General features: G+C 40.9%; 108 protein-coding genes and 1 tRNA gene (1 of these 109 only partly in view). 53 read left to right on the forward strand and 56 right to left on the reverse strand.

The features are described from left to right. The 4 genes from BGP15_RS06180 to BGP15_RS06195 all read left to right on the forward strand — a co-directional run. Positions 1 to 651 carry the final stretch of a DUF4876 domain-containing protein gene (locus BGP15_RS06180; RefSeq protein WP_286768980.1) on the forward strand. The gene continues 666 nt to the left of window position 1, outside the view, so the window shows 651 of its 1,317 coding nt (coding positions 667-1,317); its start codon lies off the left edge, out of view; the stop codon is at positions 649 to 651. A gap of 67 nt (positions 652 to 718) precedes the next feature. Then, positions 719 to 2,272, forward strand: coding sequence for a DUF6850 family outer membrane beta-barrel protein (locus BGP15_RS06185; protein ID WP_286768981.1), 1,554 nt, complete (start codon positions 719 to 721; stop codon positions 2,270 to 2,272). Positions 2,273 to 2,312: 40 nt separating this feature from the next. Then, the gene (locus BGP15_RS06190; protein WP_286768982.1) at positions 2,313 to 3,443 is read left to right on the forward strand and encodes a cytochrome-c peroxidase; all 1,131 of its coding nucleotides are present in this window, start codon (positions 2,313 to 2,315) and stop codon (positions 3,441 to 3,443) included. 452 nt (positions 3,444 to 3,895) lie between these two features. Continuing rightward, on the forward strand, positions 3,896 to 4,369 hold the full coding sequence (locus BGP15_RS06195; protein WP_286768983.1) for a hypothetical protein: 474 nt from the start codon (positions 3,896 to 3,898) through the stop codon (positions 4,367 to 4,369). A gap of 39 nt (positions 4,370 to 4,408) precedes the next feature. Here the strand turns inward: BGP15_RS06195 and BGP15_RS06200 are convergent, their stop codons facing one another. After that, the gene (locus tag BGP15_RS06200) at positions 4,409 to 4,687 is read right to left on the reverse strand and encodes a macro domain-containing protein (RefSeq protein ID WP_353681979.1); all 279 of its coding nucleotides are present in this window, start codon (positions 4,685 to 4,687) and stop codon (positions 4,409 to 4,411) included. Positions 4,688 to 4,961: 274 nt separating this feature from the next. Here BGP15_RS06200 and BGP15_RS06205 point away from each other — a divergent pair, with 274 nt between their 5' ends. Continuing rightward, on the forward strand, positions 4,962 to 5,342 hold the full coding sequence (locus tag BGP15_RS06205; RefSeq protein WP_286768984.1) for a DoxX family protein: 381 nt from the start codon (positions 4,962 to 4,964) through the stop codon (positions 5,340 to 5,342). Between the two features lie 90 nt (positions 5,343 to 5,432). Here the strand turns inward: BGP15_RS06205 and BGP15_RS06210 are convergent, their stop codons facing one another. Then, positions 5,433 to 6,701, reverse strand: a complete 1,269-nt coding sequence (locus BGP15_RS06210; RefSeq protein ID WP_502688433.1) for a metallophosphoesterase — start codon at positions 6,699 to 6,701, stop codon at positions 5,433 to 5,435. A 257-nt stretch (positions 6,702 to 6,958) separates the two neighbouring features. Between BGP15_RS06210 and BGP15_RS06215 the strand changes: the two genes are divergently transcribed. Beyond that, positions 6,959 to 7,312: a winged helix-turn-helix transcriptional regulator gene (locus tag BGP15_RS06215; protein WP_046676278.1), complete on the forward strand. Its 354-nt coding sequence runs from the start codon at positions 6,959 to 6,961 to the stop codon at positions 7,310 to 7,312. A gap of 80 nt (positions 7,313 to 7,392) precedes the next feature. Here the strand turns inward: BGP15_RS06215 and BGP15_RS06220 are convergent, their stop codons facing one another. Further along, positions 7,393 to 8,583, reverse strand: a complete 1,191-nt coding sequence (locus BGP15_RS06220) for a hypothetical protein (protein WP_286768986.1) — start codon at positions 8,581 to 8,583, stop codon at positions 7,393 to 7,395. Between the two features lie 216 nt (positions 8,584 to 8,799). On the opposite strand from BGP15_RS06220, the gene BGP15_RS06225 reads away from it, so the two are divergent. After that, on the forward strand, positions 8,800 to 9,111 hold the full coding sequence (locus BGP15_RS06225; RefSeq protein WP_053003998.1) for a hypothetical protein: 312 nt from the start codon (positions 8,800 to 8,802) through the stop codon (positions 9,109 to 9,111). A 51-nt stretch (positions 9,112 to 9,162) separates the two neighbouring features. Further along, on the forward strand, positions 9,163 to 9,687 hold the full coding sequence (locus tag BGP15_RS06230) for a CinA family protein (protein ID WP_286768987.1): 525 nt from the start codon (positions 9,163 to 9,165) through the stop codon (positions 9,685 to 9,687). A gap of 121 nt (positions 9,688 to 9,808) precedes the next feature. Here BGP15_RS06230 and BGP15_RS06235 read toward each other — a convergent pair whose 3' ends face one another. Continuing rightward, on the reverse strand, positions 9,809 to 10,990 hold the full coding sequence (locus tag BGP15_RS06235; RefSeq protein ID WP_286768988.1) for a glycosyltransferase: 1,182 nt from the start codon (positions 10,988 to 10,990) through the stop codon (positions 9,809 to 9,811). A gap of 460 nt (positions 10,991 to 11,450) precedes the next feature. Here BGP15_RS06235 and xth point away from each other — a divergent pair, with 460 nt between their 5' ends. Beyond that, positions 11,451 to 12,236, forward strand: coding sequence for an exodeoxyribonuclease III (gene xth, locus BGP15_RS06240; protein WP_286768989.1), 786 nt, complete (start codon positions 11,451 to 11,453; stop codon positions 12,234 to 12,236). Beyond that, positions 12,229 to 12,699, forward strand: a complete 471-nt coding sequence (locus BGP15_RS06245) for an NUDIX hydrolase (protein WP_112374725.1) — start codon at positions 12,229 to 12,231, stop codon at positions 12,697 to 12,699. The genes xth and BGP15_RS06245 overlap by 8 nt, the downstream gene beginning before the upstream one ends. Positions 12,700 to 12,729: 30 nt before the next feature. Here BGP15_RS06245 and BGP15_RS06250 read toward each other — a convergent pair whose 3' ends face one another. From BGP15_RS06250 to BGP15_RS06275, 6 genes are all read right to left on the reverse strand, one after another. Further along, complete coding sequence (locus BGP15_RS06250) at positions 12,730 to 13,149, reverse strand: DUF6157 family protein (RefSeq protein ID WP_286768990.1); 420 nt, start codon at positions 13,147 to 13,149, stop codon at positions 12,730 to 12,732. A gap of 114 nt (positions 13,150 to 13,263) precedes the next feature. Next, positions 13,264 to 13,734, reverse strand: coding sequence for a hypothetical protein (locus BGP15_RS06255; RefSeq protein WP_046676283.1), 471 nt, complete (start codon positions 13,732 to 13,734; stop codon positions 13,264 to 13,266). A 95-nt stretch (positions 13,735 to 13,829) separates the two neighbouring features. After that, entirely contained in the window at positions 13,830 to 14,324 is a 495-nt protein-coding gene (locus tag BGP15_RS06260; RefSeq protein WP_046676284.1) for an RNA polymerase sigma factor, read from the reverse strand. Between the two features lie 318 nt (positions 14,325 to 14,642). Continuing rightward, positions 14,643 to 15,041: a hypothetical protein gene (locus tag BGP15_RS06265; protein ID WP_286768991.1), complete on the reverse strand. Its 399-nt coding sequence runs from the start codon at positions 15,039 to 15,041 to the stop codon at positions 14,643 to 14,645. 56 nt (positions 15,042 to 15,097) lie between these two features. Further along, positions 15,098 to 15,583, reverse strand: coding sequence for an adenylyltransferase/cytidyltransferase family protein (locus BGP15_RS06270; RefSeq protein WP_070560786.1), 486 nt, complete (start codon positions 15,581 to 15,583; stop codon positions 15,098 to 15,100). Positions 15,584 to 15,598: 15 nt separating this feature from the next. Then, the gene (locus tag BGP15_RS06275) at positions 15,599 to 16,081 is read right to left on the reverse strand and encodes an adenylyltransferase/cytidyltransferase family protein (protein WP_046676287.1); all 483 of its coding nucleotides are present in this window, start codon (positions 16,079 to 16,081) and stop codon (positions 15,599 to 15,601) included. A gap of 196 nt (positions 16,082 to 16,277) precedes the next feature. Between BGP15_RS06275 and treY the strand changes: the two genes are divergently transcribed. The 5 genes from treY to BGP15_RS06300 all read left to right on the forward strand — a co-directional run bounded on the left by treY (position 16,278) and on the right by BGP15_RS06300 (position 29,547). Then, a complete protein-coding gene (gene treY / locus BGP15_RS06280; RefSeq protein WP_286768992.1) occupies positions 16,278 to 20,483 on the forward strand; it encodes a malto-oligosyltrehalose synthase in 4,206 nt (1,401 codons plus the stop codon). An 8-nt stretch (positions 20,484 to 20,491) separates the two neighbouring features. Continuing rightward, the gene (glgX, locus tag BGP15_RS06285; RefSeq protein WP_286768993.1) at positions 20,492 to 22,600 is read left to right on the forward strand and encodes a glycogen debranching protein GlgX; all 2,109 of its coding nucleotides are present in this window, start codon (positions 20,492 to 20,494) and stop codon (positions 22,598 to 22,600) included. A gap of 15 nt (positions 22,601 to 22,615) precedes the next feature. Next, complete coding sequence (treZ, locus tag BGP15_RS06290) at positions 22,616 to 24,433, forward strand: malto-oligosyltrehalose trehalohydrolase (protein WP_286768994.1); 1,818 nt, start codon at positions 22,616 to 22,618, stop codon at positions 24,431 to 24,433. Positions 24,434 to 24,837: 404 nt separating this feature from the next. After that, complete coding sequence (locus BGP15_RS06295; protein ID WP_286768995.1) at positions 24,838 to 27,012, forward strand: ATP-binding protein; 2,175 nt, start codon at positions 24,838 to 24,840, stop codon at positions 27,010 to 27,012. 345 nt (positions 27,013 to 27,357) lie between these two features. Then, positions 27,358 to 29,547 (forward strand): catalase, encoded by a 2,190-nt coding sequence (locus BGP15_RS06300; protein WP_286768996.1) that lies wholly within the window; start codon positions 27,358 to 27,360, stop codon positions 29,545 to 29,547. Between the two features lie 89 nt (positions 29,548 to 29,636). Here the strand turns inward: BGP15_RS06300 and BGP15_RS06305 are convergent, their stop codons facing one another. After that, on the reverse strand, positions 29,637 to 30,110 hold the full coding sequence (locus BGP15_RS06305) for an ankyrin repeat domain-containing protein (protein ID WP_286768997.1): 474 nt from the start codon (positions 30,108 to 30,110) through the stop codon (positions 29,637 to 29,639). A gap of 301 nt (positions 30,111 to 30,411) precedes the next feature. Continuing rightward, a complete protein-coding gene (locus BGP15_RS06310) occupies positions 30,412 to 30,564 on the reverse strand; it encodes a lmo0937 family membrane protein (RefSeq protein WP_115048587.1) in 153 nt (50 codons plus the stop codon). A gap of 409 nt (positions 30,565 to 30,973) precedes the next feature. Between BGP15_RS06310 and BGP15_RS06315 the strand changes: the two genes are divergently transcribed. Together BGP15_RS06315 and BGP15_RS06320 are read left to right on the forward strand one after the other, a co-directional pair. After that, positions 30,974 to 31,474, forward strand: a complete 501-nt coding sequence (locus BGP15_RS06315; protein ID WP_046676293.1) for an RNA polymerase sigma factor — start codon at positions 30,974 to 30,976, stop codon at positions 31,472 to 31,474. A gap of 357 nt (positions 31,475 to 31,831) precedes the next feature. Next, the gene (locus BGP15_RS06320; protein WP_286768998.1) at positions 31,832 to 32,917 is read left to right on the forward strand and encodes a baeRF3 domain-containing protein; all 1,086 of its coding nucleotides are present in this window, start codon (positions 31,832 to 31,834) and stop codon (positions 32,915 to 32,917) included. Between the two features lie 168 nt (positions 32,918 to 33,085). Here the strand turns inward: BGP15_RS06320 and BGP15_RS27060 are convergent, their stop codons facing one another. Then, positions 33,086 to 33,772 (reverse strand): carboxylesterase family protein, encoded by a 687-nt coding sequence (locus BGP15_RS27060; protein WP_502688434.1) that lies wholly within the window; start codon positions 33,770 to 33,772, stop codon positions 33,086 to 33,088. Between the two features lie 671 nt (positions 33,773 to 34,443). After that, entirely contained in the window at positions 34,444 to 34,680 is a 237-nt protein-coding gene (locus BGP15_RS06330) for a hypothetical protein (RefSeq protein ID WP_070564469.1), read from the reverse strand. 210 nt (positions 34,681 to 34,890) lie between these two features. Between BGP15_RS06330 and BGP15_RS06335 the strand changes: the two genes are divergently transcribed. Then, on the forward strand, positions 34,891 to 35,088 hold the full coding sequence (locus BGP15_RS06335) for a hypothetical protein (protein ID WP_286769000.1): 198 nt from the start codon (positions 34,891 to 34,893) through the stop codon (positions 35,086 to 35,088). Between the two features lie 145 nt (positions 35,089 to 35,233). Here BGP15_RS06335 and BGP15_RS06340 read toward each other — a convergent pair whose 3' ends face one another. The 12 genes from BGP15_RS06340 to BGP15_RS06395 form a co-directional block, all read right to left on the reverse strand. Further along, a complete protein-coding gene (locus tag BGP15_RS06340; protein WP_286769001.1) occupies positions 35,234 to 35,953 on the reverse strand; it encodes a DUF3575 domain-containing protein in 720 nt (239 codons plus the stop codon). 334 nt (positions 35,954 to 36,287) lie between these two features. Further along, positions 36,288 to 37,808, reverse strand: a complete 1,521-nt coding sequence (locus BGP15_RS06345; protein ID WP_286769002.1) for a glycoside hydrolase — start codon at positions 37,806 to 37,808, stop codon at positions 36,288 to 36,290. A 250-nt stretch (positions 37,809 to 38,058) separates the two neighbouring features. After that, entirely contained in the window at positions 38,059 to 39,246 is a 1,188-nt protein-coding gene (locus BGP15_RS06350) for a serine hydrolase domain-containing protein (protein ID WP_286769003.1), read from the reverse strand. A 235-nt stretch (positions 39,247 to 39,481) separates the two neighbouring features. Beyond that, positions 39,482 to 40,834, reverse strand: a complete 1,353-nt coding sequence (locus tag BGP15_RS06355; protein ID WP_286769004.1) for a DUF3472 domain-containing protein — start codon at positions 40,832 to 40,834, stop codon at positions 39,482 to 39,484. Between the two features lie 237 nt (positions 40,835 to 41,071). Then, on the reverse strand, positions 41,072 to 41,488 hold the full coding sequence (locus BGP15_RS06360; protein WP_286769005.1) for a nuclear transport factor 2 family protein: 417 nt from the start codon (positions 41,486 to 41,488) through the stop codon (positions 41,072 to 41,074). Positions 41,489 to 41,554: 66 nt separating this feature from the next. Then, positions 41,555 to 43,096: a M20/M25/M40 family metallo-hydrolase gene (locus tag BGP15_RS06365; RefSeq protein ID WP_286769006.1), complete on the reverse strand. Its 1,542-nt coding sequence runs from the start codon at positions 43,094 to 43,096 to the stop codon at positions 41,555 to 41,557. A 118-nt stretch (positions 43,097 to 43,214) separates the two neighbouring features. Next, positions 43,215 to 44,315 carry a DNA alkylation repair protein gene (locus tag BGP15_RS06370; RefSeq protein ID WP_286769007.1) on the reverse strand — a complete coding sequence of 367 codons (1,101 nt, stop codon included), beginning with the start codon at positions 44,313 to 44,315 and terminating at the stop codon, positions 43,215 to 43,217. Positions 44,316 to 44,393: 78 nt separating this feature from the next. Continuing rightward, complete coding sequence (locus BGP15_RS06375; RefSeq protein WP_286769008.1) at positions 44,394 to 44,804, reverse strand: VOC family protein; 411 nt, start codon at positions 44,802 to 44,804, stop codon at positions 44,394 to 44,396. Between the two features lie 96 nt (positions 44,805 to 44,900). Further along, on the reverse strand, positions 44,901 to 45,584 hold the full coding sequence (locus BGP15_RS06380; protein ID WP_201639237.1) for an ATP-dependent Clp protease proteolytic subunit: 684 nt from the start codon (positions 45,582 to 45,584) through the stop codon (positions 44,901 to 44,903). 12 nt (positions 45,585 to 45,596) lie between these two features. Further along, positions 45,597 to 45,869: a hypothetical protein gene (locus tag BGP15_RS06385; protein ID WP_286769009.1), complete on the reverse strand. Its 273-nt coding sequence runs from the start codon at positions 45,867 to 45,869 to the stop codon at positions 45,597 to 45,599. Further along, a complete protein-coding gene (locus BGP15_RS06390; RefSeq protein WP_286769010.1) occupies positions 45,850 to 46,383 on the reverse strand; it encodes an RNA polymerase sigma factor in 534 nt (177 codons plus the stop codon). Before BGP15_RS06390 ends, BGP15_RS06385 begins: the two co-directional genes overlap by 20 nt. A 151-nt stretch (positions 46,384 to 46,534) precedes the next feature. Beyond that, positions 46,535 to 47,491 carry a bifunctional helix-turn-helix transcriptional regulator/GNAT family N-acetyltransferase gene (locus tag BGP15_RS06395; protein WP_070564440.1) on the reverse strand — a complete coding sequence of 319 codons (957 nt, stop codon included), beginning with the start codon at positions 47,489 to 47,491 and terminating at the stop codon, positions 46,535 to 46,537. 172 nt (positions 47,492 to 47,663) lie between these two features. Here BGP15_RS06395 and BGP15_RS06400 point away from each other — a divergent pair, with 172 nt between their 5' ends. Further along, positions 47,664 to 48,443: a class I SAM-dependent methyltransferase gene (locus BGP15_RS06400; RefSeq protein WP_083295870.1), complete on the forward strand. Its 780-nt coding sequence runs from the start codon at positions 47,664 to 47,666 to the stop codon at positions 48,441 to 48,443. 62 nt (positions 48,444 to 48,505) lie between these two features. Here the strand turns inward: BGP15_RS06400 and BGP15_RS06405 are convergent. Beyond that, positions 48,506 to 48,579: transfer RNA gene (locus tag BGP15_RS06405), tRNA-His, on the reverse strand. A gap of 202 nt (positions 48,580 to 48,781) precedes the next feature. Here BGP15_RS06405 and BGP15_RS06410 point away from each other — a divergent pair. Further along, positions 48,782 to 49,342 carry a DUF4230 domain-containing protein gene (locus BGP15_RS06410; protein ID WP_046676305.1) on the forward strand — a complete coding sequence of 187 codons (561 nt, stop codon included), beginning with the start codon at positions 48,782 to 48,784 and terminating at the stop codon, positions 49,340 to 49,342. 138 nt (positions 49,343 to 49,480) lie between these two features. Here the strand turns inward: BGP15_RS06410 and BGP15_RS06415 are convergent, their stop codons facing one another. After that, positions 49,481 to 49,696, reverse strand: coding sequence for a hypothetical protein (locus BGP15_RS06415; protein ID WP_046676306.1), 216 nt, complete (start codon positions 49,694 to 49,696; stop codon positions 49,481 to 49,483). 214 nt (positions 49,697 to 49,910) lie between these two features. Here BGP15_RS06415 and BGP15_RS06420 point away from each other — a divergent pair, with 214 nt between their 5' ends. Further along, positions 49,911 to 50,567 carry a response regulator transcription factor gene (locus tag BGP15_RS06420; protein WP_070564434.1) on the forward strand — a complete coding sequence of 219 codons (657 nt, stop codon included), beginning with the start codon at positions 49,911 to 49,913 and terminating at the stop codon, positions 50,565 to 50,567. Between the two features lie 30 nt (positions 50,568 to 50,597). After that, positions 50,598 to 50,801 carry a hypothetical protein gene (locus tag BGP15_RS06425; RefSeq protein ID WP_070564431.1) on the forward strand — a complete coding sequence of 68 codons (204 nt, stop codon included), beginning with the start codon at positions 50,598 to 50,600 and terminating at the stop codon, positions 50,799 to 50,801. 106 nt (positions 50,802 to 50,907) lie between these two features. Here BGP15_RS06425 and BGP15_RS06430 read toward each other — a convergent pair whose 3' ends face one another. Both BGP15_RS06430 and BGP15_RS06435 read right to left on the reverse strand, forming a co-directional pair. Further along, the gene (locus BGP15_RS06430) at positions 50,908 to 51,159 is read right to left on the reverse strand and encodes a Rho termination factor N-terminal domain-containing protein (protein WP_070564428.1); all 252 of its coding nucleotides are present in this window, start codon (positions 51,157 to 51,159) and stop codon (positions 50,908 to 50,910) included. Positions 51,160 to 51,247: 88 nt separating this feature from the next. Beyond that, positions 51,248 to 51,802: a type 1 glutamine amidotransferase domain-containing protein gene (locus BGP15_RS06435; protein ID WP_204991153.1), complete on the reverse strand. Its 555-nt coding sequence runs from the start codon at positions 51,800 to 51,802 to the stop codon at positions 51,248 to 51,250. A 164-nt stretch (positions 51,803 to 51,966) separates the two neighbouring features. Between BGP15_RS06435 and BGP15_RS06440 the strand changes: the two genes are divergently transcribed. Further along, entirely contained in the window at positions 51,967 to 52,944 is a 978-nt protein-coding gene (locus tag BGP15_RS06440; protein WP_286769011.1) for a glycosyltransferase family 9 protein, read from the forward strand. Here the strand turns inward: BGP15_RS06440 and BGP15_RS06445 are convergent. From BGP15_RS06445 to BGP15_RS06465, 5 genes are read right to left on the reverse strand one after another with little or no spacing between them, the layout of a single operon-like run. Further along, complete coding sequence (locus tag BGP15_RS06445; protein ID WP_286769012.1) at positions 52,898 to 53,962, reverse strand: glycosyltransferase family 9 protein; 1,065 nt, start codon at positions 53,960 to 53,962, stop codon at positions 52,898 to 52,900. The two genes, BGP15_RS06440 and BGP15_RS06445, sit on opposite strands and share 47 nt — an antisense overlap. Positions 53,963 to 53,990: 28 nt before the next feature. Continuing rightward, positions 53,991 to 55,484: a PfkB family carbohydrate kinase gene (locus BGP15_RS06450; protein ID WP_286769013.1), complete on the reverse strand. Its 1,494-nt coding sequence runs from the start codon at positions 55,482 to 55,484 to the stop codon at positions 53,991 to 53,993. Next, positions 55,462 to 56,046: a D-glycero-alpha-D-manno-heptose-1,7-bisphosphate 7-phosphatase gene (locus BGP15_RS06455; RefSeq protein ID WP_286769014.1), complete on the reverse strand. Its 585-nt coding sequence runs from the start codon at positions 56,044 to 56,046 to the stop codon at positions 55,462 to 55,464. The genes BGP15_RS06450 and BGP15_RS06455 overlap by 23 nt, the downstream gene beginning before the upstream one ends. Then, the gene (locus tag BGP15_RS06460; RefSeq protein WP_286769015.1) at positions 56,043 to 57,902 is read right to left on the reverse strand and encodes a glycosyltransferase; all 1,860 of its coding nucleotides are present in this window, start codon (positions 57,900 to 57,902) and stop codon (positions 56,043 to 56,045) included. Before BGP15_RS06460 ends, BGP15_RS06455 begins: the two co-directional genes overlap by 4 nt. Further along, positions 57,899 to 58,855 (reverse strand): glycosyltransferase, encoded by a 957-nt coding sequence (locus tag BGP15_RS06465; RefSeq protein ID WP_286769016.1) that lies wholly within the window; start codon positions 58,853 to 58,855, stop codon positions 57,899 to 57,901. The genes BGP15_RS06460 and BGP15_RS06465 overlap by 4 nt, the downstream gene beginning before the upstream one ends. A 226-nt stretch (positions 58,856 to 59,081) precedes the next feature. Between BGP15_RS06465 and BGP15_RS06470 the strand changes: the two genes are divergently transcribed. Then, a complete protein-coding gene (locus BGP15_RS06470; protein WP_286769017.1) occupies positions 59,082 to 60,569 on the forward strand; it encodes an MFS transporter in 1,488 nt (495 codons plus the stop codon). Between the two features lie 9 nt (positions 60,570 to 60,578). Here BGP15_RS06470 and BGP15_RS06475 read toward each other — a convergent pair whose 3' ends face one another. Together BGP15_RS06475 and BGP15_RS06480 are read right to left on the reverse strand one after the other, a co-directional pair. Then, on the reverse strand, positions 60,579 to 61,313 hold the full coding sequence (locus BGP15_RS06475; protein WP_070564402.1) for a metallophosphoesterase family protein: 735 nt from the start codon (positions 61,311 to 61,313) through the stop codon (positions 60,579 to 60,581). A 1-nt stretch (position 61,314) separates the two neighbouring features. Further along, on the reverse strand, positions 61,315 to 62,058 hold the full coding sequence (locus BGP15_RS06480) for a nucleotidyltransferase domain-containing protein (protein WP_112374748.1): 744 nt from the start codon (positions 62,056 to 62,058) through the stop codon (positions 61,315 to 61,317). 232 nt (positions 62,059 to 62,290) lie between these two features. Here BGP15_RS06480 and BGP15_RS06485 point away from each other — a divergent pair, with 232 nt between their 5' ends. The 5 genes from BGP15_RS06485 to BGP15_RS06505 all read left to right on the forward strand — a co-directional run bounded on the left by BGP15_RS06485 (position 62,291) and on the right by BGP15_RS06505 (position 66,312). Continuing rightward, positions 62,291 to 62,776 (forward strand): DUF421 domain-containing protein, encoded by a 486-nt coding sequence (locus BGP15_RS06485; RefSeq protein WP_112374749.1) that lies wholly within the window; start codon positions 62,291 to 62,293, stop codon positions 62,774 to 62,776. A 61-nt stretch (positions 62,777 to 62,837) separates the two neighbouring features. Then, a complete protein-coding gene (locus BGP15_RS06490; RefSeq protein WP_286769018.1) occupies positions 62,838 to 63,509 on the forward strand; it encodes a DUF6766 family protein in 672 nt (223 codons plus the stop codon). A 25-nt stretch (positions 63,510 to 63,534) separates the two neighbouring features. Then, a complete protein-coding gene (locus BGP15_RS06495; RefSeq protein ID WP_286769019.1) occupies positions 63,535 to 63,771 on the forward strand; it encodes a hypothetical protein in 237 nt (78 codons plus the stop codon). A gap of 162 nt (positions 63,772 to 63,933) precedes the next feature. Further along, positions 63,934 to 64,140, forward strand: a complete 207-nt coding sequence (locus BGP15_RS06500) for a hypothetical protein (RefSeq protein WP_046676320.1) — start codon at positions 63,934 to 63,936, stop codon at positions 64,138 to 64,140. A gap of 30 nt (positions 64,141 to 64,170) precedes the next feature. Then, positions 64,171 to 66,312 (forward strand): mechanosensitive ion channel family protein, encoded by a 2,142-nt coding sequence (locus tag BGP15_RS06505; protein WP_286769020.1) that lies wholly within the window; start codon positions 64,171 to 64,173, stop codon positions 66,310 to 66,312. 6 nt (positions 66,313 to 66,318) lie between these two features. Here BGP15_RS06505 and BGP15_RS06510 read toward each other — a convergent pair whose 3' ends face one another. Together BGP15_RS06510 and BGP15_RS06515 are read right to left on the reverse strand one after the other, a co-directional pair. Further along, on the reverse strand, positions 66,319 to 66,819 hold the full coding sequence (locus tag BGP15_RS06510; protein WP_286769021.1) for a hypothetical protein: 501 nt from the start codon (positions 66,817 to 66,819) through the stop codon (positions 66,319 to 66,321). Between the two features lie 76 nt (positions 66,820 to 66,895). Continuing rightward, positions 66,896 to 67,504, reverse strand: a complete 609-nt coding sequence (locus BGP15_RS06515; protein ID WP_286769022.1) for a DUF4142 domain-containing protein — start codon at positions 67,502 to 67,504, stop codon at positions 66,896 to 66,898. 465 nt (positions 67,505 to 67,969) lie between these two features. On the opposite strand from BGP15_RS06515, the gene BGP15_RS06520 reads away from it, so the two are divergent. Then, positions 67,970 to 68,623 (forward strand): response regulator transcription factor, encoded by a 654-nt coding sequence (locus BGP15_RS06520; RefSeq protein WP_046676323.1) that lies wholly within the window; start codon positions 67,970 to 67,972, stop codon positions 68,621 to 68,623. 63 nt (positions 68,624 to 68,686) lie between these two features. Here BGP15_RS06520 and BGP15_RS06525 read toward each other — a convergent pair whose 3' ends face one another. Continuing rightward, complete coding sequence (locus BGP15_RS06525) at positions 68,687 to 69,076, reverse strand: hypothetical protein (protein ID WP_112374752.1); 390 nt, start codon at positions 69,074 to 69,076, stop codon at positions 68,687 to 68,689. Positions 69,077 to 69,338: 262 nt separating this feature from the next. Between BGP15_RS06525 and BGP15_RS06530 the strand changes: the two genes are divergently transcribed. The 3 genes from BGP15_RS06530 to BGP15_RS06540 all read left to right on the forward strand — a co-directional run bounded on the left by BGP15_RS06530 (position 69,339) and on the right by BGP15_RS06540 (position 71,288). Beyond that, a complete protein-coding gene (locus BGP15_RS06530; RefSeq protein WP_286769023.1) occupies positions 69,339 to 69,929 on the forward strand; it encodes a YciE/YciF ferroxidase family protein in 591 nt (196 codons plus the stop codon). 51 nt (positions 69,930 to 69,980) lie between these two features. Further along, complete coding sequence (locus tag BGP15_RS06535; protein WP_046676326.1) at positions 69,981 to 70,211, forward strand: hypothetical protein; 231 nt, start codon at positions 69,981 to 69,983, stop codon at positions 70,209 to 70,211. 84 nt (positions 70,212 to 70,295) lie between these two features. Further along, positions 70,296 to 71,288, forward strand: coding sequence for an SDR family oxidoreductase (locus BGP15_RS06540; RefSeq protein WP_115048624.1), 993 nt, complete (start codon positions 70,296 to 70,298; stop codon positions 71,286 to 71,288). A gap of 71 nt (positions 71,289 to 71,359) precedes the next feature. On the opposite strand, the gene BGP15_RS06545 is transcribed toward BGP15_RS06540, so the two are convergent. Together BGP15_RS06545 and BGP15_RS06550 are read right to left on the reverse strand one after the other, a co-directional pair. Further along, complete coding sequence (locus BGP15_RS06545; RefSeq protein WP_286751829.1) at positions 71,360 to 71,851, reverse strand: low affinity iron permease family protein; 492 nt, start codon at positions 71,849 to 71,851, stop codon at positions 71,360 to 71,362. A 68-nt stretch (positions 71,852 to 71,919) separates the two neighbouring features. After that, positions 71,920 to 72,693 (reverse strand): SDR family oxidoreductase, encoded by a 774-nt coding sequence (locus BGP15_RS06550; protein WP_286769024.1) that lies wholly within the window; start codon positions 72,691 to 72,693, stop codon positions 71,920 to 71,922. 212 nt (positions 72,694 to 72,905) lie between these two features. Here BGP15_RS06550 and BGP15_RS06555 point away from each other — a divergent pair, with 212 nt between their 5' ends. Continuing rightward, positions 72,906 to 74,426 carry an FAD-dependent oxidoreductase gene (locus BGP15_RS06555; RefSeq protein WP_286769025.1) on the forward strand — a complete coding sequence of 507 codons (1,521 nt, stop codon included), beginning with the start codon at positions 72,906 to 72,908 and terminating at the stop codon, positions 74,424 to 74,426. A 23-nt stretch (positions 74,427 to 74,449) separates the two neighbouring features. Here BGP15_RS06555 and BGP15_RS06560 read toward each other — a convergent pair whose 3' ends face one another. Next, positions 74,450 to 75,328 carry an AraC family transcriptional regulator gene (locus tag BGP15_RS06560; protein WP_286751832.1) on the reverse strand — a complete coding sequence of 293 codons (879 nt, stop codon included), beginning with the start codon at positions 75,326 to 75,328 and terminating at the stop codon, positions 74,450 to 74,452. A gap of 186 nt (positions 75,329 to 75,514) precedes the next feature. Here BGP15_RS06560 and BGP15_RS06565 point away from each other — a divergent pair, with 186 nt between their 5' ends. The 6 genes from BGP15_RS06565 (at position 75,515) to BGP15_RS06590 (ending at position 82,051) form a co-directional block, all read left to right on the forward strand. Next, on the forward strand, positions 75,515 to 75,943 hold the full coding sequence (locus BGP15_RS06565; protein ID WP_286751833.1) for an L-rhamnose mutarotase: 429 nt from the start codon (positions 75,515 to 75,517) through the stop codon (positions 75,941 to 75,943). 45 nt (positions 75,944 to 75,988) lie between these two features. Next, positions 75,989 to 77,035, forward strand: a complete 1,047-nt coding sequence (locus BGP15_RS06570) for an alpha-L-fucosidase (protein WP_286769026.1) — start codon at positions 75,989 to 75,991, stop codon at positions 77,033 to 77,035. A 48-nt stretch (positions 77,036 to 77,083) separates the two neighbouring features. Further along, positions 77,084 to 78,304 (forward strand): enolase C-terminal domain-like protein, encoded by a 1,221-nt coding sequence (locus BGP15_RS06575; RefSeq protein ID WP_286769027.1) that lies wholly within the window; start codon positions 77,084 to 77,086, stop codon positions 78,302 to 78,304. A gap of 9 nt (positions 78,305 to 78,313) precedes the next feature. After that, positions 78,314 to 79,957 carry a sodium:solute symporter gene (locus BGP15_RS06580; RefSeq protein WP_286769028.1) on the forward strand — a complete coding sequence of 548 codons (1,644 nt, stop codon included), beginning with the start codon at positions 78,314 to 78,316 and terminating at the stop codon, positions 79,955 to 79,957. A gap of 57 nt (positions 79,958 to 80,014) precedes the next feature. After that, complete coding sequence (locus BGP15_RS06585; protein WP_286769029.1) at positions 80,015 to 80,785, forward strand: SDR family NAD(P)-dependent oxidoreductase; 771 nt, start codon at positions 80,015 to 80,017, stop codon at positions 80,783 to 80,785. 99 nt (positions 80,786 to 80,884) lie between these two features. Beyond that, complete coding sequence (locus tag BGP15_RS06590) at positions 80,885 to 82,051, forward strand: alpha-hydroxy acid oxidase (RefSeq protein WP_286769030.1); 1,167 nt, start codon at positions 80,885 to 80,887, stop codon at positions 82,049 to 82,051. Between the two features lie 110 nt (positions 82,052 to 82,161). On the opposite strand, the gene BGP15_RS06595 is transcribed toward BGP15_RS06590, so the two are convergent. Both BGP15_RS06595 and BGP15_RS06600 read right to left on the reverse strand, forming a co-directional pair. Then, entirely contained in the window at positions 82,162 to 82,293 is a 132-nt protein-coding gene (locus BGP15_RS06595; protein ID WP_256603458.1) for a hypothetical protein, read from the reverse strand. Positions 82,294 to 82,425: 132 nt separating this feature from the next. Further along, positions 82,426 to 84,030 (reverse strand): hypothetical protein, encoded by a 1,605-nt coding sequence (locus BGP15_RS06600; protein ID WP_286769031.1) that lies wholly within the window; start codon positions 84,028 to 84,030, stop codon positions 82,426 to 82,428. Positions 84,031 to 84,532: 502 nt separating this feature from the next. Between BGP15_RS06600 and BGP15_RS26925 the strand changes: the two genes are divergently transcribed. From BGP15_RS26925 to BGP15_RS06620, 5 genes are all read left to right on the forward strand, one after another. Continuing rightward, a complete protein-coding gene (locus BGP15_RS26925) occupies positions 84,533 to 84,862 on the forward strand; it encodes a DUF6660 family protein (protein ID WP_313240106.1) in 330 nt (109 codons plus the stop codon). 152 nt (positions 84,863 to 85,014) lie between these two features. Then, complete coding sequence (locus tag BGP15_RS06605; protein ID WP_286769032.1) at positions 85,015 to 89,337, forward strand: CusA/CzcA family heavy metal efflux RND transporter; 4,323 nt, start codon at positions 85,015 to 85,017, stop codon at positions 89,335 to 89,337. Between the two features lie 7 nt (positions 89,338 to 89,344). Further along, the gene (locus tag BGP15_RS06610; protein WP_286751841.1) at positions 89,345 to 90,655 is read left to right on the forward strand and encodes an efflux RND transporter periplasmic adaptor subunit; all 1,311 of its coding nucleotides are present in this window, start codon (positions 89,345 to 89,347) and stop codon (positions 90,653 to 90,655) included. Between the two features lie 34 nt (positions 90,656 to 90,689). Beyond that, on the forward strand, positions 90,690 to 92,723 hold the full coding sequence (locus tag BGP15_RS06615; RefSeq protein WP_286769033.1) for a heavy metal translocating P-type ATPase: 2,034 nt from the start codon (positions 90,690 to 90,692) through the stop codon (positions 92,721 to 92,723). A gap of 126 nt (positions 92,724 to 92,849) precedes the next feature. Next, positions 92,850 to 93,647 (forward strand): GIY-YIG nuclease family protein, encoded by a 798-nt coding sequence (locus tag BGP15_RS06620; protein WP_286769034.1) that lies wholly within the window; start codon positions 92,850 to 92,852, stop codon positions 93,645 to 93,647. A 42-nt stretch (positions 93,648 to 93,689) separates the two neighbouring features. On the opposite strand, the gene BGP15_RS06625 is transcribed toward BGP15_RS06620, so the two are convergent. Continuing rightward, positions 93,690 to 95,288, reverse strand: coding sequence for a sulfatase family protein (locus tag BGP15_RS06625; protein WP_286769035.1), 1,599 nt, complete (start codon positions 95,286 to 95,288; stop codon positions 93,690 to 93,692). Positions 95,289 to 95,458: 170 nt separating this feature from the next. Here BGP15_RS06625 and BGP15_RS06630 point away from each other — a divergent pair, with 170 nt between their 5' ends. After that, positions 95,459 to 96,661 (forward strand): MFS transporter, encoded by a 1,203-nt coding sequence (locus BGP15_RS06630; protein WP_286769036.1) that lies wholly within the window; start codon positions 95,459 to 95,461, stop codon positions 96,659 to 96,661. Between the two features lie 60 nt (positions 96,662 to 96,721). On the opposite strand, the gene BGP15_RS06635 is transcribed toward BGP15_RS06630, so the two are convergent. Both BGP15_RS06635 and BGP15_RS06640 read right to left on the reverse strand, forming a co-directional pair. Beyond that, positions 96,722 to 97,522, reverse strand: coding sequence for a GNAT family N-acetyltransferase (locus tag BGP15_RS06635; RefSeq protein ID WP_286769037.1), 801 nt, complete (start codon positions 97,520 to 97,522; stop codon positions 96,722 to 96,724). Positions 97,523 to 97,529: 7 nt separating this feature from the next. Continuing rightward, the gene (locus tag BGP15_RS06640) at positions 97,530 to 98,519 is read right to left on the reverse strand and encodes a GlxA family transcriptional regulator (protein ID WP_286769038.1); all 990 of its coding nucleotides are present in this window, start codon (positions 98,517 to 98,519) and stop codon (positions 97,530 to 97,532) included. A gap of 305 nt (positions 98,520 to 98,824) precedes the next feature. On the opposite strand from BGP15_RS06640, the gene BGP15_RS06645 reads away from it, so the two are divergent. Beyond that, entirely contained in the window at positions 98,825 to 99,751 is a 927-nt protein-coding gene (locus BGP15_RS06645; protein ID WP_286769039.1) for an SRPBCC family protein, read from the forward strand. A gap of 42 nt (positions 99,752 to 99,793) precedes the next feature. Here BGP15_RS06645 and BGP15_RS06650 read toward each other — a convergent pair whose 3' ends face one another. Continuing rightward, on the reverse strand, positions 99,794 to 100,663 hold the full coding sequence (locus BGP15_RS06650; protein ID WP_286769040.1) for an alpha/beta hydrolase: 870 nt from the start codon (positions 100,661 to 100,663) through the stop codon (positions 99,794 to 99,796). A 244-nt stretch (positions 100,664 to 100,907) separates the two neighbouring features. Here BGP15_RS06650 and BGP15_RS06655 point away from each other — a divergent pair, with 244 nt between their 5' ends. Beyond that, a complete protein-coding gene (locus BGP15_RS06655) occupies positions 100,908 to 101,777 on the forward strand; it encodes a pirin family protein (protein ID WP_070564311.1) in 870 nt (289 codons plus the stop codon). Between the two features lie 115 nt (positions 101,778 to 101,892). Here BGP15_RS06655 and BGP15_RS06660 read toward each other — a convergent pair whose 3' ends face one another. The 4 genes from BGP15_RS06660 to BGP15_RS06675 all read right to left on the reverse strand — a co-directional run bounded on the left by BGP15_RS06660 (position 101,893) and on the right by BGP15_RS06675 (position 105,730). Continuing rightward, positions 101,893 to 103,128: an MFS transporter gene (locus tag BGP15_RS06660; protein ID WP_286769041.1), complete on the reverse strand. Its 1,236-nt coding sequence runs from the start codon at positions 103,126 to 103,128 to the stop codon at positions 101,893 to 101,895. A gap of 201 nt (positions 103,129 to 103,329) precedes the next feature. After that, the gene (locus BGP15_RS06665; protein WP_336828676.1) at positions 103,330 to 104,565 is read right to left on the reverse strand and encodes a TCR/Tet family MFS transporter; all 1,236 of its coding nucleotides are present in this window, start codon (positions 104,563 to 104,565) and stop codon (positions 103,330 to 103,332) included. A gap of 135 nt (positions 104,566 to 104,700) precedes the next feature. Next, entirely contained in the window at positions 104,701 to 105,171 is a 471-nt protein-coding gene (locus BGP15_RS06670) for an OsmC family protein (protein ID WP_070564298.1), read from the reverse strand. Positions 105,172 to 105,277: 106 nt separating this feature from the next. Then, positions 105,278 to 105,730, reverse strand: a complete 453-nt coding sequence (locus BGP15_RS06675) for a DinB family protein (RefSeq protein ID WP_112374770.1) — start codon at positions 105,728 to 105,730, stop codon at positions 105,278 to 105,280. Positions 105,731 to 106,058: 328 nt separating this feature from the next. On the opposite strand from BGP15_RS06675, the gene BGP15_RS06680 reads away from it, so the two are divergent. Then, positions 106,059 to 107,168, forward strand: a complete 1,110-nt coding sequence (locus tag BGP15_RS06680) for a sensor histidine kinase (protein ID WP_286769042.1) — start codon at positions 106,059 to 106,061, stop codon at positions 107,166 to 107,168. A gap of 28 nt (positions 107,169 to 107,196) precedes the next feature. Next, the gene (locus BGP15_RS06685) at positions 107,197 to 107,901 is read left to right on the forward strand and encodes a LytR/AlgR family response regulator transcription factor (RefSeq protein ID WP_115048652.1); all 705 of its coding nucleotides are present in this window, start codon (positions 107,197 to 107,199) and stop codon (positions 107,899 to 107,901) included. Here the strand turns inward: BGP15_RS06685 and BGP15_RS06690 are convergent. From BGP15_RS06690 to BGP15_RS06700, 3 genes are all read right to left on the reverse strand, one after another. Continuing rightward, on the reverse strand, positions 107,857 to 110,988 hold the full coding sequence (locus BGP15_RS06690) for a lantibiotic dehydratase (protein ID WP_286769043.1): 3,132 nt from the start codon (positions 110,986 to 110,988) through the stop codon (positions 107,857 to 107,859). The genes BGP15_RS06685 and BGP15_RS06690 overlap by 45 nt on opposite strands. A gap of 12 nt (positions 110,989 to 111,000) precedes the next feature. Beyond that, positions 111,001 to 111,369, reverse strand: coding sequence for a response regulator (locus BGP15_RS06695; RefSeq protein WP_070564280.1), 369 nt, complete (start codon positions 111,367 to 111,369; stop codon positions 111,001 to 111,003). A gap of 87 nt (positions 111,370 to 111,456) precedes the next feature. Further along, on the reverse strand, positions 111,457 to 111,600 hold the full coding sequence (locus BGP15_RS06700) for a hypothetical protein (protein ID WP_159332940.1): 144 nt from the start codon (positions 111,598 to 111,600) through the stop codon (positions 111,457 to 111,459). A 455-nt stretch (positions 111,601 to 112,055) separates the two neighbouring features. Here BGP15_RS06700 and BGP15_RS06705 point away from each other — a divergent pair, with 455 nt between their 5' ends. From BGP15_RS06705 to BGP15_RS06715, 3 genes are all read left to right on the forward strand, one after another. Next, a complete protein-coding gene (locus tag BGP15_RS06705) occupies positions 112,056 to 112,316 on the forward strand; it encodes a hypothetical protein (RefSeq protein ID WP_139144941.1) in 261 nt (86 codons plus the stop codon). Positions 112,317 to 112,462: 146 nt separating this feature from the next. Then, positions 112,463 to 114,880: a heavy metal translocating P-type ATPase gene (locus BGP15_RS06710; protein WP_286769044.1), complete on the forward strand. Its 2,418-nt coding sequence runs from the start codon at positions 112,463 to 112,465 to the stop codon at positions 114,878 to 114,880. A gap of 142 nt (positions 114,881 to 115,022) precedes the next feature. Then, positions 115,023 to 115,244 (forward strand): cation transporter, encoded by a 222-nt coding sequence (locus BGP15_RS06715; RefSeq protein WP_286769045.1) that lies wholly within the window; start codon positions 115,023 to 115,025, stop codon positions 115,242 to 115,244. The last annotated feature ends 99 nt before the right edge of the window (positions 115,245 to 115,343 follow it).

Below are 115,343 nucleotides of genomic sequence, written 5' to 3' on the forward strand. Positions count from 1 at the left end.
TTTATGATTCCTGGCAATGGAAAGACCTATCCAGTGGAACCTGGTAAAAGCATTGTAATTGCGCAAAATGCGCTAAACCATAAAGCACCGTTTGTTGGTAATAATGGAAAAGAAGTAGCCATCAAGAATCCGGATCTTACAGTAGATCTGAGTAAAGCTAATTTTGAGGTTTATTTTGGAGATATCCCTGGCAAAACTCCTTTTGCAACAGATATTGACAATCCGGCTGTTCCCAATGTGGAGATATTGGATTATACGGGGAATGACTGGATATTGGATAATTTAGGACGGGATGCTTATGTTATTTTTAAGCACGCGAATCGTTCAGATGTGGAGAATTTGAAGAGCTATGCGGAACCGTCCATCAGTGTTCCGACTTCCACCGCAAAAAAATACAGACAGTTACCTGTCGGTTGGATTATGGATGCCGTAGAAGTACAGCCAAACACCAAGGACGCGAGAATTCCTAAAAAATTGACGGCGTCACAGGATGCAGGTTTTACTTTCGCACCATTAGGTGGCTATTCATCGCAATCTGTAATTCGCAAAACCGAAAAAACGAACAATGGAGTTCGTAAATTAAAAGATACAAATAATTCCACAGAAGATTTTATCGCGATAAAAGCAAATCCATTTGGATTTGGTGATTAATGAAAAACGGTTATTCCCAATACCAGCTTTTTCGTTGGAAAGCTGGTATTTTATAAAAAATACCTGAATGAAAAGTGTGAGATACATCATGTTATTTTTGGGGGCTTTCTTAGCCCACCACGCTGTCTTCGGGCAGAGTACGTCTAATTCTTTAGATTCAACAGCAGCTTTGACCTATTGGTATCAGCCATCATTTGTAATAATGCATGATATGGCCATACGAAATAGGGTATGGATTCCTGAGGAAATCAAAAATAGATCTTCTCTATTTGGTATTCGGCACAGCAGGGGGCAAGGGGACTTTAAGGCGGCGCAAGGAACTGATGGGCTCATTCAATCCCAATTGTATACGGAAGGGAAGACCGATTGGCGCAAAACTAGCTTTTGGGGAAGATTTTCATATGACCGCTCCGCAGAAGACAGTACTGCTTTGCGCCATCAGTCACGATGGAATGTCGATGCGCCATTGTATTTTGGTTCGTTGCGAAAAAATAAATACAGTCGAGAGACCTATAAGCTCAATGCGGGAATCCAAAGAGCATTCTTCGATGCTAAGCTCCCGATTTCCCTGGGCATCGATTATCGATTAGGCTCTCACTACTCCAATAATGATCCCAGAGGCGATATCAAAGATATGAACCTGCAGTTTGAATTGAGTGTTGGTCACAATCTGCCAACACTTTCTTATCATATTGCTGGTATTTGGGGATATGGTTCTGAACGGGTCAACGTGGGCTATAAAAATGACAAGTATACAACCAATACAGAAGACCCATTGTATGTCAATTGGATGATGAACGGTTTTGGAAGTGCGAGTGAGCGACTAAAAGAGATCAATTACAACGATATTATTCACCGTAAAGGCGTCGGCGCGCATATCTTGCTGAAACCCAATGATAGGAATAAGATCTATTTTAATAGTCGCTATCTAAATGAAGAACAATCATTCAGACGAAATGATAACTCAAAACAGACCTATTTGTCCTTAAATGATTATAAAAAAGATATCGGATCAATCGATTTTTTATGGAGCCGGCAGATGCATCGTAAGCGATTGCTAAGAGTAGCGCTGCAGGGACAAATTGAAAATGGACAGGATTTTAATTATAGTTATCTAGCAAATAACTACACCTATCGTCGGCATGAAATTTCGTTTAAAACTCAATTAGCCGTACATCAGTATTTGTTTGAAGGCCATGCTGGTATGTATAAGACCGAGAAAAAAGATGGTGTTAGTGGTAACCAAATGGAATTTGATCAAGTTAAACTGGGACTGGGACTGAATCGAACATTCCGGCTCGGCCAGTCGGCCGACATAATAGGAACAATCGGCTATACTAAACAATGGTCACCAAGCCATAATCTCTACGTATCTGAGTTGAATACAGGGGATTTTGGAAAGCAGATACTGTATCAAGATTATCTTTACGACACCGCTCCACGTAATAGCTGGAATATGTCCTGGGTATGGGGCACGCATCATGCAAAGAACAATTGGAGCATACAGCTCCAGATGGATTATCAGTGTAGGGGTAATTTGGTACCGATAGACTATACGTTGTCAAGTGTACCGGGTAAAAATTGGTTTCTGGGTAAATTGGGGGTTTCTTATATATTTTAAAATAGTTATCGTACTTGTTTATAAGCATAATTAAGAGAGAATGAAAAAGCAGTTTTGTGTATTGGCCACTATTGTTTGTTTTGTGGGTTTGCTTTCTATGAAAGATCAACAGCAAACCTTTGATGATGAGATACAGCTTTATTATCGACGGCCGGTGAGCGAATGGCCAAAACCAACAATTGATGTAGGGGCTCATTGGAATGAATTTAAGTCCCTACCCAAGATCGATACCGGCTATTTTTCTTTAATGGAAAAGCCTGATGTGAAGTTGGGGAAATATCTTTTTTTTGACCCCATTCTATCGGGAAGCAATCAAATATCCTGTAGTAGCTGCCACAACCCCCAGACTTCCTGGGCTGACAAGCTTACCGTACCAGTTGGTAATGATCATCTTGAAGGCACGCGTAATACGCCATCTTTGCTCAATGTGTATGCACGCAAGGAATTGTTTTGGGACGGTCGTGCTGGTTCATTGGAGGAACAAGCCTTGGGGCCTATTGAGGCTCATCATGAAATGGATATGGAATTGACAAAACTGATTCCCAAGCTAAAGGCCATTTCCGCATACAACAAATTGTTTGTGGATGCTTTCGGGGAAGCCGATTATTCGATGCCAGAGGTGCTGAAAGCCTTGAGTGCTTTTCAACGGACATTAACAAGTAGGCGAAGTCGTTTTGATGAGTTTTTAGATGGCAATTATAAAGTGTTGTCAGATCAGGAAGTTCGCGGTCTTCATTTATTTCGCACCAAAGCGCGCTGTATGAATTGTCATAATGGTCAATTTTTTACCGATGATCTGTACCACAATATTGGTCTCACCTATTACAAACGGAAATATCAGGACCTGGGACGATACGAGATTACAAAGGATCCTGCTGATGTAGGACGTTTTCGTACACCATCCCTACGTGACGTGATGAATACCGATCCGTGGATGCACAACGGATTGTTTTGGAATATGACCGGTCTGTTGAATATGTACAATAGTGGTATGCAGATGAATTCCGCTACTGCTGAGCAGAAAGCAAAAGATCCACTTTATCCTGTAACTGATCCATTGATGCAACCCCTAAATCTGACAAAAGATGAAATAAAAGATATTGAGGCCTTTTTGCACGCCATCACAGGGACTTCTTATCGTATGCGCCGTCCCGAAAGTTTACCGAGATAGATGACAGCCGAACAATCGTGAAGCTGTGTTTACATACTGTTAGACATGCTATATTGAGAGTGGGGCAACTTCAGGATAGCTTCTTACAAAAAAAGGTTATCCAGCTATTGGATAACCAATGTTTTAAACAGATACTGGTAGGGTGTTTATTTTTCCAAATATCGTGAATTCTAGTGACTTATAAAGAATTTTAAAAAGATGGACGTTTCTCTTTCTTTTAAATACGGCCAAGAGGTTGATATATGGTTACACTTTTCTTACTTCTCCTGTAAAAAAATAACCTGTATAGCCCATTTTATTCCGACTAATTTGTATCTTAATAAGCTGTATAGCCATCCGCAATTTCTTGTTTTAAGGCCTTAAATTGGGTTGTTAACTTGTTGGTCGTATTGGCTTAGAATCGCTATCAAAGGAATATTGCGACAGTTTTAAAAATAAGGAGAAAATACGAAATGAAAAAAATTATCGTCATTGCTATGTACTGTGTTGTGTTGTTTATGTCGTGTAACAATGGCGGTGGAGATAGGGAAAATGATGAGGTTGCTGAGGTTGCTCATAGCGGAATAGCCTCGGTCGTAAAATCATACTTTCTCTACCATGAAATAAAAAATGTAGACTATGCTATCTATATCAATGATGTATTGGCAGGACAATCTCACGAAAATACTGGTGTTCCGGGGCCCTATAAGCTAAACCCGTATATAACTTCATCGGGCAAGCAATTTGTAAAAATGATCATATCTGCCAACAGTCGAGAAAAAGAGATTACCCCAGAAATATTAAGAGAAATAGGTAAGAACGCAGGTATATATTTACTTCTAAATAAAGATTTTGAACATATTAGGGAACTCAAAAAACTGCAATTTCCACACATTGATAAGCCTGTTCCTTCCTATGAATATAGATGGGAATTTGAAGCGGAGTAGTCTTAGTTTTATGCTAGGTTTATATTACTATTTGATTGATCAGTAGAAAGGTATCATCGTCAAACATACTATTTTGATCTGCTTAAGTGTTGTATCGGCCATCAGAAACGGTGTAATGACACCATTCCACACTGGTCCAACTGTATGAATTACATATTTAGCGGCTAGCTTGCCTGCAGTTGTGATGACGGCTTCACCTACCTTGCAGACTCCTTGTTTAGCCACAATGTTACGGCATCCTTCCAGAATTTCCGGCCCACCGCAGCGATGAATAGTAACTACGGTTATTTTGTTGTTACTATGTGACGTCGGATTGATCTTAACTCAAATAAATGAAAAAATAATTAGCAGGTTTAATTGGGGTATCGCAGGATAGCCGTTGTATTCAATGCCTCGCTTTAAAAAAGTGAAAATAATATTGCGTAGTTACATAACTACACTTATATTTGTAGTCAAATAGCTACATAATAAAGAACGGTTAGTAAAAGAGCTGCTTTATTTTGGGTGGCAAGGATAATACCGGGTGTTGAAGATAGGAGAGGTGGCTAGGAATGTAAAGTAATTAACAGGATAATAAATAAATCAACGCATTATGAAAAGAAATCGGATAATTTATTGGATAGCAACCATATGGTTGGCTGTAGGGTTATTGTCAACTGCTATCATACAGATTTTTAAAATTCAAACAGAAGGAGCAGGTGGGATACAAAATATAGACCATTTGGGATATCCGAGTTATATACTTCCTTTACTAGGAATCTGGAAACTATTAGCCGTGGTTGCCTTGCTTTGGCCCAAAAGACCACTTTGGAAAGAATGGGCATATGCGGGTATTTTCTTTACGGCTACCGGTGCCTTGTATTCGCATATTGCATCGGGAGATTGTTTCGCTTTAATGGCTCCGGCACTATTATACATTATTCTAATTGCTACTTCTTGGTATTTCAGACCAGCCGATAGGAAATTCGATTAGAAATTGTGTTGAAATCTGTGATGAATTTAATGAGTTACCCGAAAATATGTACTGGGTGAAAAATCCATCAGGGATAGTATTTAATTTGCTTTAACCTTTACTCTTCAGGTGAAATATAGTGATCTCCGGTAGTATCCCAACTCGGCTTGGATAATCTAGATAACCGAAGCCAACATTTACGTACAGTGCCTGATGCTTTTCACGGTACAGGCCTGCCCATTCGCGGTAAGCATATTTGACCGGACTCCACTGATAATTCGGGTTGTTATAGCCGAATTGTCCCCCATGCGTATGCCCGCTGAAAGTCACGTCGATTGTGGGATATTTGGGTAGGATCTCTGCGCGCCAATGGGAGGGATCGTGTGAAAGCATCAAATTGATAGGCGAGGATTTATCTACTTTAGACATAGCCAGATCGATATTCCCATAATTTTGTGGATTATTTGCGCCCCAATTTTCGACGCCTATAATCGTAATCTTTTCGTTATTCAGTACGAGTTCTTTCGATTCATTGAGAAGTAGTTGCCAACCCAGTTGTTGATGAATGGATTTGAGATTTGAAAGGTTTTGTTGTTTGGTCAAATGCTTGTGATCAAAGAAATGATGTCTGTTAAAATGATAATCTCCATAATCATGGTTCCCGAGGATAGAGAACGTACCTAATGGAGCCTTCACTTTATCAAATATGGATAAATAATCTTCCATTTCAGCAGCAAAATCATTGATTAGGTCCCCGGTAAAAAAGATTATGTCAGGGTTCTGTGCTAACAAAAGGTCAATCCCTCTTTTTACAGCAGTTGAATTAAATAGACTACCTGCATGTATATCGGAAATTTGGGCTATAGTAATTCCTTCAAATGATTTCGGTAAATTAGGTAAAATTAAATCGAGGTGGTTGACCTGGTACTTATACAAATTGAAGGCAAATCCACGTGTAAGTGCAACGATGGGGACACTGGCTAACAGGAGACCACTTTTGACTATAAAATCTGATCTTTTTATGGAGGGTAGATTTCCAATTTGTTTCGGCAAAGATTTAGTTTCTTTTAATCGTTTGTTTATTACGTTGAAAATATGCACAACCGCATCAATACCAATAAAAAAAAGACAGATTATCTTACCCAATAGCAACGAAACTGGAAAAAATACCAAACAGGCAGATTCAAAACTAGTCCATCTAAAAAATAAATTAAGAAATATGGATAGGTAGGAAAGTATACTGATAGACCACCAGACTATGTTCAGTAGCTTTCGATTGGATTTCCAAGTTGATAATGACCGTATTCTTAGAAATATTAGAAGATCTAAAAAAATGAATAGCATTAAAATTTTTAGATAGGCATAGAATTGTTGGATCATATTCGAAGTCTAAAATTGAATCTGGCATATTTGGAATGAATAATTGGATTACCAAATCTAAAATAGCTGTTTTTCTCCATAATCATAATTTCAGTTTTAAATTATTTTCAAAGCTGATGACTATTAGCTTTGGAGCTATAACCTCCTTTCGCTTTGTGTCATATTATTGACGAATGTGGTGCCACAGATGTAGGGTAGAAGTCTTAAATTTGTCCCTATTTGCAGTGGATTGTATGCTATTAAAGAGATTTTAAATTATGGGAAAACGAAAAGAAAATTCAACCAATAGGATTAATGAACAGTATATTATTGAATGTGATTTAGCGTATGCTGTATGTAAGATCGGTGGCCGATGGAAGCTGTTGATACTTGCTAAATTACAGCATGGCAAGCTGCGGTTTGGTGAGATTAAACAATTGATTACAGGGATTACAGATCGCATGCTCACTTTGCAGCTCAAAGAGCTGGAAAAGCAAGGACTGGTTAAAAGGATTGCTTACGCGGAAGTGCCCCCTCGAGTGGAGTATCAATTGACTGAAATTGCGGCAGAACTTATCCCTATTTGGTGTCAGTTGGAAAAATGGGGCGCCAAGCACAAAATGATAACATAAAGACGGCTTTGTTTTCAGCACTGATTTTTTATCGATACCTAATTCAAAAAAGTTTAGTATAGCCACAATGGAAATTTACACTAGGATGGTCTCTGAAAGATTTTTATTTCAGAGAACCGGCCTTGCTTTAGGTCCCACTTATATTCGAATGCAATGGAATAACCTAAAGATCTAATTTTCCACACCTGGTCTTTTTCATGTCCAACGATATAGTGTAAAAACCCTGACATCGCATTTTTTCCAATTTCTTCAACATCTTGATTAAAGGGGATAATGCCGTTTGAAAATGAAAATAGCTGCTGTGCAACTTCATCGGGTTGCAAAATATGGTTTTTTAAGGTTTTTGTCAATTGTATATTTTCATCGGAAGATAAGTGCAATTCTTGCCAGTTCGTATCCAAATTGCTTGCTTTTTCCAGATCCTTGAGTATTTCATTTTGAACTTTTATGAAGTGGGGCTGATTTTTTAGGTAAAATGTACCTAATCGCTTATCAATAGTATCTTGCCATTCTTGAGGGCTGAGTTGTTGTATCCAAGTTGATGAATAGCTGTTCCAGCGTATTTCATCCATTTCCTGGTAGAGTTTCTCTAATTCATTGGCTGGTTTCTGGGGCACGAACGGAATCCCAAGTCGTAAATATTCCACTTTATTGGGTAGCGTATATTCCGAATTTTGGATAACCATCGTTTGTAGATTAAGGTTGAACTTAAGCATATAAAGCTTATTTACTAGCCAAATTTGCCAAACCTCCTCCTTTAATTGTTTAGCGAAGACTTGATTTCCAAAGGCATAAGCTATTGTAGATTCGTTTGTTCCTATGTTCGATTGTTGGTAAATCATAGGTTGTATAATTCCGCTGATAAGTCGCGCTATTTCGATAGGTCGATAACACTGTAGCAAGGTTACTGTCGTGAATTGTGGGGTTTCCAACATTTTTGACAGTTCCTCAGGAGGCTTGCTATCAAAAATAAATGCATTAAGTGCTGTTGGTGGAGCCTGTATTTTTTCAAAGTATTTTTTGCGCAATCGTGTTAAGCCAGTATGTTCTTTATGAGCATACGCAACGATCGGGTTAAATAATGCATTTTGCTGTTCGGTCGTTAAGGTCGAATCCGTTATTTTACTTCCTATTTCAGTAATAAACTTCAAAAATTCCTTTTGCGTCTTTTCCTTTTGATTCCTCAGTTGGCGATCAAAACTCTGGCCTGTACAAGTGAGTGCCATTAATACGAAAAGTACAGTTGACAGCGCTATTTTTGAATATATCATGTGCTGATAGATTTTATCTCAATGTTAGTATGCAAAGATCGTCCTTTTACTTAACATGCATATCATCTAAAATGTTTATGCTAAAGTTAGCTTAGATAACGAAGGAATATTAATTTATTACAAACGATCTTTGGTTAGAAGCTGTTTGGTTTTTAGAGACATTTGGATTGGGCAATTCCAATCCATTCGTACCGGGTCAGGGAAATTTAAACCATTATGGACAATAAAAATAAGGAACAAATGACGACAGCATATTTGCAAATTGTGTTAAAAATGAATTCTTCCAATAGGGGGGAATTGACAAGTACATATAATAAGTTCAAAGATTTATTTCGAGAACAAATAAAAGGAGCGAAAACACAAGAGTTACTCTTCAGCGATGAGGATATACAGCTCTTATATGGCTTTGATACTTATGAAGATGCTGAGGCCTTTTTGTCAACAGAATTATACAATAATATCATCCTCGTTGCACTAAAGCCACTAATAAGCAATAATCCTGAGATTAAAATATACCATGTGGCATAAAGATAGCGTAGGCAATGCCTTCATATGTAGATGACCTTATATTAATATATAATGAAAATAGAGTTTCCAGAATTGTTACTGCGCGAAGTCGCTCAAAATCTCAAAGATGCTAAAGATCGTATTGCCGTTGCTGAAAGTGTGACAGCGGGATTGTTGCAGTTAGCCTGTTCACAGATGGAGGGAGCAATGGAAGTTTTCGCTGGGGGAGTGACCACCTATACGATTAATGCTAAGATAAAAATCCTAAAGGTGGATGCAAAGGAAGCCGAAAGATGCGACTGCGTATCTCCGAAAATTACCGAAGAAATGGCACTTGCAGTAAGCAACCTGTTTGGTACAACATGGGCTATTGCCACAACGGGATATGCAACAGCGGTGCCCGAATCAGCTGGTAAATTGTTCGCCTATATTTCAATTGCTGAAAAGGACAAGATTATATCTACCGAAAAAATCGAACTTCAATCGAGTGCCAAAATGGAAGAAGCGCAGGCCATTTATACCATAAAGGCATTCGAAACTTTAAATAGGCTATTACGACTAAATAGGGTAAGTAAAAAGTCAAGCCAATCCGTTTGAGAATTGATTACCCGAAAGGCTGTTGAATTGGATGGGGATGTACATAAAATAGCAAAAAGGAAGGGCTGTCCACGTTAATCACTGCCCTGAAAAGTTAGACTCCTCGGACAGCCCTTTAACTTTATGCTTCTCTTTTCAAATCAAAAGAGAGGTATTTTTCATAATCAATTAAAGATCTCACCGGTGTTGTTACTCCATTTAGAAGTTCGATATACATTTTTGCTACGTTTTTCCATACAGTTTGTTCTCCGTAGCTGCGTGCTTTGAAACGATGCCAAGCGAGTAGTCGATGGGAGGTATACAATAATTTGATGTTGCCACGCATGGATTCTATGTCGTTAAATGGGGTAAGAATGCCACGATCATCTTTCAATAAATCTTTGGCATGCCAGTAAGGAGTGGAGATAACTGCAGCTCCCGCGCCTACTGCAAAAGATAAGGTTCCACTGCTTATTTGTTGTTCGTGAGGGTATGGGGATAAGTATATATCGCATGCTGTCAGATACTCTTTAAGTTCTTCATCCGTTAAGAATTTATCAATAAAAACAACTTTATCCTGTAAACCTAGTTGATCAACTAAATTTTGAAGTTCGAATCGGTAAGATTCACCTTCATGGGCAAGCACATTGGGGTGTGTTTTTCCAACAATCAAGTATTTGAATCCAGGAAGATCGATACCCGACAGGGATTTTATGGCATATTCAAGCCCTTTACTTCTTCCGATTAAACCAAAAGTCATCATCACAAAGTTTTGCTGTAAATTCAACCTGTACTTGGCTAACCCCTGATTATAGTCAAACTGCGGCACGCCATGCGGTATAACTTTAATTTTATCCGTAAGAGCCGAATCAAATTGCTCCCTTAACAATTCTACTCCTTTTGGCGATAGGCTGACAACCACTTGAGATTTTTCCAGAAGTAATTCCATAATTTCTTTCTGCTGCAATGAAGGGGTTTGCAGAATAGTATGAAATACGGTTAATAATGGTATAGTAAGATTGTTGGCGATTTGTGTGATGAAAATACCGTCGGCACCACCAAATATTCCAAATTCATGTTGCACAATACAATAATCATATTCCTCATTGATGATACGAGCTGCTTGATGATAACTATCAAGTCGATCCCGAAAGATGACAAAGCGTACAGATTCATTAAAATTCTCTAATCCATGTTTAGATAAAGCGATGATGTCAATTTGTACAGTAGGATCGAATTCCATACCTTGTTTAAGGTCTTTCGTAAAAGTTGCTAACCCACATTCTTGAGGCGGACAAGTACTGATGATTGCTATTTTTTTCATATGATTTAACCCTCCTTTACTGTATTTTGTACTTCTTCAACTGGAAGATCCAAAATGGCCATTAGCAATAAATAGTAGCCTTTTTCCAAACCTATTTTTTTTGCTTTCTTTTCAATATTTTCCATATCCGTACGCTATTTGAGTGTAAATTCTTTTGATGTAATTGAAACAAAATTTATACCTAAAGGATGTTTATGAAGCTTTAACCGTAGTTTTTGAATAGAAATAGCGTAGGGTAGCTAAGGAACTTCCGAAAAATACAGGTTAAATACGTATTTATAGCATTGGAGAAATGAATTTATCGTCGTATCACTTAAATAGTCATTTAATCCCATACGAATTTCATAAATAAGTGCTGTTTTGCTAAAGGTGTTCAATTTTCCTCGCTTAAATTTTTCTTAGCAGTTTCAAACAATAAAGAGGTTCCTTTGGTTGTTTATTTAAGTTAAAAAATGAGTTCATGAAAATAGCCACCTATAATATTAATGGTATCAATGCGCGTCTACCGGTCTTGCTTCGCTGGTTGGCCGAAGAATCGCCTGATGTTATATGCCTCCAGGAGTTGAAATCTCCGCAGGAACGTTTTCCACTGAAAGAAATTAATGCCATCGGATATCATGCCGTTTGGCACGGTCAAAAAAGCTGGAATGGGGTTGCGGTTCTTTCCAAATATGAGATCGAAGAAATCTCTAGAGCGCTTCCAGGTGATGCCGAAGATGTTCAAAGCCGTTATTTGGAGGTTATGATCCAGCAAGTCGCGATTTGCTGTCTTTATCTTCCCAATGGGAACCCATTTCCCGGGCCCAAATTTGAGTATAAATTGACGTGGATTGAGCGCTTAGCTAAGCGGGCCAAAACGTTGCTTAGTATGGATATTCCAGCGATACTCATCGGCGATTTTAACATTATTCCAACCGAAATGGATACCTATAAACCTGAAAAATATGTCAACGATGCATTGTTCAGAAAGGAGGTTAAAGAGGCTTTCAGTCAACTTCTTGAAGCGGGCTGGCAGGATGCGATTCGTCAGCTTTTTCCGGATCAGCAGGTGTATACGTTCTGGGATTACTTTCGTCAGGCTTATAGTCGAAATGCCGGTTTGCGTATAGATCATATCCTATTAAGCCCTTCAATTCAGGATCGTCTAATTGAAGGCGGTATTGATCGCCATGTTCGCGGCTGGGAAAAGAGCAGCGATCATGCCCCTACATGGATTCGGTTACGGAATAGCAGCAACAATGGCTAAAAAGATAAATACCAGTGCTGGATTGTTATTGTATAAATTTGAGGCGCTAGAAATTTATTTTTTCTTAGTACATCCTGGTGGTCCCTATTTTACGAAAAAAGATGAAGGCTCTTGGACAATCCCTAAGGGAGAAATCGATTTGTATGAAGATGAACTTGAAGCAGCCAAAAGGGAATTTATTGAAGAGACAGGCTATCTTCCCAGCGGAAATTTTATTGCGCTACAAGCTATTCAACAGAAAGGAGGAAAAATAGTTAAGTGCTGGGCAATTGAAGGAGATATAGATCCTGCTGATCTGGTAAGCAATACCTTTGAAATGGAATGGCCGCCGAAATCCGGAAAAATGCAAACTTATCCAGAAGTAGATCGCGGAGGTTGGTTTACATTTGCGGAAGCTAGGAAGAAAATAAACGAACGGCAGATTTCTTTTTTGGAGCAAGTGATTGCTCATGAGAAATGTTAATTTTTTCAACACCATTTTATTTTGCAAGTGCTACCTAATAGACCTCATTGCTTTAACTTTCGCTGTATTATCATCCGCTACAAACTTCTGATAAATTGCTGTTTCCATTCCATATAGAGCGATCTTGCCTTCACTATTACTATGAATCCCATACCCATAGGTTTTTGTAAGCGGGGAAGCTCGCAGGCAAGCTTGTCCTCTTGAGAAAAAAACTGCTCTTGCTTCAGGATACTCATCTGGCGTTAGATCCCTTCTTTCCGCATAGACTTGGAAAATAATATCGTCAGATGTATACTGATAAGGTGCAGAGGCGATTAATTCATATTGTCGTTCAGCAACGGTTTTATTGCTTTTTGATGGTGGAATAGTGCCCTTAACTACTTTGGTATCTGCAGCAGCTTCAATCAATGTGTTAAAATAATTGGTCGAATGGATTTTCATAATTTTCATCTTTCTTTAATCAATGGAGCCGTAAGGATAACAACAAAAATAATAGGATATCTTACGATTTGAAAGTGAATCGCAAAATATCCTATGATTTATTGATTATTATGCTCGTATGTTCTAGAGCGCAGCTTTAATAGCGGCTAAACAATCCGATTGGTATTTCATGATGTTATCTTTATCCGAAGCAGATATTTTTCCGTCAGCAAGACTTTTTTCGATCTCGTTTTTAATATCCAACAGTGATTTCTCTTTATCCAACGCTTGATCTGCAGACTCTGCATTGATGCGATCCACCCAAGTTTTACCTAATTTTGTATAAAGCTCCTTGGCTTTATCATTGGAAAGGACAGGGGCTGTCACTGAAGCAATGGCTGCATTAGCCGCCGCTTTATCGGAATAAACAACGGCTTCTGCATCTTTCGTCGCAGCATCTTCGGAAGTTTTCATTGCCTCTTCATTGGCGTCGGCTGCTTTTTCCTCCGCATGCTCCATCTTCTCAGCCGCCTTTTCCTGCGGTGTTTGATTATTACACGAAACTAAAATCGCTGCGGTAGCTAGTGAAGCAAGTAATGTTTTGTTTGAAATCATAATATTTATTTATTTAGTGATAATGTTTAAATAACAAGATTTATTTGTAAATAGTTTTAATTTTTATTTTTTTATAGTTTAATATATCCCCTATATTAATGATATATTGCTAACTGCTTTTGCATGGTCTTTCGAATAAAATGAATGCGTGTTTTAATAGTACCTTCAGGCATCTGCATATATTCAGCGATTTCATGATATTTATAACCTTCTAGAAACATGTTGAAAATTTCATAATTATCTTCGGAAAGCTGACGCAATGCTTTTTGGATATCATCCTGGATAAATTTGCTGCTGCTTAAATTTGTTGAAACAGAATCCGCACTGGCTAAAGCTGCATACTCATGGTGATAGTTCTCAGTACGTTTTGTTTTTCTGTAATGGTTAATATAAATGTTGCGCATAATCACATACAACCATGAGCCCACCTTAGGATTATGGATAAGCTTTTCGATGGATTTTAATGCATTAACCATGGTGTCCTGTATAAGATCATTTTTAATCTCCGGATCTGAAGTAAATTGCGAAGCGAAATTTTTGAGTAGGCTTCTTTTTTCTTTAAAAAATGAGTTTATCTCGATGTGCTGCATGTTGTTATTTTCTAAATGTTACGGCAATTATAGAACAACAACAGTGCAGATTTTAGTCAAAATGCTGCGTGTTGGAACGCTGAGACGATCTTTAGGTAAATATTACGGAAGATGTAATTTATACTTAATATTGGTTATGACTGCTCATTATCAGTATGTTATATTCACTGTGTGAGTCGCGCCAACATAATCAGCTAAGGATTTAAAACCGTATTAAATTTTTGCGATTGGAATTTTCTCGGTAATGCCCCAAAGTACACGTTATTTATACGCTTATCTCAGGTATTTCATTAAAAAACGAAGCCATCACTTGTTACACTAATGTGCGTTCATGAAGGGAGCGCGTACTGTTAGATTCCTAATCTGTGTAAAAAGCTGGAGAATCTCTATGTTTGGGGCTACATAGGCATCAACAAACCGTTGACATCGCTTCGCTTCTTTTAGCTGAGTTTGATCCACAAGAACAATAACGATCAGGTTTGGATAGCGATTATTTAGAAGCGAAAAGAAAAGGGCGGTATCTTTAAATACCAAACGATAATCGAGCAGCAGCAATTCAGGCTTTTCATTAATGAGAGAATTGCTGCTAATAGATTCAAGAGATGCTGCTTCCAGGACAACCCTTGCGGGACTTTGTACATGTTCAGAAAAAAGGATGCGATAGGCAAACAACTGCTTTCTTAAACTCGTAATAATACCGATATTGATTTTTTCCATAACTAACGATATTGTTGTTGTTTACAAGCCTGCAGTATCTATATTTCATTGCTCCTTTATTGGGGTGTAGTTGAAATAATATTTGCGGAATGGCATTTTAAACTTGCGCCAAAACTCCTTTCCGCCTTCTCAATTTCTTTTTCACTCACAATTTTTCGAAGCGACTGACTTGAAAATCGGTTTTTGTTCTTGGTATAACAAATTTCAATTCCCTCTGAAATACAATAATCTCTGCCTGAAAAATCAACCATCTTATAGTCTTCCCCTATAAAGAATTTGTGGACAGGTAGTGACTGAAGCATATCTGTAATGTCGTGATCCGATTCAAAAGGGATGATTTCATCAACAAACTGACAGCCTTCCAATTTGATGAATCTTTCGACCATGGTCTGAGCCGTGTCATGGCCATCAGCTTCCTGTACATTTGAATCAGTTTTAAGTCCCACAATGAGATAATCACACTGACTCTTCGCTTCCTGTAGCGCAACGATATGGCCTACATGCAACATGTCAAATACGCCGAAAATAATACCTATAATCATATTTTTACTATTAGTTTATGCATTTATGCGCTTTAACGCGTAATTAGCCCCATCGTTTATACTGACTACGGCGCCCTTACTAGTGTTTTCCTTCGATGCAATTATTCTTCGCAAAGACGAACTCGAGAACCTGTTTTCCCGTCTATTGAAATAAAGTCGTATCCCTTTTTCTTCGCAATACTGTCTGCCTGTAAATGCCTTATCCATATATTCATCACCCAAAATGCGAACATGTATTTTGTATGAACGTAAAACATCTTCTAGGTCCTGCTCAGTAGCGTAAGGGATAATCATATCCACATGTTTACATGCCTTTAATTGCATATAGCGTTCAAATACCGATTGTGTCGGCTTGTTTTTTTCTGGACGATCCAGCGTTGGATCTGTCTGCAGACCGCAAATCAGAAAGTCGCACTGTTCTTTGGCATCTTCGAGCATCTTAATGTGACCTGCATGAAGCAGATCAAAAGCGGAAAACGTAATTCCTATTTTTTTCATATTATAATAATTTAAACTGCAATTATTGAAGAAGTACAGGTAGAACGCAGCTCAGAAAGATTCGTTTTAATTTTAAATTATTTTTTTGCCTTATTATTTTCAACACCCTTCCATCTCATTTCAACTTCCCTTTTTTGAAAAACGATTGAACTAAAATGGCTGGCTGGCGTTCTGAACTAAAATGAAATCCAGCACTATGCAGACGAATAGAAATGTATCCATTAATAAGCCAAATACAACCTACAGAATTCAATTTCATAAAGCGTTTAACTTTGCTGATTTTAAAGCCATAATTCCTTACCTGCTTAATCTTGGTATAGATACGATTTATGCTGCACCTATTTTACAATCAACGCCGGGGAGTGTCCATGGCTATGACGGTGTTAATATGCATCAGATAAATCCAGAATTAGGTACACTCGACGAGCTCAGGGCTATTAAGAAACAATTAAGAGAATCCAATATCAAATGGATTCAGGATATCGTTCCAAATCACATGGCATTTCATCCAGCGAACGAATGGCTCATGGATTTGCTGGAATTTGGACAGTCATCAACATTTAGCCGTTTTTTTGATACCTGCTATAGTTCTAATTTATTTGAGCAAGGAAAATTAATGGTACCTATATTAGCAAAGACTTTGGATGAAGCAATATCAGACAATGAAATTACAGTCGTTTCTTCCGATGATAGTCTTCGACTTTCTTATCAAGGAAATGTTTATCCAATTTCACCAGAATCTTATGGCTTTATATTGGGCGATTATTTACGGGACACACAAGCCGATTTTAGCGGCCTTTTGGTTCAGATAAATACCGCTCAAGCCAATGGAGATAACGAAGAGTGGAAGCAGTTGCGAATACACATCTTTAAAGGTCTCTCAGGCGAGATACTTACGTCTACGCTGCAACGCTTTAATGCGGATCCCGATCGTATTCTTGAATTGGTAACTAGTCAGAATTATGAGCTTTGTCCTTGGTGGCATACACATCAACGAATAAATTATAGACGTTTTTTTACGGTCAACGAACTAATTTGTTTAAATGTGCAGGACGAAGAAGTATTCAAGCAGTCTCATGAGCTAATCAAAACACTCGTTGACGAGGGGCTGATTGATGGACTCCGCATTGATCATATCGATGGACTTTATAATCCCACAGCCTACCTCTACAATTTGAGAAAATATATCGGTCCGAAAACGTATATCGTCGCTGAAAAGATACTGGAGAAAGGAGAGAAGCTCCCGATCGACTGGCCTATACAGGGAACAACGGGCTATGATTTTTTATCAGTTTGTAATAATGTATGTTCCTGCCAGTCGGGAAAGAAAATATTGAATAACTATTATCGCAAAGTTACTGGCGAAAACTTATCAATTAAAAAAGATCAATATGCAAAAAAATGTAAGATTCTTACAGATCAGATGCAGGGAGAGGTCGACAATCTTGCCAAATCGTTAGCATCGCTTCTAGGTGTTGCTGACCAAGAGAAGCGGGATGCGCTAAAGGATATTTTAAAGTCCTTTATTGCACTTTTTCCGGTCTATCGGCTTTATGATGATTGCTTTCCATTGTCAATAACGAACTTCGAACTTGTATCTTCACTTTTTGAAAAGTTGATGAAGAACCCCGAGCTCGACCAAGAGCTGGTCGAGCAATTCCGAAATCTGTTTCAGCAAGCGCAGGTAGCTTATCAATCGCCGAACCAAACTGCTTTGGCCGATTTCTTTCTTCGCTGCATGCAATTGACTGGGCCAGTAATGGCAAAAGGGGTGGAAGATACATTGATGTACACCTACAACCGGTTTATTGGACATAATGAAGTGGGTGACCATCCGCAGAATTTAGGGCTTAGTATCAAGCAATTTCACCGATTTATGCAGGATAGGCAAAAAGATTGGCCGCTGTCAATCAACGCCAGTTCAACACACGACACCAAGCGGGGGGAGGATTCACGGAGCCGTCTTTTGGTCCTGACTGCTATGGCGCAAAAGTGGGTAAAACAACTGCGCATTTGGCAGGATGTGGTCTGGAATGAATATCGAAAGGACATTCCGCACCCAAATGATGAATATTTCATCTACCAGTCTTTGGTCTCCTCTTATCCAATGGAGAAACAGGATGCGAAGGCAAATACAGCATCATTTGAAGAACGTTTTTTGGACTACTTGGTTAAATACCTTCGCGAAGGTAAAGAACGCTCAAGCTGGGAGAATCCAAATTTAGTTTATGAAGCTTCAGTTCGGGACTTCGCTTCTTTTTTGCTGGACAAAGACCGTCCTTTTTTTACGAGCTTTTATCAATTTATTGAGGCAGTCGCTGATTATGGGATATTGAATTCACTTATTCAGCAAATTTTAAAGTTTACTTGTCCTGGTATACCCGATATCTATCAGGGATCAGAACTTTGGAACTATAGCTTTGTTGATCCCGACAACCGACGACCTATAGCTTATGAATTAAATAAAGGTCTCCTCGACACTATCGAAGAGACAGCCAAAGAAGAGCGAATTCCATTTTTATGGCGAAATAGACACGATGGAAGAATAAAACTTTGGTTGGTAAAGGAATTGGTGAAACTGAGAAAGGACGATCATACACTTGCACCGAATAGCAGCTATATTTCACTGAAGGTGACTGGTCGATATCGGAAACATATATTGGCCTTCGCACGTAGGTCAGGGGATGAGTGGTTAGTGGTGATTTTACCGCTACATCTTGCCGCTATTGGTAAAATCTCAAAATTTGTGCCCTGTTCATTTGATTGGTCCGATACAAAAGTTCAGCTCTTAACTCATCGTTCAGTGACTTGGCAGCATGTTTTGATGGATAGCAGTGGCGAAGGCACAGAAATTCCTATCAATGCTATTTTTAAGGATCTTCCCATGGCGATCTTAAAATATAAAGATTCCACTCAGAAAAGGAGTTCCGGTGTATTGTTGCATATAAGCTCATTACCGTCATCTTATGGGATCGGAGATCTCGGGAATGAAGCTCGCCGTTTTGTTAAACAGCTCCAACGTGGTGGCCAAAGCTGGTGGCAGATCCTTCCATTGGGGCCTACAGACTTAGCACAATGTTATTCGCCTTATAGCACGCTAAGTAGCAGGGCTGGAAATCCCTTACTCATCGATTTAAAGGAATTATTAAAATTTGGCTTGCTGAATAAGGATGAATTAAAGACCTTGAAAAAGAAGGGCTTGCAAACAATAGATTTCGCGGAAATAAACAGCTCAAAATATCGGCTCCTTGAAAAGGCATTCCATCGTCTTCCAGCGCAGCCTACGCAAGAATTTTCCGAGTTTGTAGACCGCGAATCTTCCTGGCTTGATGATTATGCACTCTTCAAAGTTTTGAAAAATAGACATGACGATCGTCCATGGTATCAATGGCCAGCGCTTTATAAGCTTCGCGATAGCGCAGCGCTGGAAGATTTCGCCACTCGATTTGCAGATGAATTGCAACAGGAAAAATGGTTTCAGTTCCTGTTTTTTAGGCAATGGAGTGCGTTAAGAAACTTTGCGCGTGATTATGGGATTAGGTTTATAGGCGATATCCCATTTTATGTTGCCTATGATTCTGCCGATGTATGGGTCAATCCGCAGTACTTTTCTTTAAAAGCAGACGGTACTATAAATCATGTTGCGGGGGTACCACCCGATTACTTCAACGCCGACGGCCAATTATGGGGGATGCCAACCTATAATTGGAGCTCACTTCAAAAAGATGGTTATCAATGGTGGGTGGAACGTTTGTCACATAACTGTACGCTGTTCGATACATTACGGCTTGACCATTTCCGAGCATTTTCTTCCTATTGGGAAGTGCCCCACGAAGAAACTTCCGCAAAAAATGGAAGCTGGGTTGTAGGGCCAGGGTCGGATTTTTTTGATCATGTGAAAACTACGTTGGATCATATGCCTTTTATCGCCGAAGATCTTGGTGACATAGACGCTAAGGTATATCAGCTACGTAATGAATATAATTTTCCGGGAATGGCCGTATTACAATTTGCTTTTGGCAACGATATGCCCCATTCACCTCATATCCCGCATCAATATAACCGCAATACTGTCGCCTATACGGGCACCCACGACAATAATACTTCGCTGTCTTGGTTTAATCAAGATCTCGATGGAGCGGGCAAAGAAAGGATCAATAATTATTATGGGCAAATCGTTGAAAATACAAATCTAAATGATGTCCTCATACGTTCACTCTACGCATCCGTTGCAGACAGCGTCATTATCGCGATGCAAGATATCCTGAATCTTGATGGATCTTGCCGCATGAACCGTCCCGCCAGCACAGCCGGCAATTGGTTATGGCGTATGCAAAAAGGGGCATTTGCAGCAAACCACCAGGAGAAATTAGCTTACTACACGAAATTATACAACCGTTAAACATACAGATGGAAACAAAAATTTTTACCGGAAGCCCTTATCCATTAGGAGCTACTTACGATGGGGAAGGGGTTAACTTTGCCCTTTTCTCCGAACATGCTGAAGCTGTTGAACTTTGCCTCTATACTAGTTCCGATGAGGAGGAAGTCACAAAATTTAAAATAACCGAGAAGACGCACCAAGTGTGGCATATCTATCTCTCGGGAATTAAGCCAGGACAACGCTACGGCTATCGGGTATATGGTCCGCACGATCCATCGCAAGGACACCGTTTTAACCCCCATAAATTGTTGATTGATCCGTATGCAAAAGCAATATCAGGTACTGTACAATGGGATGATGCGCTATTTGCATACACTATTGGAGACGATGATATAAGTTTAGATATAACAGACAGCGCTCCTTTTGTCCCCAAAGCTGTTGTTATTGATAACAAATTTGATTGGGGGAACGACAGTCCGCCGCGGGTACCGATGCATCAGAGTGTGATTTACGAAACCCACGTAAAAGGTTTTACAGCGACACATCCTGACATTCCCGAAGAAATAAGAGGAACCTATGCTGCTTTGGCACATCCTGTTGCTATAAATTACCTGAAAGAACTGGGTATTACTGCCGTCGAATTGTTGCCGATCCATCATTTTTTGACTGACCGTCATTTAAAGGACAAAGGACTCACTAACTACTGGGGATACAATAGCATCGGTTTTTTTGCTCCCGATGTGCGCTATTCCGCTTCAGGTACACATGGCGAGCAGGTTATGGAATTTAAAAAAATGGTCAAGGCCTTACATGATGCCGGTATCGAAGTGATCCTCGATGTTGTCTACAACCATACCGGCGAAGGTAACGAAATGGGGCCAACACTGTCTTTTAGAGGAATTGATAACGCTTCTTATTATCGCTTGGCGGAAGACCAAAGGTATTATATGGATTTTACCGGAACTGGCAATACCTTAAATACACGTCAACCCAATGTATTACGTCTGATTATGGACAGTCTGCGCTATTGGGTTGAAGAAATGCATGTTGACGGGTTCCGCTTTGATTTGGCATCAGCTTTGGCACGGGAGTTACACGAGGTCGATAAATTAAGTTCATTCTTTGACGTTATTCATCAAGATCCCGTGATTTCACAGGTTAAACTCATTGCAGAGCCTTGGGATATCGGAGAAGGTGGATACCAGGTTGGCGAATTTCCTGCTGGCTGGGCCGAATGGAATGGAAAATACCGTGATTGCATCCGCGATTATTGGATCGGGGCAGACAGCATGATTGCTGAATTTGCCAATCGCCTTACAGGATCCTCCGATTTGTATAGGGGGGATAATCGAACACCTTCGGCCAGCGTTAATTTTATTACGGCCCACGATGGATTTACACTTCATGACCTCGTATCGTATAACGATAAGCACAACGAAGCCAATGGCGAGGATAATCAAGATGGTGAAAGTCACAATCGCTCCTGGAACTGCGGGGTCGAAGGACCGACAGATGATGCTACAGTTAATAGCCTAAGACAAAAACAAAAACGAAATATGCTGGTGACCTTGTTCCTGTCGCAAGGTGTGCCTATGCTCGTTGCTGGCGATGAACTGGGCAGAACACAGCAAGGCAACAATAATGCGTATTGCCAGGACAATGAGATCTCTTGGCTGGACTGGACCAGCGTGGATGGAACTTTATTGGATTTTACTAAAAAATTAATTCATTTTCGCCGTGAACACCCTGTATTCTGCCGCCGCAAATGGTTTCAAGGTATACCTATTCGTGGTACGGGTGTCGAGGATATCGTATGGTTTCTCCCAGATGCATCTGAGATGGACGATCATCATTGGCAGGAGGATTATGCCCGTTCCCTTGCTGTATTTCTCAATGGTCAGGGAATTCGATCGGTAGACATCGCTGGTAATAAAATAGTGGATGCCAATTTTTACCTCTTATTTAATGCTCATTGGGAAGATGTCGCCTATAAACTCCCTAGTGAAATCTATGGGGCTTCCTGGAATAAGATCATAGATACGAATAGCGATAGGATAGGTGATTTTGGGGAGTTTCCAGCTGGGGATACGGTTTTAGTTCCCTCGCGCTCGATTCTTTTATTTCAATCACAATAGAGCGACCACTGGATTATGAGCAAAACAGGAATTAGACAATTAGGAGTTCAATACAATGGTGCGCTATGGGAGATTCGCGTATGGGCGCCAAATGCAAAGAATGTCTATTGCATGCTTTATAATATGGGTGTCGAAATACCGCTAGAGCAGCAAGCCTACGGTTATTGGTATGCCGAAAGTGATTTAATCCGTGCGGGCGATTTGTATGAAATACGGGTAGACGACAACGAATACCCTGATCCGCTTTCTCGTTCACAACCGGAAGGTGTTCATGGACCGTCTCAAGCTGTAGACCTCACTTTTTCATGGACCGATCAAGACTATCAGCCGCCGCAACAATCAGATTTTATCATCTATGAGCTTCATGTAGGTACATTTTCGTCGTCCCATGACTTTGATGGAGTTATCAAAAAGATTCCTTATCTGAAAAATTTGGGAATAACTGCTATAGAAATCATGCCGGTCGCTCAATTTCCCGGAGAGAGAAATTGGGGTTATGATGGCGTATTTCCATTCGCGGTACAGCATTCTTATGGTGGCGCTTCCGAATTGCAACGGCTAGTTAATGCCTGTCATGAGGCTGGTATAGCTGTAATTCTCGATGTGGTCTATAATCATGTAGGCCCCGAAGGAAATTATTTTGCGCAGTATGGTCCCTATTTCACTGAGAAATATCGAACGCCCTGGGGCGATGCGCTCAATTATGACGACCGTTTCTGTCACGGACAGCGGGATTTGGTAATCAACAATGTACGGATGTGGTTTGAAGACTTTCACATTGATGCGCTGCGCATGGATGCAGTACATGCGATCAAGGATTTTAGTCCAATTCACATCCTTCAGGAAATCCGTGCGGAAACGGATAATGTGATCGCTAAAACAGGGAAAAATCGATATCTCTTTGTTGAGTGCGATCTTAACGACAGAAGATTTTTAGACCCCTTGGCAAAAAATGGCTTTGCGATGGATGCGCAGTGGCTAGATGAGTTTCACCATGCCTTACGCGTAGCCGTAGGTGAGCCGAAGAAAGGTTATTATCGGGAGTTTAATGGCGTGGAAGATCTCGCAAAAGCCTACGAGAAGGCCTATGTTTTTGATGGGAACTATTCTTTTCATCGCGAGAAATTTTTTGGAACAGATACGGCGGGTATTCCAGGCGATCGCTTCATTGTTTTCAGTCAGAATCATGATCAGGTCGGCAATAGGATGCTGGGTGATCGTGCTGCCTCGCTTTACGCCAGGGAAATAACATGTCTTATGACTTTTGCTGTATTCATGTCACCCTATCTTCCGCTACTATTTATGGGCGAAGAATGGGGGACAGCGCGACCTTTTCCGTATTTTATCAGTCACAGTGATCCAGAGCTGGTAGAGCTGGTGCGGCAGGGCCGCAAGCGGGAGTTTGAAGATTTTCTCACAGATCACGAGGTTCCCGATCCACAGGATGAAACAATATTTAGGCAAGCTGTGTTGGATTGGGACGAATTGAACAGGCAACCATATCAGCAACAGTTGTCCTATTATAAATCGTTGATCGCATTTCGGAAAAGCAATCCGTTGTTAAAAAATATGCAACGAAGTGAGATAAGGACTGAATGCCTCTGTGATAAGAAGGTACTTAGTATCTGTGTGGAACAAAAGGAGAAGAAAACGATTATCCTAATGAACTTTTCAGCTCATTTACAACATGTCAATCTACCAGCAGCTGTGCAATGGACCTTGTCATTTGATACCAATGTACCGGACGCCGACCTTTTGGCAGAGACTGACGCTGTTGCAGTGCAGGACTGTTCCTTATTACCATGGTCAGGGTATGCTTACACTTCGAAATAGATCGTTTTGGAAAGATTTAAGTGAGTTGATCTTCAGGAATGAAAGCTATTAAAAGATAAAAACAAATTATTCAAACAACTTCGCTAAAAGTATTGTTCCTTATATAAATACGGCTTGTCCAGTCGTGAAGAAAGTTTTAAAAGCTAGGTCCTTTCCAACCTAGCTTTTTTATTTTTAAAAGGAACAATTGCTTATGATTTTGAATATCAGTGGTTTGAACGATAAGCTATTCAGAATAAATTTTAAACAAACGTTTGATCTGTTATTCGTCGCAATTTTTTTTTTATCTTAGCCTAAGATATGACATGTTTGAAGAGGGGTGCTAGATTTATGATGTATGGCAAATTATCTCTTTCGAGAATTTCCTATTATTAGCGAATTAAATGATTAAAAACTAGCAAACTATGCGTCAACTGGAGTGTCACGAAGAGAAAATCCACCTATGCGGTAAGATCCAGTCTTTCGGTTTCCTTTGTATTTTTGATGAGAGCGGATGTATTGCCGCAAGTGAAAACTTAACTATCGTCCTTGATATTCCCATGAAGGAAATCCTCGGACGCTCTATTGCTCGGCTATTACCATTGCTATCGTCCGAAAAGGAGTTGAATCTTAAAGAGATTGAAACGCAAATTAGAGGAGAGATCTTTACACGTTTTGTGGAGCGTATCCGCATTAAAAATGTAGACTATTACCTGAGTATTTACCAGTACGACGAGCGGACATACCTTGAAATAGAAATCTGTAATGAAAATCATTTAAAAGCGACGCGATTATTTTATTATGCGAAGTACCTTGAAGAACGTCATGGCAATGCTTGGCAATCATTGACTATACTGATCCGTCAGATCATTGGTTTTGACCGAGTTATGGTATACCGTTTCGAGGAGGACAATAGCGGACAGGTCATTGCAGAGTCCATCGCAGATGGAATGACCCCATTGATGGGCTACCGGTATCCGGAATTTGATATTCCGGCACAAGCACGCGAACTCTATGTGAAGTTTCTTGCGCGCCACGTAGCTGATGTTGATGGTCCGACTATTGGTATACAGGGTTTGGAGGCTGCTGAGGTAGACTTGACACGCTGTAGCCTCAGAGCATTATCTCCAGTACATTTACAATATCTTAAAAACGCAGGAGCACGGGCCAGTGCCAGTTTTTCTATCGTTATCGAAGGAAAACTTTGGGGCTTGGTGGCGTGCCAGAATAGCGAGCCTTTGAATGTTGATCTCGCCCAACGTCATTTATGCGCTTTTTTAACGCAATACGCTATAAACTACTATCTTTCAGAACATCAAAAAGAAAACTTGGTAGCGCAAACCATTATGGGTGTTATGGAACGTGATCTGAAGTCTGAGTTATTGGTTAATAGTGATATTGGAGTTGTGCTTGAACGCTTTGCACCACAAATTATAGAAATTGTGGGCGCAGATGGACTAATGATCAAGCACGACCGGGGTTCTAAAAGTTGGGGCGATGTACCCACTCAATTGCAGTTGCGTGATATCGATCGCTTTATAGAAGAGGAGGGTCAAGATGACTTGTTTTTCACATCAAACTTTGTCTATGGCGACAGTGAACCCCCGCAAGCGGTTATATTGCCTGGCATTTTGCGGATAAATATCCTTCCCAGCAATAAATGGCACATCTATTTATTCCGCAGAGAACATGTTTACGAAGATGTATGGGCTGGAAAACCCGAAAAAATATATCATTACGATCCTGAAAAGAAAGTTGAATTTCCATCTCCACGGACATCTTTTGAAGCTTGGCGTGAAAAGATGAAAGGCAAGTCTATCCAGTGGAAAAGTGCCGAGCTTTCTTTTATGGAGAAAGTCGCACAAATAACCCAACAAGCTATTGCCCAGCGCGGCGGAGAGATTGCTCAGCTCAATAAAGAACTTGTCAGATCCAACAATGCCTTGGATACATTTGGCTATACATTAACCCATGATCTTAAAAATCCACTTTCATCGATAAAGCTTGCTGCCCAGATGATGTTGATGAAAGATGATCTTCCGAAGGATATGTTACGCAAAATGGCACTAAATATTATGGATGCTACTGCGCTGATCACTGAAATGATGGACAAGGTGTATCAGCTCACGCAATCGAATTATGTAGCCTTCAAAACGGAACTGATCGATCCACGGAATAAAATTCTTAACATTCTCGAAAGCTGTAAGCAGCAGTTTGAAAGCGCCCATCTTGAATTTGTTTTGGGAGAAACTTTGCCGATTTTAGGGGAAAGAACACTGTTATACCAGTTGTTCTTAAATCTGATCAGCAATGCCATAAAATATAGCAGTAAAAAAGATCGCCCGAGAGTCGAGGTATATAGTGAAAAGCAGGGACAATTCGTTCACTACTACATTAAAGACAATGGTATCGGAATGGATATTAAGGATGATAGTAATATATTTGATATTTTTAAACGCTTGCCTAACTCGCAGGGATTCGAAGGGTCGGGAATTGGGCTTTCTATAGTAAAACGCATCGTAGATCGTCTCGAGGCAAAAGTCACCGTCGATAGTGAGCTAAATATAGGTACAACTTTTTGTATAACATTTAAAGCCTAATGGACGAAGAAAAAAATCAATAAACCAAAAAAGGAGCCCGAAAGCTCCTTTTTTTTGTTTGAACGTAGCAGCAACCTTTAACAGCGGTAGAGTTACTATCTGCCCAACCTACTCTTATCAAAGTTTCATCCAATCTATACTTTGCCTTATTGACAGGCCATCCGATCTTCTGGGATACGAAAATTTAAGAACACTTTTAGAATTAAAACAAACGATTAGTCGATTGGAAAAGTTCCTATATGAAATGGTGAATATTGCCCGTCCAGATGGATATGCAAAAGTTACAGCTGAATTTTCTCCAAAGTTTATACAACAAACGATGTTTAAACCCAAAAATCGATTATAATGAAAAAAAAAGAATTGAAGACTGAACAAGTTGATCCAGTGGAAAATAAAAAGGTCAACGCCCTAAGACCACATACGGCGGACGCCACAGGACAGCAAATGACCACTGATCAGGGAGTCAAGATCAATGATGACCAAAACTCACTGCGTGCTGGAAATCGGGGCGCTACGCTTTTGGAAGATTTTATTCTTCGAGAGAAGATCACACATTTTGACCACGAGCGCATTCCCGAACGTGTTGTACACGCAAGAGGTTCGGGCGCGCATGGCGTATTTAAACTATACAAGCCTTTAGCTGAATGGACAAAAGCGGGTTTTCTTAATGATATCGAAACTGAAACCCCAGTGTTTGTGCGTTTCTCTACAGTTGCTGGTTCGAGGGGGTCGACGGATCTTGCCCGCGACGTTCGTGGTTTTGCCGTCAAATTTTATACACAAGAAGGTAATTTCGATCTGGTGGGTAATAATATGCCTGTATTCTTTATTCAGGATGCAATGAAGTTCCCCGATCTTGTTCACGCTGTCAAGCCTGAACCCGACAATGAAATTCCACAAGCGGCTTCTGCCCATGATACATTTTGGGACTTCATTTCTTTAATGCCCGAGTCGACGCACATGATTATGTGGCTGATGAGTGATCGAGCAATACCGCGTAGTTACCGCATGATGGAGGGGTTTGGTGTTCATACTTTTCGGTTGATCAATGCCAATGGTGAATCGCACTTTGTTAAGTTTCATTGGAAACCACTGCTTGGTGTCCATTCAGTCGCATGGGATGAAGCTCAAAATATATCCGGTAAAGACCCTGATTTTCATCGAAGGGATCTCTGGGACGCCATTGAAAACGGTGCATTTCCAGAATGGGAACTCGGCATACAGGTCATTCCCGAATCTGACGAATTTAAGTATGACTTCGACCTGCTAGATTCAACGAAGATTGTTCCTGAGGAGTTGGTGCCTGTTCAGCCTATTGGAAAAATGACTTTAAATCGAAATCCCGATAATTTCTTTGCCGAAACGGAGCAGGTTGCCTTTCATATTGGCAATATTGTGCCAGGAATTGATTTTACAAATGATCCGTTGTTGCAAGGGCGATTGTTCTCTTACACAGATACCCAACTTATTCGTTTAGGTGGACCTAATTTTCATGAAATTCCGATTAATAGGCCCATCTGTCCTTCGCACAACAATCAGCGTGATGGATTTATGCGGCAAAGGATTGATCGAGGTAAGACGAGCTATGGACCAAATTCATTGGGGAATAATGATCCTGCGCAGGTAGGCGAGGCAGATGGTGGTTTTAAAAGCTATCAAGAGCGTATTGATGCCAGAAAAGTGCGGGCTAGGAGCGATAGTTTCCGCGACCATTTTAGTCAAGCAAGGCTGTTTTATAATAGTCAGTCTGAGCCGGAAAAAAATCATCTTGTAGATGCGTTCAGTTTTGAGCTGGGTAAAGTGAAGGCCGTTTCGGTAAGGCAACGCATGATAGGTATACTGTCGCTGGTCGATCAGGGGCTGGCAGCTGAAGTTGCGTTTGCCTTGGGATTACAGGTGCAAAAAGAAGTTGAAAAGCCGATTAATAAGAGCCTCCCGGCGGATGCTGATCCTTCCGATTATGAACCTATTCAAGTCAAGGAGAAATTAAAAAAGTCGGCGGCTTTAAGTATGCAAAATACGATAAAAGATACGATAAAGAGTCGAAAGATTGCGGTGCTTGCAGCTGATGGAATAGATACGAAGTCATTTCAGGCCGTGGCAGATGCGATCCGGGCTGAAGGTGGAATTGTCCATGTTATTGCACCTAAGCTTGGGGAGGTTACGGGCACGGACAAAAAGAAGATCCCTGTTGAAGAAAGCTTTTTAACGGGAGCATCGGTGCTGTATGACGCCATATATATACCCGGAGGAAAGGATAGCGTAGCTACACTGCAGTCCAATGCCGATGCTGTCCATTTTCTAAATGAAGCATTTAAACACTGTAAAGCAATTGCAGCAGATGTCGAGGCAAGTCCAGTTTTGGAAGCGACCTATTTTTTTAGCAAGGTATACCAAGAGTTTTCAGCGGAGACTGTACTTGATGATGGAATTATAGTTGATCAGGATCCAAAGTCCTTAGTGGATAAATTCATTAAAGCAATTGCCCAACACCGGTTTTGGGAGCGGGAAAAATCGCGCAAAGTGCCCGCGTAGTATCTAAACAATATCCAATGTAGAAATATGCCCCAAAAAGTTTTATACTATTTGGGGCATATTTATGGACCATCCTATTTAAATAAATACTAATGCTGTAGCAGTTTGAGGGCGGTATCATTCCCCTGCTGCGCTGCAAGATCTAACACCGACAAGCCACGTGTATCGAGTAGCCTGGTATTTGCACCATTGTCAAGTAGAAGCTTAAGTACTTCATTTCTGCCAAACATGGCTGCAAACATCAGCGCGGTGCCACCGTTCCCATGTTGCAGGTTTAAATTTGCGCCATAACCGATTAATAATTTGGCAATATCATGATAACCTTTAAAAGCAACACCCATCAGGGCTGTGTTTCCACCGTTATCCTGTGCATTTACATCGGCACCAGCTTCCAATAGTAATTGGGCTGCAGCCAGCTTATTGTTATAACAAGCAATGATCAATGGGGTATAGCCTTTGCCATCCCGTGTATTTACATCGGTATTCTGATTGATCAATTCACGTAAGACTTCGAGATTGCCCAGTCGGGCGGCATGAATCATGATTTCTGAGTTTTGTGTCATAGTGGTTCAGTTTATATCGTAAAAAGCGTTAAATGGGATCGGCAAAAATGCTTCCTGGCGTTCCTTTTTAATTTGAACAAAACTGGGAACCGAAACGTTTGCGCTCATTCGATGTTTTGAAAAGCTTAATTAAAATGTCAAGGTATTATTCTTACCTCAGCTACAAATGAAGGACATAAACTTAGCGACAATATCACACTATTCTTTTTGCTATGGATTGAATAGCGAGTCTGTAAATCTTTAAAACAAACAAAGCCGAACGTAGTTTACGTTCGGCTTTGTTTCATCTTTTGAGTTCAGTTTAAGCAGCACCACGAATGACACGTAATAAAACGACAATAATGGCAATGACCAATAACACGTGGATGATATTTCCCGTAGCGTAACCTCCAAAAAAACTTATCGCCCAAATGATGACCAATATAACGGCGATGATGTACAATAGATTTCCCATAATTTGATTTTTTTATTTAGAACAGCTTTCGAATAGTGATAGTTTGCTTTGATATCGTATTTCGATCAATTGCGTGTTCAGTTTTCTCAACAAGTGTATACAATGTTCATCTGAATATAAAATGCTAAAACGCAGAATAAACGTATTTCTAACATTTCAGCAGTAAATAAATACCTTATTATCTTTTTTTATTAGTTGCTTATTTTTTGATCATTATTTAAAATAAATGTCAAAAAGCTATTAAACTTTGCTTAATTAGCTTTATAAAATAGGAAAACGTATTTCTACCCTCAACGCTGCTATTTATTTTTTGGCGCAAATGGAGCTTCAAATCTAGCATCCTTCTTGTTACCTCTGTTCATGTAAAACCATTTTAAACAATCAGTTGAAAAAAGAAAGAGGATAAGTTATGAACAACTACAATTTAAATGTACTCATCAACGAAAAAAGAAGTTTGCTTAATCATTTTGCTGCTAAATTTACAGCTGATCCGGATGAAAAGGAAGATTTGATCCAAGAAACCTGGATAAGGGCATTGAAGTCCATAGACAACTTTGTGCAGCACCCGAAGTTAATGAGCTGGCTATATGTGATTATGAAGCATACGTATATTAATAAGTATAGAAAAGCCAAGCGGGTGACGGAAATTCAGGATAATTATATTGCCTTAGAAAGTACCAATACGTCTGAACTTAACAAAGGGATCAATAAATTTATGGCCGAAGACATCGAAAAAGCGATGACCAGTCTTACGCCCGAAAATTATGAAATTTTCCGTTTATTTTTAGATGGTTATAAATACCATGAAATCGCTTCCTATTTTAATATGCCAGAAGGCACTATAAAGACCAGAATTCACATGGTACGTAAAAAGCTGCAAAAACAGCTCAAAGTTTACCGCTTAAATTAACTGTTTCGACAACTATAAATAAAAGCTAGGCTTCAATTGTCTAGCTTTTATTCCTCGAAAGAGAACATTTTCCTTTGCGATAAACGCTGTGGTAAAGTCAATCAGAATATCAAAATCAACATCCTCAATGGCTTTTTATCGTATCTACAGGAGTGTTGGAGATCGACACAACCTGTCACTCCGCGATAAAAATATTTTTCATGTAGATGCTTTTTTACCTAGCATAACTGTCAAGGGGATTTATTGTTTTTTGAAGATAAGTTCTCGGAAACTGTTTCACTTCAATTTTATCCAAACAAGAAGCTTCCTGCAATTGTTGTTACATATAACTGTATTTATTTCTTAACGTATTTCTTTATGGTAATGTTCGAAAAACAACTTCTGCAAACGCTTATTCGGGTTCAGGATGAATTATGTGTAACCATTTCTGTCAATACCCATCGCACACATCCTGATAATCTCAGTGACCGCATAAAAATCAAAAATTTTAAAAGAGAAGCGATTGATAGGTTGTTGGATAAACATGATCAGAAAGATGTTGTTGGTCTGATTGAAAAATTGGAAAAAATAGAGCAGGAGCTCGATATCAATTATAATCTTGAAAGTCTACATATTTTCGTTTCTGATACCATCAGTGAAGTTTTCAAGTCCTCTTGGGAGACAAACCAAGAAGGAGTCCATATCAGCAATACATTTGCAGTACGCCCGTTGGTGAAGGAGATTGGCCGTCAAACCAGTTATCTTGTGATGCTCCTTTCGCAAAGCGGTGTCCACCTTTTTCGAGCCATCAACGGTCGCATTGTTGAGGATATCAGTAGCGAAGAGTTCCCGATTCCCGAAAATCAATTCCATAATACATTTCCGGATAAGAGCAGTGATGCCAAACATCTTGATGATCTTCTCAGGGAATATCTTAATCGGGTTGATAAAGCCCTTTTACGATTTATTGGTGAAGAGAGGATTGTCACGCTCGTTTTCTGTACAGAAGATAACTATAGCAAGCTCTTACAGGTTGCAGATCGCCCCTCGGTCTATTACGGATACCTGCCTATTGATTATAACAACATTGAAACACATCAGTTGGAGAGCCGTGCTTGGAATTTTATGAAACAGGAGCTTGTACGAAAAAATGAGGACTACTTTAAAGAATTGGAAGCAGCTGTGGGCAAGGGCTTAGTGATCACTGATCTTCAAGAAATCTATCGCGCCTGCCAGGATGGCCGCGGGGATATCTTAGTGGTTCAAGAAAGCTTCCATCAGGCCGTAAAGATTCTTTCGGATCGGGATATAGCTATAGTAGACAGCCCTATAGGATTGGACACGATCGACGACATCAGTAGTTTATTGGCCTTGTTGATCGACGAAAGGGGAGGACAGACCGTATATGTTCCTCAGATACCGAATGAGGAATTACAACCTATTGCCCTGAAGACTCGGTACTAGTCCAATTAAGTTAATTATGCTTAGTGAATAACCATTTTTGGAGCTCGTCCGTTAGTAGAAACGGAATGACAATATTATTATGCTGTAAATTTTTAAAAGTTGTGAAATTGAGTTTACGATTTCCGTGCAGCTTTTTGTACAAAACTTCGCTTCCAATATAAGGGTTCTCTATATCTTTTTCACCATGATAAGCCAAATGTTTTTATGGACAAGTGCGTTGATATTAGATAGATCTGGTACAGCGGCGATAGAAATCATTGCTGCGAATTTTTCTGGGGCCAGGCTCATGAGGTTTTGTGCTGTTGACGCTCCCATAGAATAACCGACGAGATAAATTCGATTTTTATCGATATTTTTAAACTCGTCTTCAATATTTTCTATCAATTCTAAAATTTGCCGTGCATCTCTTGAAGGTCTTGCCTCAAGTATACCATTCTTATTCAATTCGTAGATTGATGAACGCTTTTCAAACTGTGGGGCAACAACGAAACAGTTGAACCTTGTATAAATATCTTCTCTAATCCAGGTTCTTGCCAAATGCTCTAATTGGTTTTCATTGTCACTACCCATTCTAGATGAATTATGAAATGTAATGACAACAGGATATTTTCTTTTTGAATTGAAATTTTTTGGTAAGAGAAGCCGGTAAGGTATTGTAACGAACTCATTGGTGAATATCCTTTTCTCATATTGATCCGTGCTTAACTGGCTTAATATTGTTCTAGTTTCAACAAATGTTGCACTATCTATTCGTCTATTATCGTATTTGTGTTTTTGTGCAAAACAAAAATTACATGTAATTAAATTTAATAGGATACCAAATTGTAGAAAAAAACTTGATCGTTTTTGTAGCATAAGACCTTATTGGCTAGTGATTCGTGTATACTTATATATTAATTCCAATATAATTTAGATTGCGTAATCCAATGGTATTGATTACGGCATTAATACCGTGTTCTGTGCGTTGCAGCTTTTTGTCCACAATAGCCGCAAAAATTGGTTTCTATCGCACAATTGCAATTAAGACATTTATTATTCATTGCTAGGTTAATTGTTTTTTTGCAAATATAATTTTATTATCGAGATATATCGCCTTACTTCGCTCTTTAATTTCATCGTACTGAATCGCTATTTCGACGAAAATTAGACACAAGCAATTATCTCCGCTCGGACGCTATTAAACTAGTTTTTTATATTTGAAGCGTAAATCAGTAATGACACTTACACTAAATGGTAGCGACGACGGGTTGAATCGCTCAAAAAGAATGTGAATTTAGAATAGCTTTTATGGAAAATGAATTTTAGATGCATCATTTAGATAAGTTATTGAATGTACATTCTTTATGCTGAAAAAAAATATACCTATTTTATAAAGTAATCGATCCATTTGATTATGTTGAAGCCTCTTGATTTACCAAAAATCAGAGGCTTTGTTTTTCGCCTCGCGTCAAAAACAATCTTGAAAATAACAAGGCCATTTCTGTAGAACTGGCCTTGTTATTTATATTGTTCAATCTAAATGGGTTTTAATCATTTCCATGATCCTCTGACGCATAGGAAAATTTAACTGATTTTTGCGGATAAGCTTCCATACTCTTGCGGCTTGTATTTTTGATAATGGTTTTGATACTAACGCGATCGCCCAATTTATAGTAAGTTTCTACGGTCTGATAATCCAGTAGGTAGGGACCACAAAAGTAATTCCCGTTGTCATCTTTTTCGATGATTCCCTGATAAAGCCCTGTTCTTGTCTCTTTTGGCATGTTAATTTAATTTGAAGAACAAAGGTAGCAAGAGTATTTGGAGAAAATGATATTAAAGATAAAATTAGGGACATTTTATTAAAATTCTGGAAACACCTCCCAAGGGCCATTCTAAATAGCGGATAGAAGACTAAGTGGATTTGATTGTTGAAACTACCAGAATCCGGGATCGAATAATTGCATAAAATCCAGCACCATTTAAAGAAAACAATGGAGCAAGAAGAGGTCAATAGCTCAGGTCTTGCTCCATTGCTTTTTTATTGGATAATAAACGGTCTTTTATTTGCTTTTTACACCTTTTTGAGCCCACACAGAGTTGTTGCACATCGCAGGAAGATGATGGCAAAAGCAGAATGTCAAACCATAGGACAAATGCTTAAGTATGCCCGTGAGCATAATCTAATTTGATAAACTAGCGATAGGGATGTTGATCTATTTCTTCCCGAAACTGGAATGAAAACTGCACAAAGGATCCTTAGCGATTGCTATGGATAAAAGCGCACCATTGTGCGCTTATTGGAAAAGATGATACGAGGAACGTAGGATCTTGTAATTAAAACCGGTAGCCTATGGATAATGCGGTGCGAATACCGGCAAACGGTCCGCTAGTGCTTAGTGTTACGCCATCGGCATTTACTTCTTTTTTGATTTTCATGAGTTTACTATCAAATTCATCAAGTTGTCTCCTTACTTCGCGTTGTTCGTCTGCATTTAATGGAGTTTTCCCTTCGAACTTTCCATTGTTGAAGCCATAACCGGGACCGACAATGCGCCAGTCTAAATAGATGTTTTGTCCAAGTTTCCATTGGTTACCGACAGCTACCCCACCGGTAAAAGCATCTAAGCTGCCCGATAGAGGTACTTCACGGTGATAATTTGATTCATCGACGGTAATCTTTGTGTGTACACTATAATTGGCGTATTTGACAAAGGGCGCGATATAGAATCCTTTTGACACTTCTTTATTCCCGAGGTAGAAACGTACTTCGGGGGTAATGGAAAAAGCGCCTAATTTAGCTTCGCCCAAAATATTATTATCATCATCAAAAACAGATTCCCATAGGGATTTAAAGGGTAAGTTGGTTTTTGGACGATAACTTATCGTTCCATTGATCGATAGGTGCTCATTGAGCGATCTTTCATACTCCAATGCAATATTCCCGACAGATAGGGGCCAAAGATTTAGTTTGATAAGATTTGATTTTTCTTGTGCTTTTAATCCAGAGATAGTACACATCCCAAGAGTAAGCATCGTAAGGTAGCGCAATTTCATAGTAGTTTTTCCAAAATATAGGTAGCAAAGATATTGGAATATATTTTAGTTCGGAAAGAACAGGTCGTTCTTCAACTTGTTTTTTAAGCATTATATCTCCTAATGATTTAGAATTGATTTTTTAAAGAACGAAAGCCAGCTGGATTTTGTTCTTTAAATTCTTATTTTTAGAAGTCGTTCAAATTTTTATGCTTTCGAAGCATATCTTCAGATGCTATGGAAAGTTAAGTTTTCAAGATAAAGGGAAACAGGCAATGGCACAAAATTTAGAACTAGGATATGTGTTTTGAACAATACACTGAGGGAGGACAGCTCCCTCAGTATGATGAACAAATTAAAGTTTGTTGCCTTCTAAAGTGCTTATACTTTTAGCAGGTATTGTTAAGGAATAGACACCTGAGCTGTTTGGTGTTACAGCTCCGACGTTACCCCAATGGCCAGAACTGCTTGCCGTGGTTTGGTAATTGTTCAGCGCACCGCTTGCAAAACCTGTGAGGTTGATATCCAATGGAACAGCTGCGGTACCCGTGTTGGTGACAACTAAGGCAAACTTACCTGATTGAGGATCTTTGTAAGCCGAAATCAATAAGCCATTTCCATTTTGAACCGCTACATTGATACGCATATAACCTGCTTTGATAAACCTGGAATAATGTCCCATCACATCATACGTTTTTGGAAACTCCAAAGAACCATCACTCTTTGTGCAAATAAGCGCCTCATTATTTTGAAATGCCAGCATCCCTAGCCAAAATACATAGGCATTGGCATTACAATCCGCCAGTAGTTTGTGCATATTAACGGCCAGTTTCAAGCCGCCTTCAATGCCACTGTCATAATTGCCGCCATCATCGGACGCTTCTGTTACCCACATTGGTTTACCACCAATACTAAAATTCCACATGGACGGACTCTGGTTAAACCCACGTTGACCAGTGATGATGCCACTTATTTCAACGTAGCCGTGCCCCGCAAGGATGTCGACATTGCTTCTGTCCATGCCTGAGAGGAAATTATCGGCAGTTCCCCAGGCCGCATTTTCGGAAGATATAATCTTGGTGGATTGTAGACCAGCGCTGTTTAATTCTGGACGGAGATTGTTGGTAATAAATTGTCCCAAATGCGAAGCGTCCCAATAAGAAGCATCCCAGTCTGAAAAGACATTTTCAGGCTCATTTGAAGGAGAGATGGCATTGATTGTAATTCCTTCATTTTGAAATGATTTTACAAATCCAGTCAGGTAGCGCGCGAAAGCTGTTGAAGAAGTATTAAAATTAAGTCCATTAAACCATTTCGCGGAAATACTGCTCGTATTGGTCTTCATGTATAAGGGCGGAGTCCAGGTACTTGTTATAACGAAGGGAACTTGGAACCGTTCTTTTGCTTTCTTGATGATCCAGACCTGTCCAAGCTGTTCTTTTTCATCTGCTGTCAAATTCTGATAAGTCGCACTATTGGGGTCTACGTCAATCGAAACTCCTGCCGGTTTAATGGTAACGACCTTGGTCTGTTGATTAAAAGGATAGGTATGAAGTACTTTTCCACGAAGGATATTCAGTTTCAATCCACTGCCTCCCCATAAATAATCCAGAATACTATCTCTTTTTGCGGATTCAAAGAATGGAACAATCCGGCCTCCGAATGCACCAAATCCATCAATCTTTTGATAGGTTTGATCCCAATTTAATGTTGCAATTGTCGCTCCTGCCTGTGCGGATACAGCAGCTTTTTTGTTCAGTTGTGCTTCTGGACTCTCAGGAGTTAATGAAGTTTTTTGGCAACTAAAAATAGAAAATGTGGAAACTACGGCCAAAACAGTATAAAGTCTGTTCCGGCGACTGGTTAATTTTAACATAACTTAGTTTTTAAGATTTGTGAATGAATCATTAATTTAATTGTGCTTGGTTTTTCAAGCGGTTCTCATTGTCGTTGTTTTGTTTGCCTCCTTTCTTTAGTTAAAAAAATAAACATTCACCGATTTCCACATTGGTTAGTTTCCGAAAATTAATAATATTTTGGGAGAATTTATTATTACTTCTCTTATTTTAATTTTATTTTTTATTGAATTAAAAATAAAAACATATTTTTTTAATGATAACTTAATTTTAATCCTTCTTTTCTGCTGAAGATGAAGGCTGAACCTGTCGTCGATTATACAGTAATAACTGATGTCTAATGTCATTTTCAAGTTCACTGACCTTGCGTTGATCAATGGTGTCGTTGACCATAATAACGATACCATAATCATCTGTGGGATACAGCACACATAAGGTATTGTAGCCTATTTTAGTATTTCCATCGTGATAGAAATAGCGAACCCCACGTTCATCACGATTGATCATCCAACCGAGCCCCATACCAAATCCATCGTCTTTTCCATAGGTCAGTTGATGTGTTAGACCAAGGGCTCTATCGTTTAGTTTGAGGTTGGCTTCGATGTAGATCAACATATCATTGATCGTTGAATTCATTGTGGGGCCAAAGTAAAACCCGCTCAGATTCGCAAATGGAACAGGCTGACCTTTATTATCGTGGCCCTGTACAACGTCGTTTATTTGTGACTCATCTAAATAGGGCGTTGTATAATGCATACCGAGGTGTCCCTTCAGATATGCGCTGATAAGATTTTCATAGGAATCTTTATAGCTACTTTCCAATAGCGCAATAAGTACCATCACAGCCGTGCTATTGTAACTGAACTTTGTACCTGGGACGGTGTCGGGCTTGACTTTCCTCAGATCATCCAATAGGTTGTCACGACTGTACTTTCCAAGATAGTCTACCTGTTCCGGAATAGTGAGCCCCCTTAAACTATCGACAACTTTGGTAGGAAGCGATCTGAAAGTCTTTGGAAGGGCAGAAGTATGATTTGCTAGATGCTTAACGCGGATTCCATGGCCGCGGTATTGTAAATTGGAATAACCTCCTGGCAAGTATTTACGGATATCATCATCGAGGTTGATTTTCTTATCAAGGACCGCTTGCGCAAGTAGAGCGCCGACAAAGGTTTTCGCCACCGATCCAATGTTGTAATAGTTATCGGCGTTTGGTAACTTTTCTCTACTGTAGGTGTAGGTTGTTTTGTGCCCTTTAATATAAATCCCAATAGACACACTAAATGTATTGTTGTTGGAAAGATAATCAACAACGGAACAGTTTACAATTGTATCGAGTTGGTTTTTAAGTTTATGGTCAGTATTGATGGGTGAAAGATACTGTCCGTTTGATGAAAGGCTATTAATTAGCAACAGGGTGCTCAATAGGATAAATAAGGGTTTGGATAGTATATTCATAAACAAGTTTATTGTTCTTGATGCTGGAATCTATCGTCGGTATTCGGAAAAGCCATTGGGTTTACAACCTGCCCAAGGCGGGGGATTAGCTAATTTTATTAAAGTGTTAGTGAAAGGTACGAATTGTTATGTAAATATCACAAGGTTAAGTTTTTAAAAGGGCAATACTTCATTTGAACGTATTGCCCCTTTACATGGAATATAAACTACTAATAATTTGCTGTAAACATGCGTATTACGGCAGTGTTGTTAGATTTATTGAAGGTGCTGTGCCAGTACCTGCTTGTGTAAATTTCGTTCCGGGATTTACGACAGTATTGAAAAAACCGCCATTTTTCAGGAAGAAGCTATTCCCGGTTATTCCGCCAATGGCGTCTATCCGCTGGTTATTGGAATAGGTTGCATCAACCGTAAAGGTACTTTCCACGACTTTCAGCCAAGTTCCAGCAGATGTTCGAACCCATTGATTACTATATTCTGCCGAACGTCCCAGAAAGCCGTTGTCGGCGTTGAAATTTTCGAGGAAGCTATGAAATCCTGTTAAATAAGTATTTGTTTTGGGACGTTTCCAACTTGCAATGAGTATCCAAGTATTGGTCGAAGGATCATTAAACCATGCTGTAAAATCAGTACTTCCATTATTATCAGGTTCTCCCTTTAATAAAAATTTATAGGTAGTAGCGGCAGTCCAATTAAACTTGAGGTAGCTTTGTCCGCCAGAACCTTCGCCACCGAACTCTCCTGTCGTGGTATTTGCACCTTTTCTATTTAATGTAATGCGGTCCTCTGCAGGTATTTGTGATGGGTTATCGGTGCTATATGGACTCCAAACAGAAAATAATATTCTGCGCTCTGTCGCTGAATTGACCTGCATTCCGAAATATCCTTGGCCGAAGCCATTTGCCATAAAGTAAGATCCTATTTTATCTTCTCCAGCGGGGACTTTCACCTCGCTATAATAATAGGAAACTTGCTGATTTGTTGGAATGGTATAACTCAAATGGCAGGATGGACCCCGTCGCGACCAATAGTAGGTATTATCTACATTATTGTCACTATAAATTACTGTGCCATTCGTTGCCGAACTATCTAAAATCAAGTGGGATACATCGGCAAAGTAACCACCTGACTTGGATACACCTTGAAGATCCATTTTTATATAACCCGCCGCATTTAGCGAATAGGTACCAACAGTGTAATCCTTAAGGGTTCCACCCTTAAGTTTGATTTGTTTACTTACACCGTTGATCGTTAACTTCACCGTACTGCTATCGCCGGACGGTAATACTTTAGCCCTTATTTTAACACGTAAAGCGCCTGCTTGGGGGACCTTGGCGTAGGTACTAATCACGCTATTGGCATTGGTCCAGTTTGCCAAGCCATTGCTATTGATGACTTCAACTGCACCGGAAGGTGCTGAAGTAACAAAGGCATTACCACCTAAGGGAACTTCGTATCCGCTTGCTCCAGGGGATGCAGCACGGAGCGATAATTTCTCTTCTGAATTGGTTTGCACCTCGCTTTTTTTGCAAGACAGAAAGCTTGCCAATACTGCACAAAGCAGTAGTGTAAATTTGGGATATCTCATAAGTTAAATTTAATTGTTGACTCTAATTTTATAAATACAATTAAATTAAACGAAAATTATTCAATGCAATCGTTTGTGTGAATTGCTTTTGTAACAAAATGGATACGTTAGATAGTCGCCATTGTTTATTTAATGAACTATCATTAGGTAAATGCTGCAATGCGCAATAGCTTAAATAGTCTCCAGTGGTTTGCTGCACACGGCCGTTTTATCTGACGATTTGCTAAGCCATCTCGATTATTCGGCCAGTTTATCGGCATGTCGATGCATAAGCTTCCAATTGCCTTGCTCTTTTCTGAAGATTTCGGTGATTCTGAGATTGAAAATCACTGCTGTATCTCGCCCTTTTACGTTGACTGTCGAACGTTGTATACCCGTCCAGTAAGCTAGCGAATCACATGCATCTTGATGGATCACTTCAAATTTGTTTTCTGCACCCGGAAGGAAATTGGAAGCTCCTTTTTGATTAAAATCATTGACCTCGGATACCCCAGAGATGTATATTCCATTGGGCGGAAAAATTGTTGCCGGCTCATTCGAGACAGAAATGTCTTTAAGAGAGTGAAAATGGCCCTCCACAAAATCTGTTGAGGATTTCAATCGGATAGCCATAAATTTTTCGAATTCCAAGAGTGCGTTATTGTCTGTTTTCATATTTCTTATCTGTGTTTGTTAAAAAATCAACCAGTGTGTGAATGTAATTGCGAAGATTGTCCATGGTTAAATCGTTTCATCGTCGTAGTGACGCATCATGTAATAAAAATAGTCTATCATCTTCAGGTAGTTTTCAATGCTGATGTATTCATTGGTACTATGCATACTCTGCTGTTCGGCGTGATTAATTTTAATGGGCATAAATCGATAGATATGATCACTGAGATGCTGATATTTGATCGCGTCGGTTCCGCCCACCGTCAGGTAGGGCGTAATAATAAGATCGGGGTATAGTCTGCGGATAGCAATTTCCATCATTTTGTAGGCTTTAGCGTCTGTTGGTGAGACTTTGGATGCTTCTCGTGCATTGTCGACCTGTTCGATCTCAACATCAAACCCGCTTGTAGCCTGCTCGACATGATCCCGAACTTCCTGTAGGGTGTTTTCGGGTAGCAGTCTAAAATTGACAACAAATTCAACTTCAGGTGAAAGGACATTGGGGGCATCGCTGCCTTTCATCATTGTCAGTGCCGTAGTTGTTCGCACGAGAGCATTAGTCGAATGGTTTTTCGTTAGTTGAGCCAGAAGTAAAGGTTCAAGAAGCCAGCGGTTAGCGATCGCAAAGCGGGAGGCAAAAGGCATGCTGCCACCAACCTGTTGAAAGAAGTTTTGGATAATGGGGTTGATCTGTGCTTTCATCTGGTGATTTTCTAAGCGCTGCATGATGACTGCCGCTTGACCAATTGCACTCGTTGTTGGGGGCATCGAAGAGTGCCCCCCAAGACCTTTAACCTTTATTTTCAGGGATAAAAATCCCTTCTCCGCGCAACCGATCAATGCTACATCCGAGCTGATCCCCTCGACCGAGCCCTTTTCCAGAATGAGTCCACCCTCGTCATAAACGGCTTCGAATTTAAGGCCCTTTTCTTTGAAGTAGTCTGCTATTTTGGCTGCGCCACGTACGCCCCCAACTTCTTCATCAAAACCAAAAGCGAGGTAGATATCCCGCTTGGGCTGTACCTGTTCTCGAACCAGCTGTTCTGTCGCTTCAAGTAAGGAGAAAAGCATGCCTTTCATGTCTAAGCTTCCACGTCCATAAATGCGGCCGTTGGCTACTGCCCCCGAAAAAGGTGCATAGTCCCACTCTTCGGCGATTTCGCTTACAGGTGGTATCGCCTGGTCGCTAGGCCGAAATAGTGATGAACCGTTGTTTTTTATAGCAGCTGAACCAGGAGGGACAACATCCATATGGGAAAGAAAGAGTAGCGGAAGCAAGCTCTTGTCGCTTCCCTTGAGTCGAAAGACCAGCGCATGACCATTGATTGTATAGGTTTCCAGCGAGCGATAGATCAGTGGAAAGTTGTACCTGATGTAATTATTAAGTTCTTCAAAAGGAGCATGATTAAATAATGTCGAGTCGCCGATAGAGATGGCGGCTATTTTGATACCGCCAGCAATTCGGGCAACAATACTGTCATTGACCGCTGGCGGCATTGGCGCCACTTCCGATTTTTTGACTCGCGTAAACGGATAAGTCAGCGTTCTAATGAAAAGCCCAATGAGAAATAGAATAAGTGAGACAAAAAAGATTAAGAGAATTTTCTTCATAACAGACTTCATATTAATATAAACCACCTACCACATATACCTTGGAAAAAGTCATCCAGCGCATATTCTATTGTTTCTAGTAGAACACGAAAGCCCTTCGTTTGTTTCTTATGTCCAATTAAATGTGCAATAGCTCAAATTCCTGTTGGACCATTTCTCGCCCATTGACAATAATGGAGATTTTATGCTTCCCCGCATAGAATTTCCGGGTGGTAATCAATTTAAAAGATTGCTTTCGCTCGATACGGTTTATCTCAGCTCCCTGATAAATTCGTTCACTAATTTTAAAAACCTTTCGAGATAGCTGGCCATTTGATTTTTGATAATATAACCCATACTCCAGACGTAGTGATTTAGCGGTGCTGCTTCCATTCTCAATTTCAAAGGAAAAAATAAGATGTTCACCTATTTTAACAGCCGGTGTATGAATACTGAGATTGGTAACATCGAAATCGTTACTATCCAGTCCATAAAAGCTTAGAATTGCTGGATGCCCTTGTTTGAGTAAGGTACGGCAGCCATGTTTGATGATAGCATCTGTATTTTTACTGATACCTTTCCATTGCTGGGCAATACGCAAGACAAGATGGGGATGATCCTTAGCGATATCGTTGAGATTGTTGGCTACACTTCTTCTGACGCTCTCGGATGAATCATTATGGAGGTTTTGTAGGATGGACAGGATAGGAGTAGGATCATTTTTCAACGATGGAATTGCCATCGCCCAAGGGAGTCGGGGTCGAGATCCTTCGCTTGCAAGGCGTCGTACCTGAGCATGTGGACTTTTGGACCATCTTTCCATTTCCGCGATCATTCGAGATCCATAGTTGATAATAAATGGACGAACGGCAAATTCGCAGCTGATAAATCTCGTGACGATTTCAAATGACTGTACAGCTGTTTCAAAATCTTCGATACCGTAAGTTTCAATATAGTCTGGAAAAATAACATATTCAAGTCCTCCCGGATGCTTCGTTTTTAGGAGATGTTCCACAACTTGTCTTAGTAAGGCCGCTGCTTCAGGAAAGGAGTTCGGCATAAATTCGTGTAAGACCGCTGTGCTATGTTTTGTGCGCTGTTTCCATTCCATTTCATGAAAACTGCCTGCAAAAACACGTTTGATAAACTGTTCTCTGTTAAAATTGTTATCAACGCGGTGGAACTGATCGGCAATAAACTGATAGAATTCCCGTGTATATATATCTTTAATGAGGGCCATGAGCTGAATAGCTGTTAAATGTCAATTAATGAAGACAAGATACTATATTCGATGTTAGTATCTTGTGCGATGAGCAGACTAGTTAGTGGCGTCTAAACCAAATTTCTTGATGGCCTCAGGGCTCCGTGGCGTGAAAAAGTTAAGTAGGTTACCATCGGGATCACAAAAAAGCAATGAGCGATTGCCCCAAGGCATTGTTGTCGGCTCCTGAATGATTTTTGAATCACTATTTTTGATCCGAATATATTCATGATCTACATTTTCCACTAAAAATTCGATAATAATAGGGGCCGTGTTGCCAAAGATAGTGGGGCTGTCGCTAAACATTTGCATCGTACGCGTACTTCCAATAGCGATGGTAATGGAACTGGTGGAAAGTTCAGCGAAATCTGGTGTAAACCATTGCGCGGTGAGGCCCAGGATTTCTTCATAGAATGTGACGGATTGCTGGATGTCATTTGCAATCAGTCGAATGGATGTTAATTTCATGATGATCTAAATTTATTGATAACAAAATTAAACGGACTATTGACAATAGTCTGTCAATAGTCCGTTTGAAATTGTTCATAAATTTAATGATCATCGCTAGGTCAGTACGTCGTCAATAATTCCAAATTCTTTTGCTTCTGCAGCAACCATCCAGTGATCCCGGTCGCTAACATCATGTACACGTTGATAGCTTTGTCCACTATGTTTGGCAATAATATCGTACAGCTCCTTCTTTATTTTCAACACTTGATTGGCTGTAATTTCAATGTCAGATGCCTGCCCTTGAACACCGCCCAGCGGTTGATGCAACATCACCCGTGCGTGCTGCAGGGCGCTACGCTTGCCGGCGGCGCCGCCACAGAGTAATATCGCGCCAAAAGAGAGTGCCATACCGGTGCAGATTGTTGCAACATCAGGACTGATCAATTGCATCGTATCATAAATACCTAATCCAGCATAAACTTCGCCGCCAGGAGAGTTGATATACAGTTGTATATCTTTTTTGGGATCAACAGATTGAAGAAATAGCAGCTGGGCTTGTACGATATTGGCGATGTTGGATTCTACGGCAGCACCCATAAAGATAATACGGTCAATCATCAATCTGGAAAATACGTCCATTTGTGATACGCGCAATTCGCGTTCTTCGGTGATATATGGAGTCATGGCCAGCGGCATGCGGGATTGCTCGATACCGGAAATGTAATGATCCACCAGATCTTTTTGGACATAGCAGTGCCCTACCGCAAATTTGCGGAACTCATTTTTGTCAATCGTCATGATGTTAAGAATTTAGGATTTGCGAAATAACTTTAGTATTTTTTTTCTGAAAGAGACATGTTCAGGATATGTAAATAATGCTTGCGTTATGGCTTCAATTTCAGTTTTTAATTGTTTGCGCCCAAATTGCTGAATAGCTTCATAAGCTTTTTGTTGCGCAATAACCTTGTCTGCCAATTCTTCGTCCAATACCAATTGCGCTTCAAAAAGCAATGCATCTTCTGGTTCAGCCATTCCAAAGATATATGCTTCTATCTGCTGGGTTTCATTCCATGAAGTCATCATAAACCAGGGATTTTTCTTTAACGGATTCTCTAACTTTCTCCAGGCATTTGAATTTCTGTACAGTGGCGCTCCTTACGCCCGAATAGCCATATTCATCTGCAATTTCTTGCAGGGACATTTGATCATAATAGAAGCTTTTCAAAAGTTCTAAACATTTGCGCCCGGCAATCTCCAAAAAGCGAAACAGCCTTGCGCTAGAAGGAGACTCTTCGGTTGTCAAAGCAATATCCACTTGATCTAGGGGGAGGTTTGGGCTGGATTGACCATACCGTTTAAGCCATAGATTTTTGGCTGTTCCGACCAGATAACCAATAGCGTTGTTTGGTGGTGTTTCTGTTAAATGTATCTTTTCATAATACACTAGTAAAGCGTCCTGAAATACATCTTTGGCTTCATCTAAATTACCGCCCATGCGACTGATGTACTTAGCCACGATAGGAAATGTACTTTTATACAAGTTCATAAAGAGCACCTGCCGGTCTATTGTTCGATTTGAATTGATCAATTGTTGCATAGCAATATCATTTATAGACATGTAACAATTTAGCGAAAAGTATCACCTTTTATTTGAAAATTAATTAAACAAAAATGCTTCCCTAAAAAAGGAAGCATTCATTCGTTTATCTGAGTTGACTCATTCCAGTGTATGTTTCTGCTTCTCAGGGCTATTTTTTTAAATCCAGTTCCATCTGGATATTACAGCGTTGATAAGTACTTGGAAAGCCATTGATTTTTTGAAAACCTAACTTGTGATAGAGATTGATCGCAGGTTTTAAAATGGTGTTGCTCTCGAGAAACAGTTTTGAAGCCCCTAGAGTCTTTGCTTCTTCAATAATTGCTTTTCCCAAAAGATAGCCTATATTTTTGCCCTGCACTGTTGGGGAAACCACCATTTTTGCCAATTCATAGTCAAAATCGGGATGATTCATTTTGATAAGTGAACATACACCTACGGGCTTGTCATTATAAAGCGCAACCATAATTTTGCCGCCTTTTGCCAAAATATACTCCTCAGGGTTGTCAAGTGCTTTATGGTCCGCCTCTTCCAATTCAAAATAGGTGGAAATCCATTCCTCATTCAAGGACTTAAATGCTAAGCGGTAGGCTGGATTGTACGGTACAATGTTGATATCCTTACTTTCACGCATTTTCTTTTGCTCTTGCACCCGTTTCAATAAGGATTTTTGTTCAAGGAGAAATTCCCATTCCGCTAAAGCTTCCCATAGATTGTGCGTAGCTTCCTGGATAATCCCATCAATGGCACGATCGATATCGATACATTGAATTTTCATTCTTTCCCATAGCATTTTTCCTTTATTACTCAATCCAACCATATTTCTCCGTTTATCCATAGAGCGAAGGTTATCTTCAAGTAGGCCCGCTTCTATCATTTCTTTAACGATTTTAGTGACCGATGGCTGGGAGTGGCCAATCTCTGTTGCTATATCAGTAATTGTCTTGGAATCACCTTCAGATAAAATAAAGAATACGGGAAACCATTTGGGTGCAAATTCAATCTGATAAAGCTCGTGTATCCGGGCGGCTTCTTCTGTGATGTTGGAAGCCATGTAGCGCAATCTGCTACCTAAGGCTATTTTTCCTGTTTTTTCAAATAATTCCATCGTATTATAAGTAATTATATAACTAGTTATGTAAATGTAGGAAAATAATTTGAATGTTTTAAAATTGAAGTTTAAAATTAGACTGGAGAAAAATATATCGTTGCTTTTTTCGTTATATTTCAATAAATTCAACACATAAAAAACCAGAACCCCTTAAAATAGACCGAAGGACATGAACGAGTTAGAAACTTATTTCCGAAATAATAATGCGAAGCTAATCAATAAATGGATGCATTATTTCGATATATACGACAGACATTTTAGTCGTTTCAAAGGCAAAGAGATCGTGGTGTTGGAAGTTGGGGTTTTTCAGGGTGGAAGTCTGCAGATGTGGAAGAACTATTTTGGCGATCGTGCTAAAATATATGGTATTGACATCAATCCACACTGTAAGGAACTCGAAGAAGAAAATGTCGAGATCTTTATTGGTTCGCAGTCCGACCGGAAGTTTCTGCGTCAGGTAAAGGAATCTATTCCGCCGATCGATATATTGATTGATGATGGGGGCCATACGATGAAACAACAGATTGTGACATTTGAGGAGCTTTTTGATCATGTGAAAGACAATGGCGTATACCTTTGTGAAGATTTACATACATCTTATCAGGTATTTTATGGTGGTGGCCATAAAAGGAACGGTACTTTTATAGAGTATAGTAAAAATTTTATTGATTACATCAATGCTTACCATTCCGAGCAACGCGGATTGAAGGTCAACGGATTTACGCGTTCGGTAGGGTCTCTACACTACTATGATAGCATCCTGGTGGTGGAGAAACTTCGAAGGGATGAAGCGCCGATCCATATGAAAACAGGGGCGGCGACAGTGAAAGATTTCAACGCGGCTCCCACAGGATTCGATGGATTAAAATGGAAGATTAAAAAACCTGCTTTAACCGTGATCAACAAGTTGCTCCGCTTTTTCCGTATTGGCGGGTTTATGTGGCGCTAACAGACGGGAGCAAACAGACGGGACTAGAAACAAAAAAGGCAGATCATTTGATCTGCCTTTTGGGTAAGTAATCGGGCTCGAACCGACGACCCCTAGAACCACAATCTAGTGCTCTAACCAACTGAGCTATACCTACCGTGATTTTGATGTCACAAAAGTAGTATTATAGCTCATATGTTCCAAATGTTTTTTAAACTTTTTAACTAAACAATTGTCTATCAAAAGGTATAATTTTCAAGTATGCCCATTTAGTGGCCCTGAAGAATAATATTGAGGTAATATTTTCAGGTTAAATGTCTAAAAAAGCAGCTTGGTCTTTAATTTGTATAGTATAGTTTATGGGAAAATTTTTAAAATTTTTAATTATCGTAGCCATTTTGGCAGTTGGCGCCTGGTTTGTGTATCATAAATATAACAGCGGACCGACAGTGGAAAGTAAACATCAGCTGTTGGTGGACCGTATTGAAGCCATGGGAAAACTGGAATTGGTCAAATACCGTTACAGTGATGTTGTAGAGCACAAAAACGTGAATACTTTTTTACCGGATGCAAGTGTATTACTCATCGTGAAAGCAGATGCTGTAGGCTGTGTGAATCTGACGAAACTTAGTCCGGAAGATATCACGGTTTTGGGGGATTCGGTCTCCATCAAATTGCCGGCTCCAGAAATTTGTTACATCAAGATCGACCACGAGGCGTCCAAAGTCTATGATACGAAAATGGCTTTCTTGCGCGAAGCAGAGCTCGTGGATGAAGCTTATAAAGCTGCGGAAAAAGCTGTTGCTGATGATGTAAAGAAATCGGATATCCTGCAGCAGACCAAGGCCAATGCAACCACCGTTTTTAAACCGCTCTTACAGGGATTGGGATTTTCGAAAATCAATCTGACCTTCGAATAGTGCCCAAATAAAAAAGCTAGACAATGTTTACATTGTCTAGCTCTCTACAATAAATCTAATCTCCAGCCATCTCACGACGGGAGGACGTCATAATTATGCTATTATCAAGCCAATAACAATAGCCAAGTCACATTCGTTTTATTTTTTTGTCGTTGTATCCGGCTGTGGTGTCGGCGGGATTTCTCCACGGGATTCGGCAGATGTGGTGTCGCGATATTGTATCGTCGTGGTATCGTTGGGAACGGAATCACGCATCAGTTCCTGTGATTTTTGATCATCAGTTTTAGCGCCGTTACATCCATAGGCTGCTAAGCATAATAGACTGACGGCAATTAATTTTGTTGAGTTTTTCATATTATCTATCGTTTAATCATGGCATGCCACCTGCATGCACTTAGTAGGAGAACAAAGCTCAGGTCAAAAGCGTTTCGGTTTATATATTTGCTATTATGATAGAAAAAGAAAATCAATCTTATATTCTTTATTTTTTAGATAAATTCAATTGTAAAAAACTTTTTACAATTGGGTGCTGTTCCTAGAAGTAAATAAGTTCATTAAACAGATAGCTATGATTCAGATAGTGCTTGTTGACGACCATCATTTGGTAAGAAGTGGTTTTCGGCTGATTTTAGAAACGCAAGATGACATTACTGTTTTGGCTGATGTTGAAAGTGCTGAAGCAGCTTTGGATGTGTTGAATGTCGATCAGCGACCAGATATGATCCTTACGGATATTAATATGGGTGAAATGGGCGGGATAGCCCTCATTGATTTCGTTAAACAGAAATACCCCGATATAAAAATCCTTGCCTTGACGATGGAAAATGACAAACACATTGCCGCAGATGTATTGCGTGCTGGAGCAGATGGCTATTTAGTGAAAGATAGTAGTTGTGATGAGGTACTTTTTGGTATACGGCAGGTTGCCAAAGGAGAAAAATATATCAGTGGTTCCTTAAGTGTTTCCTGCCTTAACGATTATAAAAACTTTGCGGACAGGGCTCCAGACCTAAATCGTGTTTTGTTAAAATATGATATTTCAGAGCGCGAATTGCATGTCTTGGAACTTATCGCACAGGGATACACCAACGGCGAAATTGCAGAGCGTATTTTTTTGAGCAAACGTACAGTGGAAGGGCACCGACAGAAACTGATCGAGAAAACGAATACAAAAAATACAGCTGGTCTTGTCAGCTTCGGTTTTCATCACATGCTCTTACATTGATTAAACAATAAAAACAAAAAATAGAGGAATATGGCAACAAAAAATGAAAACCGCGTCGTCGGAACCGAAATGGAAAAAAAGAAAAAGGTCAAGTTAGGTGTAAATGGAGAGACACTGCGAGATGTAGGCGATAAGGATCAGGGCGATGCCGAGGCCGGAGTAGACCCGCAGGTGGATCAGTTGAACGAGATGCCCAATGATCCTACAGATAGGCCAAAAGAAAGGAAGAAATAAGAAAGACCCGCATTTAAAATTGCGGGTCTTTCTGTTAAGCTTAGTTTCTAGCTGAAAATCTGTATCTATTTTCAGGACTAATCAGCACTTGTCCGTGAATGACATTCTATTTTTTGCCCTGCTTCTCAATGGCTTTAGCAAGTTCATCTTTCGTCATATCGTGACGCCCGGTGATCTCCATTTTCTTTGCCATTTCCAAGAGTTCAGCTTTGGTTTTATCAGAACTTCCGTTTTGCGATCCTTTAGACGCTGAAGCACTTTTTCCTGTTGTTGTTGCTGATTTTTTTTCTTTGTTAGCGTTGCTGCTTTGCGATTGCCCTTTGGCAGTCGTATGGCTTGAACTTTTTGTCGTATTCATAATATACTGTTTTATGTGTTATTTATATGCTGAACATGTTACAAGATCTAAAGGTTGGCCGATTTTATACGTTATTGAAACTGTACTACTACGCTTTGTTCTTTTTTTCTGTCGCAAAAGCTTTAATGATGGCTTTATTAAAAGCGGGCAGATCGTCGGGCGTACGACTTGTAATAAGTTTGTCGTCAATCACCACTTCACTGTCTTCCCATAATGCGCCTGCATTAATCAGGTCCATTTGAATGGCTTCAACGGACGTTATTTTTTTATCACGCACCAGATCCGCGTTAATCAGTAATTGCGGTCCATGGCAAATGGCTGCGATCGGTTTATCCCGTTCCCAGAAAGCATTGATCAATGCAATAGCCGTTTTATTCGTCCTCAATTTATCAGGATTGATGACCCCGCCTGGTAGCAGCAATCCGTCATATCGATTCTCTTCTGCCTCCTGCAGAGCAACATCGACAGGATAGTCATTTGACCATTCATCTCCATTTTTTGCCCGCACTGTTCCTTCAGCCGGTGATATAATGTCTGTTTTGGCGCCTGCATTTTCCAAGGCTTCCTTTGGGCTAGTCAGTTCAATTTCTTCAAATCCATCCGCGACCAATATCGCTATCCGCTTATTCTTTAAATTCTCCATATCACTAATTTTATTTACGTTCTTTCTATACTTCAAGAGAACGGATGTAAATCTGCGAAGGTTTGAAATAATATGATTTAGCGTAGGAAAAGCGTTTTGATTGATAAAAAGGAATAAATCAAACCGTATTTCTTTGGGGGTTGTCTATCCTTAAAATCGATGGTATGTTTAAGATAGCTATTTTTCGGGCCCTTCAGCTGGGCGATCTCCTGTGTTCCATTCCCGCCGTCAGGGCATTGAAGTCGCATTATCCCAATGCCAAGCTCTACTTTATCGGCTTGCCCCATATGCGTACATTGATGGAACGCTTTGATTGCATCGATGAATATGTGGATTTTTCCGGGCATCCGCAGCTTCCCGAAATTGCATATAATCCCGACAATCTTGAACGATTCGTCAAGCAGATGCAAGCGGAAAAATTTGACCTTCTGATTCAGATGCAGGGAGATGGAACTGTGGTGAATGATTTTTTACAGAGTTTTGGGGCAAAGCGACTGGTAGGATTTCAACCAACAGCTTCAATTGACGACCCCGACTGGATGACTTATCCAGGAAAGCTTCACGAGGTGAACAGGCACCTAGCTCTTATGGAATTTCTAGGTTTAAAAATTCCAAATCGTACAATGTATTTCCCCTTATTTCCCGAGGATTGGGAGGCCTATAGGAAAATAAAAGCTGAAATAAACTATCCTTTCGTTATTATCCATGTGGGCAGTCGGGACGCCAAACGACGCTGGCCTATTGAAAACTTCGGATTTCTTGGGACCTTAATGCAGCAAATGGGATATCAGATTATCCTGACTGGGGTAAGTGCTGAAGAATCTTTGGTCAATGAACTGCAGCGCTTACTTGAACGACCTGTGCTTAACCTCTGTTCCAGACTTGATTTGGGTACGCTTGGCTGTCTTTTGAAGGAATCGACTTTACTTGTATGCAACTGCACAGGAATATCCCATATTGCCGCTGCCTTAAAAGCAAAAAGTGTGGTCATAAGTCTAGATGGTGAGCCCGAGCGTTGGGGGCCACTCAACACAGCACTGCATACCACTTTTGATCTGACCAAACCTATCGCCATGGAGCGTATTGTACGCGAGATCAGACGGGTCCTTCCGGCGCTGTCTGTTTTTGGGAGTAATGCTTAAGTAATGAATTCAATTTATCCATGATATTTTCAACACTTAACGGTGTCATTCTAGATGATCCATTCTGCTTATCGACAAAGCTGTTAATCGTATTTTTGGAGCGCAGAGCAGGGTCGACGGGGTAAAGGATAAAGTCAGTATCCTGCGACCATGGGATATGCTGCGGGTTTGTCTGAGCGTAAAGGACCAACGTTGGTTTTTGTAGCGCGCAGGCAATATGAGCAACGCCCGTGTTGACCGTGAGCACAGCATCTGCATGTGCTACGAGGAGTAGGAGATCATCAATTGTCGTCTTTCCAATAAGGTTAATCAGATTTTCCCTTACGAGTTCTGAAAAACATGATCTCAGGTAATCGTTGTATTCCTTGCCAACAAGTATGACCTGAAATGCTGAATCAAGTAGCTGCCGCGTCAATTGTTGTGCGACAGCACGGGGAATTCGTCTTTTTTGCTCCGAAACATCACAATTGACAATAATCTGTTTCCCTCCACGAAAAGGAATTAAATTCGATAATTGACCTCGGGGTACAATTAGGCTGGGTAATCGATTGATCGACCGGCTGATGCCAAGCAGTCTGACCAGTTCGAGATCACGTGCTATTTGGTGCTGTACCTCAAACAGGGGTTCTTTGTCTGGTATCCAATGGGTAAGCAACGTATAGGGATTCTCGCGCATATAAGCCGCTCGCAGGGGGATTTCCGCTAGATATGCCAACATGATCGAAGCCATTGGATTTTGGCTGTATACGTTGAAGATAATACAACTATCAAATTGCCGCTTTTTAATGGTTTTAATCAATGCTTCAGTCGAAGCAACCGTGTCATGCGCGCTCAATTTCATCCAAGGGGCATCGTATTGTATATAGTCATCGACAGTGCCTAGGTAGGGGATAATGGGAACAGCCATTTCTGACGCAAGTAATGTGATTTTACAATTTCCATTCGCTGATTTAATTTCCTGAAGCGCTGCATTACTCATGATCAGATCGCCCATATTGTCTAAGCGAATGATCAACATGTTTTTACAATCTTTCCAAGTCCCCATTTTAGCTGATTTTCTTTAACAGTTGATTGTCCTTTTCCTGCACCCGCTGAATGATTTTAGTAGTCGACTGCTGATGGACATGCGGAATAAACACGAGTTGTGTCCCTAGTATTTGCAGTAGCCCTTGTTCGGCCAGTTCTTTATTTTGGTATGCTTCACCTTTTACAAAGATATGCGGTTTAACCTTCTCGATGATCGGGATAGGGTTGTCCGATAATTCATCACCAAACGGTACAATATAATCTACAGCTCCAAGCGCCCGCAATACTTCAATTCGATCGTCAAGCGAATTGACAGGTCTTGTTGCTCCTTTTAAACGTCTGATGCTCTCGTCTGTATTGATGCCGACAATCAAAATATCACCCTGTGCCTTAGCTGCACCGAGGTAATGGGCATGGCCGGCATGGAAAATATCGAAACAACCGTTGGTGAATACGAGTTTATTTTCTTTCCGAAGTCCATCGCATAGTGCTTCAAGATGATTCAGGTCGGTAATTAATTTATCATCTTTGTTCGTAAGGCGCTGGGCTAATTCCGTGCAGCTACAATGTGCTGTACCATTTTTTTGTATACCGATCTGTGCTGCCTTTATACTCAGTGCTATCGCAATATCCGCATCAAGTTTATTATAGTAAGCCAAGCAAAGCACGGTCAGAAAGGTGTCGCCAGCGCCGGAGAAATTACCTTCTTTTAAAGCAGGAACCCGGTAGTGCTTTGCTGAACCACCTTTTTTAGACAGGATGACACCATCCTTATCGAGGGTAAGTGCCACCCAGTTCGCCTGCGACAAGGCAGCTAGGCTTTCTGGCCATTTCAATGCTTGTGTTAGGCGGTCATCCTCTTCTTCCTGGCTCAGGATTTTTCTTGCTTCGTCATAATTGGGCTTAATTAAGTCGGGATTTAGGCATGCATACTTGTCGTAATCTTTGCTGTCTATGGCAATAATTTTGGGCTCAACCTGCTGTTCTTCGGCGAGCAGCACAATGAGCTCATCCGTGATGTTACCTTTTCCATAATCTGCAATAAAAACAATGTCGGCATGTTGAAGGGCTTTTTTTACCGCTGTCAGATATTGGTTGGCCAGCGCTGCACTAAAATGATACTTCTGACCAATATCATAACGAAGCAGACAGTGTCCATCTCTACGTAATCGTGTTTTTGTTAGTGTCTGACAATTTTTATTATAGAGCAGGCCACCCGTGTCAATTCCCTGTCGCTGCACACTGCGTGCTATTGTCTGTCCACTGCTATCGTCGCCCAACAGACTAACGACCGACACGACGGCCCCCATATTGCTGAGGTTCGTGATCACATTCCCGGCTCCGCCAAGGCAATGTTCTACGGATTGGACATCGAGCACGGGTACGGCGACATCGGGAGCAAGCCGCTTGCATTCCCCATCTAGATAAATATCCAGCATACAGTCTCCCAAAACAAGGACCCTTGGATTGTCAAAACCATTTTCGACAAGTTTATTTAATGCTATATCTTTCATAATCTAATTTTTCTGAGTTGATAAGTTGCGCCAATCCGTAAAAATCATCTACGATGAAATCTGGTGTATATTTAGGATCAGAAATTCGCTCCTGTTTCCTTTCTTCCTGGCTTCGGTCTACCAATATGGTCCTGCAGCCTGCCGCACGGCCGGCGCCGACATCACTTAAAATATCGCCGATCATCCAAGATTTTTTTAAATCTATGTGCAGCTCTTTGGCTGCCCGGTAGAGCATGCCGGGTAAAGGCTTACGGCAGGAGCATTGCGGTTCGTCCATGACATCGCCGTGTGGACAATAATAGATACCGTCTAATTGGATGTGCTCATAGCGGAGTAGTTCGTGCAATGCTGAAAAAGCGACATCCAAATCTTCAGCTGTAAAATAACGTCGGGCTATACCCGACTGATTGCTGATAACAATGAGCTTATAGCCCCTTTTTTGTAACCCTCTTAAAGGCTCAAAAATGTCGGAATAACAAACGATGCGTGCGGGATCAACGTTGTAGGGAACATCCTTAATCAGCGTTCCATCCTTATCCAGAAATACAGCGCTCTCCATCATGATGCGATCAATTTATTATGTATAACGAAGTGTTCATTTTTCCTGCTCAGATTTGCCATCCGCTGTTCCACCAGTGCGCAGAGCTGGTGAATAATATGTAGCTGTACTTCCTGAATACGGGCCGTGTGATCGGAAGGAACTATGAGATTATGATCTCCGAATTGCGTGGCCTCGCCACCATCTTTTCCCAACAAATTTGCACAAATGACCCCAGCTTTACTGGCTTCTTTCAATGCGTTTAGGATATTGGGCGAGTTGCCACTTGTACTTAAACAGATCAGCATATCTCCTGGTTGCCCAAGTGCCTGTACCTGTCTTGCAAATACGCTTTCGTAGCCAAAGTCGTTTGCCCATGCGGTGAGAACCGCCACATCAGCGTTAAGCGAGATCACCGGATAGCCGGGACGCTGTGGTATTTCAAATCGACCCACGAGCTCGGCAGCGAAATGCTGGCTCTCCGCGGCACTACCACCATTGCCGCAGATCATGATTTTTTTACCTTCACGCAAGACGGAAACCATTTTAGATGACAGTCTGGCTATGCCAAGCGCCAAAGATTCTGCCGCTTTTTCGAAAGTCTTTGAGGAACCCAAAAAGCTCTGCCTGATCTGCGTAATTGTTTCTTTTTCGGCATCCTGAGGCAAACATTGTGCATAAAGCTGCGCAATACTTTCGCTGACCACTTTCCACGTAAAGGATTTAACATGGCGTAGAGAATTAACAGAAAATTTCAATCGTTTACGGTCGTTATTTATCAGGTCAACAATCGCAGCAGACAATTGTTGTGGCTGTTGTGGCGCTACCAAAAGGCCGGTTTCTTCATGCCTTACCGTAAACGATATACCGCCCACATCGGCACCAATTACGGGCGTACCACAGGCCATGGATTCCAACGGAGTAATCCCGAATGGTTCGTACCACGGCGTGGTGATAAAAAGCTCACTTGCAGCATAATAGTACCTAAGCAGATCACGGCTCTGTTGTCCCGTGAAAATGACCCTATCTTCCACTTTTAACTCGATACACAGATGATGCAGACGATCAAATTCTGCGCGGTCTTCCGCTGTCGTCAGATTTCCACCAACGACCAATAGCCGCAATTCGGGCAGCGCATGGTGCGCATGGGAAAAGGCTTCGATCACATTGTCTATTCCCTTTCGTTTCACCATGCGACCAAGTTGCAAAATGTAGGTGTACGCGGAATCAAGTCCAAGCTTTTCCTTTGCTTCGGTGCGATCTGTTGGATGAAAATCAGCCGGATTAAAACCACAGGGAATAATTTCTATTTTATCCTGTGGCGCCTGATAATGTTGAATCAAGTCCTTCAGATCGTTTGGGCATTCGGCAATGACGCGTTCGGCTGCCCAAATGATATCTTTCTCAATTTTTTCACGAATTTTCGGAAATTTGTCTGAGCCCCCCTGGTGTAAGCGGCGCACCGCACCTAGGGCATGAAAAGTAATAACAAAGGGGATATGCAGTTGTTTCTTGATTTCCATGGCCACCATACCTGACAGCCAAAAATGCGCATGTACCAACTGGTAGCTCAGCTGGTTAGCGGTCATAAATTCGATTGTATGGGCGGTAAATTCATCGATATGTCCATAAAGCTCTTCCTTTGGGAGTATATCTTTGGGGCCTGCGACAATATGAATGACCCTTATATTTGGTTTCCAGAGGACGACCCCTTCTCGGCTTGGATGCTCACATCGCGTATAGATGTCTATTTGATTGCCCATCAAAGCGAGCTGCATGGCAACCTCGGCAACATAAACGTTTTGGCCGCCGCTGTCTTTACCTCCGAGGGTCGCTAAGGGTGAGGCATGATCACTAATAAAAGCTATTCTTTTTTTCATGATAGTATATATTGATGAATTTTTTCATTAATTAAATTCTCCCATTGTTGTCCAAATCGAACTATGTCGAAAAGCTCTTTTGCTTTCTGCTGTGCGTTTACACTGAGCTGCTGTGCATGTTGGGGATTATTCAGCAGCATTTTCATTTTAGCGATGAGCTCTTCGATCTCTAAGCCGATATAGCCTGTTTTTTCATTTTCAATAATGGTAGAAAGCTCTGTGGTAGCCAATCCAACGATGGGAAGACCCACCATCATAGCTTCGCAGATTGCTAAGCCCAAACTTGTGTACCGTATTGGATTGAAAAAGAAACGATAGTCTTTAATAAATTCGGGTAGGCGCGGATGGAGCACTTCACGAAGCCCATAGGGTTCGTTACCCATTCCGATGAGATCTAATGGTACATGCTTTTGTACATACTTGAAAATATCGCTACCTAGCATGCGTCCACGGGAGGGAAGGTTGTTGATAACGACAATCCCTTTTTCCAATCGACCATTGTAAGCGACATCGTGTGTATCTACACCATGTGTGATGACACGTACATCCGGAATATTTGCCTTCCACATTAACTGGTTGAAGTGTGTCACATGCACCAGTGTAACGGCTGGATTGGTGACTGGATGAACTTCATCACAGGGATGCTGCCATGGCGGGTCGTGTTCAATATAGATACGAGGTAACTGTTGCTGCACTTCAGACAGGATCAGATATTGATCTTCCAAGTAATTTTCATCGCATTGAAAAAGGATAAGATCTAGGTCGAGATTACGCACTTCGCCGGCAGGAACTTCAATCACATTGTCGCCAAAAGGGAAGGTTGTTCCCCGTCCGCCATAGCGAGGTCCTCTTTCGGGCGTATATGGAATATATAAGATATAGTCACCTTGGGATAAATAATACAAGTACGATCCATGGATATGCCATGTTAATACGCGTGGTTTGTGTGTCATAAACAATTTTTAATTTCAACAATGGAAAAACGCCGTTTTTAGCGATTCAATTTCGCAGAAGGAAACGCGTTTTTAACCTTTGCTTAATGAACGGCTGTGGTAACGACTTGGTTGGATGGACTAATACCCAATTGTATGTTGGAAGTACTTCGCCGAACGTATTAAGCTCATTAATTCATTTTAAGGGAACTAACATCCTGGAGCAGCTGTTACATGAGAAAAGGCTATGGATCTCAGACCGGTACATCATCTCGAAACACAAGATATTGACAAAAGCCTCCGAATGGTCATCATAGACGGTGTATGTTCAGAGGTTGTTGTCTGTTTGAGCAGCGGTGTTATTTTGGTCGGAGCAGGTTTGTTGATGGGAGCAAGTAACTTTCAGCTGGGACTGTTGGCGGCCTTTCCAACCTTATGTAATCTTGCCCAGCTGTTGACCATTCTCGTCATGCAGATTTACCCGAATCGGAAAGTAATAACCGTATTCGCTGTATTTCTTGCAAAAATGCCTTTGGTCCTGGTTGGGCTTTTAATGTGGCGGGAAGTCGATTTCTCTTTTACGACCTTGCTCAGTTTTATGTTCATCCATTACCTTCTCAGCGCGATAGGTGGCGCAGGCTGGAATTCCTGGATTAAAGACCTCGTTCCTGAGGAACGTTTGGGTACTTATTTTTCCAAGCGCACGGGCATCATGCAATTGACGAATATTACAGTTAGCATCATTGTCGCAGCGTTAGTTGACTATTATACCAATCATGCCGTTATGCAACTACCAAAGCTCTACGGCATATACTTTTTAATCGCAGGGGCTATAGGAGCAGTTGGTGCCTTTTTTTTGGTACAGGCCAAAGAGCCCAAACAACAGATGTCTGGGGGACATTTGGGAAGTTTGTTGCTACAGCCGCTTAAAAATAAAAATTTTAAAAATTTATTGATCTTCAATGCGGCTTGGTTGTTGGCGATTAATTTAGCGATACCCTTTTTTACGGTCTTTATGTTAAAAACACTGGGGCTTTCGATGAAAATAGTCATCCTGCTCACTGTTGTCAGTCAGATAGCCAGTGTCCTGGGCCTACGCTTATGGGGAAACCTTTCGGATCGTTATAGTAACAAAAGTATTATCTACCTCACAGCACCCATTTACATTTGTTGCATTTTATTATGGATATTTGTCGGAATCTATTCGCCTGCAGTGCCCAATTTACTTTTACTCCTATTTCTGCATATCATGACGGGAATCTCCACTGGAGGCATTAATCTCGCCCTCACAAACATTGGCCTGAAACTCGCTCCCAAGACAGATGCAATTGTCTATATCACTGTAAAAAATATGGTCGCTTCGTTTTTTACAGCCTTGGGACCTATTTTAGGAGGATTGTTAGTTGATTATTTTGCAACTCGCGAGCTTCAGATTAGCATCTCCTGGAAAAGTCCCAACCTCCAGACTATCGCCAAACTGATCTATCTGCATGAATGGAATTTTCTATTCCTTATTGCCGCACTTCTGGCATTTATATCGCTCCGTTGGCTGGGAAAGGTAGAGGAAAATGGCGAAGTAAGTCCACAGCTTGTCAAACGTATTATGAAAAAACGTTTTCGTGCCGGATTGAAAGAAAGCCTACTTGTGGGGAATATTATCACGCTTCATACCCAACTCAAGCAGATTGTTAAACGAAAAACCAATGCATCAGATAACGCAATTTCGGACGAGTAAAAAATAATGCTAAATATCAATGAATGCAAAGCCGGCTTCACTTCCATGCTGGGCCATTAAAACGGGCACTGCCACATTGTAAATCGGTATTCCAGAAGGGGACAGGGCCTTGAATTTTCCGGCATGCGCATGCCCGTGGAAGGCAGCACTTACTTTACGCCGTTGCAAAGGTTCCATTAAATGCGTTGACCCTAAAAAAGGATAAATTTGCTCGGGCTCACCTAAAACGGTTTCAGCAATGGGCGCGTAATGCATTAAGGCAACTTTTTTTATGTCTGCATGTTCTTGTTCGAGGCGCGCCAAAGCTCGATCTAAAAGCAACGATTCGTTTACAGCTTCCTGCACAAAACTTTTCATGGCATCTTCACCAAACATTGATAACATATAACGGTCAAAACCACCGCCAAAGCCCTTTACGCCAGCAAAACCAATATTTTCGATCACGATAGCTTCACCATCCAAGACCGTAATTTTACTGTCTGTCAAAATTTGGCGGATCTGCTTTTGTCGTCCTTTCTCATAGTCGTGATTTCCCAGTACGGCGATGACTGGAACCTTAATGGATTGGAGTTCAGCAACAAGTAATTCTGCTTCTTCTTCATCCCCCGTATCCGTTAGATCACCGCAAAGTAAAAGGACTTTAGCCTTTTCCGAAATCTCCTCAAATTTGGTTTTCCATTTTCCGTGCTGGTTTGCATTCATATGTATATCGCCCAATGCGGCTATGGTTGTCTTCTTGTTCATATTAAACAGTTTTTATTGTGTATGACTTATAATCCCATTCTTTAATATCAATTTCATATTGCGTTTGATCTATCAAGGGTCCCAGACAAACTTTCTCCAAACAAGGAGGCAATTCATATTGATCCGCTGCGCGTTTAATGAGCTCATCAAATAAGTCTTTTGGGAGAATATCGCGATAGTCATGCGGATAAGTAAACTGAAAGATGAGCATTTGAGCCAACAAGAGGTGCCAATGTTGATCCATTCGCGTTAGTAAATGGTTCCAGTCCAAACTTTTTCCATATTTTAGCCAAATATGGTTAATATCGGCGCTGTCATGCCGCTCTCTGTTTTGTACATATAGCTTACACCATACTAGCTCTTCTGCTGGTACATAACGTACATCAGCATCAAAAAGAGTACCTTCAGGTGCTCTGTCAAACCAATCCTGCTCAACAGTGCAATTGTGATTAACACTATCGAAAATAATATCAATGAAATAGGGGTCTTTGTAAATCTTGGCGAGCCATCGCACATCTGTCAATTCGGTCTCATAACCATTAGCGGCAAGGTGTTTAAGAATTTTTGGGTATTCGCTGCTTTTGCAAAAGATATCCATATCCTTAATAGGCCGTATGATCCCCGTGTAGTGAAACATGGCTAAACCACCGCCCACCATAAATTGAGCTCCGCTATCCTGGAGCAGCCGCAATGTATCCTGAAAGAAGGCGAGACAATCTTCAGGTGGATTATCTAAATGAATCATATCGTTTGCTTTTCTTAAAGACAGTCAATTAAATGCAGTAGTTTGTTGACTGTCGATGAAAACGTATTATCCGCCTGTTGAATAGGTAAAAGTACTCAATTTGAAAAATGAGGGAACAGGGAAGGCTCCTACCGATGTTCTGAGATAAAGTAGGCTATTTTGAAATAAATAAAGAGCACATTGCTTCATGATGAAGATGGGCGTATAACAACGATCTAAACGGTATAAAAATATGGACAGTTTTTTTGGCTCTGGTGAAGACCTAACGATGATACAAATGGGGGCGCGTGCGTTTATGATGTTTATCATCGCACTTTTTTTGGTTCGATTGGGCGGAATTCGAATTCTCGGCCGAAAGTCTGGAGTAGATTTCGTCATCATTATTATGCTAGGTGCGGTATTAGCGCGGGGAATAGTTGGCGCTTCGCCATTCCTGTCAACCGTGTTTGCCGGCTTCGTGATGATTATTGTCAATAAAATCCTAGCCCAGGTATCGGCCAGGCTTCCCTATTTGGGTAATATGGTAAAAGGTAAGCCCGCTGTTTTATACAAGAACGGTAAAATCCAATGGGATCAAATGGACCGGTTGGGGGTAAGCCGTACTGATCTACTGACGAGCTTGCGGTTAGAGACAAATAGTAAGCACCTCGATGAAGTGGATATGGCTTTGATGGAGCCGAATGGGCGAATAAGTTTTATACTCAAGGAAAAGGCATAAATACTTAATCGTTAAGTTGTTATTGAAGTTATATGTACTTAATAATAAAATAAATCTTGCTATGGAAAACAAGAAAAATTATTCTTTTTTTTATCGTAATGGCCTAAGCCTGGTGTTTGCAGCGCTTTTTGTCTTTTCCCTAGGCATGCAATGTTTTACGGGTTGGAAAGTACATAATGAAGAGTTGCTGGAGGCCAATCGTGCACCACTGGACATCATTGATTATTTGAGCACAGGACATTTTACATCCGCAACTTTTGAAAATTTCGAGAGTGAATTTCTTCAGATGGCGATGTATGTGATTCTGACGGTGGGATTACGCCAATGGGGCTCTGCTGAATCAAAAAAAATAGGGGAAAAAGAAGAGGTAGACCGTGAACCGCAGCCCGGCCCGAATACGCCTTATCCTGTTAGAAAAGGTGGCTGGCTGTTGAAATTATATAGTTCATCGCTATTCATTTGCTTTGCGCTACTTTTTTTGGGGAGTTGGGTTATGCACTTTTATGGAAGCTGGAGACAGCACAACACCGAACAGCGGCTTGAAGGTTTACCGGTAGATGACGCATGGACGTACCTCATTATGCCTAAATTTTGGTTTGAAACTTTCCAGAACTGGCAAAGTGAATTTTTGTCTGTTTTGGCCATTGTTGTATTCACCATTTTCCTACGTCAAAAAGGATCACCTGAATCAAAGCCCGTTGATGCTCCACATAGCGAAACGGGGAAGGGGTAACGAATAATAATAAAAGGTAAAAACTATGATTAAATATTTGTATTTGGCCATCGCATTCGCAGCTGTGGCAGCAACATCTTGCGATAATAGAACCAAAAGTAGCGAAGAGGAGCAGAAAGTAGATACAACGGTCAACCAAAATGGTCTACCATTAGACAATATTCACCGTAGCCGTGGAAAAGATACGACTAAAAATAAGGCTGGGACAGCACATGAAGCTGTACCATTAGACAATTTGGATCGAACTAAAGCTGAGGATTGAACAGGCAGCGTTGAGTAACATGAACACCTGTTTGTAGACGTTTGACCTGTTGCGTACTTCTACGATAGGGAGATATTTTTACTTAAATGCGAACTAAAGAGAACCATTGTTTTTTTTGCACTGTTCACTTTTCGAATAATTTCATACTTAAACTCAAAACATATGAAAAAGATTAGTTTATTGATATTGGCAATCCTTGGACTATGGGGATGCGGCAATAGCAGCAATAAAGGCAATCAGGCAAACGGCAGCTATGATTCCTCCAATACACCCGATGATGGGCAGGTTGGTGTTGGTATAAATGACTCGCTTGGCCGGGACAGCACCGATTCTTTGCAGCGGCAGCCTTCTCCGGCTAAACCCGATTAAACATAAAGACAAATTAAAACGTAAAAGATTATGGGCTCAATAATTTGCGCCATGCTAAGGCTAAGCTTGGTCATCCAGCTTAGCCTATTTTTTTATACGATGCACGCTCAAGAGGTCGATTCCGTTGAGCGATCGAAGGATTCGGTCAGTATTCTTGATTCGTTGCCGAGTAATCCACTGGCCTCGGCGAGAAACTTTTTGGAACAATGGCGTGAGCAGGTTGATCGTTATTATACTGGATTGGACAGTGTAAAGCGAGGAGTCGCCTGGCAGCGGCCGGATGATGGTCGGCTCGTGCCCAGTCAAGTACAGCAGTATATCAGCCTGGTTAAACCCGCTGTGCATGATCTACAGGGAAAAGTTACGGTGTTGCGCAAGCAAACGGTGCCCCAGGACTCCACGGCCAACTCATGGCGGGCGGTGCAAGATAGTGCCGCAACACTAGAACGTGATATTGAATCGCTCCTGTTGGACATGCAAGACCTTGGCGACAAGGCCGAGCAGCAGCAGAATGTGACTCAGGCAGCGCAAGAAGGAACCTTTTGGTATCACTGGAAAAGTATAATACAAAAGAACCTGGAGCAGGATGGACTATCGCAGCGTTACTACGATAGTGCCTGGGATGGTCGTTTCCTCCTTATCCTACTGAGCCTTATTTATTTTTATTGGCTTTATCAGATGCGCAGACGTGCCATAGGGGCCGAAGAGACATTGCCCTTACATCGCAATCAACCGTGGTGGATTCCTGTCCTCAAGTTTGCGGTCTTTTTCCTTATTCTCCTGCCACTGACTTCCCTTAGAATCCCCGTGATCGTGCTCGAATTGAGCTATCTGCTTATTTTCGGCTTTCTATATCTTTTGATTCGCCCGGAGTTATCCAATCAGCATCTGAAGATGATGCAGTATGTATTTTTTTATTATCTATTGGTACTTGCCAGCAATCTAGTGCTGGATACAGGTTGGATGTCGCGAATTATTGTCATGTTGATCAATTTATCGGGTATTTGCCTGCTTTGGCACCTCGGGCGGAAGGTCGACGGAAAAATACCTTTTGATTATCTGCGCCCCTTTTCACGATGGTTACTGCTAATTATCAGTATGGCAGCCATTATATTTAATCTGTTTGGTTTTCTAAATCTGGCCCGTACATCCAGTATCGCTGGAGCTGTAGGGCTATTGCAAGCATTCTCCCTGCATGCATTCCGCGACATGCTGTCTCATGATTTACTCAACTCTTATGAAAATTCGAAAGAAGACCGTTTTATAAATCGCTTTGATAAGCAGAAGATACTTGCCGCACTCCGTCGTATTATTGGCCTATTTGCGGGTATATTGGTCATTATTATCTGGGCCAACACCTTGCATATCACAAGTGAAATTCGTCGACTTGGGGATCGCTTGTTAAATAATACCCACACCATTGGTGGTGTTAATTATACGTATGGCGATGTGCTTTTAGCATTTGCAGTCATATGGACAGCAAATTGGATACAAAAAAATTTAAAAGACCTTCTTGATCAGCCCGACGCGAAAAAAAATCAGCGTCGAACAGCCTTATTACCACTCGTGCGTGTTGTCATTTTTATTGTTGGCTTCCTCATAGGAATACGTATTCTGGGGTTGGGAGTTGACAAGCTGACCGTCATTGTCGGTGCATTAAGTGTGGGGATAGGTTTAGGCCTGCAGAATATTATCAACAATTTTGTTTCAGGTGTGATTTTGGTATTTGAACGTCCGTTTAAAGTGGGAGATTATGTGGAACTTGCTGATAAAAAAGGGCAGGTCATGCAGGTGGGTATCCGATCGAGCACCTTATTAACAGACCAAGGGGCCCAAGTTATTATACCAAATGGAGATCTCCTTTCCGGTCGCCTGGTCAACTGGACGTTCGAAGAATCGGATATCCGTCTGAATCTTCAGTTGACCATCGTTACGGCACGCAGCATCGAAGAGTGGAAAAAGTGGTTGGAAGATACCATTACTAGCTTTAAGGAGATCGACAGAAGCCTGCCCATGAAGATTTTAACAAAGGATATTACAGCCGATGCCTATGTTGTATCAATTCAGGTAGGTATACAGAACGTGCGACAGATTGAATGGTTTAGGAGTAAGTTTCTTGAGCAAGTTAAAGCCGAAGCCGCACTTCATGATTCAAAAGTTACCTCGGCTTAAACAAAATTAGTTACTTCCCGAACGATAATAGATCCAACCTTGCAACTGTTCTAATTGATTTGGTATTTTCAGATCTACGAGGGTATTCATTCCGAGTTCTTGGGATAATTTTCCGAATGCATCTAGTTCATGGACTGGGTAGAATATCGCGTGTTCATTGGGCATGTCTACATTTCCCTGTAAAAAACGGTAGCCCTCGGCATGTAGATTATCGATAAAGGTGTCGGTAACAGCCGCTAGGTAATGCATCATTTTATTAATCCAGGTAAGTTCATCTTTAACCCGCATCGGATAGTGTTCATGCACAAAATCGAGGATCAGTTGTTCGCCCTCCATATCCCAGCCGTCGCGAATCATCGCTAGCCCCATGGAGCGCACTTCTTCCTGATAAAAATCCCGTCCATAGCTCATTTTTATTTCGCCTGCAATAGGGCTTTCTTCAATTTTGGCACGTAGCGCCATTTGTCTATTAAGGAGTTCGTGTATGTAGTCGAATGTCTGTTCCATGTGATGTAAGAAATAGCGAAGGACAGAGCCGTAATGGCTTTGTCCTCCGGAGTGAATTATTGGAAAAAATATGTTGTTATTTTAATGTCGGTTTTGGTACCTTATTCTTGATTGCTGGGGATGGCGCATTTGGTGTAATGGGCATGTCACTTATCGAAGGATCTGAAGGTTGCCAATTTTTAAGCTGATCAAGGTGCTTTTCGAACGCCGGAATTTTATCGGTGGCAAATTTCTTCAGGTCAGCATCTGTAATTGCTGTGCCTGCGCTTGCATCTTTGAAAAGTGAAATTGCATCTTGATGGCTCTTAACCATCAGATCAGTGTAAACGCGGTCAAAATTGGCTGTGTCGGCCTTATTGAGTTGGTCGATCATGGCTTTATAATTTTGATCGTCACTCGTACGCAGCTGCCAATTTTTATTTTTTACAATGGTCGATAGTTCATTTCCTGCAGCGGTATGGTCATCAGTGATCATCTGTGCATATTGTTTGATCGTTGGGTTTTGCGATTTAGCAAGAGCAATGCTTGCCGCCTGCAGTTCGAAATTGTTGCTGGCCGTGGCTTTGCTGGCAAAGTCCAGATCTCCAGACTGTGGCTGAGCGGGATTACTGTCTTGCGCCTGAACGAAAACTATACAGGCGAGGGTGGCTAGTAATATTCCCAGGGTTTTTAAAATGATTTTCATGATACTATTATTTAAATGTTAACGATTTTTTCTGTTTCGCGTATTATTTCCCTTTCTTCTATAATTGATGACGATATAGGATGCTAAGAAAATAAAGACGATGCCAATAATGATGGATGTAAACATATGTTCTTCTTTCGTTGTGTTTTCAAGTGAACAGCGGCGAGGAAGTTAGCGTTTGAAAAGAGCCTATTTTGCGTATTTAAAGCAAAAATTGTGGTGCTTACGCACACATATCGTACTAATTCCCTCGTGGAAGAATAGCGCGATTTCAATTATTTATATGCTCTAGCAGAGACATCTCTCACGCCTTTCCAGAAAAAAGAATGCGGCGGCGGTCAAAATCTTTCCGTTGATGTTATGTATGCATTTGCCAAGAGCTATTTTTTTTAAAACATTTTTGGCTTGAAAGCTGTTTCGTTCAAAAATCAATCACTAAACGAAAAAGAAAGAAAACAGATAGCTATGACACAGTTGCTTTTGGTAGATGACCATACGTTAGTACGATCCGGTTTCCAATTAATATTAGAGGCGCAAGAAGATATAACTGTAATTGCGGGGATGGAGAATGGTCAAAAAGCCCTGGAATTTCTCAAGGGAGCCAAACCGGACATCATCCTGACTGATATCCATATGGAGGTAATGGATGGCATTCAGTTTATACAAGAAGTAAAAAAACATTATCCAGCCATAAAAATCATTGTTTTATCTATGGAAGACAATATCCAGATTGTTCAGGAGGTTTTAAATCTTGGCGCTGATGGCTATTTATCGAAAGATTCCAATGTAGAAGAGATTTTATTCGGAATTCAGCAGGTAAAACGTGGGCAACAATATATCAGTGCAGCATTAAGTATTGATTTGATCCGAAACTTATCAAAGTATGCGCAGTTGGATATTGATCGTACAGCAATAATGGCACGATACGACATCTCTGAACGCGAACTGTCTGTATTGGAATTGATTGCGGAAGGACATACAAATGCGGAAATAGCTGATCAAATTTTTTTGAGCAAAAGGACCGTAGAGGGCCATCGGCAGCAATTAATTGAGAAAACGGGTTCGAAGAATACGGCGGGACTTGTCCGTTTTGGTTTTCAGAAAAAGTTATTAAGATAGGATAGGGCGCAATGAACCCCGACACTGGAAAAAGAGCGGGGTTCTTCTGTTTTTTTGTCCACGTTATAGGGGTGTTGCATCTAAATCAGAAGGTGTTGTCACCGGTTGCGTAGGCAGCCCTTCCGCATCATTAGCACCCTCGTTTTCATCTCTTTCATCTTCTTCTGGAAATTCATCTTCACCTGCTGAACCAATTTCCTCATCGAAACCGAAATCATCCTGGCGGGGTATTTCAGGTTCTTCTGCATCAACTGCGAAGTCTAATTCTTCATCCGTTTCCAAATCTTCCTGATCAATTTCGGGTTCCTGATCCGGTGTATTTTCCGGTAGTTCTTCTTCATGCTCTTCCGGAATATCGTTCGGTAGATTTTGGGGGCCTGATTGTGCTACAATCGCTAAAGCGAGGATGGCCATACCTGGACGGACATCCTGAACTGTACATTTTTTATTCATACTGCGTTTAATTTATAATCGTTTGTTGATGAACCACTGTTGTTGCCAGATCGTTAACTGTGTTAGTACGCATTGTCATATGATTTGTACGTTAATTATAGCGTTATTGTTCGCTATCATTTAAATTTTTGAAAAACGTGTTTTTACTTATAAAATGTGGTATATGCGTGATTTGCAGGATTTACACAGTTCTGGCGAACGAAAAAAGTTTGGGAGCTGTTTATTTGACGAACCGCTCGTTTGAGCATAAAAACTTAGTATTATGGCAACAACAACAGCAACAGCAGAAAAAAGTAAAACAAGCACAAAATCAGGTAACACTTCAAACGCTAATTCAGAAGGAAAAAAAGTACCTGCCGAAGCGGGGGCAGCGAAGGATCTAGCCGAATTATTTGAGGATGGATTAAAGGATATTTATTGGGCAGAAAAAGCGCTGACGAAAGCACTTCCTAAGATGGAGAAAAATGCAAGTTCAGAACAATTAAAATCTGCTATTATTAAACATCTGACAGAAACGGAAACACATGTGGATCGCCTAGAGCAATGTTTTGAGCTTATCGGAGTGAAAGCAAAAGCCGAAAAATGCGAAGCTATGGCGGGGCTGCTTGAAGAGGCGGAAAGCCTTATGAAAGAAACAGAAGCTGGATCTGTCCGCGATGCAGCAATTATTGCTGCCGCCCAAAAGGTGGAGCATTACGAAATTGCCACTTATGGCACATTGGCGGCTTTTGCGAAAGTGTTAACACATAAGGATGCCTTAAAATTACTACTTGAAACACTGGGTGAAGAAAAGAAATGTGATGAAGATCTTAGCGCGCTGGCCGATACAAATCTCAATTCAAAAGCTGAATAAGTGTACAATAGACCTAGCGTGAACACTATTAAAAAATCAAAAATTTAAGTTATGGCATTAAATACAGGAAACGAAGGTGAAATCACCAAAAAGATAGAAGATCAAACTTCTAAACTACCATCCACCGTATTTTTAGGCGCAGCATTGCTGGCGATGGGTGTATCTGCCGCATTAAAATGCATGTCGAACGATAAAAACGCCCTATTTGTAGGCCAATGGGCTGCACCGTTCCTTCTATTGGGCATCTATAACAAGATTGTGAAAACTGAAGGACATGATTAACGTGCATTTTTTGTAAAAACACATCTGTAGAATAAATATAAAAGGCTCAATTTCATTGGGCCTTTTCCAAAAACGAAAAAAGCTATGAAGTATTCAGATAATATGGGAAGAAGAGCTGCTATCGGTAAAATAGGTTCTGGAATCTTGGCATTGAGTATCATTGGAAGTCCCGATCGCTCAGCGGGCCAAACCCAAGACAGACCGGTCAATCCGGTTAAAGAATACCCAAAACCGCCGTTCAAGAGCCAGTCTCAACCTTGGCCTGGACTCTGCAGTGAAATGGAGCCCCGGCCGGATCATGGCGAGGATAGTTATAAAGGATCAGGAAGGCTCCAAGGGCGCAAAGCATTGATCACCGGGGGCGATTCGGGAATGGGACGTGCAGCAGCTATCGCTTACGCACGAGAAGGGGCCGACGTTGCCATCAACTATTTGCCCGAGGAAGAGAAAGATGCGAAGGAAGTCATCGCTTTGATAAAAGCGGCGGGCCGAAAGGCAGTCGCTATTCCGGGAGATCTCCGTAAAGAAGAGTTTTGTATTCGGCTGATTGAGGACGCCGTACTTCAACTCGGCGGTTTGGATATTTTGGTCAGCAACGCGGCGCGGCAGCAGACAAAACCATCGATATTGGATATCACCACTGCTGAATTTGATGCCACGATGAAAACCAATATTTATGCACCTTTCTGGCTTATTAAGGCAGCCTTGCCTCATCTTAAACCTGGAGCTGTAATTATCGGTACAACATCGGTACAGGCCGCAGACCCCTCGGAAGATTTGTATGACTACGCACAGACAAAAGCTGCGACCACCAACTATATTCGGTCATTGGCCAAGCAGCTTGGTCCAAAGGGCATACGGGTCAATGGCGTGGCTCCCGGTCCAATTTGGACTGCACTACAGGTGAGTGGTGGTGCTACGCAGGAAAAGCTGGTGAATTTCGGAGGTGATACCCCCATGGGACGTCCGGGGCAACCCGCCGAACTTGCTTCAATCTATGTGCAATTGGCTGCGGCAGACGCAAGTTATGCGAACGGACAAATTTATGGGGCCGCGGGCGGCGGTGGACAGCCCTAAAAATTAGCGATTACAGCATGACAAAAAAAATCCCCTTCAAGGGGATTTTTTTATCATCAATAAGCTGAATACTAGTCCGTGGTGTTCGGTCTTTTATCTGCTGAGCGGTTGTGTTTTTCTTTTTGAACCTTTACTTTATAATCATGGTTTTCCTTTGCGGCATCTATAGAGTGTGTGCAGGTAAGATCCCTTTCTTCCAGAGCGAGCTTCGCCACGTGCGCATAAAACTTAGCGAGCTGATCCAATTCCTCTTCACTTAAGTCTTCCAGATTGACCATTCGGTTGCTGGTGCCTTCATGGGACGCTATCAGTTCATTGAGTTTCAGGTGGATTGCTTTGGAATCCTTGTTTTGGGATTTTTGAATGAGAAATACCATTAGAAAAGTAACAATGGTCGTACCTGTATTGATGACCAGTTGCCAGGTTTCAGAATAATTGAATATGGGGCCGCTCACGGCCCAGATGATCACCGTCGAAGTTGCGATAATAAATGCGGCTGAACTACCGGTGGCATGCGTTGCCCAGTTTGAGAATCGTTCAAACAAGTTTTTCTTTTTTCTCATGACACAAATTTTTTTAAGGACGTTCAACTAAGTGGATTTGTTTTCTTGTTGATAAAATCGCAGATGACTTATATGATTTGTCTCAAAGGTTTAACCTGTGTATGCACGATGGAAGTACGTAGTGGTTGAGATAGGATATAAGCTATGGTACGCGCGATATCTTCGGCATAGAGCATTTCTAAATGATCAATTTTTTCCTGCTGCTCCTCCGGTGAAAAAGGTTGCATATCTGTTCCAACTGATCCAGGTTCAACAAGCGACACCTGGATACCCTTGGGATTGGCTTCCTTCCGTAACGATTCTGTAAATGCTTGAATACCTCCTTTCGAGCAGACATAGACAGAACTCTGCGCTTCGCGTACATCTGCACTCATTGATCCGACATTAAGGATATGTCCTGTTCCGCGGGGTTCCATCCGTAACAACGCGGCTTGGGTACAAGCCAAATAGGCCAGCACATTCGTGCGAAGGAGGTAGGCCTGATCCGAATAACTTCCGTCCTTAACCGACTGAAAGGCTATGGCCGCATTATTGATGAGAATATCCAAACGGTCATATTGTTCGTCAAATGTCCTGAAGAGCATGTGTATGCCTTCTTCCGTCGCCAGATCTACTACAATCCCTTCTATCTTACCTGTGCATTCCAATTGATTAAAATCACGGAGCGTATCGTCCAACTGGTTTTGATGATGGCCGCAAATTAAAATATCGTTACCCATCGCGGCTAAAATTAGGGCGGTCGCCCGGCCAATCCCGGTGGTGCCGCCAGTAATAATTATTTTCTTATTTTTTACCCAACTCGGTAAAATGGAGTTGACGTAATCCTTCGCGTTTATTTTCATAATGTATATCGTGTTAAAGGTGCAATGAAGCACTTCGTTATTTCATGAAGGAACAGCCTATTTTATACATTGGTTTGGGGGCGCAAAGGAAGACGTACTTCTTCTTTTTTTTACGTATTTAACCGCTAAAACGAAAGTGGAATAGCATGGTTCTTATCTTGGACGTGTTGTATTTGCAATAAAGCAAAGACTGATTCTTTGAATTTAATATAATGACTATGAAGCGTGACGGAACGAACAAGAGCTTTTGGCAGGATGTTGACATTGAAAATTTTTCGACTGACCCTGCCATTTTAGATTTCCATACCATTGTTGTGGGGGCGGGTATAACTGGTGTAACATTGGCCAAGGAACTTCAGAATAGAGGCATAAAATGCCTACTGTTGGACAAGGAGAATCCAGGGTTTGGCACAACCGGAGGAACCACCGCCCATATCAATAACTTTTATGACGCTTCTTACAATGAGATTATTGAAAATTTTGGAAAGGATCCCGCTCAGCTGCTTCTGAATGCGACGCTTGAGGTCTTAGATTATATAAAAGATAACATTTCCAAATATTCCATACAGTGTGCATATTCGACATGTGACTTTTTTCTCTTTAGCGCAGAATCTGGACAGAACGAGCAGCTTGAGCAAATTTACGCGGCCCATCAGCAATTGGGATTGCCTACTCATTATGTCGAAACCATACCTTTTGATATACCTTTCGAAAAAGCAATATGCATTGAGGGACAAGCACAATTTCATCCCATGAGATATATTGCGGGCATGATCGAAGCCTATTGTCGTGAGGGCGGCGAAATATTGACGGGTCGAGGAATTGAAGCCTATAGCAATGAAGATGGAAGGGTCAAATTGAAGCTGAGTGGAAAAGAGGTTTATACGGCAAAGAATATCATTTGGGCTACCCATGTGCCACCAGGCAAAAACAGATTCAATTTTTTACTGGCACCTTATCGAAGTTACGTCCTGACGTTAAAGCTTCATGGGGAACCTGAAGCATTGGGACAAGCTGCGGATCTGTATGATCCCTACCACTATTTTAGGTATCATCGATCTGATAAAGAACATTACCTTATCGTGGGTGGTTTTGATCATAAAACTGGCGACGACCAACAAACAGAGCAACATTTTGCCGACCTAAAACTTTGGGTTGATCAGCATTTCGACTATGATGAACTTACTGCAAGTTGGTCGTCGCAATATTATGATTCAGCCGATGGCTTACCCTTTATCGGCAGTATGCCAAATGAAAATAATGTGTATATAGCCACCGGTTATGGCGGTAATGGAATGACATTTGGATCAATGGCGTCACTTGTGATCCCTGACTTATTGGAAGGAAAGGAGAATCCGCTGGCTGAACTGCTGTCACCAAGCCGCATCAAACCTGTTGCGAGCGCACATCAGGTATTATCGGAAGGTGTCAATGCTGCAAAACATTTTATCATGGACAAATTTTCGGCTGAATCGCTGAAGGAGGTCGAAAGCTTACAGCCAGCGGAAGGTAAAATTGTTCACTATAGGGACAGAAAACTGGCTATTTGTCGGGATATGGAAGGGGAGTTGCATGCTGTAAACTCAGTCTGTCCGCATATGGGGTGTACAGTAAGCTGGAACCCATCCGAAATGTCCTGGGACTGTCCTTGTCATGGTTCACGGTTCGGAATGAATGGAAAGCTTTTGAATGGTCCTGCTAGTGTAGATCTTGGTCGTGTCAATTTTGATTAGTGCAACTTTGTTTTGACGCTTTTCTAACATATCTGGGACTTATATTGGCTTGGCGTGATCCCTTTAATTGATTTGAAAATTTTATTGAAGTTTGAAAGGCTGTTGAAGCCACAGGCATAAGCAATGTGTGTGATTTGATGCTTGTTTTCGACAATCAATCTACAGGATTCACTAATGCGAACCTCATTGACAAATTGGACGAAGGTTTTCTGCGTACGGGATTTGAAGTAACGGCAAAAGGAGTGTTTTGACATATTAGCGAGCTGCGCAACTTGATCCAATTGAATTTCTCCGGTATAGTTGTTAAATACGAATTTAAAGATGCTGTCAATTTTACTATTGTCAATAGGGCTATAGTTGTGGGTGTATCCAGCGCTGGAAATGTAATCAAATTCATCTGTCGATAACATCAATTCGATAATCTCTAGTAACAAAATAGTTTTTTCAAAGCCATAATCCAGCTGTACGATCTTTTTTAGCTTTACCTTCAATTGTTCCTTTGTTGCGCCACGGAATAGGAGACCGCGTTTGGAGACCGAAAAGAAGGTTTCGACTTTGTGTGTTTGAAAGAAATGCCCCAAAAGTTTAATCATTAATTTAGGTTCTATATACAAGGCTAAAGAACGGGAAGTTTTTGTCTCCGCAATGGTAGAGCCTGCGCAATTTATAGTGTTATTGTGCCAGACATGTGGCAGATCAGGTCCTACAAAAGTAAGTTCATCGGAAACAAAGTTACTCACATTGTCGCCAATAATCCGCTTTCCCTCACTTTCCACAATATAGGTCATCTGGCAGGCGCTATGAAAATGAAATTCGGTTGAGAAGAATGGGCGTTGCACATCTTTGGTCGCAAAAGTTGTGATAGCTGCACCTTCCAAAATTTTGGCGAAAACAGGTTTCATGTGTTTGGTTATTTTTAAATTAAGAACAGGCAATATAGCCTATTTTGCCTTAAAAATAAGTAAACATGTGTAAAATTGTTAATATAGTGGGAGAAATGAGCAACCTAGCAGTAGTCTCCGTCCTGCTAAGCGCGTAATTTAGTAGTACCATACAACTACGTATAATTATACAATAACGCAGAACTTATGTATCCTAAATTGTATCCTTACATCCTTGTGATCGTCTTGGTCGTACTCTGTACAACAGCCTTCCGGTCTACAGAGAGCAGTCGCTCCGTGACTCGCTATGCATCCATAACAGGATTGAAAGCCGAGAAAGTAGCGTATTATAAAAAGCTTCATGCCAAAGTTTGGCCCTCAGTACTTCGAAAGATCAAGGCATGTCATATCCGCAATTATTCTATTTTTTTGAAGGAGATAGATGGTCAATTTTTTCTTTTCAGCTATTTTGAATATGCAGGACAAAATATCAAGCTTGATATGCAAAAAATGGCTTCCGATCCAGAGACACAGCGCTGGTGGAAGGAAACGGATCCTTGTCAGCAACCCTTGTCCGATGCACAGGAGAAAGGGGAGATTTGGTCTGATATGGCGGAAGTATTCCATACGGACTAAAGAGAGAAAATTAATAAACGCAGTAATAACCAATAGAATGTAGCCATGAGAAAAAAAATATTATTTAGTTTGGCACTCGCTGTTTTAGGTATACATGTCGGTGCTCAAACAAAGGCTATTGTACCTGCTCCATCGGTACGGCCCAATGCATATCAGCGGGAGCAGATTGACCGAAAATATGGCATGTTCGTTCATTTTGGCATGAATACATTTCATGATCAGGAGTGGACAGACGGATCTAAACTCGCCAGCACATATGCTCCATCAGCAATTGAGGTTAAACAATGGGTTTCGACAGCAAAGGAAGCCGGGATGAAGTACATGATTTTGGTAACGAAACACCACGAGGGTTTTTGTTTATGGGATAGCAAGTATACGGATTATGATGTAGCGAACTCTTCGAACGCAACAAATGTTGTACAGGAGCTGGCTAAGGAATGCGCCAAACAGGGAATGCGCCTTGGCTTGTATTATTCTTTATGGGACCGAAAGCAGAACCCCAATGTTAAAGACAGGTCTGCAGATGCAGCGTATAATCAATATATGTTGAACCAGCTCAATGAGCTGGTGGATATGACCAAAAAGTATACGGATATCGTTGAGCTTTGGCTGGATGGAGGCTGGGAAAAAGAGAATTATCGATGGCCCACGCAGGAGATCTATAATTTAATCAAGAAAAAGGTTCCTGGATGTCAAATTGGTATAAACTGGAGCATCGGATCGCCTGAGAATACGGACAAACACATTGTTTTGCCGAAAGACCAGCAGAATTATTACCCAATACGTTATTTTCCAAGTGACTTTAGGCTAGGCGACCCTTATCTTCCGGTCGATCCTGACCCTAAGCTTTTTATGGCACAGGGGAACACTTACTATATGCCTTTTGAGACAACAGTGGTACTTGGAGAACGCTGGTTCTATAACACGACAGACAAGAAGTATAAGTCTTTGGAAGAGCTTGCGGGGATTTATCAGACCGCAACTGCGCAAGACAATATCCTGATCTTAAACGTTGGTCCCAATCGAATGGGGCGCATAAAGGATTCGGATGTTGACATTTTACGCAAATTAAAAGAGAGATTAAAGTTATAATTCAAAATAAATTAACCTAACTACTAAAAATAAGCACGTTACGATTTTATGATAAAGACGTTTGATATTCAGGATCGAAGATTTCCTTTGGCTACAGGTGCAGGCAGTGATGCGATACACAAAGATCCGATCTATTCTTATGCAGTGACCCGATTGGCCGATGATAAGGGGCGCGTTGGGACAGGTCTGGCTTTTACACTGGGTGCAGGGAACGAGCTGGTCTGTCGTGCCGCAGCTTTTTATGCCGAACGACTGAAAGGGATTCCAATTGAGGATCTTATGGCAGATTTTGGTCAATTGTTTAATAGGTTGAGCAATGAACAGCAGTATCGTTGGTTGGGTCCACATAAAGGGGTTGTTCATTTGGCCTTAGCTTCGGTAACAAATGCCTGTTTTGATCTTTGGGCTAAAACGAGAGGAGTTCCACTTTGGAAATTGTTAACCGACCTCAGCGCCGAAGAGATTGTCAATACGCTGGATCTTTCCTATTTGGAAGATGAGTTGACAAAGGCGGAGGCCATCAGCTTACTGGAGTCAAATATGGCTACAGGTCATAAAAGAATGGGGATTATTGAAAAGGGCTATGTGGGCTATGATACGTCAGTAGGCTGGTTTAACTATTCTGATGAAAAGGTACGGGAGAATTGTAAGCGTGCTTTAGAAAACGGCTTCTCCGCAATGAAGCTCAAAGTGGGCAGTGAAGATCCCTTGCGGGATATTCGTCGTGCGCATATCGTGCGTGAGGTTGCTGGTGATGAAGCTAAAGTAATGCTCGACGCGAATCAGCAATGGACGCTGCCGCAGGCGCTATCCATCTGTCAAGAGCTTAAAGAGATGAACCCGTTTTGGGTAGAGGAGCCGACACACCCGGACGACATTGTTGGTCATAAACGCTTGGCCGAACATATTGCGCCGATAAAAGTTGCCATGGGTGAGCATGTGCCGAACCGCATTTTGTTTAAAAATTATCTTCAAATGGGTGCGACGGGATTTGTACAGGTCGATGCTGTTCGCGTTGGTGGCGTAAGCGAGTTTATATCCGTGAGTCTACTTTGTCGAAAATATAATATCCCTGTTGTACCACATGTTGGGGATATGGGGCAGCTCCATCAGCACCTGGTTTTATTTAACCACATAAGCTTGGGGCATGAGGCTTTGTTTTTGGAGCATATTCCGCATCTAAAGTCTCATTTTGTACACCCAGTGGCGATAGAGAGCGGCGTTTATCGTACCCCAATGGATGTGGGAAGCAGTTGTGATTTGTTATAAGTTGACATTATGTTAGGAAATTTAGATTTAGGTATTGCCATCTTTTATATACTGTTGATTTTAGTTGTCTGCGTATTGGCAGGATCGGTGCGATTTAAGAAAGTCAAGGAAACAAGTGCAGAGGGGTATTTTTTGGCTGGAAAGACACTTCGTTGGCCAGCCATTGGACTAGCGCTTTTTGCAACCAATATTTCAACAGTCCATCTGGTCAGTTTGGCACAGAGCGGATTCGATACCGGTTTGCTTAATGGTAACTTTGAATGGATGGCGGCCTTTACTTTAATCTTACTGGCGCTTTTTTTTGTGCCATTTTACCTCAAGTCGGGTGTTGCCACCTTGCCCGACTTTCTGGAACGGCGCTATGATCGTGCCAGCAGAGATTGGCTTACGTTTATCTCTATACTATCGGCAATTGTTATTCATATCGCTTTTTCGATGTTGGCCGGAGGGATTGTGCTGCGCACACTTTTTGGATTTAATATGTATTTGAGTATTACAGTAATCTGTGTGATAACTGGAATATATACGATTTTGGGCGGATTGCGTGCTGTTGTGGTGACGGAATCTATCCAGACAATAGTGTTGCTTGCGGGGGCTTTCATTATCAGTTTTGCGGCTTTTGACAAGATGGGCGGTTGGACGCCAATGAAAGCTGTACTGGAACAGGACAATGCCCTTGATCGTCTTTCCATGCTTCGTGGGAGTAACGATGGAAGTGGAATGCCTTGGTATGCCGTTTTGTTTGGCTATCCGATTTTGGGTATTTGGTACTGGTGTGCCGATCAGACCATTGTTCAGCGTGTTTTAGGGGCGAAAGATGAAAACCATGGACGTGTGGGTGCTCTTTTCTGTGGTTTTCTAAAAATCTTGCCTGTTTTTATTTTTGTGCTTCCAGGCCTATTTGCATATACCTTGTTTAGAACAGGTCAATTGGATTTAAGCAGTCTGGGCGTGGACCATCAAGGGCAGGTCAATTCAAAAGGTGCCTATACACTTATGATTACTCAACTTTTGCCTTCTGGATTGATCGGTGTTTTGGTCGCAGCGCTCCTGTCGGGTTTAATGAGCCAGATATCGGGTGCGCTAAATTCGATATCGACCATGGTGAGTTACGATATCTTTAGACAGCGGAAACCTGCCGCTTCCGATGGTCAGTTGATTCGTATCGGGAAAATTGCTGCAGTTATTGCCATGGGATTTTCCTTGGCTCTTTTACCACTATTGGATCGCTATGAGAGTATTTTCTACGGCATAAATGATGTGATAGCACACATTGCGCCACCAATAACCTGCGTATTTCTTTTAGGTGTGTTTTGGAAAGGGGCATCGGCAATAGCTGCAAAACTTACCTTGTGGATAGGTTCTGTTTTGGGGGTTGCCGTATTTTTGCTGAACAAGCTGCTGCCTGACTCGTGGATAGGTCAGACTCCATTTATGATGATGGCTTTTTATCTGTTTTTGATCTGTATGGTACTTCAGGTATTATTATCGTATAAGTATCCCGTGCAGCACACTGCACAAAGTCGGGATTTGTACTGGAAGAATCCCATGGACCCACTTCGGGGTAAAGCCTGGTCGGGTATCGGGAGTTACCGCATTTTGTCGACATTGCTACTCGCTATTGTCGTGATTTTATATGTAATTTTCAACTGATTTTTTAATTTGTTCCAATGCTTTGGAACTTGATGCTAAATACAAGAATAATAGAACGTGAAAATCTTAGAAGATAAAATCATATTGGTTACCGGAGGAAGTGCTGGAATCGGTTTGGAATGTGTAAAAGCCTATGTCAAAGCGGGGGCAAAGGTTGCCTTTATTGGTCTCGATCAAACATCCGTGAATGAAACAGCTGAACTGATCGGGGCACCACATATGGGCATCTGTGCGGATGTCACGCAGGCCAGGGAAGTTGAATCAGCTATCCAAAAGACCGTTGCTGTTTTTGGGCGACTTGATGCAATCCATAACAATGCTGGCTTGGCAAGTCCATCAAAACCTTTGCATGAAACGACGGACGATGAATGGATAAGGTTACTGGATACCAACATGAAAAGTGTTCTTTTGACTACACGGTATGGCTACCCCCATTTAAAGGAATCTGTCGGTTGTATTCTAAATACGAGTAGCTTGGTAGGGGAAATAGGCCAGGAGAACCATGCGGCATATGCTGCCACAAAAGGGGCTATCAATGCGTTGACAAAATCGATGGCCATAGACTATGCGTCTGTCGGCATACGTGTCAATTCGGTTATGCCTGCAGCTGTTATGACACCCATGCTCAACAAATGGACACTGGAGCAACCACAGCCGACACAGGTTTTTGACTTTTTGAAGGATATTCATTTGCTTGGATACTGTCCTGACGGTGATGTCATTGCTGATGCCTGTGTGTTTCTGCTGTCAAACCAAGCGCGCTTTATTACAGGGGTAAATCTACCTGTAAGTGGAGGTGCCGAGTTGGGCTACCGCAGAAATGTGTGACAGATTTTTTTATATTAACTATAATTAGCTTGCATTTGAAAAGCAATTTATCTAAGTTTGGCGCGCAGTTGTAGACTGCTTATAAATAATACATCAATCATGAGCCAGAAATTTATATATAATACCCGTTATCCTTCTGTTGAAGATCTAAAGATTAAAGCGAAGAAAAGGATTCCCAAATTTGCATTTGATTATTTGACCGGAGGAGCCAATGAAGAATTGAACCTTGCCAGAAATGAAAACGATTTTGATAATATTCTGTTGAAGCCTCAATATCTGCTTGCGAGTGAAGAAATAGACCTTTCGGTCGAACTATTCGGTCGCCGTTACAGTGCGCCTTTTGGGGTTTCGCCTATTGGACTTCAGGGATTGATGTGGCCGAATGCGCCAGAGATTCTTGCGAAAGCGGCTGCAAAAAATGATGTTCCTTATATTTTGAGTACTGTATCAACAAGTAGTATTGAACGTATTGCCGAGGTATCTGATGGGAAAGCGTGGTTCCAGCTCTATCATCCGACAGAAAACAGGTTGCGCGATGATATTATTCAACGTCTACAGGCTGTTGAATGTCCCGTATTGGTAGTTTTGGTCGATGTTCCTGCTTTTGGACTTCGTTATCGTGAAATAAAAAGCGGATTGTCTATGCCGCCTAAAATGAGTATCGCCAATATCTTGCAAACTTTTGCCTGCCCAACTTGGGGGATAGAAACATTAAGACATGGAATTCCTTCTTTTGCAACATTGAAGCCTTATATGGAAAAAGGTCTTGATTTAGCGCAGCTGGGACAGTTTATGAATAGAACATTTACCGGTAAGGTAGATGTTGAGAAAATTAAAGCTATTCGCGATCTTTGGAAAGGGCCATTGGTGCTTAAAGGGATTGCCACCGACGAAGATATGCAGGCTTCTATCGCATTGGGCGTGGATGGAGTCATTGTCTCAAATCATGGTGGACGACAGCTCGACGCAAGTGAATCTTCGATCAATTCATTGATCCATTTGGCGAGCAACCCAGAATATAAAAATAAGATAAAAATCATGTTAGATGGTGGTATTCGATCGGGAGTTGACCTAGCCCGCGCCCATGCGGTTGGATCGGATTTCAATTTTATGGGAAGACCATTTATGTATGGCGTTGGCGCATTGGGCAATGAAGGTGGGGAACATACAATCAATATGTTCAAGACACATTTGTATCAGGTTATGAAGCAATTGAGTCTTTCAAAGATTGAAGATTTGCCGCAACGACTACAGGTTATTCTCTAAATTCTATTGTAGCTCCTCGGGGGCTATCATGATGTTGAATTCCTATAGATTAATATATAAAAACGCCTCCTTCCATTTAGAAGGTGGCGTTTTATTTTGCCGGAAATGGTCTACCAGTCGATATTTCTATTGTCTGTTGAACCTACTTCCCATTGTTCGCTCACTTTACCGCTGTTGGCATCTTCTGGTCTGGCGTATGCCGAACCGGCGGCGATACCTTGTTCAAGTTCTATCGTCGTCATGTTTATTCGAGGGGCGATGTATGCTAATTTCTTTTCCATAATACCTTTTTTATCCTTGCTGAATTTCTATTGTTATGCTCAGCGTGTATTTAATTTTTAAGATTATTGATTCTATTTATTGACTAATGGTGACTACTGACAAGGGATTTTCTTCTTTCCAGCACCTACACCTTTGATAATTGTACGTCCATCAACAAGTTGGGTCACTTTTACGGTGTTGCTTTGTGTTGCACTCCAAGGGAATGTGTTGAAGCTGTTGCCATTAACGAGTTTAAGTTCATATAGAGGACCGCCGGATGTTTTGCTACCAAACATGGTAACCTGGCCAGTTCTGCTGATGACAAGCTTGATCAATGGGGCTGCACTTGTACCTTTCATGTTGTAGACCTGATCAATTCTTTTACCAGTTTCAATATTGTTGCCTGCGTATTTGCTTCCATCAACAAACTGGATGTTTTGAGCAGAAGAGGCACCCACTTCAAATTGAATTTCTTGTTTCGCCAATTTGACACCATTTACTTCCATGTTAAATGCATTGTCCAGTTCGGTAATGTCGAAAACAAAGCCATAGTCTGCCGCTGGGGCAGTGAAATTTCTATCGATTGTCGTTCCATTGGCATAGAATTTTCCATCTTTCATAATACCCGTTTTACCTCCCGATGTAGTTGCCGGATAACTCCAGTCCAGGCCATTGCTGGTTACATTTTGTGTGCAGGTTCTGAAATTGAGTTTCAGATCGTATTTCTGTCCGGGATTGATCTTAACATTTGGAATGGTGATGTTTGTTTTAGTCTCATCATCCAGTGTTAGACTACCGAGCATCAGTGTTCCATTGCTGGTTGCCGGGTGGATCAATAAAGAGGGGTTACTGATCACGGTACGCAGGCCATTTCCTAAAGTCGGGAATTGCGTGGTCACGCCTGCGTTGTTCAAGCCATTGTAGGTTAGTGTTTGGTCTGAGAATTTCAAATTTGCACTACCATGACTAGGTTTTAATACGGCAGTCCCGATTTGAGTAATAGCTCCGGTCATACTTGGATCCATGGTCAATGTTGTGGTGATTTGGCTAAACCGGTGTTTTAATACAACATTTAAGTTATTTACACCACTTTTTAACGTTAATGTGCCCGTGTAATACATCAAATCACCACTTATATTGTCTAAGCTGGCAGTGGACAGTGTATTTTGATTGTTGATACCCGGTAATGCTGTGGTACTATTGATCGAATAGGCAATGAACGTGTAAGATTTTCCAGCGTCAAGAACGATACCTGCAGCAGTAGCTTCCTCACCATAGCTATAAATCTTTTCCGTTACGTAAGCGCCTTGGTTGTCATAGACAACAACTTTATATTTAACGTTTTTGTCCAATGGCTTCTCTTGTGTCTGGACAGCCGCTAGTTTGGGGGTGGACGAAGCGACGAGGCTTTTTGTGATCGCTGAATTGTTTGTTAGGACCACGTCGACAGAACCACCGTTTTCAAGCGGTACTGTCATTTCCTGTACATCAGGTGCATCGATTGATGTGCGTGAAGCTTTTGCAGATGCTTGCTTTTGAACAGCATTGTTGTCCGTTTCAGTGTAAGCTTTTACACCCGAAAGATTGACTTTAACGACAGTTTCTCCTGTCAATGCGGTGTTTTCTCCACTTTTGTTACAGGAGTAGAGACTAAGTGCGAAAGCACTGCAACCCAGCATGAACAGGTTAGTCAGTCGGTGATGGGGGATTAGATTCATGTTAATTGACATTTTGTTTTGTTATTGATTTTTTGATTTAGTTATTGATTTATTTGTTGTACTGTTTTTGCAGGTGTATGCCTGTTTATGTTTAAAATGTGGTATACGATTGCTTTTTTTGTTGCTATTATTTTTTATCGATGCAATTATATAAATAGCATTTTACTTAATATGACGTATTTGTATTATCTTATTTTTCTTGTAGAGAAATATCTACAATACAACTATTTGCTGCTTTAAAGCTGTTTAAACATGTTTTATGCTGTTTTTCTGTAAATTACAATTCGTTTTATTTGAATAATAATTTACTTGTAATTAATATTAGTATCGAGTGATTGTTCTTTGTTGGGTTATGCGTTTTTGTGTGGATTTAAGGTTAAGAAAAGCGTTCGATAGAGGGCAACTGTTCCATTGTTTTTTAGGAAGAATAGGATGTGATGATCGCAATAGATTTCTGAGACTAAGCGGAGATTTTAATTTATTTTTTTAAATTTGTGCATTCATGAGGTTAATTGTTTTCATATTGATAGCATATATTATGGGACTTTCTTTTGTTCCCTGCAGTGATTCTACCAATCGCTGCGAGCAGACTGCTATGGAAAGACAATTAAACCAAACTCATAACCATAATGATGACGCGTCCGATGCCTGTTCGATTTTCTGCTATTGCAATTGTTGTAGTGGAAATATAACGGCTTATGCGTATCAATTTCCGCAAATAGATGGTGTCCCGGTTTCAATTTATTTTGATAATCGTAATCCTGTCCTCAATACAGCGATTGTTTCCAGTTATTTTGGGAGCATCTGGCAGCCGCCAAAGGTTAATGCTTAATTTTTCGTAAAAATTCTAGAAACAGATCTGATAGAGCATGCTATGCTGTTCTTTATTCAGCTTTGTGCTCGGAATACGCTTGTTGTATGGTATTACGACAAAAGATGAGCTATTCTAACGAGCTATTATTTAAGCATTAATCACGTATAATTGTGTTAGATCATATTATAAAATTTAGCATTAAGAACAAGATCATTATCGGTTTAATGACCTTGTTGCTTATCATTTGGGGGGCATGGAGTGCAACGAAACTGCCAATCGATGCCGTTCCCGATATTACCAATAATCAAGTCCAGATCTTTACCTCTTGTCCAACGCTTGCCGGGCAGGAAGTGGAACAATTGGTTACTTTTCCAATTGAACAAAGTATTGCAACTGTACCCAAAATTGAGGAGATCAGGAGTATTTCGCGCTTTGGACTTTCTGTCATTACTGTTGTTTTTGACGATGATGTAGATATCTATTTTGCCCGTCAGCTGATTGGTGAGCGTTTAAAAGAAGCGGTGGATCAGATTCCACAAGGTATTGGTAAACCTGAGCTGGCTCCAGTGAGTACTGGACTAGGAGAAGTATATCAATATATTATACATCCCAAAAAGGGAAGCGAAAAGAAATACAACGCAAAAGATTTGCGCACCATGCAAGATTGGATTGTTGCCCGTCAGCTCTATGGCACACCTGGAATTGCCGAGGTCAATAGTTTCGGTGGTGAGCTCAAACAATATGAAGTAGCTGTTGATCCGAATAGACTTAAGGCGATGAATATCACCATTCCAGAGCTATTTACTGCCCTGGAGAAAAACAATCAAAATACAGGTGGTGCCTATATTGATAAAAAACCGAATGCCTACTTTATTCGGGGAATTGGGCTGGCGACCTCCTTGGAAGATGTCAGAAATATTGCCATCCGAAAATCAGGAGCAATACCGATTTATGTTAAAGATGTTGCGGATGTACGTTTTGGTCATGCTGTGCGCTATGGTGCCTTGACATACAATGGTGAGGTTGATGCTGTGGGAGGTGTCGTCATGATGCTAAAGGGTGAAAACAGCAATGAGGTGGTCAACCGCGTGAAAGAAAAACTACCGACTATTCAAAAGTCGCTACCTGACGATGTGGTTATAGAGCCTTATTTGGATCGGACAGACCTCGTTGGGCGTGCGATAAGTACCGTTGAAAAAAATCTGATTGAAGGTGCCCTGATCGTCATTTTTGTCCTGGTCTTATTTCTTGGGAATTTGCGTGCGGGTCTTATCGTTGCTTCGGCAATTCCACTGGCGCTGCTATTTGCACTTGGACTGATGAACGTCTTCGGCGTAAGCGCCAATTTAATGAGTTTGGGCGCGATAGATTTCGGTTTGATTGTAGACGGAGCCGTCATTGTGGTGGAAGCTACACTACACCATTTAGGCTTACGAAAGTCTACCGAGAAATTGACCCAGGCCGAAATGGACCATGAGGTATTTGAGTCTGCTTCAAAGATTCGTACCAGTGCAGCCTTTGGTGAGATTATTATTCTTATTGTCTATATTCCAATTTTAACATTAGTGGGTGTTGAAGGGAAAATGTTTCGTCCAATGGCACAAACAGTTGGGTTTGCTATTTTCGGGGCATTGATTCTCTCGTTAACCTATATCCCCATGATGTGCGCTCTGTTCCTGCCGAAAAAACACAGCGACAAGAAAACGTTGAGCGACCGGATGATTGCGGGACTACAACGTATTTATGAGCCTTTATTACAAAAAGCCATTCGGTTTAAATACCTAATCGTGAGTTTAACCGTTGCCATTTTTGCTTTGTCGGCCTTCTTTTTTAAGAATATGGGAGGCGAATTTATTCCACAATTGCAGGAAGGTGATTATGCATTCCATTGCATACTTCCCCAGGGAAGCTCACTTTCGCAAAGTATCGAAACCTCGATGCAGGCATCCCGGATTATCAAAGGGTTCGATGAAGTGAAAATGGTTGTCGGTAAAACAGGAGCTGCTGAGGTACCAACAGACCCTATGCCACCGGAAGCGACAGATATTATGGTGGTATTGAAGCCTCAAAAAGAGTGGAAGTCGGGCCGTTCTTATGAAGAACTGGGGAGCGCTATTCTGGAGAAACTAGAAGTAATTCCGGGTGTCTTCTTCGAAAAAAACCAACCTATTCAAATGCGTTTTAATGAACTAATGACGGGTATCCGTCAGGATGTTGCTGTAAAGATCTTCGGTGAAAACATCGATTCGCTGGCCGCTTACGCCAATGTGGTTGCCGCGCAGATTCAATCCGTTCAAGGGGCGACTTCGCCACAAGTGGAGCGTGTATCCGGCCTCCCACAAATCAATATCGTTTATGACCGCACCCGTATTGCAAATTATGGCTTGACAATTCAGGACGTCAATGACGTGGTGAGTACTGCTTTTGCCGGTCGAAGCACGGGACAGATCTATGAAAATGAACGTCGCTTTGATTTGGTCGTCCGGTTAGATACAACGCATCGAAACAGCATTGATGATGTGCGTAATCTGATGATTCCTACAGATACGGGTACGCAGATTCCGCTTTCTCAGGTCGCTGCCATTGATTATAAATTGGGGCCGGCCCAGATCAGCCGCGAAGCGGGTAAACGAAGAATTGTGATTGGATTTAATGTGGCCGGGCGTGATGTTCAAACCGTCGTAAAAGATATCCAACAACAATTGGCTGCAAATGTAAAACTTCCTGCAGGGTATTATTTCACCTATGGGGGGCAGTTTGAGAATTTACAGAAGGCGAGCTCACGCTTGTTGATTGCTGTGCCAGTTTCCTTATTGCTTATTTTTATGCTGTTGTATTTCACGTTTCATTCCTTTAAGCAGGCGACGCTTATTTTTACTGCAATTCCAATGAGTGCTATAGGGGGTGTATTTGCGTTGATGTTGCGCGGCATGCCTTTCAGTATTAGTGCCGGTATCGGTTTTATTGCCTTGTTTGGCGTAGCCGTACTCAATGGTATCGTTTTAATTGGGACATTCAATCAGTTGAAAAAAGAGGGTGTCGATGATATTTTTCAACGCGTTAAAGAAGGTACGTTGACTCGTCTGCGTCCAGTACTCATGACTGCGACCGTGGCTTCACTGGGCTTTTTACCGATGGCAATAAGTACAAGTGCCGGCGCTGAAGTTCAGAAACCTTTGGCAACGGTTGTTATTGGCGGATTGGTAACGGCAACTTTCCTGACCTTGTTTGTGCTACCCTTATTGTATATAATTTTTAATTCTAAATTGAATATGAAACGAAGTAGAGGTGCTAAGACCATCGTCACAATTCTTGCTTTCCTATTTATGGCTTTGGGATCTCAGGTGTTTGGACAGGAGCGCATTTCTGTCACAGAAGCTGTAGAAACTGCGCTGAAGAACAATCGTCAGTTTCAGATCAACCAGGCTGAAATCGTGGGCGCTGGTTTCAATGTTAAGACGGCGACTGAAATTCCCAAGACCGGGATTTTTGCAGAAAATGAAGATTACCGTCCTACGGATAAGGCCGGCTTATTGAAAATTGGTATAACGCAAAGTATTGCCTGGCCTGGACTCTACACTGCGCGTAAGGCGTATTTTAAAGAACAACTAAAATATGCGAACCTAAATACAGATGTATTGAAAACTGCGATTACCAAAGACGTGAGGACAGCCTATTTTCAGCTCTGGTATCTTCAGGATCGCCAAAAACTGTACATGGAGTTGGATAGTATCTATACCGCCATGTTCAAAGCAACTGAACTTCGCTTTAGAACAGGTGACGTAGCTGCGCTGGATAAGATCGCGGCTGAAGCAAAGCTGAAAGAGCTGCAGGCACAACTTGTTCAAAACAAAAAGGATATCATTATTCAGCAACAGCAATTGATGATGTTGTTAGACCGTAATGAGTGGATGCTCCCATTGGATCAATCCTTGGAGAAGATTGTCGTGGACGCAAGTCCATCAGATGAAACGGCGCATCCTTTACTGGTTTTACAGCAGCAAAATGTAAATATCGCTTCATCAAACATCAGTGTTCAGAAAAATACCAATAAGCCTGAGTTCTCGGGTCGATTTTTCTCCCAACGTGTTTGGGGAGCCAAAGATCCATTATCGGGATTCTCGGTCTCCGCATCCTTCCCGGTCTTTAGCTTGGGTGCCTATAAAAGTAAAGTGAAGGTTGCCAACGCTGAAATGGAAGTTCAACAGCGTAAGTTGGAATATGAAACACAGGTATTCCAAACAAATAAAGGGAATGCACTTGCTGAGATTGACAAGAATAGTGCATTACTGCAATTTTACGAGTCTTCGGGGTTAAAACAAGCTGATGCAATTATTAAAGCAGCTAGTTTGGGTTATAGAACGGGGGAGATCAATTTTGCTGAATTAAGCCAATTTTTAAGTCAGGCCATTGGCATTCGCCAGAATTATTTAGAAGTCCTCAATCAGTATAATCAATCAGCAATTCAATATAATTACTTCAATAACAAATAAGGCAACAATGAAAGTTTTCATAAAGATATTTATCGTATGTGTAGCCGTTACTGTTTTTTACGGTTGCGGTTCTAATGAGTCCGAGCGTAAAGGTCAACCGGAAGGAAAGGAAGTACCCAAAGCCGAAGCGGAGCATGAGGAAGGGCCGGTTACGGTGGCGGCATTGAGTGCTGCACAAATAAAGGCTGTGGGAATCGTTTTTGGAGGGATTGAAGAGAAGGAACTAACAGCTACCATTAAGGCCAATGGACTTTTGAGTGTACCCAATAACAATAAAGCCAATGCGACGGCGCTTTATGGTGGTGTTGTAAAGACATTGAATGTGCAGCTGGGGGACAATGTGCGTAAGGGGCAGGTGATCGCCACGATTATCAACCCCCAGTTTGTACAATTGCAGGAGGAATATGTATCCCTGGCAAGTAAGATTACCTTGGCCGAACAAGAAATGGCAAGGCAACAGGAACTCAATGAAGGCAATGCAGGCGCACGGAAAAATCTGCAGGCCGCAACAGCAGACTTCAACAGTTTAAGGGCCCGAAAGGCTTCCTTGCAACAACAGATCCAATTGATGGGTATTAACCCCAATAGCGTGAATCTGTCCAATATGCGAACTTCACTGGCCGTAACAAGCCCTATCAATGGAACAGTTAGTAATGTTTTTGCGAAAATAGGGAGTTATGTGGATGTCTCTTCTCCGGTGATCGAGATTGTTGACAATAGTCTGTTGCATTTGGATCTGCAGGTATTTGAAAAGGATCTACCTTTGGTTAAAGTCGGACAGCTCATCAACTTTCAGCTGACCAACAATCCGGATAAGACCTATACCGCTAAAGTTTTTACAATTGGATCTTCATTTGAAAATGACAGCAAGACCATCGCTGTACACAGTACGGTTGTGGGCAGCAAAGTGGGGTTGATTGATGGGATGAACATTACGGGTATGATCGGTGTCAAAAATGTGCGGACTCCGGCTGTTCCGAATGACGCAATCGTGGAGGCTGACGGCAAGTATTATATTTTTGTGGAGACCAACAAGAAACCGGAAGAGCATGAGGAGGGGCATGACGATCACGGGCATGCGCACGATGAAGGTGAAGCAAAACATGCACATAAAAATGAGCAAGAAGCCGGGCAGCATGGAGAAGAACAGGCTAAAAACATCAATTTTGAAAAAATTGAGATTCAAAAAGGCGTATCTGCTTTGGGATATACGGCGATTACCCCGGTTACAGAAGTGCCTGCTGGAACAAAAATTGTTGTGAAGGGTGCTTTTTTTATCAATGCCAAAATGAGCAATACAGGTGGGCACGAACATTAATTGACCGTATTTGTTAACATAATCAAAGCAAGTGATGGAACATAAACATCGTTATGATGCACAAGGCAGGCAGCTTTGTTGTACACAGACAGAAAAAATATATAATCAGGCTGGAGCTGAGGATCTTATTGGGAAAGCTCCGGCTTCCAGCCATGGTCATGACCATAGCCATGATGAGGACGGTCACGATCACTCGACGGCAGGGTCAAATCAGATGCAGTTATTTCTACCTGCGCTAATTTCTTTTATCTTACTCATTGCTGCTATAGCCATGGATAATTGGATTGCACAATCCTGGTTTAAGGATTGGGTCCGTACAGGCTGGTACATATTAGCTTATCTACCGGTTGGGTTTCCTGTTATCAGGGATGCTTTAAAGAGTATAGCCAAAGGGGAAATCTTTTCGGAGTTTTTGTTAATGAGTATTGCTACCATAGGCGCTTTTGGGATCAAAGAATACCCCGAGGCTGTAGCGGTAATGTTGTTTTACGCCGTAGGAGAGGTGTTTCAGACCTTGGCGGTAAGTAGGGCTAAAAGTAATATTAAGGCTCTACTGGATCAGCGTCCGGATGAGGTGACCATTTTGGAGAATGGAAAGAGCAAAGTGATCAAAGCTGCCGATGCAGGTATTGGAGCAATAATTCAGCTGAAACCTGGTGAAAAGCTTGGGCTTGATGGTGAATTGTTGTCTGAGCAAGGTGCATTTAATACAGCTGCGCTGACTGGCGAGAGCAAGCCAGATACAAAGATGAAGGGTGATGTTGTACTGGCTGGAATGATTAATATGAACACCGTGAGCCTAATTCAAGTGACAACAGCATATCAGGACAGCAAGTTGAGCAAAATCCTCGAGCTCGTACAGAACGCAACGGCTCAAAAAGCACCCACAGAGCTGTTTATTCGCAAATTTGCTAAGATTTATACCCCAATTGTCGTGTTTTTGGCCATTGGAATTTGTCTCCTGCCTTACTTGTTTGTGGATCAATATGTATTTAGCGAATGGTTGTATAGGGCTCTCGTGTTTTTAGTGATCTCTTGCCCCTGTGCACTCGTCATTTCAATTCCTTTGGGGTATTTTGGTGGAATTGGTGCTGCAAGTAGAAATGGTATACTTTTTAAAGGCAGTAATTTTTTGGATGCCATGGCAGCTATCCGCCATGTCGTGATGGATAAAACCGGAACAATGACTGCCGGCGTTTTTAAAGTGCAGGAAATTAAGCTACAGGCCGGTTACGACGAAGCAAGGATTTTAAAGCTCGTCAATAAAATAGAGAGCCACAGTAGCCATCCAGTTGCAACAGCGATTAGAGAATATGTCGGTCCGATCGATGAGTCTGTCGATCTCAATACCATAGAAGAAATCCCTGGACATGGACTAAAAGCTATGGCTGATGGCAAAGTGTTGCTGGTGGGCAACTTTAAATTGCTGGACAAATTTAATGTAGTCTATGATATCGATCCCAATAGTATCGTATATACGACCATCGCGATCGCTTTAGATGGTAAATTTGTAGGATTCATGACCATTGCTGATAGCATCAAAGCGGATGCTGCGCTTACCATACAGCTACTGCATAAACTCGGTGTAAAAGCCACAATGCTGAGCGGGGACAAGACGACTGTTGTCGCCTATGTTGCCAAGGAACTTGGAATAGATCAGGCCTATGGCGATCTGCTGCCGGAAGATAAAGTGAATAAAGTCAAGGAAATAAAGGGGCTAAACGAATCTGTTGCTTTTGTGGGGGATGGCGTTAATGATGCTCCGGTTGTCGCACTGAGCGATGTTGGAATAGCGATGGGGGGACTGGGCAGTGATGCGACGATCGAGACGGCAGATGTCGTGATACAAGATGATAAACCTTCGAAAATTCCAATGGCGATTCGCATTGGAAAAGAGACGAAAAAAGTCGTTTATCAGAATATAGGCCTTGCCTTTATAGTTAAGGGGATCGTGTTGATTCTTGGCGCTGGGGGATTGGCAACGATGTGGGAGGCAGTCTTTGCCGATGTTGGCGTATCGTTGATTGCGATATTGAATGCCATAAGAATTCAGAAAATGAAATTTTGACATTTAGCATCAAGTTGCACCCGCCCTTTTCATTGGATGAAATGAAGGGTGGGTGTATGCCTATTTTTATTAGCCATCATCTAAAACACTAAATATATTAGTATATTTGGGCGTGATTTTTATGTAATGACGAAAGAGCAAATTGCCGGATTGCTTGAAGGAGTACCTTCAGCAGTCGGCGTATATTATATTTATGATAAGCATGATGCGCTAATTTATGTGGGCAAGAGTATCGATATTAGAAATAGGTTATTGCAGCATTTTAGAAGTACAGATTTTAAGGAACGTAAAATCCAAGGAGCAGCCTGCAGAGTTGGATTTGAACTGACCGGTCATGAATTACTTGCGTTATTGTATGAATCTGACCTGATCAAAAAACACCAACCCTATTACAATCGAGCGCAGCGTCGAACTTACTATGGATTTGGCCTTTATCTGGCTGTGAATCCGTCAGGTTATCAAGTCTTGCAGGTTGAGACACTTGATCCCGAACGTGAAGAGTTAATGACTTTTTCGAGTTACCAGGAGGGGCGGGAGCAATTATTTCATATCGTGGAAGCTTATCAGCTGTGTCAAAAAATAAACAAGTTACAGACGTATACGAAACATTGTTTTCAGTATATGTTGAAGACCTGCAAGGGGGCTTGTATTGCGCAGGAGCTTCCAGAAGACTATAATCGAAGAGTGCAGGAATTTGTCGTCTCTTCGGAGCTTCCGCTGGGCGAAATATTTTTGGAATTTTTAGGGCGTAATCCAAATGAAAAGGGCCTTGTTTACTTGTTGAACGGTCGGTATAAAGGATTTGGCTACTGCAATAAGCGTGTTTCTAGCGAAAAGAAAAAGCGAGAAGCCATCGTCTTCAAGGCCGAGAACAGAGATGTTAGACGTATTTTGAGACGCTATTTCAAACTCAACCCTGTTTAAATTTTTATCAACACTGATTTACTGGCTTGATACACCAGTAAATCAGTGTTTCACCTTTGGTAAAAACTTTTTGTCGTTCTCATCGGAATCTTTATAGTAGGCTCGCGTTTCGTCCAGTTTATGATGCATTTCTTCACGTACGTTGTGGTATCCTTGTACATGGTATACATTCTGCATTTCCTGTGGATCTTTTTCTAGATCGTATAATTCCCACTCATCTTTGTCATAATAGAAATGGATCAGTTTGTACCTTTCGGTACGAATTCCATAATGTCGTTTTACCATGTGAATGGAAGGATACTCATAATAGGTGTAATATACGGCATCGCGCCATTGCTTTTCTTTTCCATTGAGTAGGCCACGAAAAGATTTTCCCTGCATATCTTTCGGGATTGCAAGTCCTGCATAATCTAGGATTGTTGGGGCAAAATCGAGATTCTGGACAAGTGCTTTTGAGGATTGGCCAGCTTTAATTTCTGCTGGATAGCGGATCAATAAGGGAGTTCGAAGCGATTCCTCATACATAAAACGTTTATCAAACCAACCATGTTCACCTAGATAGAATCCTTGGTCTGAGGTATAAATGACAATGGTATTTTCGTCAAGTCTATTATCTTTCAGAAATTCCAATAGGCGTCCAACACCATCGTCTACCGCTGCAACGGTACCCAGGTAATCTTGCATATAGCGTTGATATCGCCAGCGCATCAGGTCTTCTTTGGACATGCTGGGATATTTTATCTTAAAATCTGCCATAATTGGGTTGTATATTGAATCCCATGTTGCACGTTGTGCTGCGGTCATTCTTCCTAAGTTTCCATTAAAGGCAGCTTTATCCCAAGATAGATATTCTTTTAGTCCCAATTCATCCATTAGCGTAGGCGGTATCTTATTGTCACCAGCCCAGTTCATGTGTTTAAGGATATTCATTTCCGCGGTTTTTGCGGCGGTTCCTCTTCCTTCGTAGGTGTCGAATAGATTGTCCGGTTCTTTATAGGTTTTTGATGTATATTGTTGAATATGCCGTAAAGCAGGTAGCCATTCTCGGTGTGGCGCTTTTTGATGATAAAGCACACAGAATGGTTTACTAGTATCTCTTTTAGCGATCCAATCTAAGGTCATATCGGTGGTGAGATCCGATACATAGCCTGGCATTTGTTGTTTCACGCCATTGATAATGAAGTTAGGATTATAATATTCGCCCTGGTCGATAAGTACCGCGGAGTAGTTGAATCCCTGTGGCAATCCATCCATGTGGATTTTACCAATTAATGCTGTTTGGTACCCATTTTTTTGAAGAATCTTGGCAAAGTTGTCCTGATTCCAGTCGAATTTTGCCTCATTATCAATTTTCCCATTCATATAACTGTGCTTTCCCGTTAAAAGTACAGCCCGACTGGGCGCACATAATGAATTTGTAACGGTCGCACGTGTGAAAATGGCACCTTCCTTTGCTAATCTGTCAATATTGGGTGTTTCATTTAATCCGTAACCATAAGCGCTGATCGCTTGATAACCATGGTCATCACTCATGATATATACAATATTTGGATGCTTTTTTGTCTGCTCTTTTTGTGCCAATGCCCAAAAAGGTACACATGCGTACAAGGTGAATGTAAGAATATAATGATGCAATTTCATGGTTAAGGTTTGTATGTGTTGCGACGATCGTTTTTACCACAAGCTAATATAGCTGTTTTCATTGAGACAAAGATGATGCTATTAGTTTAATGATACCTTTTACTATTTAAATGATTTGTTTATTTTATTATTCTGATAGAAATTTGCAGTATTGATAATTTTACTTATATATGAAGAAGAGTTTATTAGCACTTGCACTAGGGGGATTAGGGATAGGTATTACCGAATTTAGTATAATGGGGATGTTACCGGACGTTGCCCAAAGCCTGCAAGTTTCAATTCCGGAAGCTGGTTATCTCATTACCGCTTATGCTTTGGGTGTTGTTATTGGTGCTCCACTATTGGTAGTTGCTATGAATCGGTTGTCGCCCCTTAAAACCCTGATTACCCTCATGGGATTATTTACTCTGTTTAATGGATTATCTGTGATTGCTCCAGACTTCGGTCTTTTGCTGGCGTCGCGTTTTATTTCAGGATTGCCGCATGGTGCTTTCTTCGGTGTAGGGTCTGTCATTGCTAGTCGATTGGCCGATCCTGGGAAAGAAGCGCAGGCGGTAGCGACGATGTATTCGGGATTGACCGTTGCCAATTTATTTGGGGTTCCATTGGGTACCTATATAGGGCATCATTTTTCATGGCGTTATACTTTCTTATTGATTGTTGTCGTCGGTATTTTGACCATGTTAGCCTTAAAGTTGTGGATGCCTAAAATGAAAGCAGCACCTAAAAATAATCCCTGGAAGGACTTTGGCATTTTTCGCAATGTGAATGTCTGGTTTATGGTTTTATTATTTTCAGTGGCCCCAGGGGCGTTGTTTGCCTGGATAAGTTATATTGCTCCGCTGATGACTGAAGTGTCTGGGATTGCTGATAAATACCTGCCGTATATTATGGTGTTGGCTGGATTGGGTATGTTTGTGGGGAATTTGATCGGCGGGAAGTTGACGGATACTTTTTCGCCAACAAAGGTGGTCGTAGCCGTATTGGTGGTTCAGATTTTATGTATGCTGGCTATTTATGGCCTGTCCGACAACGTTGGGATATCCTTGGTGATGACTTTTTTAACCGGAGTCACTACTTTTGCGCTTGTACCTTCGTTAACCCTATTATTGCTTAATTCGGTAAAGAGTGATGCTGAAATGTTGGTTGCTTCTCTGGGGCCTGCATGTTTTAATATTGCGAATGCGTTGGGTGCTTTTTTAGGTGGTGTGCCTATTAATCAAGGCTATGGTTACACTTCTCCAGCTTTGGTTGGTGCGGTAATGGCGGCATTAGGGATAGTCATTTCTTTATGTTACATCCAACGAAGCAAAAAGCAGCCGACTATGGATAACAAAGAAGTTCTTGAGGATGCCGTTGGTCAACTTTCATAATCCTTCATGTCGTCTTGAAATTTGTTGTCGGTCCTAAAAAAATAGCGAATAGGATTGATGTTAACCAATATTTCCACCAATTCTATTGAAGATAGACTTAAATTGAACATCGATATTTTCACCCAGGTACATGCGCTTGGCCCGGCGTTTTATAGGATTTCCTTGGTTCAATAGGAAGGAAACTGTGGTTGTATTCTCTTGAGGTAGTACAATTTTAGAATTTTGCCTTAAATAGAGTTTTAACAAAGCCATTCCGGCGGATTGTTTATTGGCGACAATAAGACCTTCTCCCAAAGTGGGAAGGTAATAGCCGCGGACAGTTTCGTTCTCCACATAGACAAAGCCAGCCGTGAAATGTGGTTCTATTTCGAACCGTCTATTTTCGGCAGCAGTTTTCTGGTCGAGTGCCAAAAGTTGCTCGCTATAACGGGATTGATAGTGCTGTATGTTGTGGTCCGGTTCTTCAAGCTGAGTGATCTGTATATCCTCAAAGAAAAGATAGAAAGAAGATTCCTTAAAGCCGAGTTTTGTGTAAACTGGTGCGCCCATATCCGTTGCAATGAGTTGGATGCTCTTGCATTTTTTGCTATTTGCTATACGAATAAGTTCTTGGGTGATGTGTTTCCCATAGCCTTTTCCTCTTTCATCGGCAGAAACGATAATATGTCCCAACCAGGCTACGTTACTATGGATAATGGTCGTACCTATGGCGACAATTTTCTGATCGACCAGGAGTTTTATGGGAAAACAAAAAGGGCTTTCTATATAGTGTTGTATTTTGATCGTGATATTGCCCCATCCTTCCGGACTTAGCGTTGTAATTATGGGAAGATCGGAAAACTGAATAGGATCAAAATTCATGTAGCCTCTATTTTATTGCGGTTTTATTGTACTTGTTTTTATATTCAAGGGGGGATAGTCCCGTAAACCGACGGAATATTTCACGGAAAGCCTTTACGTCAGTATACCCAATAGCGTACATTACTTCATTTACCGTTTTCCGCGAGCTTTCCAATTCCTTTTTTGCCGATTCCACTTTTATCCGTTGAAGATATTCCACAGGTGTATTACCTGTCGCTTTAATAAATCTACGGTCGAAATTCCGGCGTCCGACGGTGAATTTTTCAGATAACTTCTCCATGGAGATTTTTTCTGAGAAGTTATTCTCGAGATAGTCCTGTGCACGCATGACCATTTCATCGCCATGTGACTTTTGACCATTAAAGATCATAAAATCGGATTGCGTTTGTCTGGCAATATCAATTTGAAATATTTTGGAGCAATAAATCGCTGTCTGTCTGTCGTAAAACTTTTCAACCAGGTAAAGGAGGAGGTTGAGGAAGGAATAACCGCCACCATTGGTATAGATTCCCTGCTCATCGGTAATAATTTGTTCTGTTTTTAAGTTGACTTTGGGGAAGAGCTTATGGAAGTTTGCTGCTGATTTCCAATGGATAGAGCAGCTTTTGTTATCTAAAAGTCCCGTGGATGCGAGCAGATATGCACCGGTACACATGCTTGCTACATTTGCTCCTTTGGCATGATGGTGTAATATCCATTCTGAAAGAACGCTATTCCCAGCTTCTATTGCAGTAAAATTGGAAATGACAGCGGGTACAATAATGAGGTCTGTTTTTTGAATTGCAGTGATATCTTTCTGTGGCATGACCGTTAATAATCCATTGACAAAGTTACTCTGTTTAGAAACTCCTGCTAATTCTATAATAAATATAGGCTCCCTGTTCAGTTGATCGTAATAGCGGTTCGCTTCGGTAAATACATGGTATGTTCCAATAATGCACGATAGCGTATTAGGGCCTGTCTGACTGTCTGGAACTAAGATCGTTAGATGTTTCATGTTCAAAGTTCATAAGATCGAATAAACAATAACATGCCTATTTGATACTATTCAAATATACCTAAACGATTTGTCTAAATCAACCGCTGAGAATGTCTATTTTACACCCCTTTTTGTGTTTTAAAGTCCGTTATATTTGATCTACACATTAAAGTTAATACAACAAGATGGTACAAATGATCGCAATATATAAGTTGACCGAAGAATCTTGGCACCTCATGATGATGATGTTCAGATTTACATATTTGATTCGATTGAGGTATAGGAAGATAAGAAGTATGAGTTAATGGTTAAAAATACGAAGAATGATGAAAAAGGAAGATTTTAAAATGAGTATTACCGTTGATGCAGGTGCTCAACGCGTATTTGAAGCAATCAATAATGTCCGTGGATGGTGGTCTCAAAATATTGAAGGTCCAACTGCTGCTTTGCATGATGAGTTTATATATCATTATCAGGATGTACATCGTTGTCGAATACGAATAGAAACGATGGAAACAGATCGTAAAGTAGTCTGGCGGGTCCTCGAAAACTATTTTAAATTTACCCAGGATGAACGGGAATGGACTAATAGTTCCATTATCTTCGATATTGTTGAAGATGTAGGTACAACTACATTACATTTCATCCATCGTGGGCTTAATTCCCAGATGGAATGTTATAAGGTATGTCATGATGCCTGGACATATTACATAGCGGACAGCCTAAGACAATTGATTTTAACGGGGATGGGACAGCCTACTCCAAAGGAGGAAATAGCGCTGGACGCTATGGAAGAGAATCGCATACCACATGATCCTGGGACAAAAAGTATCTACCATAGATTGTTAATTGAAACTCCGGTAGAGACTGTTTACAAGGCGCTTACAACGGCGGAAGGACTAGCAGGCTGGTGGACACCAGATACGAAGGCAAAGCCAGAGATTGGTGCGATCCTGCGCTTTGGATTTGGTCCCAGCTATTTTAAAAATATGGAAGTTATTTCGCTGAAGCCTTATTCCAGGGTCGAGTGGCGCTGTGTCAAGGCATTTGAGGAATGGATTGGAACGACACTGACCTTTGAACTTGAACCTCAGCAAAAGGGATGTATGCTGCTGTTTCACCATGATGGCTGGACAAATTATAGTGCGGAATTCGCTTCCTGTAGTTTTGATTGGGCACTATTTTTCAGGAGTTTAAAATTTTTCTGTGAAAAAGGAAAGGGTTTTCCTTATCCCGAATTTAATGTATAAAATTCGGGAAGGGGCATAGTGTATTTTTGGTATAAAATGAGACTATCGCAATAGCTTGGCAATCGCATGCAGATAGTCTTTATTTTTAGAAAAATCATTATGTCCCTCCTTTGCCAACCGAATCAATTTATCCTGTTTTTTAAAGAATCTACTCAGTTTAATGGAAGAGTCAAAATAGACGGCTTTATCCTGGTCTCCGTGGAAGATGATCGTTCTACATTTTACTTTTTGTAATGCCGAAGCATTGTCGAAATGAAAGGGGAGCCCGCTTGTATCGAGCTCAGGAGCGATATGTTGCGTCCAATCTTCAAAACTATAGTAAGGTGCCTGAAGAATAAGTATTTTTGGGGCGTTATGCGAAGCAATAGTTGAAGCCAGTGCTGTACCCATCGATTGACCAATTATGATGATATGATCTTCCGGATAATGTTGTTTCAGGTTATCACAGACTATTTGCAGATCACTATAAAGTAGTTTTTCATTGGTTACTTTACCTTCACTTTTTCCGTAACCTCGGTAGTCTAACATAAAAAGATCATAGCCGTTATCAGTATAGATATTCGCAATTTTACCCCAAGTGTCTACCGCCCCATTACTGCCATGCAAATAGAAAATTAGTCCTTTGCTCTTGTCTGCCTTAAACAAGATCCCATGGAGTTTAACATGATCTGCTGTTGTGATAAATTTTTCTTCATATTTGCCCTGAAAATGGAAGGTTGAATCTTGGAGCTTTTTGCCTGGAAATAGTTGTTCCTCAAGGATCTCATTCCAGTTTGGTTTCACTTTAGCCTTACTATTGGCTTGCGCATGTACTACGAGGTATGAAAAGATGAATAGCAGGAGTAATAGCATTGGACGTGACCAAAGGTGACGATAGAATTTTGTTAATGCGGTGGTATTGTTTACGTGCATAAATATACTTGGTCTATGATTTTTATTTAAGTTACACATTTCTGTGGCATCCAGAAAATGTGGGAATTCCTAGTTTTAGCGGTATCTTTCTTATAAACTTAATCTAGGTTAAGTTTACGCCTTAATCTAGGTTGTTGGAAGCAGACTTCTTCTTGTCGTACCTTTGAGATAGCAATTTAAAATGAAGTGATCATTTAGGCTTCAACTTAAATTCATCAAGAACGATAAAAAAGGAGATTATAACATGAAAAAATCAATTGAAAGAATTTTCCAACGTCCAGCTCAACCTGGAATGGTAGGAGATGGATTTCGTGTATTTAATATGATACCAGGGAATGGGATTTCCCAAAAGAGGATGAGTCCATTTCTTTTACTGGATTTCAATGCAGCATTTGATTTTGGACCTTCGGATCATATTAGAGGCGTGGATGTACATCCGCATAAAGGATTTGAAACCGTGACTATCGCCTACAAAGGTAGTGTAGCCCATCATGACAGTTCGGGGAATAGCGGTGTTATTCGTCCAGGTGATGTACAATGGATGACTGCCGGCGCTGGCATATTGCATAAAGAGTACCATGAAGAGGAATTTTCAAAGAAAGGCGGATTATTTGAAATGGTTCAGCTCTGGGTTAATTTACCAGCGAAGGATAAATCAACAGCGGCGCACTATCAGGCAATTACTGCCGATCAGATGGGGAAAGTCGTGTTGCCCGATGCGGCAGGGGTAGTCAATGTCATCGCGGGGAAATTTCAGGATATGGTTGGACCAGCGAGCACCTATACACCCGTCAATCTATTTGACATCAAATTGGAAGAGCAACATGAAACGAACTTTTTGGTTCCACAAAATCATAATACAGCGATGCTCGTTGTGAATGGGGAGGTTGTGGTCAACGGTGAACTTGCTAAGGAGCATAGCTTTGTTTTATTTGGTCATGATGGTGAAGAGATTTCGATAAGGGCAAATAAAAATGCAGTTTTACTTGTGTTAAGTGGTGAACCCATTGATGAACCTATCGTGAGTTATGGCCCATTTGTAATGAATACACAGGCGGAGATTTACCAAGCCTTTGAAGATTTTCAAGCTGGCAAGTTTGGCGTACTTGAATAAATGAAATAAATTTCCATACATGGCTTATATCCTTAATATGTAGGCCATGTATGGAAATCAAAATAGAAAAGATTGTCCGTTAACTTGCATTTCTTTGGATTGTCGTGCTCAACGACTAAGAAAAGTTTTTTGGTCGTCTATCATAGCCGACATGCACGATGAGGACCAGTAGTGTACAACAAAAGCCGGCCAATACCACGCCATTCCATTGAAAGTATTTCCAAGCCAGGGAAGCCAAGTAACTACCCAATGATCCACCGGCAAAGTAACTAAACATATAGACTGTATTTAGTCGGTTGGTTGCCCCTAGATTTAAGGCAAAAAAAGCAGATTGATTGCTGATATGCATGGATTGTAAACCCAGGTCGATTAAGATTACACCGGTTATTAATCCGATATAGCTATTCCCTCCGATGTAGAATACAATCCAGCTCAATAGCAGGATAAATATGGAACCAAGAATAATGGTATACGTAGAAACACGCGTTGCAATTCGGCCGACCACTGATGCTGCCAGCGCGCCAACAGCCCCTATTAATCCGAAGGATCCCGCTACGGCAGAGCCTGCGTAGAAAGGAGCTTCCTGTAAATGAAATACTAATGTAATCCAAAAAGCACTGAATCCAGCAAAGCCTAAAGCCCCTCTGAGTGTAGATAGCCATAATACCGGTTGAGTTTTTGTCAGATGGACCAAGGAGTGCATTAATTGGAGATAAGTACCTTGAAATGTCGGTTTTACATCAGGTAGTGCGAAAGCTAATAATAACATGAATAAAACCATTAATGCTATAGCTATATAATAGATCGCTTGCCATCCCCAGATATCGCCAATAAATCCAGCTGCGACACGGGAAAGCAGAATACCCAATAGTAAGCCACTCATGACCATTCCGATTGATGAATTGCGTTTTTCGGGAGCAGCTAGTTCGGCCGTCAGGGGAACGAGCATTTGAGGAACGACAGAGCTGAATCCAACCATAAAGCTTGCCATATAGAGCAACTCGAGGGTGGGAGCTAAGACCATAGCCAATAAGGAGACTACGATCAGCAGAAATATGGTTAATATTAATTTCTTTCTTTTTATCATATCTCCCAAAGGGACGATAAAGAGCAGCCCGGTTGCAAAACCGATCTGGGTGAGCATTGCAATCATACTAATTGCAGCTTCACTGACGTGAAAGTCTTTTGCCATCAATCCCAAAAGCGGCTGATTATAATAGTTGTTGCCGACCACTATTCCCGTTGTCAAGGTAATAAGCCATAAAAGAGGCTTCGTCAATACAGGTCTATCCGGTTTTGAGTTTACTTGAGGTTCTATGTTTTGATCTGCAATGTTTGTTGTATGTACCATTTCGAATTGTATTTCCTTGGCCGCAAATTTAAAGAGAGAATTGTTGGCAGAAATGAAGAATTCGATCCATGAATTGAAGAATTGAAGTTTGATTAACATCAATAGTGTAAAACTCAACAGGCCTATGCAGTTCTTAGATGCATAGGCCTGTTGAGTTTTAAATGAAGATAGGCGAAAATATTGTGCACTGATCAATCAGGTTTAAAGATTTATTTGCTGATTTCTCTTTTTGCGAGAAGCATTATAGACAATGATCACACTAATCGTCATCAGGATAAATGCTAAGAAAAACGGCGCACCCGAAAATTTAAATGGTGCTTGGTCATGGGTGAAATAATAAAATAGGTTTGTCATCATCGGTGGACCAATAATCGATGTTGCACTCATCAAGCTTGTTAATGCACCTTGAAGTTCACCCTGTTCGTTTGAAGGAACATTTTTTGTAATAACCGATTGAAGAGCTGGTCCACAAATACCACCCAAGCAATAGGGGATAAGGAATACAAACATCATCCATCCTTCGCTTGCAAACGAGAATAACAGTAGTCCAATAGCATACAGGGTCAATCCATAGAAAATGCTTTTTTGTTCACCAAGTTTGGGCGTTGTCCATCGAATTAAGACACCCTGAACCAATCCAATCAATAATCCAATAACACCTAATGAGATACCCACCATTCTTTCTGTCCAGTCGAATTTATACATGGTGAAGAAGTTCCAGTTACTTTGAACTGCGTGGCCTGCGATATATATTAAAATTAAGGCAACGATTAATCCGGATATTTCTGGATGTTTTCCAAGAAACTTAAAGGATCCAATTGGATTTGCGCGTTTCCATTCAAAAGCTCTGCGTTTTTCTTTATCTAAGCTCTCAGGTAAGATAAAATAGCCATACAGGAAGTTTAGCATACACAGTCCTGCGGCTGCATAAAAGGGAACCCTGGCACCATAGTGACCGAGTAGACCGCCAATAACTGGGCCGATGATAAAGCCTAGACCAAATGCAGCGCCTATCAAACCAAAGTTCTTTGCCCGATCTTCATCGGTGGATATATCAGCGATATAAGCACTTGCCGTTGTGAAACTAGCACCTGTCAATCCAGCGATAACGCGTCCTAAGAATAACCAACCTATAGTTGGCGCGAGGGCAAGAAAGATGTAGTCTACCGCAAAGCCAAAAAGTGAAATCAATATAATTGGCCTTCTGCCATATTTATCGCTGAGGTTACCAACGACGGGAGAACAGATGAATTGCGTGAAAGCATAGGCAAAGCCGAGCCAACCGCCATATTTTGCCGCTTCACTAACATCGCTATGAATCAATTCCTCGATAAGTTTTGGGACGACAGGAATAATGATTCCCCAACCCGTAATATCGATTAGTAGTGTAATAAATATGAATCCGATTGCTGCTTTTTTCTTGGAATTTTCCATCATGATTCAAAAGTAATGAAATCCTTAAAAACTTGTTTGTTATTTAATTACTAATTTGTGGTGAGTGTCGCATTTTCGATAGCGTTAACAAATCGAAAAGAGGGAGCTTTTTTCTTTCGATAGCGTGCCCATTTCTGGTTAAATCGCTTGACATTTGGGATGGTGCAGCACCGTGAAATTACATGAATTCGCAATAAAACACAGTTTATTTGCTTGGGTATGTAAGGATAAAGCAAGTTCTATCTGGGATTCATCTGTGATGAGAACCTCGGGGTGTAATATAACTTCTGTAAAACGACCACTTCCATCTCCATCCGTTTCCAGGGTAGCGATAGCATTGTCCTTATAGGATAAAATCTCGATGCTATTTTTCGAGCAGACGTATAAATAGGACATCATGTGGCAAGAAATCAGGCTGCTCAGCAGCAAATCTTCCGGATTGTACAATGCAGGGTCACCCTTGAATGCTTTTGCTGCGGAAACTTGCAGGTCAGCTTTCCCCTCGATCGCGATGTGATGGCTTTTTGTATAAATTTTTGAACCTACAACACTAGGCTGTTCAGGATGATTCCAAGCCAAGGACGCTTTAAAGATATGTTTGTAACTCATTTTGTTTCAAATTTAAGGTCTTCTCCGATATTATAGAACGTCTAGTCCGCCAACTGCAACTACTTCGTTTGTCATCAGACCACGGCGGCGTCTGATGACAGTACTGTTATGTGCGAACAAAAGTGATATAATCTGTGTTGACAGGTTCAATGCCATTTTTTCGCATTTCGCTTGCTATTTGCGCCCTGTGATAGGTGCCATGATTAAAGACGTGTAACAGAATGTCGTTGGCCTTGTTATGAAAAGCCTGATGCTGTGTGTTTGTATAATTGACAATTTCATCCTCCGTATCATTTCTGCGCCGAATTTGCTGCCTAAATCCTTCAGAAGCTAAATCGTGATACCTTTGGCAATCGATGATACTGTGCTCATCCCAAACACCAACAGGTGGTTTTTCACCAGTTAATCGACTTAACCAAATAATCTGAGCATTGACAATATGGCTAAAGAGCCGTATGCAAGAATGAGGTACATTTTCGCCTTCACTTTTCAATTTATCCAGGAGTGCTGTATTGGCCCAGTTATTATATAACCAAAGCTGCATAAAAGTAGTTGACATCTAATTGTTGTTTATGTGGGTTCTATAAAATTAAATATACGGAAGATCGCAATAAATTTTTTGCCAACCCCATCAATCGTTCATTTTATGGACAATTTATGGTTGAAAATTTAAAGCAATATATTTGTTACAATTTTATTCTTTTCTACGTAATTCTATTTTTTGGTTTGTTCAGATCTTAATTGAGATATATTCAGATTGTTAGCGTTATAGGTTGTTGTTTTTTGTCGCAGAAATGTCTTTTTGCGTTCTCGCATAGCAAGTCAGACTACCACAGACTAAAGGATATCATTATATTAGACTGATATTATCGAAAAGTATGCTATCTATGAACAGGTTTTTCCAAAATTACAATACGGGAAAACGTATTATTCTTCATTTGTGTTTTTGGTTTTTGGTTTTGGGAATGCAATTCATTTCCTATCAGCGGATAGATATTGATAATTCCTGGATTTTGTTTGTAAAGGACGTATTTTCTTTGTTGACCATATTTTATGTAACAGCGTATGTCATCATTCCGCGCTGGTTTATTCCTGGAAAGTTTGTGTTGTGTATATTGTGGTTATTGTTTATTTATGCCTGGTGGTCGTTTCTAAGTTATTTTGCAGCCCTATTAACATTGAAATATCTAACACCAGATGTTCGCCTGTCAAGCTATCTTGAAATAATACTAAGTCAAGGAATCTTCGGTGCTTTTCGCCTTTCTTCCATTAGCGATTATTTGTTGGATTTTATTTTTCTGGTGGCCCTGCCTTTGACCGTAAAAATTGTACAGGCGTTTATGTCTGTCCGAAATTCAAAAATGAAACTCGAATTGAAAAATTCAGCACTTGAGTTGAACAATGTCCAGTTGGAACTTGCTTTTCTAAAATACCAGATTAATCCACATTTTTTACTTAACACACTTTATAGCATCTATGTGCTGGTATCCGATCATGATGAAAGAGGCGGCGAAAGTATGATGCGTTTAAGCAGTATGATGGTGTATTTACTGCATGAAAGTAATCAACCCAGGATAGAAATTAGTCGCGAATTTCAATTGCTAAAGGATTATGTTGAATTGGAAAAGTTACGCTATAGCGAGACCGTGCAGATCAATCTAAATTTGGCGGCTGAAGACGAAAGCTGCATGATGGTTCCTTTGATCTTTTTTCCGTTTGTAGAAAATGCATTCAAACACGGACCTCGGCTAAGTTCTTCGGCGGGATGGATATCCATAGACATTAAGGTGAAGGATGACAAGGTGTATATGCACGTGGCTAATGCATATAGGGAACTTTCAAAACCAGAAAATTATATCGGCGGATTAGGGATAGAAAATGTAAAAAAGCGACTGGAACTTCATTATCCTCATCATCATAATTTGAAAATAAAGTCGCATGAGGGTGTATTTAGTGTTAATCTTGTTGTAACTTTACATTCGGAAACAGAACCGTAGCACCAAAGCAGCGGGTTGCGAAGTACTTATGAATAGAATTAAAACTATCCTTATTGAAGATGAGCCTATTGCGAGAGGTCGCCTGGAGAAATTAGTTTCCAAATTAGGCCTGATCGAAATATTGGGTGTATTTGAAAACCCATTGCAAGCAATTGACGTTTTAAGGCAGCAGGAGGTAGATCTCATTTTGTCCGATATAGATATGCCTGAAATGGATGGAATTACCTTTCTCAAAGGACTTGCTCATCCACCATTTGTTGTTTTTATAACTGGGCATTATGAGTATGCTGTTGATGGGTTTGAATTGGAAGTAATCGATTATATCTTAAAGCCACTCCTGACGGAAGAGCGATTGATCAAGGCAATTGAAAAAGTTCAAAAGGCAATCTTGTTTTCTCGAAGAGGGGCACAGGGTGAAAGAAAAGCGATTAAGATAAAGGATCGGAACAAAACTATTTTTATAGATCCTGCAGATATTTTCTATTTAAAAGCCTGGGGGGATTACATTCAAATTTATACGTTAGAAGGTATGCAGACTTTGCTGTCGACCATGAAAGATATGGAAGCAGAACTGCCTTGGGATATGTTTGCTCGTATGCATCGATCCTATATTGTCAATATCAAACAGATCAAGGGTGTTGAGGCAAGTAAAGTCATTCTGAAAAATGGGACAGAACTCGGTATTGGTTTACAATATCGTAATCAGCTCTTCGCGAAGATGGGACTTATATAATTTATCGGGTTCATAGGTTATACGTTTTTTCTGTTTCCCAATTTGCATTTTATAATAGCCAACCATAAAATGGTAAACAGCAAGTTCATGTAAGCGTTGATCGGACATGAACAATCGGTTAATGAACATATGAATGTAGCTTGATAGTAACGATGTTCGGGCTGACTTGAATTCATCTTGATCGGTATGACTCCGTAAGGTGTTAAATATGCTGTATTGAAGTGCATTTAGTTTCTTTTTCGATTCTTCAGGGTTGTCTAAAGGTTTGTCGAACCAGTCTTTTTTCTCTTTAAACTTATTGTTGAGATGAATCCAAAGGTTTTTATTATTATCAAATTCTTGCTGATAAAGGGTATTCATCTGTAGGCAGAAATCTCTTTTCTCGATCAGTGTAAATTTTGCAGCTTCTAATAGCGACTCAATATTTTCGAAAGCCAGGCGCCATCGATCATTGATTGAAGTACTTTGTTGGATAACCTTCAGTACCGTTTCGCTCTGTTGATAGAATAGCTCCTCACTAAGTTCCATACAAAATGGTGTATATCGTTCAATCTCCCGTGTATAAGTGTCAAAGGATAGCGTTGATATCTGTCCATCTTTAATAAACTGTTCCAATAGGGTATTAAGCGTGGATATAACGAAATAATACTGGCTTGGATCTGAAAGCTCAACTCTAAATCGAATGTGGGGCGATGGATCGTTGTAGCGTATAAAAAACCATTTTTTTAGGACATCTTGTTGATTAAGTGTCGCTACGATTAGGGGGAAAATTTCCTTTAACAAGGTGTCTGCAACATGTAAACCACAATAGATCTTGGCGTAAAGCCATTCACTGCCCAAGGGGAAGCATCTTTTTAGGTTACTTTCTTGAGGGGCTGATTCATTTGTGAAAGTCTCCTGCTGTGATTCTATTGGAATAATGATTTCGTTGGCAAAAATATGTCCATCTTTATCGCAGACTACTGATGAATAGTCATTCAGGATATATTCGGTTAATATGATCTCTCTTTTGCACATATGATCCAATACGATTTCTATGCAAAAAGGATTGTCTAAATTTATCAACAATTCATTATCGCCACTGCTGATGATGACCATTGCAGGAATTGCTAGCTCCGCTTGTATATTTTTTATGAAAGCCTGAGGGGTACTGGGGTATTTCGCTATTTTTTGAATTCGCCATTGTGCTCTAGACAAGATAATATTTTTGTAGCTTGTTCTTGGGAGTCTCGGCTGCTCCTTCATAATCCCCCAATTCCAGGAAAGATCCAACCTATTATTTTGGAACTGAAAATCTGCGAGAAACTTATATATATTCATACCCTGTTCAAAATTGTGGGCGGTAGTTAAACGGGGTATAACCATTTTATTGAATTTCCTGGACCACAAGATTAGGCGCTGGTCTTTGATGAACAGGTATAAGTCATTAACATCAATTTGCTCTTGTTCTTTATCGATTGTCGGGCTTAGACAAATTGATGCTTTTCGCAGCGCAGGTCTATAAATGATATTTCCAGCATTATTGTCTGGGTAATGACAAATCTCGGCAAGTATCGCATTTGGAAACTGCTGTTGCTCTGTGTCGGCAGATTCCTTCAACTTGTTATTCAATTTTTCATCCAGATGTGCAAATCTGGAAATTAAGTTTCCTGATGACGAACCACCAATGGTAACCAGATTGAAGAATAAGTTTTCCTGACATGAACTTCTAAGGAGATTGCCGATGGCATAGCATGAAGAAGGGATCGTATTGACAGTTTGTTTACGTTGTTTAGCGATATGATCTAGATCTTCGCTGGTCAGCTGAATTTCGGTGAATTGATTTTTTACACTTTCTACAAATTTTTCAATGACCAGATCTTGATAATGGTGGTCGCCATATTTTTTTTCGCCCGCCGGGGTGATGTTGTTAACTTCCCCGAGTATTTCATCCGTTATATTGTAAACACCTTCTTGACGTCCGTAACCAATCCCAATATCGGGGTCTAGAGCTGTCGTTAGCGGAACCATTCTATCTTCATATTTAACAGAGAACGCAGCTCTAAACCGATCAAAATCTGTTAACTTAGCCTGGCTGCAAAGTGGTAGTAAATCCTGAAATTGATCTCTTATGTGATCTAATGCGGTATCTGATAAATTGTTTTCGTCCATCCCTATGAGAAGGTCCCCCTGTAACGAATTGGTCATATCGAGGTCTGGAGCCAAAGGCTGCAATAATTTAAGGATGGCGGTTCGGATCTCAATGACAGATTGAGAACTATGAAGCCATTTTCTTATCGTTAATAAAGGATTTAAATAATTTCCCTCCTTATCCACTCTTTCAAGCGTCGTTATCAGGCTGTCCAGATAACCTCGGCCAATGACATTGGGCTGTAATTCAGAGGATATGATTCCAAGGCTGATGAGGTTATTGACGAATAGGGCCGCATGCGTTATCGATGCTCCAAGACCTTGCAGCAGATCGATTAATGATTGATAGTGGCTGGTTCTCTTATTGTGTTCAAAGTATTGGATGACTCGATCCAAAACTGGAGTAAGCCTTATACGTTTCAGGATATGCTGTCCTTTCTTCCCATTTGTCACTTTTTGATAATATTTGTAATATTTACCATCTAAGTATAAGGTGGGATTGAGACGATAATAGAGTTGACTGTAAATTCTTTTGTCTTTTGATATCTGTTCAATAATTTTTGTCAAAATGGTGGTATCCAGTTTTAAAACAGCTTGATTTGCATTTGACCTGATTAACGATACCTTTTTTTCGGAGACGGCAATGTTCCCAAAAGATACCCCTGCGAATAAACCGAAAGGCGTACTTCTGGTGCTCATCCTAATCGCATATTTGAGTAGTGAAGCGATCATTTTTGAGCTGCTTTCTTTCTTGTATTCAAGCCATTTTTGAACTTCCGCCGAGAAGGCCGGGCTTGCCAGAAATAAGGCTTCTTTTAATTGCTCAATTTGAAACAAATGACGAAGTTTCTCTTCTATTTCATGTCGCTCAGTTATCGTTAAAAGATCAACGGCAGATGCAGCTGGAAGTAGCGGCGTGCGCAGAAGAAAATAATCGGATAAGTGGAATAATGACATGAATTAGTTGGACTAGTATTGCATGACTTGTTTTATACAAGACTGAAACATCTGGGGCGAAATTGGTTTTTGCAGCGCAAAATGCTTCCTGTTTTTGATAAATTCTGGATATTGCCAACGTGACACGGCAGAGGTGATGATCAGGATTGGAATATCAGCGATCAATTCGGCTAGTGTATTAATATTACCGCCGCTAACAATGAGATCGAGGAATAGGATGTCTGCAGATTTTAGATCATGGCTAAATAATGCTGGATTTTCAATGTCTTCAACCATCTTAATCAATTGAAGATCTGGAAACATGTGAATGTATTCAACTATTTTTTTTGTCGCCAGTGGTTCATCCTCAATGAGAATACATTTAAGCTTGGGTGAAGTCATATACTCGATTCTTTTTTTATTTATTAGGCAATGAAGACGATTGCTGTAAAGGCGCCTACCAGAACGCCTTCACAGCGTTATCCTCTTTTATATTACTTTTGAAGATGTAACTGTCTTAATAGTTACCAGTTCCATATCATCAAAATCAAAAAATGAGATCGGTTCTACCGCGCAGACAGTTTGTACATCCAGTACAAAATCCTCTGCTAAAAAATTTTCAATGTTTTCCATAGTTATACGTTTAAATTGTAAACAAATGTGCTCGCTATGGAAAAGAACAACGAAAAATATCGACAGAATTGAAAATGAATCAGACGAACTAAAGAATCTATTCGACGAAAAAAATAGTGTCTGTTGCTATTTATGTTCGCGATGTAGTAGACTTTGTTTGCAGAGCCTGCCAGATCATCATGGACATTGAAAGAAGTTCTATCGTGTGTTTCTGGAAAATTCGACGAAATAGCATTTGAATACGATGAAACAGCAGTAGCTTCATTGTAGTATTCCATCTGGTTCGTTATCTTAGATTCATCTATTTTAGCATCAAAAAACCATTTCTTTAGCCATTAAAGCCATGTAGCTTAAATAGATCAACCAACGAGAGGGCTTGAGGTAATTCCTTAAACCAAAAAAGCATCTACCAAAAAAATAGGTGAGTAGTGTGGGCGCGTAAAACAAATGAGAATATGAATTTATCTAATGAAATGTATGGTTTTTTGAAAAGAGAAGGTTTACGGTTATTTAGAAAAAAAGTAAGCTGGCAGACCTCTGCGAGATATCAAATCTATGGAGATGGAAAAACAAAGATCGGTGTCGCATTTGACAGAATTCAAAATTTTATCGATGAAGATACCAGTGCATCCGGCTGGAGTGGAATGGAAAAGATTAAACTCGAAGAACGGGGTGATTATATTATCTATGGTTTTGTTGAGAAAATTGAAAGCTAAAGAAGAGTTCTCCATCTAATTTTTCCATTGAGCTTGACCTTTCGTATTTTATTATCGAGTAAATTTTACAAATCAATTCCTTAATTGTGTAATGACTTTAATCTTATTTGTGGCCAAATTTGTTGTGTAAAATTAAACAATAAGTTATGGCGACAGATATTTATAAGGATACGGTTTATCTACCTTTAGAAGATGTTGAAAGCGAACATTGTGCATCAATTGTCGAAAAAGGACTGGCCCAGGTTAAAGGCCTAGCGAGCTATCGGGTGGAATTGAATAACCACAGAGCTGCTATCGTACCGAAGGATAGTGAAGCCGTCGTTAGCAGTGTAAAAACGATCAAAGATCTTGGTTATGGTATTTCTACATTAACCAAAACATTTCCAGTTCTTGGGATGACTTGTGCCTCCTGCGCCAGTAGCGCTGAAAGTATGGCGAAATATGAACAAGGGGTTGTCAATGCGTCTGTAAATTTTGCAACAGGAAACCTTACGGTGGAGTATTTGCCTAATATTACGGATCATTTAAAAATCCAGAAAGCGGTTCAGGCTGGTGGCTATGATTTATTAATCGAAGATGAATCTACTCAGCAGGAAACGTTGGAGGCTATTCACGCCGAGAAATTCCGTAAGCTTAAAATCAAAACTCGATGGGCAGTAATACTTTCGCTTCCCGTGGTCGTGATAGGTATGTTCTTTATGGATATGCCGTACGCAAATCCTATTATGTGGCTGTTTTCCACGCCAGTAGTTCTTTGGCTGGGCAAGGACTTTTTTGTCAACGCGTGGAAACAGGCAAAACATCGTTCGGCAAATATGGATACGCTTGTTGCGTTAAGCACGGGAATAGCCTACATCTTTAGTGTGTTTAATATGCTCTTTGCTGAATTTTGGCATCAGCGTGGCTTGCATGCACATGTGTATTTTGAGGCCGCCTCAGTCGTCATTGCTTTTATTTTATTGGGTAAACTACTGGAAGAGAAGGCTAAAGGTAACACCTCATCCGCCATTAAAAAGCTAATGGGCCTGCAGCCTAAGACGGTGATGGTCATTCAATCGGATGGAACAGAGCGTCAGGTCGCTATAGAAGCCGTTAATACCGGCGATATTATTCTGGTGAAACCAGGGGAGAAGATCGCCGTTGATGGGGTTGTTATCAGTGGAAATTCCTATGTTGACGAAAGTATGTTAAGCGGAGAGCCGGTCCCTGTTTTAAAAATGGGCAATGAGCAGGTATTTGCAGGGACGATCAACCAGAAGGGCAGTTTTCAGTTCAAAGCTACAAAAGTTGGCCGGGAAACAATGCTTGCCCAGATCATTAAAATGGTACAGGATGCACAAGGAAGCAAGGCTCCTGTGCAAAAACTGGTCGATCGAATTGCTGCTGTATTTGTTCCTATTGTCATTGGTATTGCTATTTTAACTTTTCTACTGTGGTTTACTTTAGGTGGAGAAAACCATCTGGTACAGGGTTTATTGGCGGCAGTAACGGTTTTGGTTATCGCTTGTCCTTGTGCACTGGGTTTAGCAACTCCCACAGCAATCATGGTGGGAGTGGGTAAGGGAGCTGAACAGGGTATTTTAATTAAAGATGCGGAAAGTCTGGAGCTGGCCAAAAAGGTAAATACAGTTGTTTTGGATAAAACCGGCACCATTACGGAAGGAAAACCTGTGGTCACTGACCTGTATTGGAAAAATGATGAGGATAGTTTGAAAGGTATCTTGTTGAGCCTGGAGAAACAGTCAGAGCATCCATTGGCAGAAGCTGTAGTCGGGTATTTTAAAGATGTAAAAGCTACTCCAGTATCCTTTATTGAAAGTATTACTGGGAAAGGTGTTAAAGGCAGTGATGGAATCGAAACGTACTCTGTAGGTAATCGCAGGTTGTTGGATGAGAATGGGATCACAATTCCGACGGATTTGATGGAACATGGCACCCAATGGGAAAATCAATCCAAAACAGTGATCTGGTTTGCCAACAGTTATACTGCGTTAGCGGTAATAGCCATTGCGGACCGGATTAAGGAAACTTCTGTGCGTGCTATCAAGGAGATGCAGGCCATGGGCATTGAGCTATATATGCTGACTGGTGACAACGAGGCTACGGCTAGGGCCATTGCCGCGGAAACAGGTCTTCAGCATTACAAAGCGGAAGTATTGCCAGAGCACAAAGCTGATTTTGTTAAAGAATTGCAGCAAAGAGGGCAGGTGGTCGCTATGGTTGGGGACGGTATTAATGACAGTACAGCCTTAGCAACGGCCGATGTCAGTATTGCAATGGGTAAAGGAAGTGATATTGCCATGGATGTGGCGAAAATGACAATTATTTCTTCTGATTTGACGAAGATACCGCAGGCCATTCGACTTTCGAAACAAACGGTCGCGACGATTAAGCAAAATTTGTTCTGGGCTTTTATTTATAATTTAATTGGGATTCCCCTCGCTGCAGGTATTCTGTATCCATTCAATGGTTTCCTTTTAAACCCGATGATAGCTGGAGCTGCAATGGCATTGAGCAGTGTAAGTGTTGTCAGTAATAGCTTGCGACTTCGCTGGAAAAAATAGCTAACTATGGTTGAGGCCTAGACCTCATCTTAAACGGTAAATATTGCAAAACAAAATAGAAAAACTGTAAATACAACCCATCGAATTAAAGGGATATTTGTATAGATAATTAAATAGATTAATAACATTAAAATTAAATAACATGGAAAGCAAAGAACTTCAATTTAAAACAAACCTTACTTGTGGGGGATGCGTGTCCAAAGTAAGCGCTGATCTGGATAGTGTGGACGGTATCTGTGGATGGAATGTTGACACCACAAATGCAGACAAAATTCTGACTGTAAAAGCTGAAGGCGTTTCGGAGGAAGAAATCATTGAAATTATCAAAAAGAAGGGCTTTAATGCCACGGCCTACTCCGCCTAATTGTTCAATAAATCTATAGAACCCCATAAAAATACCCTAAAAGTTTTGTCCAACCTTTAGGGGCTTTTTATGGGGTATTGTGATGAGACTAAACCGAGC

Origin of the sequence: Sphingobacterium sp. 40-24, assembly GCF_001899705.1 — a bacterium.
Lineage (GTDB): Bacteria > Bacteroidota > Bacteroidia > Sphingobacteriales > Sphingobacteriaceae > Sphingobacterium > Sphingobacterium multivorum.

What these genes read in the sequence shown, in the direction of transcription:
- BGP15_RS06185 (WP_286768981.1), top strand. Translation starts at nt 719, where the DNA reads ATGAAAAGTGTGAGATACATCATGTTATTTTTGGGGGCTTTCTTAGCC.
- BGP15_RS06190 (WP_286768982.1), top strand. Translation starts at nt 2,313, where the DNA reads ATGAAAAAGCAGTTTTGTGTATTGGCCACTATTGTTTGTTTTGTGGGT.
- BGP15_RS06195 (WP_286768983.1), top strand. Translation starts at nt 3,896, where the DNA reads ATGAAAAAAATTATCGTCATTGCTATGTACTGTGTTGTGTTGTTTATG.
- BGP15_RS06205 (WP_286768984.1), top strand. Translation starts at nt 4,962, where the DNA reads ATGAAAAGAAATCGGATAATTTATTGGATAGCAACCATATGGTTGGCT.
- BGP15_RS06210 (WP_502688433.1), bottom strand. Translation starts at nt 6,701, where the DNA reads ATGATCCAACAATTCTATGCCTATCTAAAAATTTTAATGCTATTCATT.
- BGP15_RS06215 (WP_046676278.1), top strand. Translation starts at nt 6,959, where the DNA reads ATGGGAAAACGAAAAGAAAATTCAACCAATAGGATTAATGAACAGTAT.
- BGP15_RS06220 (WP_286768986.1), bottom strand. Translation starts at nt 8,583, where the DNA reads ATGATATATTCAAAAATAGCGCTGTCAACTGTACTTTTCGTATTAATG.
- BGP15_RS06225 (WP_053003998.1), top strand. Translation starts at nt 8,800, where the DNA reads ATGGACAATAAAAATAAGGAACAAATGACGACAGCATATTTGCAAATT.
- BGP15_RS06230 (WP_286768987.1), top strand. Translation starts at nt 9,163, where the DNA reads ATGAAAATAGAGTTTCCAGAATTGTTACTGCGCGAAGTCGCTCAAAAT.
- BGP15_RS06235 (WP_286768988.1), bottom strand. Translation starts at nt 10,990, where the DNA reads ATGAAAAAAATAGCAATCATCAGTACTTGTCCGCCTCAAGAATGTGGG.
- xth (WP_286768989.1), top strand. Translation starts at nt 11,451, where the DNA reads ATGAAAATAGCCACCTATAATATTAATGGTATCAATGCGCGTCTACCG.
- BGP15_RS06245 (WP_112374725.1), top strand. Translation starts at nt 12,229, where the DNA reads ATGGCTAAAAAGATAAATACCAGTGCTGGATTGTTATTGTATAAATTT.
- BGP15_RS06250 (WP_286768990.1), bottom strand. Translation starts at nt 13,149, where the DNA reads ATGAAAATTATGAAAATCCATTCGACCAATTATTTTAACACATTGATT.
- BGP15_RS06255 (WP_046676283.1), bottom strand. Translation starts at nt 13,734, where the DNA reads ATGATTTCAAACAAAACATTACTTGCTTCACTAGCTACCGCAGCGATT.
- BGP15_RS06260 (WP_046676284.1), bottom strand. Translation starts at nt 14,324, where the DNA reads ATGCAGCACATCGAGATAAACTCATTTTTTAAAGAAAAAAGAAGCCTA.
- BGP15_RS06265 (WP_286768991.1), bottom strand. Translation starts at nt 15,041, where the DNA reads ATGGAAAAAATCAATATCGGTATTATTACGAGTTTAAGAAAGCAGTTG.
- BGP15_RS06270 (WP_070560786.1), bottom strand. Translation starts at nt 15,583, where the DNA reads ATGATTATAGGTATTATTTTCGGCGTATTTGACATGTTGCATGTAGGC.
- BGP15_RS06275 (WP_046676287.1), bottom strand. Translation starts at nt 16,081, where the DNA reads ATGAAAAAAATAGGAATTACGTTTTCCGCTTTTGATCTGCTTCATGCA.
- treY (WP_286768992.1), top strand. Translation starts at nt 16,278, where the DNA reads ATGCAGACGAATAGAAATGTATCCATTAATAAGCCAAATACAACCTAC.
- glgX (WP_286768993.1), top strand. Translation starts at nt 20,492, where the DNA reads ATGGAAACAAAAATTTTTACCGGAAGCCCTTATCCATTAGGAGCTACT.
- treZ (WP_286768994.1), top strand. Translation starts at nt 22,616, where the DNA reads ATGAGCAAAACAGGAATTAGACAATTAGGAGTTCAATACAATGGTGCG.
- BGP15_RS06295 (WP_286768995.1), top strand. Translation starts at nt 24,838, where the DNA reads ATGCGTCAACTGGAGTGTCACGAAGAGAAAATCCACCTATGCGGTAAG.
- BGP15_RS06300 (WP_286768996.1), top strand. Translation starts at nt 27,358, where the DNA reads ATGAAAAAAAAAGAATTGAAGACTGAACAAGTTGATCCAGTGGAAAAT.
- BGP15_RS06305 (WP_286768997.1), bottom strand. Translation starts at nt 30,110, where the DNA reads ATGACACAAAACTCAGAAATCATGATTCATGCCGCCCGACTGGGCAAT.
- BGP15_RS06310 (WP_115048587.1), bottom strand. Translation starts at nt 30,564, where the DNA reads ATGGGAAATCTATTGTACATCATCGCCGTTATATTGGTCATCATTTGG.
- BGP15_RS06315 (WP_046676293.1), top strand. Translation starts at nt 30,974, where the DNA reads ATGAACAACTACAATTTAAATGTACTCATCAACGAAAAAAGAAGTTTG.
- BGP15_RS06320 (WP_286768998.1), top strand. Translation starts at nt 31,832, where the DNA reads ATGGTAATGTTCGAAAAACAACTTCTGCAAACGCTTATTCGGGTTCAG.
- BGP15_RS27060 (WP_502688434.1), bottom strand. Translation starts at nt 33,772, where the DNA reads ATGCTACAAAAACGATCAAGTTTTTTTCTACAATTTGGTATCCTATTA.
- BGP15_RS06330 (WP_070564469.1), bottom strand. Translation starts at nt 34,680, where the DNA reads ATGCCAAAAGAGACAAGAACAGGGCTTTATCAGGGAATCATCGAAAAA.
- BGP15_RS06335 (WP_286769000.1), top strand. Translation starts at nt 34,891, where the DNA reads ATGGAGCAAGAAGAGGTCAATAGCTCAGGTCTTGCTCCATTGCTTTTT.
- BGP15_RS06340 (WP_286769001.1), bottom strand. Translation starts at nt 35,953, where the DNA reads ATGAAATTGCGCTACCTTACGATGCTTACTCTTGGGATGTGTACTATC.
- BGP15_RS06345 (WP_286769002.1), bottom strand. Translation starts at nt 37,808, where the DNA reads ATGTTAAAATTAACCAGTCGCCGGAACAGACTTTATACTGTTTTGGCC.
- BGP15_RS06350 (WP_286769003.1), bottom strand. Translation starts at nt 39,246, where the DNA reads ATGAATATACTATCCAAACCCTTATTTATCCTATTGAGCACCCTGTTG.
- BGP15_RS06355 (WP_286769004.1), bottom strand. Translation starts at nt 40,834, where the DNA reads ATGAGATATCCCAAATTTACACTACTGCTTTGTGCAGTATTGGCAAGC.
- BGP15_RS06360 (WP_286769005.1), bottom strand. Translation starts at nt 41,488, where the DNA reads ATGAAAACAGACAATAACGCACTCTTGGAATTCGAAAAATTTATGGCT.
- BGP15_RS06365 (WP_286769006.1), bottom strand. Translation starts at nt 43,096, where the DNA reads ATGAAGAAAATTCTCTTAATCTTTTTTGTCTCACTTATTCTATTTCTC.
- BGP15_RS06370 (WP_286769007.1), bottom strand. Translation starts at nt 44,315, where the DNA reads ATGGCCCTCATTAAAGATATATATACACGGGAATTCTATCAGTTTATT.
- BGP15_RS06375 (WP_286769008.1), bottom strand. Translation starts at nt 44,804, where the DNA reads ATGAAATTAACATCCATTCGACTGATTGCAAATGACATCCAGCAATCC.
- BGP15_RS06380 (WP_201639237.1), bottom strand. Translation starts at nt 45,584, where the DNA reads ATGACGATTGACAAAAATGAGTTCCGCAAATTTGCGGTAGGGCACTGC.
- BGP15_RS06385 (WP_286769009.1), bottom strand. Translation starts at nt 45,869, where the DNA reads ATGATGACTTCATGGAATGAAACCCAGCAGATAGAAGCATATATCTTT.
- BGP15_RS06390 (WP_286769010.1), bottom strand. Translation starts at nt 46,383, where the DNA reads ATGCAACAATTGATCAATTCAAATCGAACAATAGACCGGCAGGTGCTC.
- BGP15_RS06395 (WP_070564440.1), bottom strand. Translation starts at nt 47,491, where the DNA reads ATGGAATTATTTGAAAAAACAGGAAAAATAGCCTTAGGTAGCAGATTG.
- BGP15_RS06400 (WP_083295870.1), top strand. Translation starts at nt 47,664, where the DNA reads ATGAACGAGTTAGAAACTTATTTCCGAAATAATAATGCGAAGCTAATC.
- BGP15_RS06410 (WP_046676305.1), top strand. Translation starts at nt 48,782, where the DNA reads ATGGGAAAATTTTTAAAATTTTTAATTATCGTAGCCATTTTGGCAGTT.
- BGP15_RS06415 (WP_046676306.1), bottom strand. Translation starts at nt 49,696, where the DNA reads ATGAAAAACTCAACAAAATTAATTGCCGTCAGTCTATTATGCTTAGCA.
- BGP15_RS06420 (WP_070564434.1), top strand. Translation starts at nt 49,911, where the DNA reads ATGATTCAGATAGTGCTTGTTGACGACCATCATTTGGTAAGAAGTGGT.
- BGP15_RS06425 (WP_070564431.1), top strand. Translation starts at nt 50,598, where the DNA reads ATGGCAACAAAAAATGAAAACCGCGTCGTCGGAACCGAAATGGAAAAA.
- BGP15_RS06430 (WP_070564428.1), bottom strand. Translation starts at nt 51,159, where the DNA reads ATGAATACGACAAAAAGTTCAAGCCATACGACTGCCAAAGGGCAATCG.
- BGP15_RS06435 (WP_204991153.1), bottom strand. Translation starts at nt 51,802, where the DNA reads ATGGAGAATTTAAAGAATAAGCGGATAGCGATATTGGTCGCGGATGGA.
- BGP15_RS06440 (WP_286769011.1), top strand. Translation starts at nt 51,967, where the DNA reads ATGTTTAAGATAGCTATTTTTCGGGCCCTTCAGCTGGGCGATCTCCTG.
- BGP15_RS06445 (WP_286769012.1), bottom strand. Translation starts at nt 53,962, where the DNA reads ATGTTGATCATTCGCTTAGACAATATGGGCGATCTGATCATGAGTAAT.
- BGP15_RS06450 (WP_286769013.1), bottom strand. Translation starts at nt 55,484, where the DNA reads ATGAAAGATATAGCATTAAATAAACTTGTCGAAAATGGTTTTGACAAT.
- BGP15_RS06455 (WP_286769014.1), bottom strand. Translation starts at nt 56,046, where the DNA reads ATGATGGAGAGCGCTGTATTTCTGGATAAGGATGGAACGCTGATTAAG.
- BGP15_RS06460 (WP_286769015.1), bottom strand. Translation starts at nt 57,902, where the DNA reads ATGAAAAAAAGAATAGCTTTTATTAGTGATCATGCCTCACCCTTAGCG.
- BGP15_RS06465 (WP_286769016.1), bottom strand. Translation starts at nt 58,855, where the DNA reads ATGACACACAAACCACGCGTATTAACATGGCATATCCATGGATCGTAC.
- BGP15_RS06470 (WP_286769017.1), top strand. Translation starts at nt 59,082, where the DNA reads ATGGATCTCAGACCGGTACATCATCTCGAAACACAAGATATTGACAAA.
- BGP15_RS06475 (WP_070564402.1), bottom strand. Translation starts at nt 61,313, where the DNA reads ATGAACAAGAAGACAACCATAGCCGCATTGGGCGATATACATATGAAT.
- BGP15_RS06480 (WP_112374748.1), bottom strand. Translation starts at nt 62,058, where the DNA reads ATGATTCATTTAGATAATCCACCTGAAGATTGTCTCGCCTTCTTTCAG.
- BGP15_RS06485 (WP_112374749.1), top strand. Translation starts at nt 62,291, where the DNA reads ATGGACAGTTTTTTTGGCTCTGGTGAAGACCTAACGATGATACAAATG.
- BGP15_RS06490 (WP_286769018.1), top strand. Translation starts at nt 62,838, where the DNA reads ATGGAAAACAAGAAAAATTATTCTTTTTTTTATCGTAATGGCCTAAGC.
- BGP15_RS06495 (WP_286769019.1), top strand. Translation starts at nt 63,535, where the DNA reads ATGATTAAATATTTGTATTTGGCCATCGCATTCGCAGCTGTGGCAGCA.
- BGP15_RS06500 (WP_046676320.1), top strand. Translation starts at nt 63,934, where the DNA reads ATGAAAAAGATTAGTTTATTGATATTGGCAATCCTTGGACTATGGGGA.
- BGP15_RS06505 (WP_286769020.1), top strand. Translation starts at nt 64,171, where the DNA reads ATGGGCTCAATAATTTGCGCCATGCTAAGGCTAAGCTTGGTCATCCAG.
- BGP15_RS06510 (WP_286769021.1), bottom strand. Translation starts at nt 66,819, where the DNA reads ATGGAACAGACATTCGACTACATACACGAACTCCTTAATAGACAAATG.
- BGP15_RS06515 (WP_286769022.1), bottom strand. Translation starts at nt 67,504, where the DNA reads ATGAAAATCATTTTAAAAACCCTGGGAATATTACTAGCCACCCTCGCC.
- BGP15_RS06520 (WP_046676323.1), top strand. Translation starts at nt 67,970, where the DNA reads ATGACACAGTTGCTTTTGGTAGATGACCATACGTTAGTACGATCCGGT.
- BGP15_RS06525 (WP_112374752.1), bottom strand. Translation starts at nt 69,076, where the DNA reads ATGAATAAAAAATGTACAGTTCAGGATGTCCGTCCAGGTATGGCCATC.
- BGP15_RS06530 (WP_286769023.1), top strand. Translation starts at nt 69,339, where the DNA reads ATGGCAACAACAACAGCAACAGCAGAAAAAAGTAAAACAAGCACAAAA.
- BGP15_RS06535 (WP_046676326.1), top strand. Translation starts at nt 69,981, where the DNA reads ATGGCATTAAATACAGGAAACGAAGGTGAAATCACCAAAAAGATAGAA.
- BGP15_RS06540 (WP_115048624.1), top strand. Translation starts at nt 70,296, where the DNA reads ATGAAGTATTCAGATAATATGGGAAGAAGAGCTGCTATCGGTAAAATA.
- BGP15_RS06545 (WP_286751829.1), bottom strand. Translation starts at nt 71,851, where the DNA reads ATGAGAAAAAAGAAAAACTTGTTTGAACGATTCTCAAACTGGGCAACG.
- BGP15_RS06550 (WP_286769024.1), bottom strand. Translation starts at nt 72,693, where the DNA reads ATGAAAATAAACGCGAAGGATTACGTCAACTCCATTTTACCGAGTTGG.
- BGP15_RS06555 (WP_286769025.1), top strand. Translation starts at nt 72,906, where the DNA reads ATGACTATGAAGCGTGACGGAACGAACAAGAGCTTTTGGCAGGATGTT.
- BGP15_RS06560 (WP_286751832.1), bottom strand. Translation starts at nt 75,328, where the DNA reads ATGAAACCTGTTTTCGCCAAAATTTTGGAAGGTGCAGCTATCACAACT.
- BGP15_RS06565 (WP_286751833.1), top strand. Translation starts at nt 75,515, where the DNA reads ATGTATCCTAAATTGTATCCTTACATCCTTGTGATCGTCTTGGTCGTA.
- BGP15_RS06570 (WP_286769026.1), top strand. Translation starts at nt 75,989, where the DNA reads ATGAGAAAAAAAATATTATTTAGTTTGGCACTCGCTGTTTTAGGTATA.
- BGP15_RS06575 (WP_286769027.1), top strand. Translation starts at nt 77,084, where the DNA reads ATGATAAAGACGTTTGATATTCAGGATCGAAGATTTCCTTTGGCTACA.
- BGP15_RS06580 (WP_286769028.1), top strand. Translation starts at nt 78,314, where the DNA reads ATGTTAGGAAATTTAGATTTAGGTATTGCCATCTTTTATATACTGTTG.
- BGP15_RS06590 (WP_286769030.1), top strand. Translation starts at nt 80,885, where the DNA reads ATGAGCCAGAAATTTATATATAATACCCGTTATCCTTCTGTTGAAGAT.
- BGP15_RS06595 (WP_256603458.1), bottom strand. Translation starts at nt 82,293, where the DNA reads ATGACGACGATAGAACTTGAACAAGGTATCGCCGCCGGTTCGGCATAC.
- BGP15_RS06600 (WP_286769031.1), bottom strand. Translation starts at nt 84,030, where the DNA reads ATGAATCTAATCCCCCATCACCGACTGACTAACCTGTTCATGCTGGGT.
- BGP15_RS26925 (WP_313240106.1), top strand. Translation starts at nt 84,533, where the DNA reads ATGAGGTTAATTGTTTTCATATTGATAGCATATATTATGGGACTTTCT.
- BGP15_RS06610 (WP_286751841.1), top strand. Translation starts at nt 89,345, where the DNA reads ATGAAAGTTTTCATAAAGATATTTATCGTATGTGTAGCCGTTACTGTT.
- BGP15_RS06615 (WP_286769033.1), top strand. Translation starts at nt 90,690, where the DNA reads ATGGAACATAAACATCGTTATGATGCACAAGGCAGGCAGCTTTGTTGT.
- BGP15_RS06620 (WP_286769034.1), top strand. Translation starts at nt 92,850, where the DNA reads ATGACGAAAGAGCAAATTGCCGGATTGCTTGAAGGAGTACCTTCAGCA.
- BGP15_RS06625 (WP_286769035.1), bottom strand. Translation starts at nt 95,288, where the DNA reads ATGAAATTGCATCATTATATTCTTACATTCACCTTGTACGCATGTGTA.
- BGP15_RS06630 (WP_286769036.1), top strand. Translation starts at nt 95,459, where the DNA reads ATGAAGAAGAGTTTATTAGCACTTGCACTAGGGGGATTAGGGATAGGT.
- BGP15_RS06635 (WP_286769037.1), bottom strand. Translation starts at nt 97,522, where the DNA reads ATGAATTTTGATCCTATTCAGTTTTCCGATCTTCCCATAATTACAACG.
- BGP15_RS06640 (WP_286769038.1), bottom strand. Translation starts at nt 98,519, where the DNA reads ATGAAACATCTAACGATCTTAGTTCCAGACAGTCAGACAGGCCCTAAT.
- BGP15_RS06645 (WP_286769039.1), top strand. Translation starts at nt 98,825, where the DNA reads ATGATGAAAAAGGAAGATTTTAAAATGAGTATTACCGTTGATGCAGGT.
- BGP15_RS06650 (WP_286769040.1), bottom strand. Translation starts at nt 100,663, where the DNA reads ATGCACGTAAACAATACCACCGCATTAACAAAATTCTATCGTCACCTT.
- BGP15_RS06655 (WP_070564311.1), top strand. Translation starts at nt 100,908, where the DNA reads ATGAAAAAATCAATTGAAAGAATTTTCCAACGTCCAGCTCAACCTGGA.
- BGP15_RS06660 (WP_286769041.1), bottom strand. Translation starts at nt 103,128, where the DNA reads ATGGTACATACAACAAACATTGCAGATCAAAACATAGAACCTCAAGTA.
- BGP15_RS06665 (WP_336828676.1), bottom strand. Translation starts at nt 104,565, where the DNA reads ATGATGGAAAATTCCAAGAAAAAAGCAGCAATCGGATTCATATTTATT.
- BGP15_RS06670 (WP_070564298.1), bottom strand. Translation starts at nt 105,171, where the DNA reads ATGAGTTACAAACATATCTTTAAAGCGTCCTTGGCTTGGAATCATCCT.
- BGP15_RS06675 (WP_112374770.1), bottom strand. Translation starts at nt 105,730, where the DNA reads ATGTCAACTACTTTTATGCAGCTTTGGTTATATAATAACTGGGCCAAT.
- BGP15_RS06680 (WP_286769042.1), top strand. Translation starts at nt 106,059, where the DNA reads ATGAACAGGTTTTTCCAAAATTACAATACGGGAAAACGTATTATTCTT.
- BGP15_RS06685 (WP_115048652.1), top strand. Translation starts at nt 107,197, where the DNA reads ATGAATAGAATTAAAACTATCCTTATTGAAGATGAGCCTATTGCGAGA.
- BGP15_RS06690 (WP_286769043.1), bottom strand. Translation starts at nt 110,988, where the DNA reads ATGTCATTATTCCACTTATCCGATTATTTTCTTCTGCGCACGCCGCTA.
- BGP15_RS06695 (WP_070564280.1), bottom strand. Translation starts at nt 111,369, where the DNA reads ATGACTTCACCCAAGCTTAAATGTATTCTCATTGAGGATGAACCACTG.
- BGP15_RS06700 (WP_159332940.1), bottom strand. Translation starts at nt 111,600, where the DNA reads ATGGAAAACATTGAAAATTTTTTAGCAGAGGATTTTGTACTGGATGTA.
- BGP15_RS06705 (WP_139144941.1), top strand. Translation starts at nt 112,056, where the DNA reads ATGAATTTATCTAATGAAATGTATGGTTTTTTGAAAAGAGAAGGTTTA.
- BGP15_RS06710 (WP_286769044.1), top strand. Translation starts at nt 112,463, where the DNA reads ATGGCGACAGATATTTATAAGGATACGGTTTATCTACCTTTAGAAGAT.
- BGP15_RS06715 (WP_286769045.1), top strand. Translation starts at nt 115,023, where the DNA reads ATGGAAAGCAAAGAACTTCAATTTAAAACAAACCTTACTTGTGGGGGA.